The organism is Natronococcus sp. A-GB7 (assembly GCF_029688865.1).
Taxonomy (GTDB): Archaea; Halobacteriota; Halobacteria; order Halobacteriales; family Natrialbaceae; genus Natronococcus.
In genome coordinates, this window is record NZ_JARUKV010000010.1 from 1 (window position 1) to 107,452 (window position 107,452).

The window sequence follows — 107,452 nt, forward strand, 5'->3', positions numbered from 1 at the left end:
AGGTACCTCCCGTACCCATCCCGAACACGGAAGATAAGCTCGCCTGCGTTTCGGCGAGTACTGGAGTGCGCGAGCCTCTGGGAAATCCGATTCGCCGCCACCACTCATACCACGACCGACAGTGGTCTAACGACGGTTCGATTCCGTCGGTCGGCATTACAGCGGCCATAGCGGCGAGGTGCCTCCCGTACCCATCCCGAACACGGAAGATAAGCTCGCCTGCGTTTCGGCGAGTACTGGAGTGCGCGAGCCTCTGGGAAATCCGATTCGCCGCTTCCTTTCATACTCTTTGTTCACCGGCAGTCGGAGCGCCGACTACGGTAGTCATTACCCCGTTGAGAAGTGCGTTGCCGGCCGCCAGCGGAGCCGCTACGTCTCGAGAACGCCTCGGTTCGCGGCCGATCGTACTCGAGGGTCCGAAGGCCGGTAGCAGCCGTCCGTTAGTCCGTCGCAAACGAGAACGGCCCGATGCTACTCGCCCTCGAGCGGCTCCCCACGTCGGTCGATTCTCGTCGCCGGGAGGCCAGCGCGCTCGGCGTGTTCCCGAACGGCGTCCGCGTCTTCGGCCTGATAGTGACAGAAGGTTCCCGTGACGTTCCCGTCCTCGTTCATCAGTACCTCGGAGTCGACCCACCGGATTCCGATGCCCTCGTCGCGGAGTTCCTCGAGGGTCTCCCCGGACTGTTCGCCGGCGGCCTCGAGTTCGGACTCGGTGATCGGGTCGTCGAGTTCGCGGAGGATCAGAAAGTCCTCCAGGTCGCTGTCTGTCATGATCCATGTTATCTCTCAACGTTATCTTTGATAAACATTCGTTCGATCCGGACTGATAGACGGCACGCTCGTTCGGGAGTCCGATCCAAACGTTCTTGCGTCCGTGCGTGACACGGTACCAAAAGACGATTCAATCGATGAAACTCACCGCCAAACCGCTCGTCTCGAACCAGCGTGGGAGCTCCGTCGCCGTCCTCGAGCGAGACGTAATGAACTCGCTCGGCGTCGAATCCGGAGAGTACGTTTCTCTCGAGGGGCCGACGGGCGAATCGGCCGTCGTCGAGGTGCTGTCGCGGCCGTCCGAGGAGCGGACGGAGCGAACGATCCGTCTCGACCGGGAGCTCTCGGAGGGACTCGACGTCGACGCGGGAGACCCCGTTCGCGTCGAACCAACCGAGGTCGGATCCGCCGAGCGGGTCTCGATAGCGTTACCCGACGACGTTTCCTCCGCCGAGGCACTCGAGTTCGCCCGGCGGGACGCGCTCGTCGGTCGGATCGTTTCGGACGGAGAGACGGTACGGATCGACGCCGAACCTTCCCGATCCGTTCCGATCGAAGTCGTCGACGTCGACCCGGCCGGTCCCGCCGTCGTCGAGGAGTGGACGTCGATCGTTATCGCTCCCGAACCGGCGACGATCGACGGGGTGGAGCGCGATGCGACGGCTCCCGCGGTTACCTACAGCGACGTCGGCGGCCTCGAGGACGAACTCGAGCAGGTGCGGGAGGTCGTCGAGTTACCGATGCGATACCCGGGGGTCTTCGATCGACTCGGTATCGACCCGCCGAAGGGAGTCCTGCTGTACGGCCCGCCCGGAACCGGGAAGACGCTCATCGCCCGCGCGATGGCCAACGAGGTCGGCGCCCACTTCCAGACGCTTCGGGGCCCCGAGATCGTCTCGAAGTACCACGGCGAGAGCGAGGAGCGGCTCCGTGAGGTCTTCGCGGAGGCCGAGGAGAACGCGCCGGCGATCGTCTTCATCGACGAGATCGACGCCATCGCGCCGAAACGGGAGGACGTCGGCGACGTCGAACGCCGGATCGTCGCCCAGCTGCTCTCCCTGCTCGACGGCGGCGACGACAGGGGACAGGTCGTCGTCGTGGGGACGACGAACCGCGTAGATTCGGTCGATCCTGCCCTCCGCCGGCCGGGACGGTTCGACCGCGAGGTCGAGATCGGCGTGCCGGACGCCGACGAGCGGTCCGAAATCCTCGGAATCCACGCGGCCGACGTCTCCATCAGCAACTCGGTCGATCTCGAGCGCTACGCCGAGCGCACGCACGGCTTCGTCGGTGCGGATCTGGAGAACCTGATCAGAGAGAGCGCGATGTGTGCGCTACGGCGGCTGCGAGCCGACTCCTCGAGCGATTCCATCGAACTGCCGGCCGACCGATTGGACGCCGTCGAGATCGCCGAGGCGGACATCGAGGCGGCGGTACGCGAGATCGAACCGTCGGCGATGCGAGAGGTGTTCGTCGAGGTGCCGGACGCGACCTGGGGGGACGTCGGTGGGCTCGAGGAGGTGACGCGAACCCTTCGGGAAACGGTCCAGTGGCCCCTCGAGTACGCCGACGCCTTCGATCGCGTCTCGCTGCGTCCGGCGACCGGTGTCCTGCTGTACGGCCCGCCCGGAACGGGAAAAACACTGCTCGCACGGGCCGTCGCCAACGAGGCTCAGTCGAACTTCATCTCGATCAAGGGACCCGAACTCGTCGACAAGTACGTCGGCGAATCCGAGCGCGGGATTCGCAACGTCTTCAGCAAGGCCCGCGAGAACGCGCCGACGGTGCTCGTGTTCGACGAGATCGACGCTATCGCCGGCACCCGAAGCGACTCCAGCGAGACGGCGGTCGGTGAACGCGTCGTCAGTCAGCTACTGACCGAACTCGACGGGCTCGAGGATCTCGAGGACGTCGTCGTCCTCGCGACGACGAACCGACCGGATCGGATCGACGACGCGTTGCTCCGGGCGGGGCGGTTCGAACGACACGTCCGCGTCGGGGAACCCGACGAGGCGTCCAGACGGGAAATCTTCGAGATCCACCTCCGGGATCGTCCGCTCGCGGCGGACGTCGACCTCTACGCGCTCGCCGAGCGGAGCGAGGGTGCCGTCGGCTCCGATATCGAGGGGATCTGCCGGACTGCAGCGATGAACGCCGTTCGCGACTACGTCGAGACGTCCGCGGGCGGTGAGCGTGACGGTCGGACCGACGGCGAAGCCGGGGCGAGGGCCGACCTCGAGACCCTCGAGTTGACGGCCGACCACTTCGAACGGGCCCTCGAGACGGCGGACGAGGAGCCGGGAGACGAGTTCGCTCGACTCGAGGACGGGTTCGACGCGTTCGTCGACGGCGAGTGAACCGGTCGGAGCCGAACTCCGGAGGTGACCACCGATGCTAAGTGTGTGCACGGCTAGTGATTGTGTATGTCACACAACCTCCCTCACGTCAGGCTCGGCGAGGACGCCGCGGAGCGCGGTGACAGCGACGGCGACGAGGGACCCGTCCGCACCGTCGAGTACCTCAACTACGAGACTCTGAGCGAACAGGGGTGGGATATGGACGATGCGGACCTCTTCGAGAAGGCAGCGGAGGCCGATCTGGGGGACGACGACTACGGGCGGGTCGAGATCACCGGCCGACGGTACATCCTCGACGCCGCCGAGGATCAGGGGTTCGAGTGGCCTTACGAGTGTCGCGCCGCCTCGTGTGCGAACTGCGCCGGTATCGTTTACGAGGGCGACGTCGAGATGGACATGGATCTCATCCTCACCGACGAGGAGGTCGAGGAGCGGGGGATCGTTCTCACCTGCCAGGCGCTTCCGGCCAGCGACGAGGTGAAAGTCATCTACAACGCGATGTATCTCGACTACCTGCAGGATCGGGTCATCGGCGTCCGAGAGGTGTAGCCCCCTGGGCGGATCGGGACGGCCGCTTCCGGCTCAGGACTCGAGTTTCTCGATGGCCTCCTCGAGACGCTTCGTGGGCGACTGCTCGGTGACGATCTGGTCCTGCCGATAGGCGTCTATCGGCTCGGTGTCGACGTCAACGTCGGCCTCGGCGAGCGCGTCGAGAGCCGTCGCGAGAACGACCGTCTGGTACTCCAGTTGAGACTCGAGTTCGTTGACCTGCTCGAGCGTTCGCTCGGAGAGGTCGGTGAGCGACGCCGAGTACTCCGAGAGGTTCGCTTCGGCCTGGTCGAGTCGTCGCTCACCGAGGCTGATCGTCGCGAAGTTCTCGAGTTCGTCGACGTCCTCGGACATCTGTGCGAGTTCGGACTCGACCGTTTCGAGTCGCTCGTCGACGACGCGTTCGATGTGCTGGTCGATCGTCGTTGCCTCGGATTCCGTTCCCGCGCTCGAGTCGGACGACTCGGCCGCGGTCTCCTCGACGGGTTCCTCCGCGGGGACGGCTCCGTTCTCGTTCGTACACGTGAGTACGTGGCTCTTGTACGGCCCCGGTGCCGGATACTCCTCTCCACAGTGTGCACACTCTGGCATACGGGCACAATCAACATGGTACTGTAAATAACTTTAGCTGCTGCTTCACAGTCGAAGCGACGGACGCTAATTGGAGACGGAGTCCCCCGTTACGCCGACTCGTCGGACTGCTCCCTGGCCTGAAGGATGAACGCCCGTTCGGGCGGCGGCGCGGCGTACAGTTCGACATCGCTGACCAGACGGTAGTACTTGCGATTCCCGCGGCGGTAGTGGTCGACGAGTCCCGCCTCCTCGAGCACCCCGAGGTGGTGGACCGCCGACTTCCCGTTCATCCCCACGGCTTCGGCGAGTTCGGAGACGTACTTCGGCTCCCGGGAGAGCTCTCGGATGATCTTCAGCCGTCGAGCGTTCCCCAGGGCCTCGAGCAGCGTCATGAACTACCGTACACGCAGCCGATAGTTGAGTGTTCCGTCACCTCCCGGACGCCGTCATGCACATTTATGTATCGACGGCGTGGTACACGTCACCATGACGAACAACGTCGAGTTCCCCGACGACGAGGATCCCGAGCGCAGGGTCATCACGGACGGCTTCTTCGAGCAGGAGATCTACCTCTCGCGAACCGAGACGGCGAGCTTCCTCCGTGAGATCGCCGACGCGCTCGAGAACGACGCGTCGCTGACGATCTCGGGAAGTAGCTGGGAGATCCCCTTCGAGTACCGCGAGCCGATCGAGGTCGAGATCGAGTTCTCCGGCCAGCGCACCTCGGAGCTCGAGATCGAACTCGAGTTCGAGCAGGCCCGCGGTGGGAGCGATCTCAGCGTCGAGTGAGCGTGCTCGGACCCCGATACTACTTCGGCGTCTACCACTGGCGGCGACGGTTCCGGTCGCTCGCGCTCGCGGCGGTCGCGCTCACGGCTGCGGCCGTCGTCGGGAGCCGAACACGGTCCCGGAACCGACGGGTGGCCGCGTCGATGGCCGCGTCCGTCGCGGCCGTTCGCGGAGCGAGGACGCTGCGCCAGCTGGTGGGTCCGACGCCGTGGTCGCTCGAGCGGGCGAAGTACGACGCGCTCGCCAGCAGACTCCCGCTCGACCGGGCGGATCGGGTTCTCGACGTCGGCTGTGGCACGGGGCGCTCGCTCGTGGGGATCGCACCGCACGTTCCGGCCCGAACGGACGTCGTTGGTCTCGACGTCTTCGACGACCGCGTCATCCTCGGGAACGGACCGCGGCTGGCACGGCGAAACGCCGACCGCGCCGGCCTCGGGGTCGAGCCGGTCGCTGCCGACGCGGCGACGCTCCCGTTGCGAGACGGCTCGGTCGACGTCGCGACCGCCTGCCGGCTACTGCACGATCTCCCGGCCTCGAGCGCCGAGAGCTCGCTTTCGGAGCTACGACGGGTCTGTAGGGCCGACGGATCCGTCGGTATTCTCGAGCTCCCGCTCGTTCCCGACGACGTTGCGGGCGATCCCGACCCGGAAGCCTACTGGGTCGATCGAGTCCTCGAGGCCGGGTTCGAGATCGAGCGCCTCGAGCGCCTCGAGCTGGCGGGCCGGGCGGAGCCCTACATCGTCATCGTGGCTCGGCCGACTACCGCCCGCTAAGCGGTCGACGACTCAAAAAAGACGAACGGTACGGGTCGCCTACTCGGAGAGCGAGAAGACGGCCAGGCGGGTGTCACGGCCCCCGGCACCGCGTCGGAGCCAGCCGCTGCCGCCGACCTGGATCGCGACGTACTGCTTCCCGGTGTCGGAGTCGTACCAGCTCATCGGGCTGCCGGCGATCGACGCCTCGCCGAGGTCGTACTCCCAGAGGCGGTCACCGCTCTCGCCGTCGTAGGCGATGAAGTCGCCGTTCTGGGTGCCGGTGAAGACGACGCCGGTCTCGGTGGTCACCATGCCGCCCCAGATGTAGGCGTCGCTCTCGATCCAGTCGCGCCAGACACGCTCGCCGGTTTCGGGATTGATCGCGACGATGGCGCTGATCTTCTCGTTGTACTCCTCGGGTACCGCTTCAGTCTGGTCCTCTAGGATTCCGCCCCAGTACTTTTTGCCCTCCTCGTACTCCTCGAAGCGCCACCAGGCCTCCTGGGGCGAGTTGTTCATCTTCATGTACGCAAGCCCGGTCTCGGGGTTGTAGGCCGGGGGCTGCCAGTCGTTGCCGCCCATCGCACCGGGCATGAACGGCATCCGGCGTCCCTCGTCGATGTGGGGGATCATCCGGTACATGTTCAGCTGCTGGACGCCCGGTTCGCTACGCTCGATGAGTTCGCCCGTGTCGGCGTCCATCGTGTAGGCCCAGCCGGTCTTGCCCGCGGAGACGACCACGTCCTTGGTCGTGTTGCGGTGTTCGATCTCCATATCCCGAATGAGGATCCGGGGCGCCGCGGAGTCGTAGTCCCAGACGTCGTGGGCGACCTCCTGGTGGGTCCACAGCCGCTCGCCCGTGTCCATGTCGAGCGCGAGCGTTCCACAGCTGTTGCGGTTCGGTCCCGGTCGGACGGAGCCGTCGAAGTCCGGTCCGGGGTTACCGATCGGCAGGTAGAGTCGTCGCTCCTCGACGTCGATCGTCGCGTTCATCCAGTTGGTCGCACAGGACTGGTTGATGCTGTCGCCGACCCACTCGGTCTCGGGGGAGGTCCAGGTGTGCCAGACTTCCTCGCCGGTTTCGGCGTCCAGTGCCGTGTGGAACCCGCGAACGCCGTACTCGCCGCCGGCGCTGCCGGTGAAGATCATCCCGTCGTACGCGATGGGCGCCCAGGTCGCGGAGTACCCCTCCTCGTGGTCGGCCGTCGAGGTGTGCCAGACCTCCTCGCCGGTGTACCGATCGAGCGCGACGACCCCCGAGTCGAGCGTCGTCATGAACACCTTGTCGCCGTAGGCGGCGACGCCACGGTTGTTGTCGTCACAACAGAGCACGACGTCCGAGGGAACGGCGTACGTATAGCTCCAGAGGATGTCGCCCTCGCGGGCGTCGATGGCCTTGACGTGGTTCGGGCCGTTCGACTGATACATAATCGGCGGATCGCCCGGCACGATCAGGGGCGTCCCCTCCATGCTCGAGCCGGCGCCGACGTCGAGCATGTACTCGACCTCGAGGTCGGCGACGTTGTCGGGCGTGATGACGTCGGCCGTCGTGCGGCGGTGTTGTCCGTAGTTGCCGCCGTAGGTGAGCCAGGCTTCCGGATTATCGCCGGACTCCTGGATCATCTCGTTCGTGACGTCGAACTCCTCGATTCGGTCGACGTCGTGCTGGTGCGTAACCGATTTGTCGGGGGATCCGAGCACGCGGAACCCCTGGTCAGTCTCCCTTACAACCGTATCCTTTGCGGCCTGTACGGCCCTGTCTTCTTCGAGTGACATTGATAATTACCTCGCTTCGGATGGCGCGCGCATCTCTTCGGTGATCCAGAACACGTTCTTGCAGATCTCCTCCTGGTTGACGATCATGATCGCCGCGCCGGCGGTGATCGCGGCTGTCAGCTGCGAGTCGGTCAGCCCCTCCTCGCGGGTGATATCGAGCGCCGCCTGCGCCAGCAGGTGGAACCCACCCAGCAGCGCCTTGATATCCCAGTAGCCGTCGTCGAGGATCTCCTCGGTGACGAGAACCCGGTTCTGCCAGAGGTGGACGTCCAGTGCGTCGACCCAGAGCAACGTCCCGCCCGCCGCCCGTTGGTGGAGGGGCGGGACGTGTTCGACGCCGAACTCCACCTCGGCGGGGATATCCTTCGTCGGCACCCATCGGGCGAGCCGATCGTTGTTGTTCGTGACGTCCATGACGAGCGCGATCCGTTCCTGCTCGTCGAACCCGAGCTCCTCGAGTTCGGCCGTCAGCTCGTCGGTAGCGATCAGCTCGTGAGCCGTTCCCTCGATGTGTTCGGGCGTGAACCGCGGCAGGTTCGCCTCGAGACTCTCGAAGAAGTCGACGTCGACGAGGTGGTCGTAGATCTCCCAGCCGGGCTCGGCGAGTTCCCGGTAGAGCACCTCGGCTTCGGTCTCGCCGTCCGGGATTCCCTGTTCTCGGACCTCCGGCAGACGCCCGAGCTGCCTCGAGAGCTCCTCGAGCTGTGTCTCGAGCAACTCGGCGTCCAGCCTCCCCGAGAGATCGCTTCGAATCGCTTCGCCCATCGAGGCGAACTCGGGATCGTCTTCGCGCTCTACCTCGTCACGAAGCCGTTCGATCGTCAGCTGATCCCCGTCATCGACCGCTTCGACGTCGAGCGTGCGGGCGAGCTGCCGCTGCGCTTCGTCCGTGATCTGTGCCGTTGTCATGCGTAGTGCTCCCGGTAGTACCTGTCGTGTCCCTTGGTTTCAACTCCCATGCAGTATGTGCCACCAACCTACACGATCTTAGACCTTATTATAATAAATCTATAACTAAAACTCGAAATTATATGTTCTGGGCTGTCGCTGTCGGCTTTTCGACAGCACCGCCGGTACCGTTTCCGTTCGAACTCGGATCTAACGGCCGTGAAACGTTTCAGCTATGATAGAAAATCGCCATTACCGGACCGATACACCGCGCCGTCGGTCGCGACGAACGGCGGTCCGGATACCGATCTGAACTCGACTGGACGGTGTTTCGACGGGGAGAACTTAAAGCTTAACCCAAATGATTTATAACTCCCATCCTCGACAGACAGTACTGGTGAGAGTGTGAAGCACACACAAAGTACGCGACGCAGTGTCCTCGCCCTCGGCGGCGCGGTCGCCCTCTCGGGGTGTGCCGGCCGGCTCGGCGGGAACGGCGACGGCGATCCGTCGGCGGAGAACGGGGTCGCGGTGGACTCCGTGTCGCTACTGCTCAACTGGAACATGGGTGGACTCCACACGCCCTACGTCGCCGCCCGCGAGAACGGGTTCTACGAGGAAGAGGGGTTTACCGACGTCGAGTTCGAGAGCGGCGACGGCTCCGACTTCGCGGCGAACCAGACCGGGCTCGGCAACACCGAGTTCGCGATCTCGAGCGGCGACCAGATCCTGACCGTCAACAGCAACGAGCTGTCGCCGCGCGCAGTCGGGATCGTCATGCAGCGGAACCCGAACGTCGTCTTCGCCGACCGCGAGGGGTTCGGCGAACTCACTGACCCCGATCAGCTCGAGGGCGTCACGGTCGGGAGCGGTCCGGGGATGGTCCGGACGATGACCGAAGCGTACCTCGACCACCACGACGTGCTGGACACCGTCGAGTACGTCGACGCCGGCTTCGACACCGTCCAGCAGCTACTGGCCGGCGAGATCGACGTCGCTGGCGGCGTGTTCAGCGACGTCGTCGACGCCCGCCACCAGGGCCGGGAGATCGACGTCCTCGAGATCGACGAGGCCGTCCCCTCCTACGGCCACCTGATTACGACCGACGAGTCGTTCGCAGAGGAGAACCCCGACACCGTCGAGGCGTTCCTCCGGGCGACCGCGAGAGGTGCCGTCTGGGCGGCCCAGAACCCCGACGAGGCGATCGACCACCTCGTCGACGTCCAGCCCGAACTCGAGGAGACCCGGGAGAACCAGTACGACAAGTGGGAGGAGATGTACACCGGATACATGCTCTCGGAGACGGTCGAGACGGAGGGCTGGGGAGCGAGCGCGCCGGAGCCGTGGCAGGAGACCCACGACGTGTTGGCCGATGCCGACGCCCTCGAGAACGAAGTCGACCCCGATGCCGTCTGGACGAACGACTACCTCGACGCCGAGGACGAGTACGTCGCGGAGTTCGCCGACCGGATCGATGAGTAACCGGCCCGCGGAACTCGAGAGACGCGATCGACGCACCGAATGATCGACGAGCAGGCCGACCGACGCGACGGACGACGGCTCGAGCGGATCCCGGGCAGCCGCGACGTTCTTCGGGGCTCCCGAACCCTCGCCCGCGGGCTCGCGACGCGACTGCTTCCGCCGACCGCCGTGTTCGTCCTGTTGCTCTCGACGTGGCACGGCGTCGTCGTCTACTACGACGTGCCGGCGATCGTGTTGCCGTCGCCGGCCGAGGTCGGGGCGACGCTCGTCGAGACCTATCCGACGCTGCTCGGCGACGCCGCCGTGACGGCAGTGACCGCCGGGATCGGACTCGTCGCCGGCACCGTCGTCGGTGCCGGCCTCGCCTTCGCGATGATCAGTTCTCGTCGAGCGGCGAGCACGATCCTTCCTTACGTCGTCGCGCTCCGAATCGCGCCGGTGATCGCGATCGCCCCGCTACTCTTTCTGTGGTTCGGTCGCGGCGTTCCCGCCCGGGCGCTGGTCGTCACCACGCTGACGGTGTTCCCGATCACGATCGCGACTCTGGACGGGCTCCGCGGAACCCCCGAGTCGTACCTCGAGCTGTTGCGAACGGTCGACGCGTCGTCGACTGCGGTGTTCGTTCACATCCGGCTCCCCGCGGCCGCACCGAGCGTCTTCGCCGGGCTCAAGATCGCCGCGACGCTGTCGGTTATCGGTGCGGTCGTCGCCGAGTTCGTCACGCTCAACGCCGGACTCGGCTACCGGGTGTTCGAGACGGCGGCGTACCTCCGGACCGCGGAGACCTACGCCGCGCTGGTCGTCCTCTCCGTGGTCGGTATCGGCTTCTATCTCGTTCCCGTCGCCCTCGAGCGTGTGCTCTGGTACTGATCGCAACACGGTCCCCTGGTTCTGGACGGGCGTCAGTCGAGGACCTCGAGTCCGAGCCGTTCGTGGACGCGTCGCTGAACGAGGACGACGATCCCGTACAGCGCAAGTCCCACGAGCAACAGGACGACGAGCGCTGCGAGCATGACGTCGGGGCGGACGTTCTCCGACCCCATCAGGATCAGAAAGCCCAGCCCGTTGTCGGCGACGACCCACTCCGCGACGACCGCGCCGACGACCGCGAGGGTCACCGACTGTTTCAGGCCGGCGAAGATGTCGGGGATCGCGTAGGGGACGTCGACGTACAGGATCCGCTCGATCGGCCCGGCGTCGACCGACCGCAGCAGGTAGTGGTGAGCCGTCGGCGTGCGATCGAGCCCCGCTGCGGTGTTCAACACCAGTGGGAAGAAGGTGATGAGCGCGACGAAGACGATCGCCGTCGTCATCCCCGTGCCCAGATAGATGAGCAACAGCGGGGCGATCGCGAGCTTCGGCAACACGCGAACCGTCACGAGGTACGGGTAGACGGCCCGTCGAAACCACGGGACGTACGCGACGAAGGCGGCGAGGGCGATCCCGGCTCCGATTCCGATCGCACCGCCGTAGACGACCTTTTCGAGGGTGTAGAGGGCGTTCACGAGGTACAGCTCCGGGTTGCCGGCCAGTCGCGCGACGACGGCGTCGGGAGCGGGAAGGAGAAACGGCGGGATATCCCCGAGCTCCGTGAGCGCCCACCAGAGCGCGACGCCGGCACAGAGCGCGCTCGCGGGGTAGACGGCGCCGCTACCGGTGACGGTGATCCGTTCAGTCATAGCTCTCGTGAAGCGTCTGGCGGACGGCCGCGACCTGTTCCTGGAACGCCTGCGAGCCCAGCGACTCCGTGTCGCGGGGGCCGGGGAGGTCGATGTCGAACGTCGCCTCGATCCGTCCCGGCTGATCGCGCATCACGACACACCGGTCGCCCAGAAACACCGCCTCGGGAACGCTGTGGGTGACGAAGACGATCGTCTTCCGCTCGCGGCGCCAGAGCGACCGGATCTCGACGCCGAGCTCGTCGCGGGTGATCTCGTCGAGTTCCCCGAACGGCTCGTCCATCAACAACACGTCCGCGCCGAGGTGGATCGCTCGAGCGATGGCGACGCGCTGTTTCATCCCGCCCGAGAGCGCGGCTGGCCGGGCGTCCTCGAACCCGTCGAGCCCCATCGTCTCGAGCAACGCGTGTGCTCCCTCGCGGTCCGGGGGCTTGTCGGCCATCTTCCGGAGGAAGACGACGTTCTCGAGGGCGCTCTTCCAGGGAAGCAGCGTGTGTTGCTGGAAGACGAATCCGATATCCCCCACCTCCTGTGCGACCGACGGGGCTCGGTCGTCGATTGTGACGCGTCCCGCGGTCGGCTCCTGGAGCCCGCCGATCGCGCGCAGCAGCGTCGTCTTCCCGCAGCCCGAGGGGCCGACGACGGTGACGAACTCCCCGTCGTCGATCCCGAGGTCGACGTTGGCGACCGCAGTGAAATCGTCGAACGCGACGTCGACGTTCTCGAGGTCGATCACGGTTCCTCCGCGAGCAGCTCCCCCTGCTCGAGGGCCGTCCGGAGTCGGTTCCAGGTTCGCTCGCGCTGCCAGCCCCAGCCGCGTTCGCGCGTGTCGTCGCTGTCCCCGAACTCTTCGACCGCCCGCTCGAACGTCTCCCGGACGCGCTCGGGCTCGTCGTCGCCGCGTTCGGCGATTCGCGCCGCCGCCGGATCGGGGTCACGAGTCGCTTCCCGCCAGCCACCGGCCGTCCCCGCGAGGAGCGCCTCGAGCGATGGCTGACGTCGGTCAAGCGCCCGCTCTCGAGCGACGATCGTCGGCCCGTAGATCGGGAAGTGATCGGTGAGCAACAGCGTGTCGACGGTCTCGCCGCGTTCCTCGAGCTCCCGCGGGTCGGTGATGGAGCCGGTGACGACGTCGGCCTCGCCGGCCAGCAGCGCCGTCCGCTCCTCACCGGTCGTCTCCTCGACCTCGAGGTCCCCCCCGAGAGCCGTCTGGGAGACGAACAGCCGACCGAGCACACCCGTTTCGGAGTGAGCGGGCATCCCGAGTCGCTGTCCCCGGAGCTGGTCGACGCTGCGAAGCTCCGCGCCGAAGACGTCGCGGGTGGAGTACAGCACCGTCATCGCGCGCTGGTAGAGGACCGCGACCGGCACGATCGGAACGCCGGCCGCCCTGGCCCGCAGTACGGTCGCGGCACCGGCGACCGCGATGTCGGCCTCGCCAGCGTCGACCCGGTCGACGGCGCGTCGAGATCCCTCGTGGTGCTCGAACTCGACGTCGACCCCGTACTCGTCGTACCAACCCGACTCGGCGGCCGCGTACAGCGGGACGTGAAGCCCGTTCGGCCGCCAGTTCAGTGCGACCGTCAGCTTCGGCTCCTCGGCCGACTCCGGCTCCCGCTCGGTCGTGTCGTCCCGAAAGATCTCGTCCGCCCGCTCGAGCAGTGTCGCCGCGTGTCGCTCGTACGCCCGACGACGGCTCGAGGCGAGGTCGTCGGTCGGTCGCCAGGCCGACGGCGGCCGTCCCTGGCTGGCGCTCGCGACCGTGGAGCGCTCGATCAGCCCGTCGGCCTCGAGGCGGGTGACCGCGTCACTGATCGGGGATCGGCTCAGCTCGGTCCCGACCCGAAGCTGGATCGTCGTCGCGGGGTCGTCCTCGCGGTCGGCCCGCAACAGCAGGTACGCAAGGACCCGCGCGGGCGTCCGTCCGAGCCCGACGGCGAGGTCGTCGACGACCGGTCGATCCTCGTCGTCGAGCACCCAGAACGTTCGCGGACGCATTCGTCCTGATTGACTGTGTGAGACCGCATAAGGGTACCCCCGCCGTTCGCTCGATACCAGAGACCATCCTCGAAAAAGCTGGACGTCGCTACCGGTGGTTCGCCGCGCGGTGGTCGACTCGCGTCGGCTTGACCTTGCCGTGTTGCTCGAGCTCGTGGGCGTTGAGTCGCCGCTGGAGGTCGGCGCTCGACGCGACGGCGAAGTACGTTTCACACACTGAACACTTATCGACGAGTAGATCGTTCGAACTCATAGTAGTAGTCTTCGAAGTCGAATACGCAGTTTTCGGAGCTTTCGACAGTCGTGCAAGGGATTCGAGGGGGATGACGGGCGTCGTTGCGTGGGCCGGTCCCTTTTTACCGGTCTCGAGTGCACCCAGTACCGCGGTATACGGCCCCCTGACGGCTGAGAACGGTCGTACCGGTGACTGCTAGCGAACCGCCTCTACCGGGCGGCGGAGCCGACCGTCGTCCGTCCGAGGATTCATTATCGTGGCAGTCAATACCAATCTATGGACCCGTACACGGACGACCTTCGGCTGCCGCGAGCGCGTCTCGAGCCGGACGCGAGGGCGACCGTGCGCTGTCGGGACTGTCGGGCGACCTTTCCGCGGCGGGACGTTCACCTGCCGACGAAGGGAACGCTTCGCTGTCCCGAGTGTGATTCCGGCGCGATCGCCGACATCGACTGAGGCTCCACACGCTCACGGACAGTCCGGGCCCCGAGAGCCTCGGGTACGGTGTCGCCGTGGACGGACGCCTCGAGTCCGTCGCGAACGTTTTTGCCGTGCAGCGTGGTAGTTTCCCACGGTAGTCAATGCGTCTCTTTCCCATGGATATCGGCCCCGTTCGACAGCCGGAGTACACGGGCGAAAACCGCTGTCTACCGTGTACGGTCGTCAACGTGGCGATCGCGCTCACTCTGGCGGGGACACTGGGAATCGTTACGACCGTCCCGGTCGGGGCGACCGCGCTCGGCGGCTTTCTCGCGGTGATCTACCTTCGTGGCTATCTCGTCCCGGGAACGCCGGAACTCACCGAGCGCTACCTTCCGGCGTCGGTCCTTCGGCTGTTCGGGAAGGAACCGATCGCGACCCGCTCGCTCGAGGGAACCGCGGCGGAGGATCCCTGGGACCAACTCGTCGCCGCCGAGGTCGTCGATCGGTCGTCCGAGGGGACGCTCTCCCTGACCGATCGGTTCCGGGAGGAGTTCCGCGTCGAAATCGATCGCCGCGAATCAGCGCCGGGAGCCGACGACGTCGAGGCACTCGCCGCCTCCGAGGCCGTCGAACGCGGGCCGCGGGCGTACTCGATCGACGGCAACCGTCTCCTTCGATGGGAGTCCGACGCCGCACTCCTCGCCGACGCTGCGGCCGCGTCGGTCCTCCGAGCGACGGTCGAGGGCTGGTCGGACCTCGAGCGCGACGCCCGTCTGGCGCTCCTCGAGCGGATCCGGCTCCTGCTCGAGCGCTGTCCGGGCTGTGACGGGCCGGTCGATCGAAACGACGAACGGGTCGACCCGTGCTGTCAACCACCACATGTCGCCGTCTGGACGGTCTGTCGGGACTGCGACGCCGTCATCGCGGACGTGACCGCCCCCGAATCGGACGTCGAGGTGTGGGCGGGACTGCTCGGAGTCGACGCGGACGGAGCGGCCCGAACCGACGCCTCGGAAGCGGTCGAGGGCTGGTCGAACTCCTGACGGTTCGGCCGGGATACGAGCCGACGCCCGAAGCGCCTCCGAGGGCTCGGTTTCTTCCGACGTTTGTTCCGTGCCCAGACTTGTGATTCATGGTGACTGTTAAATTTAACAGAAAGTATATACTGAATTACTGTATGATGAATGTGTATGGACCGGCGCACGTTCCTCACGGGAGTCGGGACCGTCGCGGGAGGGGCAGTCGCGTTCGACCGTGGTGTGCGCCGCGTTCGCGCGCCGGAGACGATAACCGTCGCCGTCTACCAGACCGACGAGCTCACGACCGGGTTCGTGGAGAGCGGCCAGCGACGGGACACGGGCCAGCGTCTCGCCGAAGCGGGGGTGCGGGACATCCTCGAGCCCCAGTTCGCGAACTCGTTCGAACTGCTCGACGAGACGACGACCGTTCCACAGGAAGTAACGGCGCTGCCACCGGCGCTGTCGACGTTCGGCGACGAGATGTCGGCCGCGAGACGGTCGCTCGTGAACTGGGTCGAGTACAACCGAACGCGGTCGTCCGTCGACAGCCACATCCTCCTCTCGCACCACCCGGAGATCAGATCGGGCAACGGTATCGCATCCCCCGCGATCCTCCCGACGTGCTGTGAACCGATCGACCGCTACGGGATCGCCTGGATGGCGGCCGAGGGGTCGAACCGCGTCGAGGCGGCCGTCGCGGAGACGGTCGCCCACGAGATCGGCCACACGATCGGATTGCAACACTCCCACGGCGCGAACATCGGCAACGCCATCTCGGTCATGCTGACCAGCTCGTACGCGCGACGCGTCGGTCGAAACCTCTTTGGAGACCGCGTTCAGCCCGCTGATCGTCGGGTGTCCGAGCTGAACGACGATATCACCGATCGCCATCTGCGGGTGTAATCGGGGTCGATCGACGACCCCCGGTCGGAAGCCGGCACCGCCCCTGCACTCGAGCGGTTCCGGCTCGAGGCCACACCCGTTCTCGGGTCTGTCGGATCCGCGACGGGAGCACGCGGTTTCCGGTAGACGGACGTCTCACAGCGAAGCGCGGCGAACTCGCCTTCGGAACCGGTAGACGCTACTCGGCTACTGGCAGGGACCGTACTCGACCTCGTCCCCGGTAACGAACGCGCGGAGTGTCGCCCGTGCGAGGTGCCCGTTCCGGCGGACGTGATGTTCGGGGACGAGCGGGAGGGGAACGGGACGGAACCCGTCGGTACGCATCGAGCGGAAGCTCGTGTACCGTCTGACGGGATTCTCTCCCCGGAACACGGACAGTTGGCCGTCCTCGTCGCGGCCGTATCGATACCGGAACGCCGTCGGCTCGGGGCCGGGACACCGCAGCGCTTCGACACTGTCGAGGACTGCGACAGTCTCGCCTCCGACATCGAGGATCAGCGAGGGATCGTCGCCGTCCGCGGCGGTTTCGCGCCACTCGATCCGACCGGAGGTACCGAGACAGGCGAAGCTATCGTCGGTCAGTCCGATCCGGTCCTCGACGGCGTAAAACTGCCTGGCACCGTCGCGTCGGGAGTCGAGAAGAAACGGAGACTCCAGCACCGCCCTCAGCTCGTCGTTCGTCCACCGGTCCGCGACGAGTACCGGAACGTGTCCCCGGTGTACAGCGGTCGCGATCCTCGAGACGATAGTCAGCGGCGCACTGTCCGGCGGGTAGACGAGGTGCAGCGGTGCGTCGACGCCGGCGAACGCCGTCGGACCGTCGAGGGCGAGCGTCGCGTCGCCGTCCGATCGGAGCGCGAACCCTCGGCTCTCGAGATCGTCCGTTACGGCGCCGAGGCGACGAGTCGCTGGATGAACCATTACCTCGAGTAGTGGGCCGAGAGTGATAACGCTTCTCGCGACCGAACAACGGAGTCCGCGGCGGGGACCGCGTTCGGCTCACACCGCTGTCGTTTCGGCTGTTACTATCCCTCCCCCGGTCGATCCTCCGGAACGTATGCAGGTCACGCTCACCGGTGCGGGCGGCGGAATCGGACGACGAATCGCGACTCGGCTCGCCGAGGCGGGCCACGACGTTCTCGGCCTCGACCGGGATCCGGACCGCCTCACCGACCTTCCGGCTGCAGTCGACACCGTCCAACTGGACGTACGGGACGAAGTCGCCGTCCGGGAGCTGCTGGCCGACCGACCGGTCGACCGCCTGATCTCGACGGTCGGCTGGTACGAACTCGGCGCGCTCGAGGACGTCTCGCCGGCGACGTTTCGGCGGCATCTGGAGGCGAACCTCGCCGCGGTCCACACGGTGGTCCACGCAACCCTGCCGACGCTTCGTCGTCGCGAGGGTCGGATCGTCGCGGTCGGCTCCGTTCTCGGAAACGTCGCGTTGCCGTACCACGGCGCCTACAGCGCTGCGAAAGCCGGGCTTCACGGGTACGTCGATGCGCTGCGACGCGAGCTCGGTCCCCACGGGGTCACGGTATCGCTCGTCGAACCCGGCCCCGTTCGGACGGGGTTGAACGAACGAGCGGCCGAAGCGCTCGCCTCCGACCCACAGAGCCCCTACGCCGAGCAGTACGCCGCGTTCGACGGCTACAGCCCGCGGAGCGTACGTCCGGAGACAGTCGCCGAGACCGTCGTCGAGGCCGCCACGACGGGTTCGCCGCGCAGCCGATACCGGGTCGGACGTCGGGCTCGCTGGCTTCCGCGGCTGTCGGCCGTGTTGCCGGACTGGATGGTCGACCGGATACTCCGTTCCGGACTGCCGGGTGGCCTGCTGGGCCGTCTCGTCGACCGGTGAGCCCCAGGTGCCCGAACGTGGAACCGTCCCGCCGATCGACGTGGACGGAGATCACACCGAGACGCTCACGGCGATTCCGGCGTCTCGAAGCCGATCGACGAGCGGCTCGCCGATTCCCGACGCCGGCGTCAGTACGCCACCCTCGAGCGGCGTTGCGGTTTCGTTGCGGACGAGACACATCGCGGCCTCGCTGAGCATCCGCGCGGTCGCGCCGTACCCCGGGTCGACGTCCGCGCGAATCGTCCCCTCGACGACGAACGGACCGTCGGTGGCCGTTCCGCGACCGAGGAGGCGAACCGAAAAGTGTCCGCTCTCGATCCGTTCCCTGCTCGGCCCCTCGCCGGGGTCGGGGAACACGAACCGCTGTAACCCGGCTCGGACCGGATCGATCGCCATTCCGGCAGCCGCCAGCCCGAACCCGCCGGCGACGAGGGCCGCGATCGCCCCACCCCGGATCCCGCTCCCGGTCGGAACGACCTCGGAACAGCGAAACTCGCGACCCCACGGGTACCCGAGGAGTGCGTTGCTACGTCGGATCACGCGTTCGTTCACGGCAGCCATCGGCGACGGTGCGGTCCACACCGATCGAAGCGGGTCCCGCCTCGGACGTCGCTGCTCGCTCGAGTCGATGCCGGTGCGCTCCCCGGGTGGCGCGAGCGAGTACGAGTTCCGGAGGGCTCGCCGAGCGATCGGGTCGGTCGACGCGGCGTCGAACATCGCGACCGCGCTGGCTATCGTTCCGCCACTGACACCGCCGCGCCCGTCGACGTAGAGCCGAACCAGGTCACACGGCGTTCCGAACTCGTCGACCGCAGCCGACTGCACCGCCATCGTCCCGACGTCGGCGGGGATCGAGTCCACGCCGCAGGTGTGGACGATCCGACTCCCCGCCTCGACGGCGTCCTCGTGGTACCGGTCGATCATCTCCCGGATCCAGTTGAGCTCGCCCGTGAGATCGCAGTAGTCGGTTCCGGCCTCGATACACGCCTCGACGAGCGGCGTCCCGTACGTCGTGTACGGACCGACGGTCGTACAGACGACGCGCGTACTGTCGGCGATCTCCTGGAGGCTCTCTCGGTCCGTCGCATCACCCAGGACGATCGGGAGGGAGTTCCACGTCCCGGCCTCGTCGACGAGGTCGGCCTCCAGCGTTCGAAGCCGATCCTCGTTTCGGCCGCCGAGGGCGAGCGACAGTTCGTCCGGGGTGTACGTTCCGGTGAGGTACTCGGCGACCAGCCTTCCGGTGAACCCGGTCGCACCCCACAGGACGAGGTCGTACCGTCGGTCGGTGTTCGACATTGTGTCACGCAGTTGGTCCGCAATCGCTTCAACCGTCGGGTATCGGCGATCACCGAGCCGACCGTACAGTTGCCAGTAACTCTCCAGCAACACGACCGACGGATCGTACCCGCCCGGAATATCCGTCTGCCTCAGCCGCCGTGTTTCCGGTACCAGACGCGCTCTCCGACCGGTGATTCGTCGTCGTCGATATCCAGCCGACCGAGAAACAGCTCCCGAATCGCGTTGGTGACGACCAGCTCGAGTGGTTCTCCGTCCTTGGGCGAGACGGTGACGACGCAGTGTCCGTCCCGCTGGCCGATCGACTCGATGGTTCCGGTCGACCAGTGCTCGATGTCGTGGGTGGGCTTCCGGGCGTGAATTCGATCGTGCATACTGCTAGCTGGATTGCCAGCGGTGTCTTCCTTTCGTCTACGGCGACCGATCGGTGCTCCCGAGCTCGAGCGGCCAGGACCGCACGGTACGCGCCACTGGGCAGTACCCGACCGAAAACCGAGAAACGGGGGAGAGTGCGCCGACAGGGATTCGAGCTACGCGAAACGCTCGCTGCGCTCGTGTTTCTCTGCTTCCAATTCCACAATCGAGGTTACGACTCCCAATGTGACTCGCACGCGATCTGCATTGCTCGTCGAGTGAGTCGCCGTAGAAATGCTCCGACAGGGATTCGAACCCTGGTCATTGCCGTGAGAGGGCAATATGATTGGCCGGACTACACTATCGGAGCGTCCGTCGGCTTTCGCCTGCACTCTTTCGTAACGCCGTGTACCGTTTAAGGGTTCCGTTTCGATCCGCCTCTGTCGAACCCTGACACGGGGTTCGGTGGCGATTGCGGCCCCTACTCGTCGAACGGCGACTTCGCCGCCTCGGGCTCGAACCCCTCGAGACTGATGATGTTCTCGCGGCCGACGCGAAGCTTGCTAATGTCGCCCTCGCGTTCCATCTCGGAGAGCAGCATGCTGACTTTGGACTTCGACCAGCCGGTTTCGTCGACGATGTTGACCTGTTTCATCCGACCGCCGTTCTCTTTGATGAGTTTGATCACTCGGTCTTCGTCGGTCAGCAGTTCCTCTTCGGTGAGCGACCCTGGCTCAGTCTGCTCCTCCGACCCCGCGGCCGCCGCGCCCGCCTCCGATGACTCCGCTCGAGGGCCGGTCGGCCCGTCGACTTCGCCAGGGGAGTCGTCCGGTGGTGTTTCGTCCCGCCTGGTTCGGTACCACGCGGCGGCGATAACGGCGCCGAGGACGACCGCGGTGGTGCCGAGCATCACCGGCCACGAGAGCAGGGTTCCGTCGCTCGAGCCGCCGGTCGTCCCCGCGGTGCCGTCGCTTCCGATGTCGTCGGCGTCCTGGAGCACGACGTGGGGGTGACCGTCGAGGAACTCCTGCTCGCCGGTCCAGGTCATCGAACTGGCGTTCTCCATCGTGGTGGCGGTGTACTCGCCCTCGGGATCGGCGTCGGTGAGCACGAGGTTGTCGCCGGGTTTGACCACGAGCGACTGATCGGAGCCCAGATACATGTTCTGGAACACGTCACCGACGACGATGCGGTCGTCCTCGACGTCGGCGAACCCCTCCCAGACGAACGACATCTCGATGACGCCCATCGCGCCGGGTCGGTACTCGGTCGACGCCGAGCGGTTGAACGCGGTCGCCTCCATCTCACGGTCGGTCGTCTCCTCGCCGGTGTCGGTCAGCGCCTCGGCCTGATCCGTGAACCGCTCGTAGAGCCCGGTCTCGTCCTCCTCGAACTCCTCGGCGAACGCGCCGAAGTTCGCCTCCTCGTCGTCGTCCCCGAGGCGCTGCTCGTGGCGGAACGTCCAGGTCGCGCTCCCGTTCTCGTGGACGGTGATCTCGAACGTCGTGCTGTCGAAGTTCTGGGAGTCGAAGTCGTCGACCGCGTGTTGGGCGGGGACCGCGCTCTCGCGGTCCGCGAGCGACTGCTGGGTGCCGTCGACGGCGCCGGCCATCGCTATCGGGAGGGTGAAGCCGGCGAGCACGACAGTAATGACGAGGATACCGACCCCGACGGGGACCGACCGAGTCATTCGTCCTCCACTACGTGCCGGAGCTAAAAATGCTTGTGAATATCGCGTTCGGTCGCTGATCGCCGCTCGAGGAGCCACACTGAGGTCGACACGCACAAGCCCCCCGCTCCTGTACGGCTCCGTATGGTCACGAACCTCGCGCAGGGCGTCCAGGCTTTCACCAGCAACGTCTACCTCGTCACCGGCGAGCGAACGGTACTCGTCGATCCCGGCGCGAACTTCGACGTCGTCGACCGCCTCGAGTCGCAGGTCGACGACCTCGACGCGGTCGTGCTCACCCACACCCACCCCGACCACGTCGGCAACCTCGAGGCGGTCAAATCGGCGTTCGACGTCGAGGTCTGGGGATACGATCCGTCGATCGACGGGGTCGACCACGGGATCGCCGACGGGGAGACCGTACGACTGGGAGATCACGACTACGTCGCGCTCCACACCCCCGGCCACAAGGACGACCATCTCTGTTTCTACTCGGCCGACGCGGGGATCCTCCTCGCGGGCGATCTCGTCTTCCAGAACGGGAGCTTCGGACGGACCGACCTCGAGGAGGGCGATCGGGAGACGCTGATCGAGAGCATCGATCGCGTCCTCGACCGGATCTCCCCGGAGCTCGCGGAGTTACACACGGGCCACGGGCCGAGCGTGACGACGAACCCCTACGATCACGTCGAACTCTCCTCCCAGATGGCCCGCCAGGCCTAACCCTGGCTGGCACCCTCGAGCAGGGCGTCGTAGGCATCGGCGTAGGCCGCGGCGACCCGCTCCGGGTCCTCGCGTTCCTCGCCCGTAAGCGGCGGCAGCCGGACCCGCTCGAGGGGATCGAGGTAGTCGAGGACCGTCGGCACTCGCTTCTCGAGGCTGCCGTCTTTCGGACTCGTGCTGGCGATCTCGCAGGCCCGGCAGTACCGATTGCCCGGATAGATCCGGGCCCGCCCCGGCTCGACGACCGCGACCGCGGCGATCGCCGCGGGATCGAGATCGTTCAGCGGCCGGGCGATGTCGCCGTAGGATTCGACGACGGCGACGTCGGCCGCCTCGAGTTCGGTCGAAAGCGACTCGAACGCCGGCACGTACCGGTCGGCCGTGACGTCGTTGAGCTCGTCGACGGTTTCGACGGGGATCGCCTCCTCGAGGGGCAGCGCCGAGGCGACCCGATCGGGGACGTCGACGGTAGCGTTTCGGACGTACGTCGGTTCGCCGGCCTCGCCCGGAGCGCCGATTCTGTCGACGACGAACTCCCGATCGGTCTGCCCGAGCAGCCCGGTACCGGGGCCGGGGCTGGGCCGCCACAGCCGGTGGACGGGGTTGAGCCGTTCGGGCTCGCGTCCCCGAGCCTCCGCGGCCGCGAGCCGTGCGGCATCTTTCCCGTACAGCCGACCGTCGGCGAGCGCCCGTCGACAGTCGTCGTGGTCGAACCAGTAGTCGTTGCCGGCGCGGGGTTTAGCGCCGACCGCGCCGGTTCGCTCGAGCAGGCCCGTCGAGAACGTCGTCTTGCCGGCGTCGACGCGATCCGACCCGACCACGAGGAGGATCATTCGTCCTTTAGACCGTAGAACCCGGGCTCCTCCTCGTCGCGCGGCTCGGCGACGACGAGCTCGTCGGCGTTAGTCATCACCCACGGGATCGCCCAGTCCAGCAGGATGTCCTCGGTCTCGCGGTCGATGTCCGCGTCGGGTTCGAGCCCCTGGAGCAGGCGCGCGATCTCGTAGACGGTGTACATCTGATCCTCCTCGAACAGCTCCGCGGGCGTATAGAAGTCACAGGGCGGGAGCTCGTCGAACTCGTCTTTCGGAACTGGCATGGACGTTGCTATCGGCGCGGCGCCACAAGACCGCACCGGTCTCGACGTCGGCAACGGCTCGAGCGCGCTCGCTTCCTCGGCGGTCGGCTCGCGGCCCGCGGCGCTATCGCCGTCGCTGAGCGGACGAGTGCGATAAAAATACGTGGGTTGCCAGGTCGTCGCTTACTCGAAGTGGTCGAGGCACTTCTCGTACTCTTCTGCGGCCTTGTCCCAGTTGACGACGTCGAAGAAGCCGTCGATGAACTCGCCGCGGTCCGGGCCGTAGTCGTAGTAGTACGAGTGCTCCCAGACGTCACAGGCGAGGATGGGGTGGGCACCCCACAGCGCGTGGAGGTCGTGGCGGTCGACCTTCAGGTTGCGAAGCTGCTTCGCGACCGGGTCGTAGACGAGCAGTGCCCAGCCACCGGCGCCGCTCGCAGCGGCCTCGAACTCGCCCTTCCAGGCCTCGTAGGAGCCGAAGTCCTCCTCGATGCGGTCGGCGAGGTCGCCCTCGGGTTCGCCGCCGCCGTCGGGGGACATGTTCTCCCAGAACAGCGTGTGGAGGTAGTGTCCACTGCCGTTGTGGGTAACGCTCTCCATCGCGGCCCCGGACGAGCCGAAGTCGCCGCTCTCGCGGTTCTCCTCGAGGGTCTCCTCGGCGCTGTTCAGGCCGTTGACGTACCCCTGGTGGTGCGTGTCGTGATGCCAGGTGACGACCTGTTCGGAGATTGCCGGCTCGAGCGCGTCGTAGTCGTACGGAAGTTCTGGAAGTTCGTGATCAGTCATAAGGACACCTCTATGATCCGTATCGGTAGCTCGCCTGTTAAGCTTTGAGGATGGGAATGCTATCATTCCACAGGGAAGAGGGCTCGATGACGGACGCCACGGCTCCGAGTTCGACCGTTACTGACCGCAGAGAAAGGGGCCGGCCGGCTACAGCTCCTTGTGTTTGGCATGCTCGAGCCACTCCTCGAGGGAGGGCTGGTTCCAGTAGCGAACGGTGTCGCTGCGCCGGTCGTGTTCGAGGAGACTGGTGTCGGCGAGCTTGGGAAGATGGGAGTGCCGGAGCTCCGTTCGGACGGTTTTCCGGTGTTCGTCGAACTCCCGATCGACGTCACCGGCTTCGGTCTCGAGTCGAACGACTGCGTCGGCGAGCTCGTCGACGGCGGCGACCCCGTCGGCGCGCTCGGAGAGACAGTACAGCGCGTACCGTCGTCGTCGGTTCGAGAGAAGATCGAAGATCAGATCCAAAGACGGGGGCTCCGCGCTCGCGATCGATCTCGAGCCCTGTTCTCGCTTACGCATTCACGAACCACCTACCGTGAGTTACCATTCGAAACCACCGTGCTCGTCTACTACAGCCGATACATTAGATGTTCCGTCTATGTAAGCTATCGACTCGTCTAATTTAATGTACTCTGGAAAACAGAAAATCCGGTCCTAAACGTCGATAACGAGTCGGAGTCGCCGGGTCGCTACTCGTAGAGCCAGCCGGCGTCGTGCTGATCGTAGTCGATCAGCTCGTCGTCGTCGAAGTGCAGCGAGATCTCTCGCTCGTTGGCGCCCTCGTCCTCGTGGTCGGCCGCGTGGACGACGTTCCGACCGAGGTCGAGCGCGTAGTCGCCCCGGATCGTTCCGGGCTCGGCCTCGAGCGGGTCGGTCTCGCCGATCATCTGTCGGACCTGACGGGTCGCGTCCTGGCCCTCCCAGACCATCGGGACGACCGGACCGGAGGTGACGAACTCGACGAGGTCGTCGTAGAACGGCTTGTCCTCGTGTTCGCCGTAGTGTTCCTCGGCCCGCTCGCGGGGCATGTTCTCGATCTTGATACCGACGAGTTTCAGCCCGCGCTCTTCGAGTCGGGAGACGACCTCGCCGACCAGCCCGCGCGCGAAGGCGTCGGGCTTGATCATCACGAAGGTGCGCTCGGCCTCACTCATCAGGCCTCACTCTCCTCGAGATCCTCGGTCTCGTCGACCGCTTCGTCGCCCGCGGAAGCGTCCTCGTCGTCCTCGTCGACGTCGGCTTCGAGATCCTCGTCCTCGTCGGCCTCGACGGTTTCGTCCTGGTCGGCTTCCTCGGCGGCGGGCGTGTCGGCCTCGGCGGGACCCTTGCCGGCGCGTCCGGCCTCGGTCCACTCGAGGTCACGCGGCTCGCGACCGAGCTTGTAGTTCTTCTCCGCCTTCGCGCTGGCGAAGTGAAGCACGGTACCGTCGTTCTGGACGTACATGATGCCCGTTCCGGGCTCGATATCCTCGCCCGTGTAGTCACAGGTACGTTTCTCGACCATTATTGTCCTCCGATGGAGTCCGCCTCGCGGGCGGTCTCGCGAAGCTGGAGTACGTCTCCTTCGCGGACCGGTCCGAGGCAGTTTCGGGTGATGATTCGACCCTGGTTTTCGCCCTCCTGAATGCGGCACTTGACCTGCATGGCTTCGCCGTGCATGCCGGTCTTGCCGACGACCTCGATGACCTCGGCGGGCGTGGATCCGCTTTCGTTCTCTTCAGCGCTCATCTCAGGTCACCTCAGTCGAGGTCCTCGACCTTGTTGGCGATCTCTTCGACGTCGTCGGACGCCTCGCCGGCGTCGACGATCGCCGCGGCGGCGCTCCCGACCTCGAGGCCGGCGGCGTGGCCGACGTCGTCCTGTGTCTCGACGAAGACGACGGAGATGCCCTTCTCCTCGGCGAGTTCGGGCAGGTGCATGACGATCTCCTCGGGGGAGACGTCCTCGGCGACGTAGACGAGGTCTGCGTTGCCGCGCTCGATCGCTTTGGTGGTTTCGTTGGTTCCTTTCTTTACGCGTCCGGTGTCTCGTGCGACCTCGAGGGCCTCGAGGGCGTCCTCTGCGAGGTCGGCTGGGATGTCTGTGGTTACGTAGACTGACATTGGTTGTTCACCTCTCCTACGCGCGGGCTCGCGCTCCCCTGCCGTCCGGGCTGGGTCCCGGGCCGACGTCCGGTCGGCGGAAGTCCTGTGAGGCTAGGAGCATCATCAACCCCGCGTAGGGTGTACTACGCAGTAGCGCTGCCCCCCTTAAAAGCGTGTCCAAACGGCCGGACGAGTGGGATCGGTCCGCACAGCCGGTAGCGGCTGTTTCGGATCGAAACTCGAGCTGCGCCGATCGGCCGTAGCCGACGTCGCCGATCGACCACACGGACCGCGACCGCCAGACCGTGACCTCTTACATCCGAGACGACGACTCGAGGGTATGGCCGCGGACGACGACCTCGTCGACCTCGCCCGATCGCTCCGGACGGAGGCGAGGCAGACGAACGAACGGCGAGTGCTGGTACTGGCCGGCGACCGAGAGCGCGGATACGAGCGCCTCGAGGCGATCCTCGACCGACTCTCGGTAGCGATCACCCGAACCACGCTCGTCGGTCCCGAGGATCGCCTACGCTGCGAGCAGCTCTCCCAGACCCACGTCGGCGAGCTGCTCGGCACGACGCGGGACGTCGTCGTCCTCGACGCTCACGACCAGCTCCAGCCCAACGCCCTCGGCAAGCTCGTCGGGACGGTCGACGGCGGCGGGCTCCTCGTCCTGCTGACACCGTCGCTCGAGTCCTGGCCCGATCGCCGGGACGCGTTCGACGAGTCCCTGGCCGTGCCGCCGTTTTCGCTGTCGGACGTCACCGGCCGGTTCAGACGCCGGCTCGTCGAGACGCTGCAGGCACACCGCGGGGTCGGGATCGTCGACCTCGAGACCGATCGGATCGTCGACGAAGGGCTGACCCGTCCCGCACCGAGGCTGGACGCGAGCACGGAGCCGGAGCCGCCCGCGAACCGCCGCTTCCCGACCCCGACCTACGGGTCCTGTCTGACCGACGACCAGGCCGAGGCCGTGGCCGCGTTCGAATCGCTGTTCGACGCCCCGGCAGCGGTCGTGCTCGAGGCCGATCGCGGCCGGGGCAAGTCGAGCGCGGCGGGGCTGGCCGCGGGCGCGTTCGCCGCCGACGGGGAAGACGTGCTCGTGACCGCACCCGACTTTCGGAACGCGCGGGAGGTGTTCGACCGCGCCCGAGAGCTCTGTGAGACGCTCGAGGAGTGCGAGACGACCGAACCGCGCCGGCTCGAGACGGTGGCGGGCGGGCGCGTCCGCTACCTCGATCCGGCCGCGGCGCTCGAGGAGTGCGAGGCTGCCGACGTCGTGATCGTCGACGAGGCTGCCGCGCTCCCGGTCGCCACTCTCGAGGGGCTGCTGGCGGCCGATCGGATCGCGTTCGCGACGACGATACACGGCTACGAGGGAGCGGGGAGAGGGTTCTCGGTTCGGTTCCGGGATCGGCTCGCCGAGAGCGAGCACGCGGTCACCGAGCGAACGCTGACTGAGCCGATCCGGTACGCCGCGGGCGACCCGATCGAGGTCTGGGCGTTTCGCGCCCTGCTGCTCGACGCCCGTCCTCCGGTCGAGCCGCTCGTCGCGGACGCCGCCCCGGAGACCGTCCGCTATCGGCGACTCGAGCCCGACGACCTGTTGGCCGACGAACGGCTCCTGCGGGAGGCGTTCGGCCTGCTCGTGCTCGCACACTACCGCACCGAGCCCAACGATCTTGCGCGCCTGCTCGACGCGCCGAACCTCGAGGCCCGCGCGCTGGTCTACGACGGCCACGTCGCCAGCGTCGCCCTGCTGGCCCGCGAGGGGCACCTCTCGGCCGAGCAGCGGGCGATGATGTACGAGGGTGGGCGCATCCGCGGGAACATGCTCCCCGACGTGCTCACGAGCCAGTTGCGGGACGAACGGGCAGGCGAGTCCGCCGGAGTACGGGTCGTGCGGATCGCGACCCATCACGCCGCGCGCTCGCGAGGGCTGGGCTCGCGGCTGCTCGCGGAGATCCGCGAGGAGTACGGGACCGAGGTCGACTGGCTCGGCACCGGGTTCGGGGCGACCCCGGGGCTGCTCGAGTTCTGGCGGGCGAACGGCTACGCGACGGTCCACGTCTCGACGACGCGAAACGACGCCAGCGGGGAGTACTCGGCGCTGTTGCTCTCGCCGACGGCCGAGACGGGCGAAGGGTTGCGCGACCGCCACGCCGAGCGCTTCGCCGAACGGTTCGCCGCCCTCTGTTCTGACGCCCTCGCCGACCTCGAGCCCGACGTCGCGCGGGCGGTCCTGCGAAGCGTCCCCGCCGACGCCGCCCCGTCGCTCGAGCTGAGCGCCCACGAGTGGCGCGTCGTCGCGGGCGCCGCCTACGGGCCGGGCCTGTTCGACGTCGATCCTGGCCCCTTCCGCGAGCTGGTCGTCCGATATCTCGTCGAGCAACCCGCAACGATCGAGCTGACGACCCGACAGGAGCGGCTGCTGGCTCTCCGAGCGCTGCAGGCCCGCGACTGGGAGACGGTCGCCGAGCGGCTCGACTTCCACTCCACGGGGCAGTGCATGCGCGCCCTCGGCGATGCGTTCTGCCCGCTGGTCGACCGCTACGGAACCGACGCGGCGCTCGAGGTTCGGGATCGGTTCGGGGGATCCTGATACGACCGCCCGGCGCTACGACAGCACTCGCCGCAGGATCGCGTTCGGAACGACGTCGAAGACCCGCGCGACCAGTCGCCACCGACGGGTGACGTAGACGTGGCTTCGTTCTCCGTGGATCGCTCGAGCGATCTGCTCTGCCGCGGTCTCTGGCGAACACATCCAGAACGAGCCGTACGCCAGCTCGGTGTCGACGAACCCCGGTTCGACGGTCGTCACCGTCACGTCCGTCTCGCCCCCGCGCGCTCGCGTCCGCAGCCCCTCGAGATAGGTCGTGACGAACGCCTTCGAGGCGTTGTACGCCGGCACGGCGCCGTTGCCGAAGTGGGCTGCGACCGAGGAGATGCCGACGAGGTGGCCGTCGATCCCCTGTTCCTCGAAGTGCGAGACCGCGGCGGTCGCGATCGCCGCGAACCCGCGAACGTTGACGTCGATCGTCTTCCGCTCGGGTCCCCACTCGAGGTCGGGGTTCAGGTCGGCGGTGCCGGCGCTGATGACGACGAGGTCGACCGACGCCATCGCGTCGGCGAGCGCGTCGAACCGCTCGCGGGCCGCCTCGGCGTCGGCGACGTCCATCGTCGCGACGTACGATCTGGTCGGTAACTCCTCGCCGATCTCCCGGAGCCGTTCCGTTCGCCTGGCCGCCAGCCCGACCTCGTAGCCGTCGGCGGCCAGCTTCCGGGCCAGTGCCGCACCGATCCCCGACGACGCGCCGACCACGATCGCTCCGCCCGTTCGTCCCATACCGGTCGGTTCGTCCCGCCGTTCCTAACCGTTCCGGAGGCGGTACGACTTTGCCGCCGCCGCGTCTTCGCCCTCCTATGGTCGACGTCATCGCCGCCCTCGCGATCGCCCTGCTCGTCGGCGGCGTCGCCGGCACTGTCGTCCCGCTCGTCCCCGGCGGCCTGCTCTCGGTCTCGGGTGTCCTGCTGTACTGGTGGGGGTCGGGGTTTACCGAGCCCGGTCCGATCTCCCTGTTCGTTCTCCTTTCCCTCGGCGCGCTCACCCTGTTCGTCGAGTTCTTCGCCGGCTCGATCGCAGCGCGGGCCGGCGGCGCCTCCTGGACGACGACGGGTGCCGCCGCAGTCGTCGGGATCGCGCTCATGCTCCTGACGGGCCCGATCGGGCTGCTCGTCGGCCTGTTCGGCACCGTATTCGTCCTCGAGTTCGTCCGCGGCGGCGACGTCGATCACAGCACCCGGTCGGCGTTCTACGCGACGGTCGGCATCCTCGCGTCGACGGCCGCCCAGGTCCTGCTGACGGCGTCGATCCTGCTCGGCTTCCTGGTCGCCGTGTTCGTGTTCTGACCGACCGTAAACGCCGAGTCACTGGCCATCGTCTCGAGCGTATGGACTGCTCGGAGGACGGCTGCGACCGCCCGGCCTGTGTCGAGCTCCACGTCCCGTGGGGCGAGAACAGGGTCGTCTGTGCCGCCCACGCTCGCGTCCTCGGGCGGCAGGACGGCGTCGTCGCGGATCCGCGTCCCGACAGCGGGGACGATCTCCTCGAGGACGACTGAGAGGAGATGGGGAGCACCCGCCGGATCGGATTGCGTAACTGGTTCTTCATCCGAAAAAATTTCCCAATCCACCAAGAGATCTATCCAACGCATTTTATAACTTCTCTCCGATCGCATATTTGGTTTAACTCCTTTGGATCGCATAGAATGGTGTATGAGAGACAGCACACGAGCGACTCGGCGCAACGTCCTCAAGACCGCCGGTGCCGTCGGTGCAACGGCGTTTATCGCGGGCTGTAACGGCAACGGCAACGACGAACCGGACGACGAGGAACCGGACGACGAGGAGCCAGCGAACGACGAGGAGCCGGACGAGAACGGGGAAGCGATCGAACCCGGCACGCGGATCGAGTTCGACGCCCAGACGGCGGGGTGGGTCGGAATCGAACCCGAGGAGATCGCCGACGAAGAGAATCCGACGCTCACCCTTCAGGAAGGCGAGGAGTACGAGATCGGCTGGGAGGAGGGCGACGGATCGCAGCACAATATCGAGATCCGGGACGAGGACGACGAGGTGATCGACGACCTCGAGACCGAGATCACCGACGAGGGTGGCGACGATCAGTTCCTCGAGTTCGAGGCCAGCGAGGAGATGGCGACGTACGTCTGTGAGCCCCACGAGACGACGATGGTCGGCGATATCGAGATCGAGGGCAACGGCGAGGCCGAAGAGGACGAGGAGGACGACGAAGCAGAGGACGAGATGGATGACGAAGAAGAGAACGGTGAAGACGAGATGGATGATGAAGAGGAGAACGGTGAAGACGAGATGGATGATGAAGAGGAGAACGGTGAAGATGAGATGGATGATGAAGAAGAGAACGGTGAAGACGAGGACGAGTAACGCCAAGAAGCTGCCTTCACCGTTCTGATCTGCGTCCGGCGGCCTCGAGTCGAAGGATTCGAGGAGCGAGCGACCGGCCGGACGCCGCCTAGTCGTGACGGCTCAGGGGTGGGTGTAGTAGGCGAGCGTCCCGTCCTCCCCGTCTACGCTGTCGATCCGGGCGAAGCCGACGCGCTCGAACTGCACCATCTCGTCGGGCTCGAGGGCGGCGACCTCGGGTTCGGCCTGGCCACTGACGTCGCCGTCCATCGTTCGCATTCGGACGGGGACGCTCTCGTTTGCGGGCACCCAGTGGACGACGTCGACGTCGCCCTCGCGAACGACGTCGATGTCCTCACCGGTGTACTGGAGCGTATCGCGGGTGTACTGGAAACAGCCCAGCCCCTTGAGCCAGATGCGGTCCTCGCGCTGAGGGAGGTCGTCGGGCTCGAGCAGAACGGCGTCGCCGGCGGGAATCTTCCGGACGCCGCGGTCCTCGTGGTTGGGGTGGAGCGGCGGGTTCGCCTCGTCGGGCGGGCTCCCACCCAACGGGACCTCGGCCCCGTCGCGGACGAGGAACCGGCGGTCGGTCTCCTCGTCGATCAGGTCGCGGTTGTTCGCGTAGATCGAACTCATCGCGAGGTCGACGTCGCTGGTCGACGTGCCGAGCCCGACCATCGCGTCGACGATGGCCTCGCCGCGGATCCCCCGCCGACGGAGACTCCTCAGCGTCGGCGCGCGCGGATCGTCCCAGCCGTCGAGTCGTCCCTCGTCGATCAGCTCGGCGATCGTCGACGTGCTCATCTTCACGTCGTAGGCGTCGATCTGAACGTGGCCCCAGTGGACGACCTCGGGGTACTCCCAGCCGAAGTAGTCGTACAAAAAGCCCTGTCGTTTCGCCGAGTCCTGCAGGTCGATCCCGCGGACGATGTGGGTGACGTCGACGACGTGGTCGTCGATCGCCGACTGGAAGTCGAGCATCGGCCAGCAGCGGTACTCCTCGGCCTCCTCGCGCGGATGAGGCGTGTCGATCATTCGGAAGCCGACCCAGTCACGCAGCGCGGGATTCTTGTGTTCGATGTCGGTCTTCACGCGGAGGACCATCTCGCCACTGTCGTAGACGCCCGCGATCATGTCCTCGAACTCCTCGAGGACCGTCTCGACGTCCTTCTCGCGGTGCGGGCAGGCCTCGCCGTTGTTTTTCAGTTTGGAGAACTCCTCGCCCGAACACGAGCAGGTGTACGCCCCGCCCATGTCGATCAGCTTCCGGGCGTGGTCGTAGTAGATATCGAGGCGGTCGCTGGCCTTGAACGTCGCATCGGGCTCGAAGCCTAGATACTCGAGATCCTCGAGGATCGCGTCGTAGGCCTCGAGGTCGGGCCGCTTGGTCTCGGGGTCGGTATCGTCGAAACGAACGCAGAACCAGCCGTCGTAGCGCTCCTTGTAGGTGCCGATGACGGCGGGCATCCGGGCGTGGCCGACGTGCCACGGTCCGTTGGGGTTCGGGGCACACCGCATCCGGACCTCGTCGTACTCCTCCGCGCGGGGGAGGTCGGGCAGGTCGTGGTCGTCACCCTCGTCCTCGGCCTCGATCTCCGCGAGCTCCTCGGGGGCGAGCTCCTCGAGTCGCTCGCGCTTCTCGGCGTAGGCGAGGTCGTTGACCCGTCCGACAACGCCGCCGACGACGCCAGGAATTTGGTCCCCGTGCTCGCGGAAGGAGGGGTTGTCGCCCATCAGCGGACCCATGATCGCGCCGACGTCCGCGTCGCTCTCGTGTTTCACCGCGTTCAACAGCGCGTGCTTCTCCGCCTCCCGTTCGATCCGGTCGCGCAAGTCGTCGTCCATTACCGTGGGGTATTCGCCGCCCGCTCAAAACCGCAGCGGTGTCGGCTCGTCGCCCACATTCCGAGCGGAGCGTGTCGGCTCACCGATCCCGTGTCAGGCCGTTGCGGGCGGCTGCTGTGCCGTGTCGATCCAGAACCGTTCGATCGCCTCCGCCATCGAGGTAAACTCCGGCATAGCGTCGGGCTTCGTGAGGTAAGCGTTTGCAGCGCTGGCGTAGCTCGCGGTGATATCCTCCTCGGCGCTCGAACTCGAGAGCACGAGCACCGGCGGCGGCGGGTAGTCGAGTTCCTCCTCGAGCACCTCGAGAACGGCGAGCCCGTCCTTTCGCGGAAGATTCAGATCGAGCAACACCAGGTCGGGACAGGGCTCGGAGTCCTCGGGCTGGCGGAAGTACGCTGCCGCCTCCTCTCCGTCGCTGATAACCTGGAACGAGATCTCGCTCTCGGTCGCGCGAAACGCCTCCTGCGTGAGGCGGACGTCACCCGGGTTGTCCTCGATCAGGAGTACGTCTACCGGCTCGTCGGGTGTGCGATCGTTCATACACACCACTACAGGAGTCACGTGCGTAAGACTCGTCCCTACACACTTGGTGATCGACGTCCCCTCGAGGGATCGTAGAGAACGTTCCGTTGAACGGCCGCACACGCCGATCCTGTCACCGATAGAACGCGAGGCGCCCTCGGGATCCCTCGGTCTCCCGGAACCCGCCCGTCTCGACGATCGGTAGTGACAATTATGTATCCACGTCTGGTGGATCCGTTATGGGTGGACCGAAGCATGTGGGAGAAATACTTTTGGCGGAGGACAATCCGGGGGACGTCCGCCTTACGAGAGAGATGTTCGAGAACGCGGACCTCCGGGGGAACTATCACGTCGTCACCGACGGCGCCGAGGCGCTCGAGTTCCTCGAGCGACGCGGCGAGTACGAATCCGCACCCCGTCCCGACCTCGTCCTGCTCGACTGGCACTTCCCGAAAAAAAGCGGGAAGGAGGTGCTACGAACCATCAGGGCCGACGAGGAACTCCGCGAGATCCCGGTCGTCGTACTGACGGGGACACAACCGGAGCTAAAGAAGCTGCAGTCGGAACCGCCGCAGGCGGACGCGTACGTTCTGAAGCCTCTCGAGGCCGAGGAGTGTCGCAGTCTCGTCGAGAAGTTCTGCTCCGATTGAGACGTCCTACTGCAGCGATTTCCCGAGCAGCCGGGGGACGATCGCGGTCTTCGGAACCGACAGCCAGGAATCCGAATGAGAACCGTCTCCAGCCGGATTGATCCCGGACGCTCCCGGCGGTACCCGCGTTGTCTCCTCGAGAACCGGGGCCGAGAACGACCCGATCAGTATCCGCGTTCGATCAGGTAGTCCGCGATGTCACAGAGCAGTTCGCGGGCCTCGTTGTCCGGCAGCACCTCGAGTCGGTCCTTCCCCTGCTCGACGAGCTCGCGAGCGCGATCGTTCGCGTAGGTGATCGAGCCGACGCGCTCGAGTTCGGCGACGGCGTCGTCGATCTCGCTCTCGGTGACTCGCTCGACGTCCTCGGTGTCGACCAGGTCCTCGATTTCGATCCCCTGGTCGCGGGCATGGACGGTGATCAGCGTCTGTTTCTCTTCGACGAGATCGCTCCCTCGCTGCTTGCCGAGTTCCTCGCTCGGAACGGTCAGATCGAGCACGTCGTCGTGGATCTGGAAGGCTCGACCGATGTCGAGGCCGTAGCCGTACAGCGCATCGACCGTTTCGTCGTCGGCTCCCTGCAAGATCGCCGGGAGACACGCCGACGCGGCATAGAGCACCGCGGTCTTCTGTTCGACCATCTCGAGGTACTCCTCGGGCGTGACGTCGTCGCGTTGCTCGAAGTCGACGTCCAGGGACTGACCCTCGCAAATCTTCGTACACGTCGTCGCGAGGATCTCGAGGGCGTCGACCGCTCGAGAGGGCTTTGCGCCGGTCTCGAGCATGATCTCGAACGCCTTCGAGTAGAGCGTGTCGCCCGCGAGGATCGCCGTCTCGAGGTCGTACTCCCGGTGGACGGCCGGGACCCCGCGGCGGAGGTCGTCGTCGTCCATGATGTCGTCGTGGATCAGCGTGAACGACTGGATGACCTCGACGCTGACGGCGGCTGCCATCGCGTCGATCGTCTCTGGCGCTCGCGGCTCGCCGCTCGCGTCGTCCGCGGAACGCGGTTCCGCGCTCTCTTCGAGCGTCGGAAACTCACGATACCCCCGCGAGAGCGGCTCGACGTCGGCGAGTGCTTCCGCGGTCGTCAGCAACACCGTCGGGCGGAGCCGCTTGCCGCCCGCGTCCAGCAGGTACCGCGAGGCCTCGTAGAGCCGTTCGGGTCGCTGGATCGGAAGCGCCTCCGGGATCGCCTCGTTGACCAACTTGCGGCGCTGGTTAACGGCCTCGAGCACTGCTTCCTCACGTGCCTCGGGACTGGTCATATCAGTCGACAAGCTGGATGAGGTTGCCGTTGCGGGTTACGTGCAGGTCACGTCCCATCTTGTACCCCTCGCTCTCGCAGAGGTCGACGTAGCTGGAGAACCCTTTCAGGTCCTGGTGGGCGGGGATGATGTGCTGGGGCTGGAGCGCGTCGAGCATCTCGTAGTGACCCTCCTGGTTGAGGTGCCCCGAAACGTGGATGTCGTCGTAGACGCGGGCGCCCTGCATACCGAGCAGTTTCTCGGCCTGGTAGCGCTGGCCCTCGTTGGTCGGCTCCGGAATCACGCGAGCGGAGAAGACGACCTTGTCGCCGTCGTCCAGTTCGTAGGGAGTCTCGCCGCGGGCCATCCGGGTGAGCATCGCGCGGGGCTCGCCCTGGTGGCCCGTCACGACGGGCAGGAAGTTCTCCTTGCCCTCGTTCATGATCCGCTTGAACGTGCGGTCGACGGACTTGCGGTGGCCGAACATGCCGAGGTCGTCCGGGAAGTCGACGAAGTCGAGTCGCTCGGCGGTGCCAGAGTACTTCTCCATCGAACGGCCCAGCAGGACGGGCTGGCGGCCGATGTCCTTCGCGAACTCGACGAGGCTCGTGACCCGCGAGATGTGACTCGAGAACGTCGTCGCGACGATCCCGCCGTCGTAGTCCTCCATGCTGTAGAGGACGTCCCGGAGGTGTTCGCGGGCGACGTTCTCGGAGGGCGTGCGCCCTTTCTTGTTCGCGTTCGTACAGTCCTCGATGTAACACAGCACGCCGTTGCCCTCGCGACCGATCTCGCGGAACCGCTCCATGTCGATCGGGTCGCCGATGACTGGCGTGTGGTCCATCCGCTTGTCCAGCCCGTAGACGACGGCGCCCTCGGGCGTGTGGAGCACGGGATTGATCGCGTCGATGATCGAGTGGGTGACGTTGACGAACTCGAGATCGACCTGCCCGGAGTCGCCGATCGACATCGTCTCCCCGGCGTCCATCTTCACGAGGTCGTTCTCGACGCCGAACTTCTGTTCGCCCTCGATCTGCTGTTTGACCAGTTCGATCGTAAACGGCGTGGCGACGATCGGCGCGTCGTACCGGTGGGCCAGTTTGGAGATGGCGCCGATGTGGTCTAAGTGGCCGTGAGTGGGGACGATCGCCTGGACGTCGCCCTCGAGGTCGCTCATGATCCGATCGTCCGGGATCGCGCCCATGTCGATCAGATCCAGACTGTGCATCCGCTCGGTCTCGACGTTGTCGTGGATCAGAACCTGCGAGAGGTTCAGCCCCATGTCGAAGATGACGACGTCGTCGCCGGCGCGAACGGCAGTCATCTGCCGTCCGACTTCCTCGTAACCGCCAATCGTTGCAATTTCGATTTCCATAGTTGCTAGCACTGAAAGCCGCGTGTGGACTCTCACTGAAACGGTCCGCGGACTCCCGGTTGTGCGGCCCCGGCGTCTTGCAGCGCGTCGGCCATCCCGCTATGCGTTCGCGGCGGGGTATTCCGCCAGTCGGCCCCGGAAACGCCGTGAGGCCCGAACGCACTTGCCCGCGGGTACGTTGCCTCTTCCTACACGCTCGGATGTTAAAAACGCAGTGGGTTGGGTTCCGGTGAACGCACCGAGCCGTCGATCGCGTGTCGAACCGCCTGATCGTTTGCTTTTGGACGTAGGCGATTGACGAGTCCCGATTCAGGTGTCGACGGCTGCGCAATCGGTTCCGAAGCACCAACGTTTCTTAACGCTCGCCGGGAAATCACCGCCCGATGACGAAGGATCTCGAGCGCGATCTCGGACTGTTCGCGGTGATCGCGATCAGCATGGGAGCGATGATCGGCAGCGGGATCTTCATTCTCCCGGGGATCGCGATGGCTGAAGCCGGTCCCGCCGTGATCCTCGCGTTCGTGATCGCGGCGATTCTCGTCGTTCCCGCCGCACTCAGCATCGCCGAACTGGGGACGGCGATGCCCGAGGCCGGTGGGGACTACGTCTTCATCGAACGAGGACTCGGTCCGTCGTTCGGGACGATCGCCGGGCTCGGAACCTGGCTCATGCTCATGTTGAAGGGGTCGCTGGCGCTGTACGGGGGGATGTTCTACATCAACTTCATCTACGAGCTTCCGACCTGGAGTCTCGCGATTCCCGGGCTCGGAGCCGCAGTTCCGATCCCCGGTGTCCGGGCGCTCGGCATTACGTTCGCGATCGTGCTCATCACGGTCAACCTGATCGGCGTCAAACAGACCGGCGGACTCCAGCTGATCATGGTCGTCGTCATGCTTGTAATCCTGTCGGGGTTCGTCGCCGGCTCGATCGTCCAGGTCGAAGGGGCGAACTTCGACGGCTTCTTCGACGAAGGAATAGACGGCATCCTCACCGCGACAGCGCTCGTCTTGGTCTCCTACGCGGGCGTCACCAAGGTCGCTGCCGTCGCCGAGGAGATCGAGAACCCGGGGCGGAACCTCCCGCTCGGACTTCTCGCGTCGCTGATCGTGACGGCGTTTCTCTACGCGCTGCTCGTGTTCGTACTCGTCGGCGTGATCGAGGGTGATCAACTCGCCGACTCGGAGGAGCCGATGGCCCTCGCGACGGATCTGCTCTTCGGCGGGGTGACCCTCGGCGGGCTCCCCGTCGGATTCCTGGCGGTCGCCACGATCATCCTCGCGGCCCTGCTGGCGCTCGTCAGTACCGCCAACGCGGGGATCCTCACCGCCTCGCGGTACCCGCTCGCGCTCAGCCGGGACGACCTCTTTCTGGACAGATTCGAGTACATCCACCCGCGGTTCAACACGCCGTTCGTCGCGATCCTCACCACCGGGGCGATCATCATCTTCATCGTCGCGACCCAGAACGTCGACGAGATCGCCAAGATGGCCGGGGCGTTCCAGATCCTCGTCTACATCCTCGTCTGTGGCGCCCTGATCGCCTTCCGCGAGCGCGACCTCGAGTGGTACGACCCGGAGTTCCTCACGCCGGGTTACCCCTGGGTGCAGCTGTTCGGCATCGTCTCGGGGATCTTCATCATCACGCAGATGGAGACCCAGGAGATCGTCGGCTCGATCGGGCTCGTGATCCTCGGATTCGTCTGGTTCAAGCTCTACGCCCAGGAACGGGTCGAACGCGAGGGCGTCGCGAAGGGACTCGCCCGCCGGGAGACCGGGCGACAGTTCGTTCGCGACACGGAAGAACAGCTCGAGCGGGAGGACCGTTACGAGGTCCTCATCCCGATCCGGCGGGACGTAACCCGGGAACAGGAGGACGCGCTGATTCAGATGGCCGCGCCGATCGTTCGTCGACGAGGCGGGCGGATTCGCGTGGTTCGGTTCGACGAGGTGCCGGACCAGGTGCCCCTCGATACGGCTGCCGCCGAGCTCTCCGAGGACGACGTCGAGTTCGAGGAGCGAACCGACGAGCTCGTCCGCTACCTCGAGGTGCCCGTCGAGGTCGGCGAGATCGTCAGCCACGACACCCGCCACGCGGTCGTGAACTTCGCCGATCGTACCGGGGCGGATCTCGTGCTGGCTCGCCAGCAGGCCACGAGCCGGCTCGGGACCCTGTTCGGACGAGACACCGACTGGATTATGGAACACGCCCCCTGCGACGTCGTCTTCGTCCAGCACGAACAGCGCGGGACCGTCGACGAGATCGCCGTCGTCACCGATCGCAGTCCGTTCAACGATCCGCTGAAGGTCGAACTCGCGGACGCGATGGCCGACACCCTCGGCGCGTCGGTCCGATTCCTCTTTGCCATCGGGGAGGACGCGCCGGAGGAACTGCTCGAGACGGTCGAGGAGTACCACGACGACCTCGACGACCTCTGTACCGTTCCCGTCGAGTCGACGATCGTTCGGACGAACGACGAGATCGAGGGGCTCTCGCGGGAACTCGAGTCGGCGGATCTGGTGATGCTGAGCACGGTCACGCACCGTCGACTACCGGACCTGTTCGTCGAACAGCGCTCGGACCGACTCGCCGCGGCGATCGAACAGCCCGTCCTGTTGGTCCACTCCAAGCGGACGCGTCGGGGGTCGTTCCTGCGCCCGATTCTCGACCGAGTGCTGTTCGACTGACGACCGCAGCTCTGCCTGTCGCTGGAGCCGTCGTGCTACGCTTCGATCTCTACGTCCTCGACCCGTTCGGTCTCGAGCGGGCGGGCCTCGTTCCTGTAGGTCGCGTAGACCGCGTCGGCCCACTCGCAGGCCTCGGGGGCGTCCGTATCGACGAGCACCGTCACGCCGCCGCTGTCGGGATCGTAGCCGCTGACGGCAACCCGGTCGTCGAGCCGGCTGATCCCGTAGGACGGCAGCTCGTCGTGAACCAGCGCGGTCAGGTTCCCGCTCTCGAGGAGCCTGTCACACCGTTCGGGATACGTCGATAGCATGTAGGCGGCGACGTCGGGCGAGTCGATCAGCTCCGCGTCCATACCCTCGAGGACGCGCCGTCCGAACTCGTCCGTACAGGGATCGTACAGACCCACGTCGAACCCGACGAACCGGAACCGATCCGTTTCGCGAAGCAGCGACCGGAACCGGTTCACCGGCCCGTACGGCGCATCGTGTTCGGCGACGGTAACGGTCGTCCGTCCGGGCTGTTCGAGGGCGACCTCGAGGATCGCGTCCGGAAGCTCCGTCCAGACGTCCCGCAGCGTTCGCTCGGTCTGGACCAGGTCGAGCAGTGTCTCGACCCCGTTCGCGACGGCCGTCCCGAGCGCGGTCGCCCCGTACCGGTGCCCGTCGCGGCGTACCCAGCTGCAGTCCTCGAAGGCCCGGAGCGTGCGTCGGATCGTCGACGGCGACGCCCCGGTCAGCTCGCGGAGTTCGCCGCGGGTCCGCGGACGAGCCGCCATCGCGGCCAGCGCCGGAACGCGGTGTTCCGACCGAACGAGGTAGGCGACGTCGTCGATCGCCCCCTCCCGCGGCGCCGCTGGTGCGCCATCGATTGACATAGTGTGAGTACAGCCCGGCCAGCGATAACCATTTCCTCACCGCGGAGCGACCGTTCGGCGCCGACGAACGTCACCGATGCGCTATTCGATCGTCGTCCCCGCCCCCTCGCCCTCGAGAAACCCCTCGAGCCCTTCGAGCCCGAAGATCGACGCGTCGGCCTCGAGCTCGAGCAACGCCCGGACCTTCGCGGCCATCCCGCCGGTGACGTCCGTCGCCTCGCTCTCGCCGAGGACGTCGGCGACGGTCCCGTAGGACTCGATGCGGTCGATGACCGCATCGTCGTCGTCGAGCACGCCCGGAACCGTCGAACAGAGCCCGATCCGATCGGCGTCGAGGGCTCGGGCGAGTTCGGCGACGAGCTCGTCGCCGCTGACGATCGTCGCGCCCTCACCCGCGTGAGCGATCACGTCGCCGTGAAGGACGGGGACGAACCCCTCCTCGAGCAGCGTCCGGACCTGTCCCGTCGGCAGGTGGAGTTCGCCGTCGGCGTCGCGGTGTCCCGCCGAGAAGGGGTGAACGGGCACCGCGGGGACATCGCGCTCGAGTAACCGAGACCGTACGAACGCGTTCAGCGTCGTCATCGCCCCGTGGATGTCCTGTACCGCGGCCGGATCGTGCGTTCCCGCGGTCGTGCTGACGCCGTGTTCGCTGGCGTTGTGGTGGCCGAAGCTCCCGCCGCCGTGGACGACGACGAGCCCTTCGGCGAGCGATTCCGAGGGGGACTCGAGTGCGGCGGCGACGGCGTCGGCGGCCCTGCCGAGCGCCTCGCCGTCCAGCGTCTCCGCGCGGTCCTTGTCGGTGACGACGCTGCCGCCGAGTTTCAGGACGATCATTCGAGTCGCTCCACCCCCGTTTCGGCGAGTTCGGCACGGAAGGTCTCCTCGCAGCCGGGCGTGTACGAGAGCGCGGTCTCGGTCTCGTCGGTCGGATCGAGCGCGACGATACAGCCGCCGCCGCCGGCCCCCGTCAGCTTCGCGCCGTAGGCGCCGGCGTCTCTCGCCCCCCAGACCATCGAGTCCAGCGAGCGCGAGGAGACGCCGAGCGCCGACAGCAGCCCGTGGTTGAAGTTCATCAGTCGACCGAGCTCCTCGAGGTCGCCCGCCTCGAGGGCGTCCTCACCGTTGCGGACGACGTCGCCGATCGCCGCGACGGTGTCCTCGGCGAAGGGGTACTCCTCTCGGAGTTTTCGGACCCCCGCGACGAGCTCGCCCGTATCGCCCGCGCCGCCGTCGAACCCGATCACCAGCGGGAGATCGGGCGCCTCGATCGAACCGCAGTCGTCGCCCTCGACGCGGACCGCACCGCCCGTCGCCGAGCAGAACGTATCGGCCCGGGAGGCCTGCCCGTCCTGAACCTCGTACTCCGTTCGAAAGGCGCGCTCGGCGATCTCGGTGGGCTCGAGTTCGACCCCGAGCTCGCGCGTCGCGGCGTCGATAGCGGCGACGACCACTGCAGCCGAGGAGCCCAGTCCCGCCCCGAGCGGGATGTCGCTCTCGATGGTGACGTCGAAACCGACCGCCTCCTCCCCGGTGACCTCGCGAACCTGGTCGATCGCGCCGTCGACGTACCCCATCGCCGCCGTCACCAGCGACTCGGAGACGTCGACGTCGGGCTGTTCGTCCGCGCTCCCGCCGTACTCGACCGTGAAACCGTCCAGACTGAGGTCCTCGGCGTGAACGCGGAGCTTGCCGTCGTCCCGTCGCTGGACGCCGACGCGTGCCCGTCGTTCGATCGCACACGGCACCGCGGGCTCGCCGTAGACGACCGCGTGCTCCCCGAAGAGATAGACCTTGCCGGGGGCGCTCGAGCGTGTCATACCCGGCCGTTCGAACGACGGCGGTTAATAGTTGACTGTGTCGGTGCGGACGCTCGTAGCGGCGCGAACGTCCGTGTAGAGCTACAGGACCAGAAACGAGACCAGCCGATAGACGATCCCGACCGCGAACATCGCGATGAGGCCGACCGCCGACAGCAACACGGGCAGCGGCATCTTCTTCTCTTCGAACGCGAAGACGTGCTCGAGCATACCCTTCCGTTCATACGGACGGTTCCTAATACTATCGCTCCGAAACGGCGATCGTCGAGAAAAGCGACCCTGTCGGTTAGACCATGCTCTCGAAGTCCTCGAGCGCGTAGGACGGCTCGGCGCCGCGGCGGTCGAGGACCTCGTTGGCGAGCAGCCAGTAGACCACGGAGAGGGCCTTGCGACCCTTGTTGTTCGTCGGGACGACCAGGTCGACGTTGCTGACCTGGTTGTTCGAGTCACACATCGCGATGACCGGGATACCCACGGTGATCGCCTCCTTGACGGCCTGGGCGTCGCCGATCGGGTCGGTGACGACCACGACGTCGGGTTCGATGTAACCGTCGTACTTCGGGTTCGTGAGCGTCCCGGGGATGAAGCGGCCGGTGCGGGCGCGAGCGCCCACGGCCTCGGCGAACTTCTCGGCCGGGAACCGACCGTACTGGCGGCTCGAGGTGACCAGGATCTGCTCGGGGTCGTAGTTCGAGAGGAAGTCCGCGGCCGTACGGATGCGGCCGTCGGTCTTCGAGACGTCGAGTACGTAGAGACCGTCGGTCCGGACGCGGTGGATGAACCGCTCCATGTCCTTGGTCTTCTGCTGGGTCCCGATGTGGACGCCAGCGCCGAGGTAGTCCTCGACGGGGATCAGCAGGTCGGCCTCCTCGTCGCTCATGACGTCGTCGTCGAGCGAGGGTCCTGCGTCTTCTTCGGCCTCGGCCGCGTCGGCCTCGGCGGGCTGTTCGGCTGCTGGCTCGACGTCCTCGTCGGGATCGGCGGCGGGGCCGGGCCCTTCGCCCGGCTCCTCGTCGATCTCCTCCTCGGCGGCGTCGAGCCCTTCCTGGGTTGCGTTGTCGTCTGTCATGTCGCGTCGTCTGCGATTCTGATGAGCTCGTTGAGCTTGGCGGTTCGCTCGCCGCCGACGGCGCCCGTCTTGATGAACGGCGCGTCGGTCGCGACGGCGAGGTGTGCGATCGTCGCGTCCTCGGTCTCGCCCGAGCGGTGGGAGACGACCGAGTCGTAGCCGTGTTCGGTCGCGAGTTCGATCGCGTCGAAGGCGTCAGTCAGCGTCCCGATCTGGTTGGGCTTGATCAGGATGCTGTTCGCCGCGCCCTGATCGATTCCCTCCCGAAGTCGGTCGGTGTTGGTGACGAACAGGTCGTCGCCACAGACCAGCGTCTGCTCGCCGACCTCGTCGGTGAGGTCGGCGAACGCCTCGTAGTCGTTCTCGTCGAGGGGATCCTCGACGTAGACCAGATCGTACTCGCGGACCAGATCGGCGATGTACTCGATCTGCTCGTCGGTGTCGCGGCTGACGCCCGCGGACTCGTACTCGTAGGTCTCCGAGTCGGCGTCGTACATCTCCGCTGCCGCGACGTCGAGCCCGAAACCGATCGCGAAGCCGACCTCGTCTTCGACCCGCGAGACGGCCTCGTCGACGATCTCGAACGCCTCCTCGTCGTCGATCGACGGCGCCCACGCGCCCTCGTCGCCCTTGCCCGAGGGGTAATCGCGCTCCTCGAGGATGTCGGCGACCTCGCCGTGGACGGCGGCGTTGGCGAAGACGGCGTCCTCGACGCTCGGTGCCCCGACGGGTGCAGCGAGGAACTCCTGGATGTCGGTCGCGTCGGCGGCGTGTTCGCCCCCGCCCACGACGTTGCCCAGCGGCGTCGGGAAGTTCTCGCCCCGGAAGGTGCCGCCCAGGTGCTGGAACAGCGGTGCGCCCAGCACGTCGGCGCCGGCCTTCGCGGCGGCCATCGAGATCGCGACCGCGCTGTTGGCGCCGATCTTCGAGAAGTCGTCGGTGCCGTCGGCGGCCCGCAGTGCCGCGTCGATCTCGCGCTGGTTGCCCGCGTAGGTCTCGTCGACGAGCCGCGGGACGGCGTGTTCGCGAGCTGCGGCGATCGCCTCGCGAGCCGGCAGTTCGATCGCCTCGAACTCGCCGGTACTCGCACCGCTTGGCGCCGCGGCGCGGCCGAAGCCGCCGCTCTCGGTGACGACGTCGGCCTCGACCGTGGCGTTGCCACGCGAGTCCAGGATCCGGCGGAGCCGGACGTCGGTGACGAGCGTCATCGCTTCGGCCCCCGGTTGACGGTAAAGGGGAGCACGTCGGCGTCGTACTCCTCGGCGGCGATCAGGATCGGCTCGCTCCGATCCGTCTCGATCAGCACCGGCGCGCCGTAGGAGATCTGCAGCGCTCGCGCCCCCAGAATGCGTGCTTTCTCGTATCGGTTGTGGCGTTCCTGTTGCATTGTTACTGGTATGGTGAGACCACGTCGACGAGGTCGGTGTGACTGACGAGCATCCGCCGACAGCAGTAGCGGTCGACGCCGAGCTCGTCGAGGACCTCCTGCGGGTCCTCGTCGCCCTGGTTGGCTCGCTCGTCGAACTCCTCCCAGTGTTCGCCGACGACGTTGCCACAGGTGAAACACCGGACCGGTACCATCATGCTTGAATCACCTCAGCGGTAGGACTTCTGGTAGCGAGCCCGAGCGCCCGGGCCGCCCCACTTCTTCGGTTCCGACTGGCGAACGTCGTTGACCAGCAGCGAGCGGTCGAACTCCATGTAGGCGTCGCGGAGCTCGGCGTCGTTCGTGTACTGGACGATTCCGCGGGCGATGGCCGTGCGGACGGCGTCGGCCTGTCCGCTGATGCCGCCACCCTCGACGTGGATCTCGATGTCCATCTCGTCGCGGAGTTCGTCGCCGGCGATGCGGAACGGCTCGAGCATCTTGAGCCGGGACATCTCCGGTTCGACCAGTTCGACCGGTTTCGAGTTGATACGGACGCGGCCCTCGCCCTCGCGAACGGTTGCGCGGGCGACGGCGGTCTTCTTCTTTCCACTCGTGTTCGTTACCATGTGACGTTAGCACCTAACTGTTCGCTGACCTCGTGCAGGTGCACGAAGCGGATGTTCGAGAGCCGATCGAGCGACGTGTCCTCGAGGACCTCTGCGTCGACGGCTTCGTCGTCCTCGTAGGGGTTACCGACGTAGACACGAACGCTGTCGAGCGCCTCGCGGCCGCGGGGCTTCTTGTACGGCAGCATGCCGCGGACCGAGCGCTTGAGGATCGTGTCCGGTCGCTTCGGGTAGTAGGGACCGCTGTCGGAGCCGAGCTCCAGACGCTTGCGGTAGGTCCCGAAGACGTCCTCGGCGTCGCCGGTGATGACGGCGTCCTCTGCGTTGACGATCGCGATGCGCTCCCCGTCGAGGGCGCGCTGTGCGACCTGGCTTGCGACGCGGCCGAGAATGCAGTCTCGAGCGTCGACGACGACGTCTGCTTCGAACTCTGCCATGCTCATCGAATCACCCGTACGTTGGATCCCTCGGGGTTGTCCTCGAGCACCTGCTCGAGCGGGACGGTGTCGCCGACCTGTTCGATCTTCGTCTCTGCGGAGGACGAAAAGTCGACGGCGGCGACGGTGACGTTTTTCTGTAGCGCGCCGGATCCCAGCACCTTGCCGGGAACGACGACGGTCTCTTCCTCGCGTGCGTATCGCTCGATACGGCCCAGATTGACCTCGGCGTGAGTTCGCCGGGGCTTCTCGAGTCGATCCGCAACGTCTTGCCAGACGTCGGCGTCCCGTTCCCGGGACGTCGACTTCAGCTCGGCGATGAGATCGTTGAGCCTCGGATTGGTTTTACTACTCATTGGTTTCCTCCAAACACTGCGTGATCGACGGACTCAGGACTGTCGTCGATCGGAATCGGTTGTGAGAAGTGATGCAGGGAGCAGGATTTGAACCTGCGGACTCCTACGAGACAGCGCCCTGAACGCTGCGCCGTTGGCCTGACTTGGCTATCCCTGCTCGCACTTCCGTGTACCCGTCGCCCCTTCAAACCCCTTTCGATTCGAGCCGCCGAGACCTCGCCAGTCTCGCAGGAGACGGCGCTGGCGAGGGGCGTTTCGGCGACGTGGGTTCGGGGGCGTCGGATCATGTCTATAGCTGTACTGCCTCTTCGAGTTCGGTCGCGCGGGCCTCGATCGAGTCGGCGGCTCGCGTGACCAGTTCCTCGACGGTGAACGAGCCGTCCGTCTCCACGTGGAAGACGAAGGCGTTCGGCACGTCCTCCAGGGTGACCTCCTTGCCGGGGTGTCGGGTCGAGATGTCGTGGTCGAACTCGCTCGTCGGTACGAGTTCGCCGTTCTCCTCGACGACCCCCCGGACGATCTGGGATTCGGGCTCCTGGAACTCCGGCAGGTCGTCGACGACCTCCACGCGCTGGAGGTGTCGGTAGCCGACCGCGACCCCGCCCTGGTGTTTCGCGTGGTTCTTCCCGCGCTCGAGTCGGGCCTCGGCCTCGGCCTCGAGGCGCTGGCCGTCCTTGAGCTCGATGATCGGGACGTTCTCGTCGGCGGCTTCGACGAGCGAGTCGCTCGAGACGAGATCGCCCGAGTAGGCGGTGGCCGGTCCTTCGACGTCGATCGAGAGCGTCACGGTGTCGTCCTCGACGAACTCGCCTTCCGGCGGGGTCGTCAGCGGGACGAGTCCGAGCCGCAGAGCGAGCTGTTCGTCGAACATCACCGACGAGTTCTCGACGAACCTGACGGTGTCGATCGCCATCGTCGGAACGTCGGCGACCATCGCGCGACGGATCCCGTTGGCGAACGCGGGGGTGATCCCGCGGACGAGGAACCGACCCTCTCGATCCCCGCGTTCGACGAACTCGACGTCGTACTCCTCACTCATGGGTTAGTAGCCGCCCTTCCCTTTGGGTGCGCGCGATCCGTCGTGCGGGATCGGCGTGACGTCCTCGATGCGCCCGATCTCGATGCCCGAGCGGGCCAGCGCGCGGATCGTCGCCTGCGCGCCGGGACCGGGGGATTTCTGGAGGTTGCCGCCGGGGCCGCGCACGCGAACGTGCAGGCCCGTGATTCCTGCGGCTTTGACCTCCTCGGCGATCGATTCGGCCATCTGCATCGCCGCGTACGGCGAGGCCTCGTCGCGGTTCTGCTTGACCGCGGTCCCGCCGGAGGACTTGGCGATCGTCTCCGACCCGGTGAGGTCGGTGACGGTCATGATCGTGTTGTTGAACGATGCGTGCACGTGGGCTACGCCCCACTTCTCGTCGTCCTGGCTCATGTTATTGCTCCTCCGCGCGTTCCGGGTGCAGGTCGTCCGACAGCGGGCTGTTCTCCTCGAAGCCGACGAGATCCTCCTCGTCGACGTCGACGACGTAGGAGGGGACCCGGTGGCGCTGGCCGTCGACCACGATGTGGCCGTGGACGATGAACTGACGGGCCTGCTGGGTCGTGTTCGCGAACCCCTTCCGGTAGACGACCGTCTGGAGACGGCGCTCGAGGACGTCCTCGATCTCGAGCGAGAGGACGTCGCCGAGCTCGTCGGCCTCGTTGAGGATGCCGACGCGCTTGAGTCGCCCGAGGAACTCCTCGGAGCGACGCATGACGGTCTCGTCGTCCTGGGCCTGGCCGAGCAGGTCACGAGCCTCGCGTCGGTAGGAACGAAGCTCGGACTGCGCTCGCCAGAGCTCCTCCTTGTTCGAGAGCCCGTAGCGCTCGACCAGCGAGTGTTCGTCGGCGATGCGCTCGCCCTGGTAGGGATGGTTCGGCGTCTCGTACTGCTTGGTGTCGGTTCCGAGCGGCATTATTCGTCATCCTCCTCGGCGGCTTCCTCTTCCTGTTCCTCACGGATCTCCTCGACGTTGACGCCGATGGTGCCCTCCGTACGACCGGTGGACTTCGTTCGCTGGCCACGGACCTTCTGGCCGCGCTTGTGGCGAACGCCCCTGTAGGAGTCGATCATCTTCATCCGGTTGATGTCGTGCTGTCGGGTCAACTGGAGATCGTTGCCGATCTCGTGGGTTGTTTCGCCGGTGTAGAAGTCGTGCTGGCGGTTGTTGAGCCAGTCCGGAACTTCGTCGGCGTAGTTCTCTACGAGTGTCACGACCTCGTCGATGACGTCTTCGTCGAGTCGGCCGAACGTTGCCGTTCGGTCGACGCCCGCTTTCTCGGCGATGAGTCGGGCGGTCCGACGACCGATCCCGTTCATCTCCGAGAGCGAGCGTTCGACGGATTTCGTCCCGTCGAGGTCGGTTTGACCGATGCGGACGAAGTATTGAAGGTCTTCGTCCTCTTGCTCTTGAGGTTCTTCCTCGCTCATGTGTGGTGAATCTGTGTCTGGTGTGCGCGCGTTTCAGAGCCGACCGACTGGACGTCGATCGGGTAAGCCGACGTCGTGGCGGGGATTTGAACCCCGGAGGCTTGACGCCACATGGTTAGCAACCATGCGCCTTGGGCCGCTTGGCTACCACGACACGGTGTGTTTATCGTCGCCCGTACGGACTCGGGGACGGCGTCCCCTGCACGTATTGCACTCACACCTATCGCCGATGGGTACTTAAGCGCAACGAATCCCCTCCGCTGCGGCCGTGACACGTTGACAAAACGGAAGGGCCGGCGCTTATTACCGACGCCTTCGTACTGCCGTCAACGCGTGCCACGAAACGCCCTCCTCGTCCGCCTCGTCGCAGCGGTCGCCGCGATCGTCGCGATCGGGCTGGCCGCGGCGACCGTCCGGTCCCCGCTCGAGACCGGCGGCTCCGGTGGGACGGGAACCGGCGAGGGTGACGGCGCCGGAACGGGGCAGCCGCCCGAGACCGATCCCCAGACCGGCGGCGAGATCCCGCCGTTTCTCGAGTACCTCCTCTACGCCGTCGTCGCCCTGCTCGCGATCGTTCTGGTCTGGTACCTGCTGGCCCACCGCCGGGACGCCGTTCGGCTGCTCGCGATCGCCCTCGTCGTCGCGCTCGTCGCCCTCGGCTTGGCGTACGCGCTGGCGGCGCTGGGAACGGTCCCGCTCGGCGGCGAGGAGCCGGCCGGCGACGAGACCGAGGAGCCGGGTATCGGCGAGGAGGGGGGCGAGCCCGGGGACGGTGACGGCGAGCGGTCGGTGCCCACCGGACCGCTGCTCGGCGTTCTCGCCGTTCTCGCTGCCGTCTTCGTCGGCGGGCTACTGTTGACCCGGAGTGCGACCGAACCGACGGCTCCGTCCTCGAGGTCGGAACCCGAAGACGACGGGCGAACGCCGACCGGAGCCGAGGCCGCTGCCGTCGGCTCGGCCGCGGGTCGCGCAGCCGACCGAATCGACGAGGGGACGGCCGCCGACAACGAGGTGTACCGCGCCTGGCGGGAGATGACTGCCCCCCTCGAGGTCGACCGTCCCGATTCGAGTACCCCCCGGGAGTTCGCCGACGCCGCGGTCGAGGCCGGACTCGAGCGCGACCACGTCGACGAACTCACGCGGCTGTTCGAGGACGTCAGGTACGGCGACGCCCAGACGACGGCGGCGATGGAGCGGCGAGCCGTGTCGGTCCTCCGGAAGATCGAGTCCGAGTACGCCGACGGCAAAGCGGAGTCGGGATCGGAAGAGACCGATCGGGGGGCCGCCGACGGAGGGGACGGGACGTGAACGCCCGAGCCGTCGCGTTGGCGCTCGGCCTGGCAGCGTTCGCCGCCGCGCTCGCCGTCCTCGCCGGGGTCCTCGAGTTCGGGCTCGCACAACCGGTGATGATCGCCGTCGGTCTCGTAGCGGTCGCGATCGGCCTCCGGGCGCTGTTCGCCCGCGAACCGCCCCGGAACGTCGGCACGCCCGATCCCGAGCGCCCGACAGCGGTCCCCGTCCCGGGCGAAACGCTTCGGGAGTCGCTCGGCGCCTTCCGGTCGATCGAGACGAGTTACGCGGTCACGAGCCGTCGAACCGCCGCGGGGCTTCGAGCCGCAGCGATCGCGGTCTGCTCTCGGTTCGGCGGGGACGACGAGCAGCGAGCCCGAGAGCGCGTCGAGTCCGGGGAGTGGACCGACGACGACGTCGCGGCCGCCTTCCTCTCGCCCTCGCTCGAGCGGCCGTCGGGATCGGTTCGCGACCGGATCGCAGCCGTCGCGGGTCGCGGGTCGCGGTTCGACGACGGCGTTCGACGCTCGGTCGCCGCCATCGCGAGGGTCGGCGACGGCGAGAGCGACAGCTCGCTTCCTCGGTACGATCCCGACGAGGGACGGTCCGCTCGCGACCGGGGGACACGGACCGCCACGGACCCGATCGACGGCACCCAACGGCGCCGCGAGCGCGCGACGAACTACTGGCACGGAATCGGCGTCGTCGCGCTGCTGGCTGTCGGCGTCGGTGTCGTCGCCGAGACCCCCGCGGTCGTCCTGGCCGGCGTCGTCGGCGTCGGCTACGCCGGCTTCTCCCGGGCGTTCGAGCCGCCCGAACTCGACCTCTCGATCGATCGCGAACTGAGCGACGACGAGCCCGCGCCCGGCGACGAGATCGACGTGACGGTGACGATTACCAACGAGCGCGACGGGTTCGTCCCCGACCTCCGGATCGTCGACGGCGTCCCCGCAGGGATGGCCGTCGTCGAGGGCTCGAGTCGGCTCGGAACCGCACTCCGGCCCGGCGAGTCGGTTCGCCTCGAGTACGCGGTCGCGGTCGGCCGCGGACGCCACGCGTTCGACCCCGCGCTGGCGGTCGTCGGGGATCTCTCGCGGTCGACCGAACGCGAGTACCTGGTCGGTGCGGAGACGACGGTCGTCTGCGAGCCCGAACTGCGGCCGGTCGCAGCCCCGGTTCCGCTGCGTCCCACCGGAGCCACCGTCTCGGGTCGCCTCCGGACGGAGGAGGCGGGCGCCGGAACGACCTTCCACTCGGTCCGGCAGTATCGGAGGGGCGACCCCCTCGCCCGGGTCGACTGGAACCGCCGCGCCAGAACCGGCGAGCTGGCGACGCTGCAGTTCCACGAGGAGCGCTCGGCCCGCGTCGTCGTCCTGATCGACGCCCGGCGGGACGCCTACCTGGCGCCCGACTCCGAGGCCACCCACGCCGTCGACCGGTCGGTCGCCGTGGCGGGTCGGATCGCCGCCTCGCTGCTGGCCGACGGCGACACCGTCGGCCTGGCCGGACTGGGGGCACTCCCGCAGGAGGCTGACACCGAGCCCTGCTGGCTCGCGCCGGCTGCGGGACGTCACCACGAGGCACGGTTCGCGGAGCTACTTGCGACCCACCCGCAGTTTTCGACGATCCCGCCGACGAACGAGGGACGATGGCTCTGGCAGCTACGCGGGCTCAGACGACGACTCGCGACCGGGACGCAGGTCGTCTTCCTGACGCCGCTCTGTGACGGCGTCTCGGCCGACATCGCCCGCAGACTCGATTCGCGAGGGTATCCGGTTACGGTCGTCAGCCCGGATCCGACCGCCGACGGCACCGCCGGCGAGCGACTGGCCCGCGTCGCCAGGGAGGTTCGAGGATTCGACCTCCGGCGAGCGGGGATCCCCGTGATCGACTGGCCCGCCGACGAGTCGATCGATACCGTCTTCGCCCGGCGAGCCGCGAGCGCGGGTGATCATCGGTGAGCGAGATCACTCGCCGACCGACCGTTCGCTCGAGCGTCGCCGCTGGTGCCGTCGTCCTCGTCGCCGTCCTCGCCGCGGGGAGCCAGTCGGCGAGCGCCCTCGGGTTCGGTGCGGTCGGTGGGGTCGTCTTCGCCGGCGGACTAGCAACCGGTCGCCACCGCGCCGTCGACGCCGGAGCGCTCGCGCTCTTCTTCGGGGTCGTCGCCGGCGGGCTCGAGGCGCCGACCGTCGAGGCGACGATCGTCGCCACGGTCGCGACCGTCGTCGCCTGGGACCTCGCCCACGGGGCGATCGCGCTCGGCGACCAGCTCGGCCGGGAGGCTGAGACGCGCCAGCTCGAGGCGATTCGGGCGATCTCGAGCCTTCTCGTGGGGCTGCTGTCGGGGACTGTCGGTTACGCGGTGTACGTCTTCGGCGGAAGCGGCCAGCCGGTCGCGGCCGTCGTCCTGTTGCTCGTCGCCGCGGTGCTCATCGTCGTCGGGTTCGGCGGCGGACGGGCGGGATCGACCCGTCGGCGACGAACACGCCACTGAGCGGCGGAGCTGCGGAGCGTATCGGCCACAATAGTTTTCTATGCTGACAGAAATGGTCGGTATGGAGCGACGCGCGTTCCTCGCGACGGTGGCGGCGACCGGGTGGTTCGCCGCCACCGCGGGCTGTCTCGAGCGGCTTCCGGGTGTGGGCCTCGAGACCTCGTTCGAGACGACCGCTGCGGAGTTGTCCGTCGAGGAGCCGCCCGATGTGACCGTCGACGGCGACGACGTCGTCGTCCGCGGAACGATCGAGTACGGCTCGAGCAGCTGTGGCGGGATCGAACTAGCTCACGCAGAATACGAGTCCTCGCAGCGCCGGCTCGACGTTCTCGTCGTCGCGGCCGACGACTCGGGGTGGGCGTCGGCCTGCTCGGACGATCTGGTCGAGGAAGGATACCGCCTCGAGGCGACGGTCGGCGACGAGCTCCGGCGGGTCGCCGCGACCGAACACCACGCGTTCGGTGAGACGTACTCGACGACCGTCGACGGACTGGATTAGACCTCCGCGTACCCCTCGACGTACTCGTCGTTGATCTCCCACTCGCCGTCGTCGTTCTTGACCATGTACTCTCCGTAGTAGGGGACCCGGTTCGCGACGACCTCGCGGTAGGCCTCCCGGATCTCGGGTTTGGTCATCTCGCCCATCGGGCGCAGGTCGTCGCTGCGGTTGAGACAGCCCTTCAGGTACCCCTCGTGGGTGACCCGAACGCGGTGGCAGTTCGCACAGAAGGTCGGGTTCTCGACGGGGTCGACGATTTCGACCATCCCCCGTCCGCCGTCGTCGTCCTCGATCCAGTACCGCTTCCGGTCGTGCATCTCCCGGTGTTCGACTTCGGCGGCCTGCTCGGCGAGCCAGTCGTGGACCCGCTGGATGTCGATGTTCCACTCCGGCCGACCCGTCAGCTCGGGCATGTACTCGATCAGTTGGAGCTGGAGCCCGTCGTTCTCGGCGACGTGGTCGACCATCTCCGGGACGTACCCCGCAGTGTGTTCGAAAACGACCATGTTGAGTTTGACAGGATCGAGGCCGGCGTCGACAGCTGCCCGGACGCCCTCGAGGACCTTCTCGTAGGCGCCGCTTTTCGTCACCGCGGCGAAGTCCTCGGGGTCGAGCGCGTCCTGGGAGACGTTGACCCGCTCGAGTCCGGCGTCGACTAAGTCCTCGGCCCGTCCCGGGAGGAAGGTGCCGTTGGTCGTCAGCGAGACCTCCATCGAGTCGGGCGTACGCTCGATGATCTCCTCGAGATCCTGGCGCAGCATCGGCTCCCCGCCCGTGAACTTCACCGAGTCGACGCCGAACTCCTCGACGACCTCGAGGAAGCGCACGACGTCGTCGGCGCTCATCTCGTCGTCCTGTGGATCCATCGGTCCGCGCGTGTCGCCGAGCCCCTCGTTGTGACAGTAGATGCAGTCGAAGTTGCACCGATCGGTGAGCGAGATCCGAACCCCCGTGACCTCGCGCCCGAACTCGTCGGTTAACATACCACCCAGTTTCAGGTGAAACCGCTTAAGTTCGCCGGACGAAATCGACCTTCGTAACCTATTTCGGTTTCGTCAGCGGCGGTGCAGTTCCACCTCACGTGGTGTATGACTCTTGCAGCCGGCCGTCGTGTGACTCGGTATGAGTACGATCGCCGAGTTCACGATCCCCGCCGAGGCGTTCGCGCTCGGGCACACGCTCGAGCACGCCTCCGATCTCGATGTCGAAGTCGAGCGCGTCGTCGCGGCGGCTCCCGAGACGGTGATACCCTGCGTCCGACTCCTCGGCGACGAGGAGACCCTCGAGCGCGCCGACGACGCGCTCGCCGAGGATCCGACGGTCGAGGCCGCGACGCCGATCCTCGAACTCGAGGACGAACGGTGTTACCGGATCCGGTGGAACGAGACGGTCGTCGACGCAGTCCACCTCCTGACCAGGGAGCAGGCGACGGTGCTCGAGGCGGGCCTCGAGGGCGATCGCTGGCGGTTTCGCGTCCTGTTTCCGGATCGGGAGGCGCTGGCCCGGAGTTACGAGTTCGCGACCGATCAGGGGGTTCCGATCGACCTGCGGAAGATCAACCGTCTCGAGGAGACCCGCCACGGTCGGTTCGATCTGACCGATCCCCAGTACGAGACGCTCGTCGCGGCGCTCGAGTACGGCTATTACGATATCCCCCGGGAGATCGACATGGAGGCGCTGTCGGACGAACTCGAGATCTCACACCAGGCCCTCTCCGAGCGGCTGCGGCGGGCCCACCTGACGCTCGTGAGGGAGGCAGTCGGCACCGACGACGCGCGGTGAGCGCGCCGGCAGAACACCTACTTCCGTCGGCGGGCAACGAGCCTCCATGGACCGAGAGATGCTCGCGGATCAGCAGCGACTCGTCGAACTCGTCGAGGAGGAGGGGTGGGACGTCACCGACCTCGAGATCTCGGCCTACGATAGCCCGTGGTCCGACGAGGACGATCCCGAGGCAACGGTGACGATCACGGCACGAAAACCGTACGAGAACGAGGACGACGAGAGTGGCTCGGATCGCGACAGCGATGACGACGAGAACCCGTTCCGCGTGAACTAACCCTTGATGTTACAGACGGGGAACGTCCGCGCGACCTTGTCGCCGATCCCCAGCTCGTCGGAGACGCGGACGACCTCGTCGACGTCCTTGTAGACGCCCGGCGCCTCCTCGGCGACCGTCGCGCCCGACTGGGCCTTCACGTAGATCTGTTGCTGGTCCTGGAGCTCCTGTTGGACGTCGCCGCCCCAGTACTCGTTTTTGGCCTGGGTGCGGCTCATCAGCCGACCCGCGCCGTGGGCCGTCGAGCCGAACGTCAGATCCATCGAGTTCTCGCCCCCGCGCAGGACGAAGCTGCCCGCACCCATGCTGCCGGGGATGATGACGGGCTGGCCGACGTCCCGGTAGGCCTTCGGTATCTCGGGGTGACCAGCGGGGAAGGCTCGAGTCGCACCCTTGCGGTGGACGTAGAGTTCGCGTTCCTCTCCGTCCACAGTATGGGTTTCCTTCTTCGCGATGTTGTGGGCGACGTCGTACAGGAGCTCCATCTCCATCTCCTCCCACGAGCGGTCGAAGACGCGCTCGAAGACCTGCCGGGTGCGGTGCATGATCAGCTGGCGGTTGACCCACGCGAAGTTGATGGCGGCGTTCATGGCCCCGTAGTAGTCCTCGGCGAGCTGGGAACCCGCGGGCGCCGCGGCCAGCTCCTTGTCGGGTAGCCGATCGAGCAGCCCCTTGTGCTGTTGCTCGATCTTTCGCAGGTAGTCGTTACAGGTCTGGTGGCCCAATCCTCGCGAGCCGCAGTGGATGAGGACGACGATCTGGTCCTCCTCGAGGCCGAACGCCTCGCCCACGTCGTCGTCGAAGACGTCCGTCACGCGCTGGACCTCGAGGAAGTGGTTGCCCGAGCCCAGCGAGCCGATCTGGTTCTTCCCACGGTCCTTGGCCTTCTGGCTCACCTTCGAGGGGTCGGCGCCCTCGCGCATCCCCTCGTCCTCGCAGTGCAGGAGGTCGTCCTCGACGGCATGGCCGTGCTCGAGCGCCCAGTCCACACCACGGGAAAGGATCTCGTCGACGGTGTCGACGCCGGCCTCGACGATTCCGCCGCCGCCGAGTCCCGAGGGAACGTTGGCGAACAGCGAGTCGACGAGCTCCTCCTCGCGGCCCTGAAGTTCGTCGTAGGTGAGGTTCGTCCGCATCATTCGTACGCCGCAATTGATATCGTAACCAACCGCTCCAGGGGAGATACAGCCGTTCTCGGCGTCGAGCGCGCCGACTCCGCCGACGGGGAAGCCATACCCCTGATGGCCGTCGGGCATACAGATCGCGTTCGTCGTGATCCCCGGTAGGTGAGTGGTATTCTTGAGCTGTTCTAACGTCTTGTCCTCGCTGATCTCCTCGAGCAGGGCCTCGCTGGCGAGCACTCGCGCGGGGACGTTCATCTCCCCTTCCCGCGGGATCTCCCAGACGTAGTCGCGTACCTTCTCGAGGGTGATTCCGTCGGCGTCGAACGTAGTCATACGCGATACTCCGACGGCGACGATGAAAGAACGTTCGCCTCGAGGACCTCAGTCGACCTCGGTGAGCCGCCCGTCGGCGGCGAGGGGACCGCCGCCGGTGATCAGTAACACCGAAGCCATCCCGAACAGCGCGACGTGGGCCAGCACGGGGTCGTCGGGCAGCGCGAACAGCGTCAGGGTAAACATCGCAATCGCCGCCAGCGCCGTCGCACGGGTGAAGAGGCCCAGGATCAGGGCGATCCCGAGGGCGATCTCGGCGAGCCCCGCGCCCATCACCCACAGCTCCGGACTGACCGGGACGACGCCCGTCAGGTCGTACTGGTCGACGACCGCCAGCGCGATCCCCGGTCGGAGGATCTTCTGGGTCAGCCCGAGGTAGATGAACGTCGCCCCGAGACCGACCCGGGTCACGGTCGGCAGGTACCGCTCGTAGGGATCGATTCGGTTCTGAAACCGGCTGGCGCGATCGTGAAGGACGTCGATCCGGCTGTAGAGCGTTCCGTGCATCCCGGCCATCCGCTGGAGGACGTGGTCCGCACTCGGTTTGCCGCTCCCGACGAGCGCGACCGCCAGCAGCCCGCCGACGAACTCGAGCTGTAACAGGAGTGCGGGCCGAAACGCCAGTCCGACGAGGTACGCCGCGAGCGCTGCCAGCGCGACGACTCGAGTGCCGAGCCCGAACAGCAACAGGAAGCCCAGGCCGACCTGCAGGAGCCGAAGTTCGACCTCGACGGCGGGGCTGATGAAGTAGCCGCCGAACCCGGCTCCGATCAGGGGAATGCCAAACGAGATCCGCAACAACCACGGGATGTACCCGGTGTACTCGCCCATCGCATCCCTGAACGCGGCCACGTCTCGCGGTGCGGGCCGAACGTACAGATAGCCGCCCAGAACGGCCGGGGCGGCCAGGCCGCCGGCGACGAGCGGACCGACGACGAAGGGATCGGTTAGCGCGTCGGTCAGAAACTCCGCGACCGGAACGTCGTACTCCTCGTCGGCAACGTACTCCTCGTGGGCGCGGGCCGACCCGGTTGCGAGCGCGGCGAGCGCGAGCAGCGAGCCGACGGTCGCGACGACGGTCGCGACGGGTCGCGAGCGACGATAGTCGTCCATCGGGTAGTGTATCGCGGAGGCGACGGAAAAACATCCACCTGGCGGTTCCCGAACTCCTTCGGAGGAACTCCTGTGTATCGATTCCGGAGCGACCGCAAGCCGTCCTGCGGTCGCTCCGTGGCCCCGGTACGCCAGACCGTCTCAGACGTCGAAGACGACGTACGCCTCCCAGCCGTCACCGACCTCCTCGAGTCGCATCTCCGAGTAGGTGACGGCCTTGATCTCGCGGGCGGTGATCGCCTCGAGGGGGATCCCACGGGCGCTGCCCTCGAGGCGCCAGTTCTCCGCGTCCAACTCGTCGACCCGTTCGATGCGGTGGTCGACGGGCAAGGCCGCCCGGACGTCCCGCAGGTAGATCAGTTCGTCCAGGAAATCGAACAGCAGCGCCTCGCGGCTCTCGGCCGTTACCGACACCGAGAAGCGCTCGCCGGTTTCGTCCGGAATCGACTCGCAGGAGGCGGCCGCGAGCCCGTCGGCGATAGCTGCGAAGACCGCCTCGAGGCTCTCCCCGGTCGCTTCGACCCCGATGTCGGCGGTGTGGTCGCGAAGCTGGAATCCCATACTCTCCCTTCTCGAGCCCGTGAGGTATGTCCGTCGCTTCGATCTGCCGGCGTCGGGTCTCGGCAGTATCGAGGCGGGTCGGCGGGCGGTTCCCGGCGAACGACCGCGCTGCCGGTGGAATTATATTGGCGAGCCTGCTACACTGTGGTAGTGAGCGTCAACATCGACAGTCGCGTCGTCGCCCCGGGGAGCGACGAGTACGTCGACGAGGCCTGGCGACTCAAAGAGCGCATCAACAGCCAGGAGGGGGTGCTGAAGCAGCGCCACGACTTCTTTACCGACGCGTACCGTCGCTCGACGGTCCACTGCTACCTGCAGGAGGACGATCTCGTGGGTTTTGCGGCCGTTCGCCGCGACGGCTACATTCTCTTTCTGGCGGTCTCGACTGAGTTTCGCGGCCAGGGGATCGGCAAGCGACTCGTCGCGCGGGTCGCCGACGACAACGAGTCGATCACCTGCCACGCCCGGACCAGCAACGAGAACGCCCTCGAGTTCTACGAACACCTCGGCTTCGAGATCAAACGCCGGATCAACGGCTACTACGAGGACGGCGGCGACGCCTACTACCTCAAGCTCGGCTCGGACTCCGGACTGGCCGACCGGATCTCGGAGTTCGTTCGCCGGTAGATCGCCGTCGTTCCGCACTCGTCACCTCGCGAGCGGCTGCTCGAGACGGGTCCCCACGGGCCGGGGTTTTCGGCAGGATTATACCGCCACGACGACGAGCACACGAGGCGCATGGAGGAGCGAACGAGGGCCTATCTTCGGGGTCGATTCCGCGATCACTACCGCCGCACGGAGCTGACGCTCCCACCTGCGGCCAACGAGCGCGAGTGGGGGTACATCCCCTGGACCGAGGGGCCCGACACGACGATGGTCCGGCACCGTTCGCTGCTCGAACTCGGCGACCTCGAGGAGTTTCTCGTCCGCAAGCGGCCCCGTCACGTCTACTTCTCTGCGGGGCGGTTTCGCGACCCCGGCGCGAGCTCGATGCACGAGAAGGACTGGCAGTCCGCGGACCTCGTCTTCGACCTCGACGCCGATCACCTGCCGACGGTCACGCTGGGCGAAGACTCCTACGCCGAGATGCTCGCGAAGTGTAAGGACGCCCTGCTTCGTCTGCTGGATTTCCTCGAGGACGACTTCGCCTTCGAGGACCTCGAGATCGTCTTCTCGGGTGGGCGGGGGTACCACGTCCACGTCCGCGACGAGTCGATCCGACACCTCGACAGAGAACACCGCCGCGAGGTCGTCGACTACGTCCGCGGGATCGGCCTCGAGTTCGAGGAGCTGATCGAGACCGAGACCGTCGCCGGGCTGGGCCGAAAGACGCCGACCGAGCGCCGTACCCTGCGAACCGAGGGCGGCTGGGGCGCTCGGACCCACGATCGATTTATGGCCTTCGTCGACGACCTGCTCGCCCTCGAGGAGGAGGCGGCCCTCGAGCGGCTCCAGGCGTTCGACGGGATCGGCGAGGGGAAGGCGACGGCGACGTTAAACGCCGCCCGGAACAACCGTGAGGGGCTCGAGTCGGGTAACGTCACCGTCCACACCGCCGTCTCCCAGCTGGCCGAACGGTTCGCTCACCGGGCCGTCGAGGCCGACAACGCCCCGATCGACGAACCGGTGACGACCGACACGAACCGGCTCATCCGCCTCCCGGGGAGTCTCCACGGGGGCAGCGGGCTCGAGACGGTTCGCCTCGAACGCGACGAGATCGACGCCTTCGACCCGCTGGTCGACGCCGTCCCGGAGACGTTTACGGGCCACGAGATCCGGGTCGACGTCACCGACGGCGGCGAGGTCGAGCTGGGAGGAGATAGCTTTACGGTTCCGGAGGGTGACCAGTCACTTCCGGAGTACGTCGCCGTGTTCCTCATGGCCCGCGGCCGAGCCGAGAAGGAGAAAGAATGAATCTCGACGAGCTACGATCCGTCCAGAGCAAGGAGCGCCAGAAGGACAGCCTCCAGAACCTGCGCCCCTCGTTCTACCAGGAGGTCGGCGAGTACATCGCCGAGCTCGAGGCCGAACGCGATCGGGCGGCCGAGCGGGCCGACGACCCCTTCTCCTCGCCCGAGGTGAGCCGACTCACCGACGAGATCGAGACCGCCAAGGACGTCGTCGAGGCGATCTACGAGCGACGAATGGGCAAACTCGTCAAGCAGGCCAGCCTCGCCGCGGCCGGAATGGCGGCCAACGACGAGGGGCTCACCGCCGAGGAGGCCGACCTCTTCGACGACCTCGTCGACCGCATCGACGCGAACAAGAGCCGCGTCCTCGACGTTCTCGAGGGCCTCGAGGCCGAGAGCGACGGCACGTCCGAGTCCGACGACACGCCCGGAACCGAGAGCGAGACCATGATCGAGCCCGAGCGGGACGCGCCGGGCGACGACGGACCGTCGGTCGCCGAAACAGAGACGACCGACGACGCGCCGCCTGCGCCACCGATGGAGCCGGATCCGGCCGACGGCGACGCGGACATCGACCCGACGACCCTCGAGCCGGACGACGACCCCCGGGCGACGGACGCGAGCGATGTCACGGCCGCCGACGTTATGGGAGGAGCCGGCCCGACGACCGACGACGCGAGCGAGGAGGTGCCGCGACCGGGCGGCGAGCCGACGTCGCCGGTCGACGCTCCCGAGAGCGAAACTGCCACGCCGGACGGAAGCGATTCGACCCCCGGCGAGTCCGTCGATCCCGACCTCGAGGACGGAACGTCCGACGACCCGGAGCCCGCCGTCGAAGCTGCCACCGAGGACGCCGTCGATCGCGTAACCGTTCGGATGACGCGCGACGTCGGATCGATCCTCGGCGTCGACGACCGCGAGTACACGCTCTCCTCCGACGACGTCGTCACCCTGCCCGAGCAGAACGCCTCGCCCTTACTCGAGCGCGATGCGGCCGAACGGCTCGACTGAGGGCCGGACCCGTCCGACGCAACCGGAAGGCATACGACGCCTCCCTCGAAGGGACGGTATGCTCGAAACCGGCGACGACGCACCCGAGTTCGAACTGCAGAATCAACACGACGAGACGGTTCGCCGCTCGGAGTTCGACGGCCGGGTCGTCGTCTACTTCTATCCGCGAGCGGGCACCGACGGCTGCACGACCGAGGCCCGAGAGTTCGAGGCGGCTCGCGAGGAGTTCGAGGACCGCGACGTCGATATCGTCGGAATCAGCGACGATTCGGTTGCGGACCTCGAGTCGTTCGCCGAGGAGGAATCGCTCGGCTTCGACCTGCTCTCCGATCCCGAAGGGGAAGTCGCGACGCTGTACGAGTCCTACGGCGAGAAGCAGATGTTTGGCAACACCTTCGACGGCGTCTTCCGGAATACGTACGTTATCGGCCCCGACGGTACGATCGAGGCGGTCTACGAGGGCGTCTCGGTAGATGGTCACGCCGAAGACGTGCTCGAGGACCTCGCCGAGCGACGGACCGAGCAGGCCGCACCGGAGCGGTAGGGTTCCGCGAGCGGATTTCGGGGCCGGCGGCCGCACACCGAACCGGTTCGGCCAATGGCGCCGACGCCGGAACCGGTCCCCCGATTCCGGCACAAGGTGTTTTATTTCGACGACCGAACGCGCCGATATGGTGTTTCAACAGCTAGGGGACGTGCTCGAGGGAGACGATCTGACCGGTCGACAGGCCGCGATCATCGTCGCCGTCTGGATGGCGCTCACGGCCGTCTTCGGGATCGTTATATTCATCACCGCCTTCGTCCTCTAAAAAACAGTTCGTCGACCTGTCGAGACTACATCGACGGGAACGAGGACGCTTCCGTTACTGGAAGGTGCGACCGAGCTGGTCCTCGCCTTCGGCCTCGGGTTCGGCGGCCTGGAACTGCTGTTCGATCTCCTCGTAGCGCTCGCGGGTCTCGGGGGTCACGCTCGGCTGGACCTCCTCGAGGGCCTGCTCGAAGTGCTCCTTGCTGATGCGGACGTTCTCGATGGTGTCCGGCATGTCGTCGGGGTCGACCGAGTTGATGAACTCGCGGCTGGCGGCCATCGAGGCCTCGCGGGTGACGGCCTCGATGTCGGCGCCGACGTACCCCTCCGTTTCGGAGGCGAGCCACTCGAGGTCGACCGCGTCGGCCAGAGGCTTGTCGCGGGTGTGGACCTCGAAGATCCGCTTGCGACCTTCCTCGTCGGGAACAGGCACGTGGACGTGGCGGTCGAGGCGACCGGGACGCAGCAGCGCCGAGTCGATCAGGTCCGGGCGGTTGGTCGTCGCGATCACGACGACGTCCTCGAGCTCCTCGAGCCCGTCGAGCTCCGTGAGCAGCTGGGAGACGACGCGTTCGCCGACGCCGGAGTCACCCTGTCGCTGGCCGCGTTCGCCCGCGATCGAGTCGATCTCGTCGAAGAAGATCACGGTCGGGGCGTTCGAACGGGCCTTCTCGAAGACCTCGCGGACGCCCTTCTCGGACTCGCCGACGTACTTGTTCAGCAGTTCGGGCCCCTTGATCGAGATGAAGTTCGACTGGGACTCGTTGGCCACCGCTTTGGCGAGCAGGGTCTTCCCCGTGCCGGGCGGGCCGTACATGAGGACGCCCTTGGCGGCCTCCATGTCCATCTGCTCGAACACCTCGGGGTAGTCCAGCGGCCACTGGATCGTCTCGCGCAGCCGTTCTTTGGTGTCGCCGAGACCGCCGACGTCGTCCCACGTGACGTCCGGCACCTCGACGAACACCTCCCGGAGCGCCGAGGGCTGGATCCCCTTCATCGCCTCCTTGATGTCGCCTTCGGTCACCTCGAGAGACTCGAGGACCTCGGCGTCGATCTCGTCGGACTCCAGATCGAGATCGGGACGGATCCGTCGCAGGGCGTTCATCGCACCCTCGCGGGCCAGCGACTCGAGGTCCGCGCCGACGAAGCCGTGGGTGTTCTCGGCGTAGTGGTCGAGGTCGATATCCTCGCTGAGGGGCATCCCGCGGGTGTGGACCTGCAGGATCTCCTTGCGGCCGCCCTTGTCGGGGACGCCGATCTCGATCTCGCGGTCGAACCGGCCGCCACGACGGAGTGCGGGGTCGATCGCGTCGACGCGGTTGGTCGCCGCGATGACGGTGACGCGGCCCCGCTCCTCGAGGCCGTCCATCAGGCTCAGCAGCTGGGCGACGACCCGGCGTTCGACGTCGCCGCCGGCCTCCTCGCGTTTGGCGGCGATGGAGTCGAGCTCGTCGATGAAGATGATCGCAGGGGCGTTCTCCTCGGCCTCCTCGAACACTTCACGGAGCTGTTCCTCCGATTCGCCGTAGTACTTCGACATGATCTCCGGACCGGAGATCGTTTCGAAGTGGGCGTCGATCTCGTTGGCAACGGCCTTCGCCATGAGGGTCTTCCCGGTGCCCGGCGGGCCGTGCAGCAGGACGCCCTTGGGCGGCTCGATCCCCAGCTGCTGGAACAGCTCGGGGTGGCGCATCGGCAGCTCGATCATCTCGCGGACCTGATCGAGCTCGTCGTCGAGCCCGCCGATGTCCTCGTAGGTGATGTTCGGCACGCCCTCCGGCGATTCGCCGGCTTCGGAGCTGACCTGCTCGGCCGGGGTCTCCGAGATCTCGATGTTCGTCGAGTCGGTGATGACGACCGTCCCGGAGGGGTCGGCGCTGGCGATCTTCAGCGGCACCGACTGGCCGGAGCTGGCCATCGGGCCGAACGACAGCGAGAACGGCACCGTCTGCCCCTCGGTAACGGCCTGGCCGGACAGCTTGTCGCGCACGAGCGGGCCGATATCGCCGCGAATGCGGAGGTTCTGCGGGAGCGCGACCGTGACCGAGTTCGCGGGTTTGACGTCGGCAGGCTCGACGCTTACGTTGTCGTCGATCCCGACGTCGGCCTCCTGACGCAGGCGGCCGTCGATGCGAACGATGCCACGGCCCTCATCCTCGGGGTAGCCGGGCCAGACCCGCGCGACGGCCTGGCTGTCATCGTTGCCCTCGATGACGATGTAATCGCCGTTCTCGAGGTCGAGTTCGCGCATCGAGACGCGGTCGATCGCGGCGAGTCCGCGGCCCGCGTCCTTCTGCTTCAGGGGTTTGACGGTGAGTTTCATTGGTTGCCCTCCAGTTCGACAGTGAGCACGCCGTTTCTGATAAACGTGTGCGCGTCAGCTGCGCCGTCGGGCAGCTCGAACTCGTACTGGTCGTCGCCGTCGACGACGATGACCGTTCCGTCGGCGACATCGGCGGCGGCGTCGGTACTCGCCGTGCCGAAGTCGACGGCCAGCACCGATCCGTCCTCGTACTCGTAGCGACGAGCGATCTGCTCGTCTCCACGGGTGAATTGATCGAGTGTCATGGTGATACTAACTACGGGTAAGTGCTACTAGTATATAAGTATTTCCCCGACGAATCACGGTACGGAACCGGGGTGCAATAGAAGGGGCTTGTTCGCAGTTCAATGTACGGACTCCGTACTCAGGTTCCTATCGGCTCCGTCCGTTCCTGCCGGTTGTGCCGACGCCGGCTCGAGCCTTTATACCAGTTCCCCTCGTCCGGAGGTGTATGGAAACGGTTCGACACCACGGCCGGGAGACGGCCTACGAGGTCGCCGATCGAGGGGGAACGGGGCCGGCGATCTGTTTCGTCCACGGCAGCGGTGGGTCGCGGGCGGCCTGGAAGGCACAGCATCGCCTCGCCGACCGGTACCCGGTCGTCACCATCGACCTCAGCGGACACGGCGACTCCGAGGACGTCGCCGCCAGTGCCGGCTACACGGCGCTGTCGGCGTACGCCGACGACGTCGCGGCGGTCCTCGAGGAAACGGATGCGAGGATCCTGGGGGGGAGCTCCCTGGGCGGAGCCGTCGCTATGCACCTCCTCCTCGAGCGCGAGCCCGACGTCGACGGGATCGTTCTGGCCGGAACGGGCGCCAAACTTGGCGTGCTCCAGGACCTGCTCGAGTGGCTCGACACCGACTTCGACCGGGCCCTCGAGTTCCTCCACGGTCCGGATCGTCTCCTTCATGACCCCGGTCCCGAGCTTCGCGACGAGTCGATCGAACGGATGCGCGAGTGCGGACAGGGAACCGTACGACGGGACTTCCGAACCTGTCATCGCTTCGACGTCCGCGACGACGTTCATCGGATCGACGTCCCCGCGCTCGCGGTCTACGGCGAGTACGACCAGTTGACGCCCCCGCAGTACCACGAGTATCTCGCGGACGAGATCGGCGAGGGCGACCTCGTCGAGATCGAGGACGCGGCCCACCTGGCGATGCTCGAGCAGCCGACGGCGTTCAACGAGGCTGTCGCGGCGTTCGTGGGCGGGCTCGAGGAGTAACAGTAACCCGAGAGTTCCCGGGAGGCTGACTACGCTCTGGAGTAGGTTGTTCCGGCACCGAGGAGAACGACGGCACCGACGGGCAGAAACGTCGCCGTGTCCGGGCCGAGCCACCGCAGCTCGTCGGCCCTTCGAGGGTCAGTACAGGTCGTCGAGGTCCCGCTCCTCGTGGCTGTGTTCCTCGGCCGGGAACTCGCCGGACTCGACGGCCTCGACGTAACCCTCGACGGCCGAGCTCATCTCCTCGCGGACGTTGCCGAACTGCTTCGAGAAGGAGGGCGACCAGTCGCTGAGGCCGACGGCGTCGTCGACGACCAGCACCTGGCCGTCGCAGTCGGGGCCGGCGCCGATCCCGATCGTCGGGATCTCGAGCGCCTCGGTGATCTCGGCCGCGAGGTTCGACGGAACGTGCTCCAGGACGAGCGAGAACGCGCCGGCCTCCTCGTGGGCGACGGCCAGCTCGAGCATGCGCTCGGCTGCCTTCTGGTCGGTTCCCTGGCGCGGGTAGCCGCCGTACTGGTTGACGTGCTGGGGCGTCAGGCCGAGGTGGGCCATCACGGGAATGCCGAGCTGGACCATCGTCTCGGTCAGCTCGACGGTGTGGGGCCCGGACTCGAGTTTCACCGCGGCAGCACCCTCTTCTTTGAGCATTCGGCCGGCGTTCTCGAGGCTGTCCGTCTCGTCGACGCCGAAGGAGAGAAACGGCATGTCGGCGACGACCAGCGCCTCGTCGGTCGCCCGGGAGACCGCGCCGACGCGGGCTGCGACGTCGTCGACGGTTACCGGTAGCGTCGTCTCGTACCCGAGCGAGGTGTTGCCGACGCTGTCGCCGACCAGGATCACGTCCACGTCGGCCTCGTCGACGATCTCGGCCGTCGGCGCGTCGTAGGCCGTCAGCATCGTGATCGGTTCGGTTCCGGCTGTCGACTGCAGCTCCCGTACGGTAGGCATACGTGTGGGTTCGGCTCCCGCGAGTAAACGCCATCGTTCCGCGCCGACGATCTGCCACCCGCGACTGTTAAGAGGACCCGGTGAACACCTTCGAACGTGCCAGAACGCGTCGAAACGACCTCGCCGGACGGCGTCGACTTCGGGTGGGTGATGCAGACGACGTTCGTCGTCACGATCCTCGTCGGCGCGCCGATCGTCGCCCTGCTGTCGATCGGCGCCGACCTCCCGAGCTGGGGCGCTCGAGCCGAGTTCGCGATCCGAGTGGGTGCCGTCGTCTGGCTACTCGTGGCGCTGTCGGTGTTCGCGTACGCGAAGCGCACGCAGGAGTAGCTACTCGCCGCCCTCGACGTACTCGAAGTCGACGCCCGCACGATCGGCCGTCCGCTCGTCGCGCTCGGTGTCGCCGATAAACAGCGTTGACGACGGTTGCGCGCCGAGCCCGCGGACGGTCTCGAGCAGCGGCTCTGGGTCGGGCTTTCGCGTCTCGACGGTGTCTCGACCCACGACGGCGTCGACCGCGGGCTCGAGCGCGTGTTCCTCGAGCGCGATCCAACAGGCGGCCTCGCAGTTGAGCGAGCAGACGCCGACGGGAACTGATCGCTCGAGGGCCTCGTCCGCGCGGGTCAGGCGGCGGGACAGCCGCGCACCCTCGCGTTCGTGGTCGGCGATCGTCTCCTCGACAGCCGGCGCGATCTCGAACTTGCTCGCGGCCTCGAGCAGCTCCCAGAGGTTCTCGCTCGGCGGTTCGGTGGCGGCCCGGGCGTACACCGCGATAACGTCGATCGCGACGGCGTTCCAGTCGACGGCGAGGTCGACGAGGGTTCCGTCCAGGTCGTAGACGACGGCATCGTATTCGGTCACGACCGGTGATAGGGACGCGAGCAGAATAGCGACTTCGGTCCGCTACTCGAGCAGGTGGCGCGCGATCACCTTCTTCTGGACCTCGGTGGTCCCCTCGTAGATCTCGGTGATCTTGGCGTCCCGGTAGAGCCGTTCGACCTCGCCCTCGGTGACGTAGCCGTAGCCGCCGTGGATCTGGACGGCCTCGTTGGTGACGTGCATGGCCGTCTCGCTGGCGAAGTACTTCGCCATGCTCGCGGTCAGTCCGGCGCTGCCCGACGCGCGCTCGCGTGCCGCCTCGCGGGTCAGCAGCCGACTCGCCTTGATTCGGGTCGCCATCTCGGCGAGCTTGTGGCGAATCGACTGGAACTCGCCGATCGGCTGGTCGAACTGTTCGCGCTCCTCGCTGTACTCGAGCGCTTCGTCCATCGCACACTGGGCGAGGCCGACTGACTGTGCCGCGATGGCGATCCGACCGCCCGTGAGGATGTGAAAGGCGGCCGAGAGACCGCGTCCCTCCTCTGTCAGCCGGTTCTCGGCGGGGATCCGGACGTCGTCGAATGTGAGACTCGTCGTGTCGCTGGCTCGGAGCCCGAGCTTGTCCTCCTTCTCGCCGACCGAGAGCCCGTCGACGTCGCCCGGCACGAGAAACTGGGTCACCGTCGAGGGGTCGTCGCGGTCGGTCTTCGCGAAGAGGACGTAGACGCCCGCCCGCTTCCCGTTCGTGATCCACTGCTTCTCGCCGTTGATAACGTACTCGTCGCCCTCCCTGCGGGCCTCGGTCGACATCTCGGCGGGGTTCGAGCCGGCGTGGGGCTCCGAGAGCGCGAACGCGCCGACGGGACGACCCTCGGCCATGTCGGGGAGCCACCGTTCCTTGAGGTCCTCGCTGCCGAACTCGGCGATACAGGATGTTGCCAGCGAGTGAACCGACAGCGCCGTCGCGACCGCGAGCGCGCCGTAGGCGACCTCCTCGTTGACGACGGCGGCCGTCACGGGGTCGGCGTCATAGCCGCCGTACGCCTCGGGCACGGTGAGGCTCGTCAGGTCGAGCTCGGCGAGCCCGTCCCAGACGTCCTCGGGAAACTCCTGGCGCTGGTCGGCCTCGAGCGCCGTCGGTCTGATCTCCTCGCGGGCGAACTCGCGAACGACGTCGCGAACCGCCGCCTGCTCGTCGGTGAGTTCCATACGTCCCTATTCGAGCGCGGTGGCAAAAATGGCCACCACTCGAGCGCTCACCCCTCGCCGAGCCCGTCGGCCGACGCGTCGAGCTGCTCGCTCGCGAGAACGCGGTTCGCCCGGCGGAGTCGCTCGGAGAGGGCCTGGTGGGAGATCTCGAGTTCGCCCGCAAGCTCCTCGAGGGAGATCTCCCGGGGAACGTCGTAGTACCCCTGCTGGTAGGCCTCGGCGATCGCCTCCCGCTGGGGGTCGGTCAGGGTCGCCGCCATCTCGAGGCCCTCGTCCGCCTCGGCCTCGACCATGCGCCTGACGTCGATCCGCGCGTCCCGCTCCTGAAGGTCGGAGACGGCCTCGGAGACGCCCTCCCGCCGGGGAAACAACAGCGTAACCGTCCAGCGGCCGTTCGCGACCTCGGCGTCGAGAACCGTCCCGTCGTTCGCGTAGACCGCGCTGCAGACGGGCGTGGCGTCGTCGGCGTACCGGATTCGGAACAGCCACTCGTCGGCGTCGGGCCGCCGGAGCAGTCGGCGAAACGACTCGACGGTGGAGTCGTCCTCGAGTGCGTCCTCGACCGCGTCGGCGTCGGAACCCGCGAACCAGATCAGCGGGGCGGTCCGGACCGAGTCGTCGACGACGACGCTCTCGACCCGAAGCTCGAACGCCGACAGCGACCGGATCGTCGGCTCGAGCGCGAACTCGTCGGTGGGGACGGCGAGCTCCGCGATCGTCGTCACGTTCGATCCCCCTTCCCGTTCGCGTTCGAGCCCGGTCGCCCGTCGATTCCGATGCCGGAGCCGTACTGGCACTCGTATCCGTTCATAGCTGATCACCTGGTTCGATCGTACGACGCTGCGTGTCGATCACACCCGCACTCGACTGCGCTTGCGAAAGGGACAGCTCCGACGGAGTTGATGGGCCGGCCTACCTATTTCGGTGGTTCAAGTACCGATCCCGGTCGGCTATCCGAGCCTCGCGAGCCGATTGAGCGCGTACGTCGTCTGCAGGACGTCCACGCTCTTTCCGCGGTCGAAGACGAGCTCGTCGGTTCCAAGGACGTGCTCGAGGGTGTCCTGGGAGGCGTGTTCCGGCGCGGCCGCGATCCCGGCGTCGTTCTCCGCGACCCACTCCATGACGCGGCGATCGCTCTTGGAGTCGCCCATCACCAGCGCGAACGGATCGTCGATCCCGAGTACCTCGAGCGCGCGCTCGACGCCGACGACCTTGTTCAGCTCGAGGCTGCCGATCTCGGCGGCGTCGGCCTCGTAGTAGGCGACGTCGATTCGCCCGAGGACGTCCGCGAGTTCGTCGGGGATCGACTCGTCGTCCCGATCGGGGTACGCACCCCCCTCCTCGAGGACGGTCCTGATTTCGGGGTCCTGATCGGCGTAGAACGTGCGGGTCCGATCGCGGATCTCCTCGCCGTCGAACCCGATCGCCTCGCCGACGGCGTCGGCCAGCAGGTCGATCAGGTAGACGAGCGCGTCGTCGATGATCTCGCGAGCGTCGGCCGACCCGGTCTCGTAGTTGGGTTTCATCGTGACGTTGAACTCGTTGCCCTGCAGGTGACAGCCACGCCTGAGTGTGTCGGGGGCCTCCGTCAGGACTCGAGCCCGCAGGTCGTCGAACACCTCGCGGATCTCCTCGTCGAGCTCCTCGTACAGCAGCTGTTTGGTCTCGGCGCCGTGACCGGGCGTGAACACGCCGGTCCCCGCCTCGTAGACGATCGATAGCTCCCCGGAGTGGACGATCTCGCTACCCAGCCCCTGAATGGCAAACCCCTTGACGTTCTCCAGGGTCTGGCCCGTACAGATCACGATCGGGACCCCGGCCTCGTGAAACTCCGTCAGGACGTGGAGGGTCTCTCGAGGGATCTCGTTGTCCGTACTGCCGGCCGAGCGCAGCGTCTCGTCGACGTCGAGGACCAGCACGTTCACGCCGCGGCCATACTTGGCCTCGAGGTCGAGCGCGGTAAACGCCTGGTCGCGGGTCGCCCGCGCGGCGATCTCCGCGAACGTCTCGCCGGCGGCGAACGCCGATCTGATCTCGTCCTTCCGGTCCTCGAGCTCCTCGTTTGCCTCCTGCCAGTGCTCGAGGGCGACCCGGGAGTCGACGGCCGGAAAGACGTCGACGAACTCCTGGTACTCCCGCAACGTCTTCGTGTCGTACTCGTCGTAGAGCTGGTAGACGAGATCGTACCGTTCCATACCCGGGATACCGGAGAGACAAGTGATAATCCTTGCCAATACTGAGAGTCTTTCCAGGGAGTCGAGGCGACGTTCGTCGGCTGCGACACGAATATAAAAACGGCGCGCGAACCCTGAGGCATGAAAAACGTTGACGACCTCATCGAGAGTGCCGCCGAACTCGCAGACCAGGGGCTCTCGAAGGGCGAGATCGCGGACGAGCTGAACGTCTCCCGGGAGACCGCGAGCTGGCTGGTCGAGCGCGGCGACGCGACGGCCGAGCCCTCGAGCCAGTCGACCCGGCACTCCGCCGGGAACGGCGGCCCGCAGGACATCCACGTCGACTGGTCGGCGATCGGACGGGACAGCAAACGGATGGGTTCGATCGCGGAGGCCATGGCCGACCTGCTCGCCAAGCACGGCGAGGACGTCGATCTGACCGTCGGCATCGAGAAGGCAGGCGGTCCCATCGCGACGCTCATCGCGAGCGAACTCGAGAGTGACCTCTCGACGTACACGCCCGCGAAACACCAGTGGGAGGAGGGCGACATCGAGGAGCTCGGCGGCACGTTCTCGCGAAACTTCGCGGGCATCCGCAACCGCGAGTGTTACGTCGTCGACGACACCATCACGAGCGGCACTACGATGCGCGAGACGATCGCGGCAATCCGATCGGAGGGCGGCGAGCCGCTTGCGTGTGTCGTCCTCGCGGACAAACAGGGCGTCGAGGAGATCGAGGGCGTTCCCGTCTACTCGCTGTTGCAGGTCATCAGCGTCGGCAAGGACGAGTAACGGCTCCGACGGAACAGCCCGACCGTTCCGTCCGTTCGGAACGGTAACTGGCGTTTTCGACGCACGGACGTCCCGGTCCGGTCGGCCGATCTGTCGTTACCGTCGCCGAACGATACGCCCCGGTCGCGGAACGGTCGGCTCGAGCGACGCGGCTTTTCTCGCTCGAGGACTGGTTCGACGTAACTGTAGTTTGTGGTCGGCGGAGCGAGAATAGGCAGCGCATTCTCTTTGCGATAGGCTTCTCAGACCCGATTCGGAGTGACTGAACATGACGGACCATCTCACACGTCGGCGTCTGATCGCACTGAGCGGCACAGTTAGCGCTATCGCGATCGCCGGATGTAACGACGATCCCGAGGACGATCCGGAGGAAGATCCCGAAGAGGACCCGGAGGAGGATCCGGTCGAGGATGACGAGGAAGACGACCCGATGGACGATGAGGAGGACGATCCGATGGACGATGAGGAGGACGATCCGATGGACGACGAGGAAGACGATCCGATGGACGATGAGGAGGACGACGAGGAAGAGGACGACCCGATGGACGATGAAGAGGACGACGAGGAAGAGGACGACGAGGAAGACGATCCGATGGACGATGAAGAGGAAGACGACCCAGAGGACGAGGAAGAAGACGACCCGATGGACGATGAAGAGGACGATCCGATGGACGACGAGGACGACGAAGACGAGGAGTAACCCTCCGAACTCGGCCTCGAGGGACTGCAGCGACGTCCCACCGGCGTTCGGCAGAGAGCATCCGCGGAACCGCCGCTGGATCAGCGACGGCGCTGGACGGACGGCGGCATTTGTCGGATAAAAGAGGTGGTATCGGCGTTAGCCGTGGATTCCCATCGCTTCGATCTGTTCCTGATACCGGTTCCGGATGGTGACTTCGGTCACCTGGGCGACGTCGGCGACCTCGCGCTGGGTCTTTTTCTCGTTACACAGCAGCGAGGCAGCGTAGATCGCCGCAGCGGCGTACCCGGTCGGGGATTTGCCCGAGAGCAGTCCTTCCTCGGCCGTCTTTTCGATGATTTCGTTGGCCTTGGTCTGGACCTCTTCGGACAGTTCGAGTTCGGAACAGAAGCGGGGAACGTACTTTTTCGGATCGACGGGGCGCATCTCGAGGCCGAGTTCCTGCGAGATGTATCGATACGTGCGACCGATCTCCTTTCGTTCGACGCGTGAAACTTCCGAGATCTCCTCTAAGCTCCGCGGGATGCCCTCCTTGCGACAGGCGGCGTACAGCGCCGAGGTGGCGACGCCCTCGATCGATCGGCCGCGGATGAGGTCCTCCTTGAGCGCGCGTCGGTAGATGACCGACGCCACCTCGCGGACCGATCGCGGCACACCCAGCGCCGACGCCATCCGGTCGATTTCCGAGAGCGCGAACTGCAGGTTGCGCTCGCCAGCGTCCTTGGTTCGGATGCGTTCCTGCCACTTGCGCAGGCGGTGCATCTGACTGCGTTTCTTCGAGGAGATCGAGCGACCGTAGGCGTCCTTGTCCTTCCAGTCGATCGTCGTCGTCAGCCCCTTGTCGTGCATCGTCTGTGTCGTCGGGGCGCCGACGCGGGACTTCTCCTGTCGTTCCTGGTGGTTGAACGCCCGCCACTCCGGACCGGGGTCGATCTTCTCCTCCTCGACGACGAGCCCACAGTCTTCACAGATGAGCTCACCCCGATCGGAGTCTTTCACGAGATTATCCGATTCGCACTCGGGGCAGGCACGTACCCCCTCTTGCTCCTCGGATTCGTCCGTTTCACGCATTCGCTCCCGCTGGCGGGTGGACCGTGTCATCGCGCTTTTATAGTAGTACTACTATGATATATAAGTTCTGGGGTTCCCCTTCCGACATATTCCTAGTATCCGGCGAAAACGGCGGCCACAGCGGTTCAGCGGGATGGTTTACGATTTGAAACCGGAAAACCTTTATCCGGCTCTCCTCGAGCACGGACACGAATGCCAGTCATCGAGTGCGACGTCGACGACGCCCGCGAGCGCCTCGAGGAGGCGGGCGTCACCGTCGACGCCGGAAACACCGAACACGAACGCTGGCGAGCGACTCGCGACGGCGCGACGGCCGTCGCCTACGACGACAAGGTCGTGATTCAGGGCGAGACGCCCCGCAAGCTCGAGGCCCTGCTCCGCGAGGGCGGCGGTCGAGCCCACGTCTACTTCGACGGCGCCAGCCGCGGCAATCCCGGGCCGGCGGCGATCGGCTGGGTGATCGTCACGAGCGAGGGAATCGTCGCCGAGGGGGGCGAGCGGATCGGTCGAACGACGAACAACCAGGCCGAGTACGCGGCGCTGATCACGGCACTGGAGGCGGCCGAGGAGTACGGCTACGGCGAAGTTCACGCCCGGGGCGACTCCGAACTGATCGTCAAGCAGGTCCGCGGCGAGTACGACACCAACAACCCCGAACTGCGCGAGCAGCGGGTTCGGGCGCTCGAGCTGCTCTCCTCGTTCGACGACTGGACCCTCGAGTACGTCCCGCGGGAGGTCAACGACCGCGCGGACGGGCTGGCCAACGAGGCGCTGGACCAGGGATAGCGCCGAAAACGGCAACGGAAAGGGCTTCGAGCGCGAACGACGGGTATGAGCGACCTCGAGAACGGGACGGAGGCCGACGGTGACCGGTCGTCCGACGGGGAACGGTCCCCGGGAGAACTGCCCGACGACGTCGTCGACGAGGCCGAACGACTGACGCGGCTGGCTCGCACCGCGACCGACGAGAACGAGCGAACAGCTCGGCTCGAGCGACGCGACGACCTGCTTTCCGAACACGAGTTCACCGCCCGCGTTCGGGACGAGGAGGACGCGACGCTCGTGCTCCACCCCGAGGAGTGGCACGCCGACGGCGTCATCAGGACTGATCGCATCGAAGATATCGATCGGGCGATCGAGATCCAGCTCGAGGGCACCGAGGATCCCGACGACTGGCAGGCAGTCGACGAACGAAACCGCGAGCTGGTCGCCGAGGTCAGGGCGGCCCACGGCGACGTTCACGGCGACAACGCGGTCGCCCTCGCGGACTTCTTCGGCAATCACTACGCGAAGCCGATCGAATCGGCGACGTCGGCGGAACTCGAGGAGTTCCTGACGGGGTACTTCGTTCGGAACGCCTGGCCCTCCGAAAAGCAACGAGACGTGGTCGAGGAGTCGGTCGATCTCGTCTTCGAGGCGGCCGACGAGCCACACCCGGAGCTACGGAGCTCGTCGACCGTCGAATAAAACGGACGGTTCAGCGCCGATCTACACGTGTTCGGTGTGATCGAACGCGAACGGAGGTTCTGACACCTTAGTTATCGCTCGGTGCAGCACCAACTGAAACTGTTTGCACCCGATCGCACGACCGTCGTGCGATCGGGTGCGCACTGACTTTCAGTTGCTACTGTAGCTCTCGTCGACGAGCTGGCGGATCTCGTCGGCGCGGTCGTCGTCCGTGACGATCTTCGAGAGCGACCACTGGACGCCGTCGAGGACGGCCTCGTACCCCTCGTCGGTCAGCGAGTACTGGTTCGTCCGCTTGTCGAGTTCGCTCTTCTCGACCAGCCCGAGCTCGACGAGTTCGTCGAGGTTCGGGTAGAGTCGGCCGTGGTTGACCTCGGTTCCGTAGTACTCCTCGAGTTCGCGCTTGATCGCCAGGCCGTACATCGGCTCCTTTGCGAGGATGGTGAGGATGTTGGTCTGGAACGCGGTCAGCTCGCGTGCGACACTCTGATCGCTGCTGATTGATTGTGCCTCTGACATAGTCGTGTAACAGTCACCGGACTATTTAAGACTTCTCAACTATTTTGCTGGATCGACCCGCAGACCCCCTCCAGCAGCCGATACCGGCTCGAACGTCGATCTTCCGAGTTCCGTACTCCACGCTCCGTCGGCAGTCGTCGGCCGTGACGGCTGATACGATTACGAAAGTACTTTTTGGCCCACCGTGAACGTCCGAGATACATGGTCAATCTCTGGGAAGACCTCGAGACCGGACCGAACCCGCCAGAAGAGATCTACGCCGTCGTCGAGTGTCTCAAGGGCGAGCGCAACAAGTACGAGTACGACAAGGACGTCCCCGGCGTCGTCCTCGATCGCGTGCTCCACTCGAACGTCCACTACCCCTCCGACTACGGCTTCATCCCGCAGTCGTACTACGACGACGAGGACCCCTTCGACGTGATGGTTCTCGTCGAGGATCAGACGTTCCCCGGCTGTATCATCGAGGCTCGTCCCGTCGCCCTGATGAAGATGGACGACGACGGCGAGCAGGACGACAAGGTGATCGCCGTCCCGAGCGAGGATCCCCGCTACGACCACATCGAGGACCTCGAGGACATCACCCAGCAGCAACTCGACGAGATCGACGAGTTCTTCCAGACGTACAAGAACTTAGAGGAGGGCAAGGAAGTCGAGACCCAGGGCTGGGAGGACCGTCAGGCCGCCTACGACGCGATCGAACACGCCCAGGATCTCTACGACGAGAACTTCTAGCGGCGACCCCCGCGCCCACGTTCGATTTTCCGCCGACGGATTCGCCGGAGTTATTCCAGCCCGCCCGCCGTATGTGTTATGAGCATGGGTAATTTTATTGGGTGAGCCGTCGTACTACCGTCCGTCATGGCAGCAACCAACCCGTCCCCACGAGAATCCGCGTCGACCACCGAGTCGGTCGAATCCGGTACCGGGATGGCCCACCTGACGGTCGTCCCGACGAACTTCCGCTCCGAGAGCGCGGACGAGGAGACGGAGTAGCCCGGTTCCCGATCGCCCGCCGCGAGAGCGACCGGAGATCCTGCCGGTTTCTACGAGCTCCTCGAGGATCCCCTCCACCGGCGTCGGTCTACGTGTTCGGTGCGACAGTCGGCGACGCTGAACGCGAAACCAAGATCGGCGTCACCGGTTCTCGAAAACAGTGTCCGGAAACGAACCTTCTTGTATACGGTCGGACTACGGCCCCGCATGGGTTTGTTCGACCGGCTGCGGGGTGACGACTCCCCCCGAGTCGCGTTTATCGGCGTCGACGGCGTGCCGTACAGTCTGCTCTCCGAACACGAGGACCGCTTCCCGAACTTCGCGTCGCTGGCGGCCGACGGCACCGCGAGCGAGATTTCGAGCATCGTCCCGCCCGAGTCCAGCGCCTGCTGGCCGTCGCTGACCACCGGCGTCAACCCCGGTGAGACGGGCGTCTACGGCTTCCAGGACCGGGAGGTCGGCACGTACGACACGTACGTGCCGATGGGCCGGGAGGTCCAGGCCGACCGCGTCTGGGACCGCGTCCAGGAGGAGGGGCTCAAGGCGACCGTGATGAACGTCCCCGTTACGTTCCCGCCGCAGCGAAACGTGCAGCGCATGGTGTCGGGCTTTCTCTCGCCCGACCTCGAGAAGGCCGCCTACCCCGACGACGTCCGCGACTACCTCGAGACGCTCGACTACCGCATCGACGTCAACCCGAAACTCGGCCACGAGGAGGAAAAGGAGGCGTTCATCGAGGACGCCCACGAGACGATCGACGCCCGCTTCGAGGCGTTCGAACACTACATCGAGGAGGACGACTGGGATCTGTTCTTCGGCGTCTTCATGACGACCGACCGGGTCAACCACTTCCTCTTCAAGGACTACGAGCGCGACGGCCAGTACAAGGAGGAGTTCCTCGACTTTTACGAGAAGGTCGACGACTATATCGGACGGCTGCGCGAGGCCCTTCCCGAGGACGTCACGCTGATCGTCGCCTCCGACCACGGGTTCACGAGCCTCGACTACGAGGTCCACTTCAACGAGTGGCTCATCGAGGAGGGCTGGCTCTCCTTCGAGGGCGACGAGCCCGAGGAGCTCGGCGACATCGCCACGGAGACGAAGGCCTACTCCTTCATCCCCGGTCGGTTCTATCTCAACCTCGAGGGTCGCGAACCGCGGGGTTCGGTTTCCGAAGACGAGTACGACGAGGTTCGCGACGAGCTCAAGGCCGACCTCGAGGCCCTCGAGGGCCCCAACGGCGAGAAGGTCGTCGACCGCGTCGTCGAGAAGGAAGCGGCCTTCCGGGGCGACCACGACGACATCGCGCCGGATCTGGTCGCGATTCCGAACGACGGCTTCGACCTCAAGTCCGGTTTCAAGGCCGACTCCGAGATCTTCACCACCGGTCCGCGAAACGGAATGCACAGCTTCGACGACACCTCGCTGTACATCGACGACCCCGACGCCTCGATCGGCGACGCCGACCTCTTCGACATCGCCCCGACAATCCTCGACCTGATGGACCTCGAGTACAGCCGCGGCGACTTCGACGGCGCGAGTCTCGTATAGAACGCGCTGGGAACCGCCCTTTCGTGTCACAACGACTTGTCGTATTTACCGACGAGCGTCGAGCATGGGCGATCGACTCGTCGTCGGTGGCGTCGCGCTCGCGGTGCTTGTGAGTGCCTGGTAAGCTGGCTTACGGGCTCGCTGGCCGTCCTCGGCGGCGCCGTCTCCGGGAGTTTCGAACCGGGTAACGGGCGACGGCCTGAGAGCCGAGTCGATCCCGTTTTCCGCCCGGCTCGACTCCGCCAGGGTATGCAGGAAGTCATCCGCGCTCGAGGACACGAACACGTCAGCGCCGAACACGCGAGCACGTTCGAGGTGACGACCGACGACTACCTCACACCCGCCGGAGACTGCATCCTGGCGATCGACGCCGATCGGGCGCCCGCCGACTTCGACCCCGAGTTCGTCGAGGCTTGCCGAGACGAAGCGGCGACGATCACCGTCGAGATCGAGGCCAACGGCCACCGCGAGTCGGTCGCGGGACGCGGCGATCCCGACCTCGAGTTCACGAACGAGCGCAGCGCGGTCGGACGAACCAGCGACTACGTGGACGACCGAACGGTCGTGGTCGGCGCCGAGTTCGCTGCGGAGGGGTTCGACCGAGAGCTCGTCGACGCGCTCGCCGAGGGCGCCGAGGCGACGGTGACGCTGACGGTCGAGTAGCGGGACTGCCCCGCGATCGACGGTTTCCGTGGCCTTCACCGACGGTGTCGCGTTCGAATCGTCCGTCGCGGGCGACTGTCTCGGGCACCGAACGTTTTTCCGTCAAACTGGTGATCGGTAACGAGAGACGTGATGCTCGATACACAAACCACTGACCACCTCGAACAGCGGCTGGGCCGGGTCGAATCGCTCGATGAACTCCAGGCGTTCGTCGCCGCGACGTCGCGAGCGCTCGATGAGCCGTCGGCCGAACCGATCGACGTCCAGCGGGAGGAGCGGGTGATCGGCGGCCTCGAGCGACTGCTCGCCGGCATTCGGGAGAAACTCGAGACGCTGGCCGCCGAGGAGGGTGCGGAGAGCTACCAGCTCAGCGTCGCCGGCGGGACGACCGGGCTCTCAGTGACGGTGTCGGTCTCGTACACCTCCGGAGATCCATAGACGGGGAACTCGTGAGGACGGTGAGGCGCCCGCTCGAGCGAGGGGGTCGTGACGGGCGGTCGATCGAGCGATCGAGCCGGATCGCTGATTCCACGGCGGTTTTGCTTCTCGAACCCGAATCCCAACGTATGAACGACGATCAGGAGCCGTCGGTCAACATCAGCGGCGGCGAGACGGGCGGCGGGACCGCCGCGGAGTTCGACCCGGCGACCGCCGACACTCGTGCCGAGCGCGTCGTCGATCGGCTCGGCGAGTTGTACTGGGAGAAGAGCTACGGCGGGCAGGACGCCTTCACCTGTCTCGTGCGGACGATCCTGAGCCAGAACACGAGCGACAAGGCGAGCCAGCCGGCCCACGACTCGCTGGTTGACAGGTACGGAGGCGAATCGACGGACCTCGCGGAATCGCTCGCCAACGCCGAACAGTCCGCGCTCGCCGAGACGATCAGCTCCGCCGGGCTGTACAACCAGAAATCGGAGATGATCATCGGCGCAGCCGAGGAAATCCTCGAGGAGTTCGGCTCGGCTGCGGCGTTCGACGATTTCGTCAGGAACGAGAAACCGGAGGCCGTCCGTGAGCGGCTACTCGAGATCCACGGCGTCGGCCCGAAGACCGCCGACTGCGTTCTGCTGTTCGCGGGCGGGCGCGGCGGCGTCTTCCCCGTCGACACGCACGTCCACCGGATCTACCGCCGGCTGGGGATCGCTCCCGCCGACGCCGACCACGAGGAAGTTCGGGCGGTCCTCGAGCGCGAAATCCCTGCCGCGAAGTGTGGCTTCGGCCACACGGCGTCGATCCAGTTCGGGCGGGAGTACTGCACAGCCCGGAAGCCGGTCTGTCTCGAGGATCCCGACGCCTGTCCGATGGCCGACGTCTGTGAGCAGGTAGGGGTCTACCCGGAGACGGGCGAGGTCGTCGATCCGGCCGACGCGCCGGAGTCCTGATCGGTCGACCCGATCATCGAGTTCGCCCTGTTCGGTGATGATCGCCGGAGCGGTCTCGTTCAGCGTCCTGTGTTTCCTCTTTCGGGCGACGACGATTCCGCCGTCGCTCGAACTCGCCGTCATCGTGACGGCGTGGCTCGGGTGAGTCGACGCCGTTCCCGCTCTGGTCTCGGCCCGGAACCCGATCGAGATCCCGCCGTACGTCCCGTTCAGGTTCGAGTGGAAACCTGGTTCGCGCCCGAGGCGGAATCGTCCGGCGATCGGTCCGACGGGGACGGTTCCGAACGACCGACCGACGAATCGCGACGTCCGATCGGCACCGATTCGCCGACGAAAGCTCGATACGACGGCCGGTCCCCTCTGTTTTCATCGGCTATTATTACTACATCATAACGCCTTTATGTCGCAATCCGGGTTTACCGGGTACTCATGGCTGCAGACCCGAACCGGGATGCAGAAACCAACGACGCGAAGTCAGCGATCGGCTCTTCAACCGACTCTCGAGTAACCCCGACCTCCAGGCGCCGTTTCCTGTCCGCTGCGGCGGCCGGCTCGGCGACCGCACTCGCGGGCTGTGCCGAACTCGCCGGCAGCGACGGCGAGGACGTGTTGCGGGTGAGCGTCTGGAGCGGAAACTACGCCGATCGTTTCGAAGAAGGGCTCGTCACCCAGTACGAGGACGAACACGACGTCGAGATCGACGTCCACCGTGGCTGGGACGACATCCTTACCGACATCCAGAACGCGCCGGAGGACGAGCCGCCGTTCGACGTGACGGTCGCCGAGGGGAACTTCTACTACTACGGCCGCCAGGACGACCTCTTCGAGCCGATCCGCGAGGAAAACGTTCCCAACGCCGACGGGATCATCGACTACTACGCGGAGATGCGGGGGACGGAGTACGGACTGCCGGTCGACGGCGCGCCCTGTACCATTATCCACCGCGAGGACGCCGACGTCGAGCCCGAGACCTGGGGCGATCTCTCCTCGGAGACCGTCGCCGAAAGCGAGGGGATCGGCGTCGACACCGGGTTCTGGTGGTACCCACTCTACGCCGCCGCGATCGGCATGGACGAGGCCGAGGGAGCCGAGGAGATGCACGACGCGGAGCTCCACGATGACGTCCTCGAGACCCTCGAGGACTGGAATGTCGAGAGCTGGGCCAGCTCCGGCGAGGACATCTGGCAGGCGTTCGACAACGGCGTCATCGACGTCGCCCAGTGGTACTACGACCAGACGGCCGCCGACATCGACGACTACGACGGGCTCACCCACACGATGCCCGAGGAGACCACCGGCTGGTTCAACAACTGGTGTGTCGTCCAGGGGACCGATCGACGCGACGAGGCCGAGGAGTTCATCAACTTCCTGCTCGACGCCGAGGTCCAGTCCGAGTGGGCCGAAACCCACCCGATGATGTTCAGCAACGAGGACATCACCTACCCCGAAGAGCTCGAGGACGACCTGCCGACGACGACCGAGGAAGCCGAGACCATCGCCTTCCCCGACTGGGAGTACCTCGGCGAGCACGCCGGCGAACTCTCGGACGCGTTCTCGAGCATCCAGCAGAGTTCCTGACGACGATCTCCTTTCATTCACCTACTACGTATCAATGTCAGAGATTACGTTACGCGACCTGGAGAAGCGCTACGGCGAGACAACCGCAGTCCAGGACGTCTCGGTCGAGATTCGGGACGGCGAGCTGCTCTGTTTGCTCGGACCCAGCGGCAGCGGCAAGTCGACGACGTTGCGAATGATCGCCGGCCTCGAGACGCCGACCAGCGGCGAGATCACGCTCGACGGAGCCGACGTCACCGACCAGCCGGCTTACGAACGCAACACCTCGACGGTGTTCCAGGACTGGGCGCTGTTTCCCCACAAAACGGTCCTGGAGAACGTCGCGTTCGGACTCAAGATGCGCGACGTGCCGAAAGACGAGCGCCGCGAGCGCGCCGAGGCGATGCTCGAGCGCGTCCAGATGGGCGGCTACGGCGACGAGGACCCGACGACGCTGAGCGGGGGCCAGAAGCAGCGCGTCGCGCTGGCCCGCTCGCTCGCGGTCAACCCTGACGTCCTGTTGCTCGACGAGCCGCTGTCGAACCTCGACAAGCGCCTCCGCGAGGACATGCAGATCGAACTCCGCGAGATCCACGAGGATCTCGAAGAGACGTTCGTCCACGTTACCCACGACCAGGACGAGGCGTTTACCCTGGCCGACCGCATCGGGATCATGGACCAGGGTGAACTGATCCAGGTCGGCGAGCCCACCGAGGTCTACGAGAACCCTGCAAACCGCTTTATCGAGGGCTTTCTGGGCGATACGAACTTCGTCGACAGCCAGGTCGTCGGCGTCACGGACGGAGCCGTCCGCGTCGAGACCGAACTCGGGTACGAGCTCGTACTCCCGACCGATCGTAACCCCGACGTCGCCGAAGGGACGGAGTTGACGCTGTCGCTGCGTCCCGAGGTGCTCTCGATCGAACGGGATCCGACCGCCGACGCCGTCGAGGGACACGAACAGCCGATGCTCGCCGACGGGAGCACGTCGAACGCCGTCGTCGGCACGGTCGAGAACGTCCTCTACCGGGGGTCGACGGTGCGGTACTCCGTCTCGGTCAACGGGACCTCGATGTTCGCCGAGCGGACGGGCGCGAGTACCGACGCGCTGACCGCGGGTGAGGAGATCCGCATCGAGTGGGACGGCACCGACGTGCTCGCGTTCCGCACCGACGGCTCGCGGGTGACGCTCTAACAATGGCGGAGACGAACTCGCAGTTTCCGCGCTCGCTGAAGGGCGTTCGGGAGTCGCTCGGCCAGCAGTCCGGCTCGAACCGGGCCCTGCTGTTGATGGCCCCGCTGCTCGCCTTCGAGCTGCTGGTGTTCGTGGTTCCGTTCTTCATCCTCCTGCGGATCAGCTTCGCGGAGGAGTCGAGCGACCTCGTCTACGCCGAGGGAACCTGGACGCTCGAGGCCTACTCGAGCGTTCTCACGAGCGATCTTATCTGGAGCATCGTCGGCTACTCGTTCCTGCTTGGAATCGTCGTTACGGTGCTGTCGGTCCTGATCGGCCTGTTTTACGCCTACGCGATCTGGCGGTCGACGGGACTCCTCAAGTCACTGTTGCTGTTCTCGGTCGTGCTCCCGCTGCTGACGACGCTCGTCATCAGGACGTACGCGTTCAACCCGCTGCTGTCGCCATCGGGGACGCTCAACGAGCTGTTGCTCTCGCTGGGGCTGATCTCGAGTCCGATCCAGTTCGTCCCCGGGACCGTCGGCGTCGTCGTCGGCCAGCTCTACATCGTGCTCCCCTACGCGGTGCTGGCGATCTACAGCGTGCTGGCGACGATGGACTGGCACGTCGTCGAGGCCGCCCGCGACCTCGGAGCGAGCCGTCCGCGCTCGGTGCTCGAGGTTGTCGTCCCGCAGGCGATGCCCGGCGTCATCGTCGCGGCAGTGATCTCGTTCGCCTGGAGCGTCGGGGCCTACGCCGCACCCGACCTGCTGTCGGGCAACATCACGTTCGCGATGCAGGTCGAGGGGCTGATGCTCTCGGATATGCGCTATCCGCTTGCGGCCGCGTTCTCGGTGCTCATGTTGCTGTTGATGCTGGTCAGTATCGCGATCATGTTTACCCTGCTCAACCGAATCGGAGGTGAGTTCGAGCTTGCGTAGAGAACCCCTCGAGACCGCGGCGTTCCGCGCCGGCTACCTGACCCTGCTGGCGCTCATGCTGTTGCCGCTGCTGGTGGTCGTCGTGACGTCGTTCTCCGGTACGGGACGGCTCGCGTTCCCGCCGGAGAGCTACTCGCTGGTGTGGTACGGCGAGTTCCTCGACAGCGTCCGCTGGCTCGACGCCTTTACGAACAGCATCGTCATCGGCGTCGGTACCGCGCTGGTCGCGACGCTGCTGGGCGTGATGGGTGCGTTCGGCCAGGAGATCGACGACGGCTCGCTGGGAACGGTGCTGGCGCCGCTGGTTCTGATCCCGCTTTTGATTCCGCCGGTGATCCTCGGGATCACGCTGCTGATGTACTTCAACGAGGTCGGGCTCCGGGGCTCGTACGCGAGCATCGTGCTGGCCCACACGCTCTGGGCGACGCCGCTAGTCTACTTCGTCATGCGGTCGGTGTTCAGCCGATTCGACTGGCAACAGTTAGACGCCGCACAGGACCTCGGCGCCGGTCCGGTCCAGTCGTTCGTTTACGTCGTCCTCCCGAACGTGAAACACGGGATCTTCGTCGGCGGGCTGCTGGCCTTCATCATCAGCCTCCAGGAGTTCGTGATGGCGCTGTTCCTCTCGACGCCAAGCACCGAGACGATCCCCGTCCTCGCCTGGACCGAGATCCGGCAGGCGCTGGATCCGATGGTCAGCGTCGTCTCGACGTTCCTGATCGTCATCTCGGTCGTCGGGATCCTCCTCGCTGTAGTCGCGACGAACCTCGAGTGGCTCTCGAAACAGCTCTCCTAGCAGGGGAGAGTAACCCGGCTTCGGTATTCAGAATCTGCGTGAGACTCGCGTTCAGTAGAGGCGGACGGCGTATCGCTTCGTTCTGACCTTTCCTTCTGCGGTGGTGCGCGCTGTCGACCGCCTGAGCGCGAGCGAGGGCGGTCGATAACATCGTGCGAGGGATGAGCGACCGAGCGCAGCGAGTGAGCGAATCGGCTGGGGAGGACGTGGCAATCCCGTGTGTTCGTGTGAGCAGAACCTGCTACTCGCCAGTATCCCCTGAAAGCCCCTGGCCCTTCCAGTCCCACCCGGCAGTGGTTGGTTGAGGCTACAGATACAACGCCGGCCGTTCCATTCGCACGCTCTGCGTAGCGACTCGAGCCACTCGTATTCACAGTCAGACCGAACAACAAAACCCTATTATCAACTACTGCTAGCGATCCGCCGCTTCAGTAGCTGAACTGGATCAGCGCCGAGCCCGCGAGGACGATCATCGACGCCGAGGCCTTCTGGGCCAGCGTGAATGGGTCGAACTGTTCCTGGAGCAGCGCGGGCGCGAGCTTCGACAGCGCGAGCGCGCCGACGAACACCATCATCACGTCGAGTTTGGTGATCGCGGTCGCCAGCGAGACGGGGCCGTGCTCGAGCGCCCGGATGAACGTAAAGAGCCCGACGGCGTTGAGCAGGCCGCCGACCAGCAGTAGCTTCGTCCCCTTAGTGAGCCGTACGCGTCCGGCCAGCAGGTCGGCGGGGTTCGGTTCGACCCCGCCGCCGCGAAACGGGACGACCGCGGCGATCGAGGCCAGTCCGCCGAGGCTGATCCAGAACAGGATCTCGACGGTGCCGAAGCCGTCCGTGAGTACCTTCATCCCCGTGTTGAACACCGCGAAGGCGATCGCGGCGAGGACGGCGACGCCAACCGTCGAGAACGTCAGGCTCTCGCGGAACGAGCCGGCGTCGCGGTCGTAGGAGATGAACAGCGCGCCGAAGACGACCAGCCCGACGCCGGCGTAGACGCCCGAGGGGAACGCCTCGTCGAGGATCAGAAAGCCGAGCACGAGCACGAAGACGGTCTCGAGCGACAGCGCCGGGACGAACCGCGAGACGTCGCCGTTGACCAGCCCCCAGTAGTAGATCCCGTAGGCGATCGTCGAGACGATGCCGAAGCCGAGCGCGACCGCGATCGGCGCGGGCTCGGCTCCCGGAACCGCGCCGCCGCCCGCCCCGGTCAGACTGTTTCGGATCGCGGGCCACTCGAGAACAAGTCCGACGAGGACGTAGACGGCGTAGAAGGGAATGCAGTTATAGATCGCCAGCGTCAGCGGGTCGTCGATCTCGACGCCGCTGACGACCTTCGAGAGCAGCGCGATCACGGCGTAGATTCCCGCAGTCAGGAAGGCATAGAGGAACCATGTCGACATCATGGACGGGTCGCCCCCCGAACGGTGTCGTTCGCGGACGACCGACCGGCGTTACAACCCTCGAGACGGCGACCGCTCTCGTCGCGTTCCATCGTTCCTAACCGAATGTCTCGAGTCCCAAGAGTCTCCCGTAAGAAGGTGCTGGTGTCACGCGCTCGCACGGCCGGTTCGTCGTGGACCCGGGTTTCAATCGAGCGTTCGAATCACGGGGGCGAACGGGTCGGAGCGTGGTAGGGACGAACCGTCGCTCGTCCGATATACCGATCGCACGCACCTGACACTACTCGAGACTGTACACGAACGAGGGGAGACGTTTCAGGTTGGTGTTCCCTGTACGCGGGCTATGACCGACGACACCAGCTGGCGTCACTCGGTGTTTCGGTGGACAGTTATCGAGGGGAACCGGTTGACCGTCGCCGGCGTACTTCTCGGCGGAATCGCGTTGCTGTTGCTCGCCTTGCTCGTCGTGAACCTGTTTCCTCGAGCGCCCGGTGAACCGCTGTACCTCCTGTTTAGCTCGTTTCTCGGCGGAAACCTTACACTTATAACGGTCGTCATCGCGATCAACCAGCTCGTGTTCTCTCGAGAGCTCGGCTCGCCGGGCAATCTGGAACGGCGAACCCGAAACGCCGTCGAGTACCGCGATCAGGTCCAGGATGTGATGGACCAGGCGGTGAGTCCGGTGATGCCGGGATCGTTCCTGCTCGTCCTTCACGAGAACCTCGGCAAGCGGGCCCAGTCGCTGCGCGAGACGGTGACCGACTCCCTCGACGGCGATCTCTCTGCGGAGATCGACGAACTCGTGGGCGCGCTCCGAGGCGACGTCAGAACCGTCACGAGGGCGGTCGACACGCCCGGCGCGGACGAACAGATCTTCGGCGCGATCGCGGCGACGCTGGGGACGACACAGGCCGAACAGCTGTACGATCTCGCCCGGATCGAGACGGAGTACGACGCACAACTGACCGACGAACAGCGCGAGCTGTTCACGTCGATCCGCGAGCACCTGCTCCATATCGACGTCGCCCGGAAGTACTTCCGGACAGTGTACATCACGAAGGAGCTCTCCTTTCTCTCGCGGGTGCTGCTGATCGTCGGACTCCCGGCGCAGCTGTTTCTCGCCGCGACGCTCGCGGTGTACGATCTCGCGGCGATCGAGGCGCTCCCGGCGGCGGGAATCGTCGCTGCGACGCTCGTCGCTATGGTCGCCTGCTTCGCGCCGCTTTCGATCCTGGCGTCGTTCGTTCTTCGACTGTCGTGGGTCGCACAGCGAAACGCGACCGTGATGCCCTTCGCAGCCTCGGAAAAGGATTATACCCTGTTTTCGACCGACGAGTGACGGGTCAAACCAGGGGATCGGTACAGCTCTCGTGTCGCCGACCTGCGCTCCGACGGTCCCTCAGAGGAATCGGAACGTCTCGAGGTTCTTCGGTGCGAACGTTCGCATGTTGTAGTCGTGGTACAGCGCCGAGGAGAGGTCCTGTGTGGAGCGCTCGTCGCCGTGGACACAGAGCACCTTCTCGGGGCGGGGGTTCATCGTCTTGACGAAGTTCTCGAGGCCGGCCCGATCGGCGTGGCCGGAGAAGCCGTCGACGGTCTCGACGTTCATGTTTAGCGAGAGCGTGCCGCGACCGCCGCCATTGCCCATGGCGCCGACCTCGCTGGTCGGGATCTCGTCCCAGCCGTTCTGGATGCGTCGGCCGAGCGTTCCCTGGGCCTGGTAGCCGACGAACACGAGCGAGGAGTCCGGGTCGGGACCGAGGTGGCTCAGCCAGGACATGATCGGGCCGCCGGTGACCATCCCTGACGTCGAGAGGATGATGCAGGGGCCGCCGTCGGCGACGTCCTGACGTTCCTCCTCCCCGGCGTCGATGTGGTTGAACTGCTCGGCGAGGAACGGGTTCTCGTCGTCGTGGAAGATCCGATCCCGCAGGTCGTCGCGGAGGTACTCGGGGTAGGTCGTGTGGATCGCCGTCGCCTCCCAGATCATCCCGTCGAGGTGGACGGGCATCTCGGGGATCTTGCCCGAGCGCATCGCCTCCTCTAAGACGAGCATGATCTCCTGTGAGCGACCCACGGCGAAGGCGGGAATGAGGACCTTCCCGTCGCGGTCGTGAGCCTCGTTGATAACGTCGACGAGCTTTCGCTCGGAGTCCTCCTGATCGGTCTGGTAGTCGTTGCGACCGCCGTAGGTCGACTCCAGCACCAGGGTCTCGACGCGCGGGAAATCGTTGACGGCGCCGTTGAACAGACGCGTATCGTCGTAGTGGATGTCACCCGAGAACGCGACGTTGTAGAGGCCGTCGCCGATGTGGAAATGGGAGACGGCCGAGCCGAGGATGTGACCAGCGTTGTGCAGCGTCAGCTTAACGTCGGGGGCGATGTCGGTAACGTCGCCGTACTCGAGCGGGATAGTGTGTTTGATCGCCTCGCGAACCATCTCGGACTCGTAGGGCGGTGTACGTCCCTCCTTGGAGGCGACATCGAGGTAGTCGAGTGTCAGCAGTCCCATCAGGTCCCGCGTGGGCTCGGTGCAGTAGATCGGGCCGTCGTAACCGTACTTAAAGAGGAGCGGGATCAGCGCGGAGTGGTCGAGGTGGGCGTGGGTCAGGACGACGGCGTCGATGGTCTGGGCGCCAGCGCCGAGCGCCTCGGGGGCGTGGAGGTACGGGACCTCCCCTTCGGCGCCAGGCTTGTCGCCACAGTCGATGAGGATCCGGGTTTCGGGCGTCGACAGGATAAATGATGCCCGACCGACCTCGCGACAACAGCCCAGCGTCGTGATCCGGACGTACTCGTCGTCGGACATCTCCTCGCGGTGGATCTGCCGGCCCACCCGCTCCAAGATATCCCGACGGTCGTCCCGTTCCTGCTTGAGGAAGCTCCGAACGTTCGAGACCGTCGAGGACTCGATCGGCGGCGTGCGGACGACTTCGGGCGTCCAGCCGACGCTTTTGGTGATATCCCGAAGCGTCGAGCCGTGACGGCCGATGACCATGCCGGGTTTCTCGGCCTCGATGACGACCTCGCCCGTGTCGGCGTGGAAGTCGAGGTCGGTGACGCCGGCCTCCTCCGGAATGACGTTCATGATCTGCTCGCGAGCCTCGTTGGGCCGCGAGAGAACGCTCGGGTCCGGGCGGACGGTGATCCGCTTGCGGAGCTTGCTCGCCAGCTTGCGGATGAGATCACCCTGTTGGGCGAACTCCTTGGGGTCGCGCGTGTACACGACCAGCTCCGGGCCTTCGTACTTCACCGAGGAAACCGAGATATCGTTCGGTAACTCGCTCGTGATCTCTGCTTTCAAATCGTCGAGTTGCTGCTCTACAGTGCTCATAATCGCCAGTTGTCGATTGCGTGAACTCGCCGACGAGGGGACGTCGGAGTCGCCGAAACGAACCCACCACCGCGGGGACCGTCGATGGACCACCGGTCGCCGATCGTCGGCCGTTGCAGTGATACTGCCGACGACCTCGGGCGACGGTACCGTCGGACAACGGAGGGTCGGTTCCGTCCGGTGTCCCGAATCATTGTGTGATGGTTCGTCCGACGAAGACGTACCCAGGTCGGTTATCCTGGTCCGTGCGGGAAGATTCCAGGGAGAACCCGCTTACCCGTGGCTATTCTTTGCGTGGTATAAAAGCCTTCGCAAAAACCAGGGTGGTTCGGCCCGAAGTGACCGTATGCATCTCACACCGGAGCGCGTCGCGGCCGAGTACGAGTGGGTTATCGACCAAGCCAACACCGTCGTCCCGATTATCAACGGCGTGCGCGACGATCTGGGATCGATCTTCGAGACCGACGTCGATCCCGTCACGGAGGACGCCTACCGCGGGGAGGTCGACACTGTCTTCGCCGACGGCGACCTCGCGGTCAACGTCGCCGCGATGGTCGCGATCCTGCGCGAACTCGACGTCGAGGGCGACTACCCCGGGTTTATCGTCGACGAGATCGTCGGTCGGGAGCTGGCGGCGACGATAGCCGGCACCCAGCCCCTGCGAACCCTCGGCGAGGCGACGTTTCACTACGCCGACCTGCAGGTTCACGGCGACGAGAGCGAAAACGCGGGCGTCGACGACTGCGAGGCCGCGCTGGCCGCGGGGTTTCAGGAGCGACTACCGGGTTGGAACTGGACCGAACGGGAGAGCCCCTTCGGCGTACGGTAGGGACTCGAGGGGCGGTCAGTCGTCGCCGTTCTCGTCTTCGTCCTCGGTCTCGGGATCGCCGTTCTCGTCCCCGTCGGTTTCGTCTCCCTCCTCGGCCTCGGGGTCTTCCTCGTCGTCCGACTCGTCGCCGTCGTCCGCGCCGTTTTCTTCGTCGTCGGCTTCGTCTTCTTCGAGTTCGTCCTCCCCAGCTTCGTCGTCCTCGGGCTCCTCCTCGACGTCGATATCCTCCTCGGGATCGGTCGGATCCGGCTGCTGTTCTTGCTCCTCGAGGATTCGGTCGTAGGCCGCGCCCTCGGAGAGCGACGCGATCGGTCCTCCCTTGAGCTCGTCGACGATCGCCTCGGCCTCCCCGTCGATCCGGTAGAGTCCGTACTCGGGACTCGAGTCCTCGATCGTGATGTCGTCGCCCTCTTCGGCTCGGGACTCGAAGTCGTCGATCGACTCCTCGACGAGCTCCTGCTGGCGCTGCTGGGCTTCCATCATGTCGATCTCCTCGTTTTCGACCTGCTCCTGGAGCTCCTCGATCTCCGCGGAGTCCGGCCCGATGACGGCCGTCAGAACGTCGTCGTACTCGCCGTCGTCGTCGCCGAGCAGCCCGAGGTCGCTGCAGCCGGCCAGTGCTGCTGCGGTCCCCGTCCCGGTAAGCTGGAGGAATCGCCGCCGATCGTGTTCGCTAGTCATTGGTGGCTCGAACGCGTCTCCCCACGAAAATAAGGGTTTTCGATCACCCCACACCTGCGGTCCGGATCCCTTTTGTCCGTCAGTCGGCTACCACGGGGCAGTGACATCCGGTATCCGGCACCCGCAGGCGACGACGCTCGAGCACCCCGCCCTCGAGGACGCTCGCGAGGCGATCGCCGACGGCATCGACCGGGAGGCGATGATCACGGTGTTCGGCCGCTGTTCCGTCGATTACGACGGTCGGGCCTCGAGCCGACTCGAGGCCGGCGACCGCCACCTCATGCTCAAACCCGACGGCGCGGCGCTGGTCCACACCGACGAGGGCCAACAGCCAGTCAACTGGCAGCCGCCCGGCTGCGAGCACGCGGTTCGCTGCGAGGACGGCGCGCTCGTAATCGAGAGCCTGCGCTCCTCGCCCGACGAGCGACTGCTCGTCAGCTTCGAGCTCGTGTTGCAGGTCTCGACGTTCGCGGGCTCGGATCCGACGGAACTCGCCGTCATCGGCACCGAGGAGGACCTCCGCCAGCGAATCCTCGAGGAGCCGACCCTGCTCGAGGTCGGCTTCACGCCGCTTGCGACCGAGCGGGACACGCCCGCCGGCGCGGTCGACATCTACGGCGAGGATTCGGCGGGCCGCTCGGTCGTCGTCGAACTCAAGCGCCGACGCGTCGGCCCCGACGCGGTGAGTCAGCTGCGCCGCTACGTCGACGCCCTGGAGCGGGATCTCCACGCCGACGCCTCGGTTCGGGGGATCCTCGTCGCGCCGTCCGTCACGGATCGAGCGGAGCGGCTGCTGGCCCGTCACGACCTCGAGTTCGTCGCACTCGAGCCGACCGACTGACTACGGTGCGTAGGTCCCCTCGAGCTGGCCCTGCGCGAGGACGTGGCCGCTCATCGCCGATCTGAGGCCGTCGGCGTCCGTCTCGGGGTCGAGCTCGAGGGTCGTATCGAGGGCGAAGATCGCGAACCGATACGTGTGCTCCCGATCCGGCGGACTCGGACCGCCGTAGCCGACGTCGCCGAAGTCGTTCGTCCCCTCCACCGCGTCGGCAGCGTCCCAGTTCTCGGGGATCGTTTCGGCCTCCGGAGGAACGTTCCAGACGACCCAGTGGTCCCAGACCTTCCCCGCGGGTTCGACCGCGTCGGGATCGTCCACGATCAACGCGAGCGATTCGACCTCGTCGGGCACGCCCTCGGTCTCGAGAGGTGGGTTGACGTTCGTTTCGCCGTAGCCGTACCGCTCGGGGATGCGTTCGCCGTCGTCGAACGCGGGGCTCGTGAGGGTAAGCGTCGCCATCATCCACTCTCCCACCTCGCCCACGAAGTAAGTTACACCGCGACCCGGTGACGTCGGTGTCAGCGCGAACTTATCCCGCTCGCTCGCCTAGCGCCGGTGATGACAGTTGCCTCTCGACTCACGAGCCGCAGCGATAGCGATGACGAACCCGTCGAGCAGACCGAAACGGTCTCCGAGACGGCCGACGACCGGTCGGTAACCGACACCCCAACTTTCCGCCTCGGGCGCATCCTCTTCGGAGGCGTGCTCGCGTTCAACGCGATCGACAACCTGCGGAACCTCGAGGAGCGCATCGGCTACGCGGAGTTCAAGGGCGCACCCGAGCCCGACCGCACCGTCCCCGCGGCGAGCGTCGGCCTGCTGCTCGGCGGGCTCGGCGTCGTCCTCTGGAAGCTCCCGGCCGCGGCTGCGCTGGGAATCGCCGGCTTCCTGGCCGGCACGACGCCCGTAATGCACGACTTCTGGAACCAGGACGATCCGGAGGACAGACAGCAAGAGCAGATCCAGTTCCTCAAAAACACCGCGCTGTTCGGTGCCGCGCTCGCGTTCGCACGTGTCGCCCGCCGTTCGGAGTAACCGCGACGCTCCCTTCTTCGCCGTTTCGACTACTCCTCGAGCAGCCGCTGTAACCGATCGAGCTCCGTCAGCGCCTCGACGGGCGTGAGGTGGGCCAGCTCGAGCGAGCGGAGCTCCCTCGCGACGTCGTCGGGAACCCCCTGACTCCCGCCGTCCGTCGACGCCGGGGCGTGGGCGTCCCCTCGTTCCTGCGGATCGGCCCGTGGCTCAGGCCCGTCTCCCGCCGGCTCGTCGGCGTTTTCCGCGACGAGCTCCCGGGAGCGCTCGACGACCGACTCGGGGACGCCCGCGGCGGTCGCGACCTCGACGCCGTAAGACCCCGTCGCCGCGCCGGGGGCGATCTCGTGGTGGAAGACGACCTCCCCCTCGCGCTGTTCGACCTCGAAGTGCAGCGTGAACGCGGCCTCGAGCTCGTCGGCCAGCTCGGTTAGCGGGTGGTGGTGGGTCGCGAACAGGGTCGTCGCGCCGACCTCGTCGTGGAGGTGTTCGGTGATCGCCTGCGCGATGGCGAGCCCGTCGGCCGTCGAGGTTCCCCGACCGACCTCGTCTAACAGGACCAGCGAGCGCTCGTCGGCCTCTCGCAGGATCGTCGCGAGCTCGTCCATCTCGACCATGAACGTCGAGCGCCCGCCCGCGATGTCGTCGCTGGCGCCGACGCGGGTGAAGATTCGGTCGACGGGCGAGATCCGGGCGGACTCGGCGGGGACGAAACTGCCGACCTGTGCGAGGAGGACGATCTGGGCCACCTGGCGCATGTACGTCGACTTCCCCGACATGTTCGGACCAGTGATCACCGCCAGCCGTCGCTCCGGCGAGAGAGCGGCGCCGTTGGGGACGAACGACTCCTGGGTGCGCTCGACGACGGGGTGGCGCCCGCCCTCGACGTCGATCTCGAGCCCGTCGGTCGCCTCCTCGTCGCGTTCTGCGATCTCCGGCCGGCAGTAGTCGTACTGGGCCGCGACGGTCGCAAGCGAGACGAGGGCGTCGACCGTCGCCAGCGCGTCGGCGAGCGCCTGGACGCGCTCGACCTCGTCGGCGACCGCGCTTCGCACCTCGCAGAACAGCTCGTACTCGAGCTCGTCCGCGCGCTCCTCGGCGCCGACGATCTCGTCCTCGCGCTCCTTGAGCTCGGGCGTGACGAACCGCTCGGAGTTCTTCAGCGTCTGGCGGCGCTGATAGTTCTCCGGTACCGCATCGAGGTTCGGATTCGTCACCTCGATGTAGTAGCCGTGAACGGAGTTGTAGCCGACCTTCAGCGAGTCGACCCCGGTTCGCTCGCGCTCGTGAGCCTCGAGGTCGTCGATCCACTGCTTGCCGTCACGCGCGGTTCCCCGGAGGTCGTCGAGGACCTCGTCGTACTCCTCCGCGACGATCCCGCCCTCGGTGATCTCGATGGGCGGGTCCGAGACGACGGCGTCGTCGATCAGTTCGCGGACGTCCGCGAGGGGGTCGAGATCCTCGCGTAGCTCCCGAAGCCGCGCGCAGTCGGCGTCGGCCAGCCCATCCCGGATCTCCGGAACGACCGCCAGCGTGTCCCGCAGCGAGCGCAGGTCCCGGGCGTTGGCCCGTTCGCGGGAGATCCGTCCGATCAGTCGCTCGAGATCGTAGACGTCCCGAAGCAGTTCGTATAGTTGCTCGCGGCACTGGACCGACCCGGTCAGCTCCTCGACGGCGTCGAGGCGGGCCTCGATCCGGTCGGGCTCGAGCAGCGGGCGTCGAATCCAATCGCGGAGCGCTCGCCCGCCGAGCGCGCTCGCGGTCTCGTCGAGAACGCCGACCAGCGTCGCGTCCTCCCGAGCCCGCACCGCGCGGGGTTCGAACAGCTCGAGGCTCCGCAGGGCGACGGCGTCGAGCAGGAGGTACTCGCGGGGATCGTACCGGGTGAGGTGGGTGAGATACTCGAGGCGATTCCGTGCAGTACCGTCGGCGTCCTCGTCCGTACCGCTCTCGGCGCCGCCGCGGGCGTACTCCGCGTACTCGAGCAGGGCCCCGCAGGCCCGGATCTCCGCGTCGCCGGCCAGCAGGGCGTCGGGCTCGCCGAAGTACGTCGAGACGGTTTCGGTCGCGCGCTCGAGGGCGAACGCGTCGGGGTCGAACGGCGTCACCATGCAGCCCTCCGGGAGGGGATCGCCGCTCGAGTCGGGGCCGACGACCGCCTCCGAGGGATCGAATCGGCTCACCTCGTCTGCTATCGCCTCCGCTGACGTCGAACTCGTCGCGAGGAAGTCACCCGTCGAGACGTCGAGCAGGGCCAGCGCCAGCGTCCGTTCGCGCCCGTCACCGCGGGCGAGCGCGGCTACGAAGTTGTTGTCGTCGCTCGCCAGCAGCTCGTCCTCGGTGAGCGTCCCGGGCGTGATAACGCGGGTAACCGCCCGCTCGACGACCCCCGGGGACTCGCCGGGCTCCTCGATCTGGTCGGCGACGGCGACCCGGTAGCCGGCCTCGAGCAGCTCCTCGATGTACGACTCGGCGTTGTCGACCGGAATCCCGGTCATCGGGTACTCTCCCGTGCTGTCCTCGCGGCTGGTCAGGGTCACCTCGAGCAAGCGGGCGGTGCGCTCGGCGGCGCCGCAGAACGTCTCGTAGAAGTCCCCCACCTGAAAGAGCACGAGCGCGTCGTCGTAGCGCGCACAGAGGTCGTGGTACTGACGCATCATCGGCGTCAGCTCGTCGCGTTTCTCGGCCATCGCGTCTGGCGGGCCAAGCGCCGGATCCATACCCGAACTCGGCCGCTCGACGGGGAAATAGCTTGCTGGATTAGCGCTCGAGGTAGTACTCGAGGTGATCCGTGCAGCCGGGGTTGAACGCCGTTTCGCAGTTCGGACACCGCGAGTCCGAGTCGAGGTACGCCGGCGCCGTCATCGCCGTCCCGCAGGCGCCACACAGTACCGAGGCCTCGTCGAATCTGTCGCTCGGCCAGACGACTGCCTCGTGGTCGGCGACGGCTTCGTGGCAGCGAAAACAGGGGTAGTACCGCTCGCAGCAGCCGAAGCGGAACGCGACGACGTCGCGTTCGGTGTGGTAGTGTTCACAGCGCGTCTCGGGATCGACCTCGAGTCCGTACACCGGAGTGTCGTCGACGAGTTGCACGGTCGCCTCGAGGACGGGGAACGGTTTCGTCGTTTCGACGAGTTGCGGCGAAAAACGGTAGACTGGAGAATGACCGACGGGAGCTGTCCGACTCGAGAGCGACGGGGTTACTCGAAGGCCTTCGTGTCGCCGCGGCGGTAGCGACCGAGCCGTCGGTACCCCTGGACGACGCCGTCCTCGTCGAGTTCGATCTCGTAGCGGCCGATGATGTCCTGGGTGTCGGGGACGGCCGACCGTTCGACGACTTCGACGACGGCGCGCCAGCCCTCGTCCATCGGCGAGATCTCGCTGACGCCGTCGAACTCGTGACCGATGAGTTTGCCGGCGGTCGACTGAACGATCTTCCGAATCGCCAGCACGCCCTCGATCTGGTCTTTCCCGTCGACGTCGCCCGTGTCGACGTCCTCGGGATCGGTCGCCTCCTCGTCGGCCATCTCGGCCGACTGGACGTCCTCCTGCTCCTCGCTCTCGGCTTCCGATTGATCTTGGTCGTCGTCCTGGTCCTCTTGCTCCTGTTCGTCGGCTGATTGACTCTCGCTCACGGTTGGATCACTCTCGTCGTGTTGATAACAGAACCCGTCGTCCTGGGCCGGACGGGAGCACCGCTCCCCGTCCCCGGTTTTCGCCTGACACTGGTCCGCTGTATTCGATTCTGCTTCGGCCATCGTCTTAGAGCGCGTCGCTGATTGCGTCGCGGAGCTCGTCGATTCCGTCGCCCTCGCCGGCGATCTTCGGTGCGAGCACGTCGGTGAACACGTCGACGAGCAGTTCGTCGTCGAACTCCTCGGCGCCGTCCTCGGCGAACACCGACAGCCCCTCTGCCGCAGTGATCGCCGCGCGCGTGCCGACGACGATGTCGAGTTCTTCCCGGAGCGTTCGGATCGCGTCGACCACCTGTTCGATCGTCTCCTCGGGTACGTCGACGTGGGCGGCGACGATCTCGCGTTCGGTTTCGGCGTCGTAGTAGTCGACGTTGACGCCGACGAACCGGTCGAGCAGCGCGTCCTGCTGTTCGTGGACGCCGGCGTACTCGACGTCGTTCGAGGTTACGAGCAGTCGGAACTCGGGGTGGACGTCGATCGTCCGATCCTCGCCGTGTTTGCCCGGTCGCTCGAGGATCCCCTCCTCGAGCACTGACAGCAAGACGTTGTGAGCCGAGGGATCGCTCCGCGAGAACTCGTTGTAGACGAGCGTCGCGCCCTCCTTGACCGCGACCGAGAGTGGGTTGTCGACCCACCGCTCGCGGACGACCTCGGTCGTCTTGCTGACGCCGCTGACGAACTGGTCGCGTTCCTCGTAGCGCTCGCCGCCGGAGTGGGTGCCGACGAGTTCGGCGGTGCCGACGGCCTCGTCGCCGTTGATCCAGACCACCGGACGGCCGCGCTCGGCGGCGGCCGACAGCGCGAGGGCGGTCTTCCCGCAGCCGGTTGGACCGATCAGGTGGACCGGCTGGTCGGCCTCGAGCCAGCCGACGATTCGGTTCCGAACCGACGCGACCGCGTCGGTTTCGACGAACGGATCGGGGGCGATCTCCTCGGGGCTCGACAGCGGCGATCCGTCCGAACTGCCGGAGCCGCCGGTGCTTCCGGAGCTACCGCTCGTCCCGTTCGACGCGCGCTTGCGCTCCTTCTTGGCCATCTTCTTCGCCTTCCGACGCTTCTTCTTGCTCCGATCCGACCTGATCTTCCGGCCACGAACCTTGCGGTCCCGCGAAGACGAATCCCCCATGTGGATTATTCGGAGGCGGACTGTGGCGAGGACTCTGGTCGTTCCTCGATCTCGAGCTCCTCGAGGTCCTCGAGATCGCCCTCTGCGGTCGCTTGTTCAATTTTTGAGATCTCCTCCGCGTAGTGGAGGAAGGTGTCGACGGAGGCGACGACGACGCGGGCTTCGATCGTCAGGAGTTCGATTCCGACGACCGAGACGCGTGCCCAGACGTCGATGACGACGCCCTTGTCGAGAACACGGTCCAGTACTTCCGCGAGACTCGAAGCATTTGGTCGCTGTTGGGATGCCATTGTAACCCGCCGTTCTCGTGCGACCCGTACAAACACTGTCGCTGCGCATGCAAGCTAACCCTCGCTTCGAGGGGTGTACTCGCCGACGCTGCGTCTGCAAGCAGCACCATAACGCGCGCGGGAGCCCTACCGACACGACGAGTTGTCGATCCAGTAGGTCTTATCTTATGGTACGGACACACACCTCGTTCGGACGGTTCGATCGATCGCAGCGACGGACGGTGATGCGGTCGTGAGTCACATATACGTCTACGGCGTCGTCGAGGCAAGCGACGACGTCGAGTTCGAGACGGACGCGGTCGGTGACGCGGACCGCGTCTACACGATCTCCCACCGTCGCTACGCGGCAGTCGTCTCGGACATCGACACGACCGAGCCCGAAGAGACCGACGAGGACGCCCAGCGCCACGACGATGTGCTCCGCGAGATCATGGAGTACGAGGGCGGCCAGACGATCGTCCCGATGCGGTTCGGGATGGCGTTCGAGGGGAACCGCGAGCTGAAAAACGTTCTCCGGAACGCACAGCCGGCGTTTCGCCGCGCCCTTCGGGATATCGACGGGAAGATCGAACTCGGCCTCAAGCTCGTCGAGGAGGAAGACGCCGACGTCGACCGCGAAACGGTCGAGGACGACGTCGCCGACCGCTTCGAGCCGATCGCCGAGCAGTCGGTACCCAACGACCTGTTCAGCGACCGGCTGGTGTTCAACCGGTCGTATCTGGTCGAAAAGGACGATCAGGAGGCGTTCGGCGACGCGGTCGGCGAGCTCGAGGAGGCGTACGAGGATCGACTCATCGTCCAGTACACCGGCCCGTTCGCACCGTACAGCTTCGTCGACGTCAAGATCGGGGCCCAGTAACCATGTTCGTGCTCGACGATCTCCTGTTCCGGCCGTTCATCGGTATCGTCGACGCGTTACACTCGATCGCGCTCGACGAACTGTACGATCTAAACGAGCTCGAGGACCAGCTCAAGGAGAACCAGCTGCTGTACGAACTCGGCGAACGGCCCGAGGCGGAGTACCGCGAACGGAAGGCCGAACTCGAGGAAGAGATCGAGATCGCTCGCGAGGTCCACGAGCGGTTCTCTAGCGGCCGCGTAGAGGTGAAACGATAAATGTCCGACTACACCGACGATCCGACCGAACCGAACGACGACCGCAACGACCGCTCCGACCACTGGCTGACGAGCCTGCTGTCGGCTCTCGAGCGACTCGAGGGCAGTGACGGGTCGGCAACCGGTCGCCGAAAACGGAGTTCGATGAGTCTGAACTACGACGTCTCGGTCGGTTCGGGGCTCGACCGGGCGATCGACAGGGTTCGAGCGCCGACCGACGATACTCCTGGCCGGAAGCGATCCCGGCGCCAACGCCGCTCGCCCTCGCCGGACGGTCACGTCACCTCTCGGCTACACGACGAGGAGCTGCTGGTCACGGCCGATATCGCCGGCGCCGACGCGGACGACGTCACGGTCGGCTTCGACGGGGACGAACTCGTCGTCGCCGTCTCCGGCAGCGAACTCGGTCGGGTCGACGTTCCCTGGGATGATCGGACGTCACGAGCGACGTTCAAAAACGGCGTGCTGACCGTCGTCGTCGAACCCGTGGAGGACCAGCGATGAGCGAGGGCGAGGACGAAGAGACGTTCGAAGAACTGCTCTCGGCGGCCGAGTCGAGCCTCGAGAACCTCGAGTCATCGCTCGAGGGAGTCGACACGCCCGACGAGCTCGGCGACGGCGACCTCGAGGAGCTGCTCGGCGACGTCGATACGCTCGTCCGGATCGCCGAGGAGACGGCCGAGCTGATCGAGTCGCTGGATCTGACGGAGCTCCCGGAGGCCGTCGACCGCGACGACCTGCTCGAGGCGATCGAAACGGGCGAGATCCCCGATGCGCTGGCCGACGAGGAGACCGGTGCGAGCGACGTCATCGATCTCACCCAGCTGTTCTCGGCGCTGGACCTGCTGAGCATGTGGGATGCTGCCGACCTGACCGAGATCTGGGAGGAGAAACGCGAACTCGACGACGCGACCGACGAGCTCGACGACGAGGACGACGGCGCCCTCGAGGACGCCGCCGAGACCGTCGTCGACGAGGGAACGGACCTGATCGGCGACGAGGACGAGGACGGGCTCTTCGAGGAGATCGACCCGAGGGAGGCGGCGATGGAGGCCTTCGAGAAGCCCGATATCGAGGACGATCCGGAGGCGTACCAGGTGTTCATCCAGCAGCAGGCAATGCGCGGGATCGACGCCTTCCGCGACGCCTTACTCGAGACCCACGAGACGTTCCAGGGGCTCTACGAAACCAACCGGGAGAAGATGCGACGGGAGGACACGAGCCCGTCCTCGCGGAACCCGACTGCGGCCTCGACGCTGCCGACGGAGCGACGCGATATCGGTACCAGCGACACGCGCCACTCGACGGTGCCCCAGCAGGTCAAGCTCTCGACGGCGCCGACCCGCAGGCGCATCTACGGCCGTCGGTTCGAACTCGAACTCGAGCGAAAACGACGCCAACAGAACAATGACTGACACCATACGCAGCAGCCGGACGAAGCGAACGAGTATCGCCGGCCGATCCTCGAGCGGTGACGCTCGCGCGATCGGAACGGCCACGGCTGAACGACCGATCCGGGACAACGACGGACACGGCGGAGGTGATCGGCGTGGTCGATGAGTTCCAGCCCAGCCGACAGAAGGCCGACCTCGCCGAGGTCGTCGAGATGCTGCTCGACAAGGGGATCGTCATCAACGCCGACATCGCCGTCTCGATCGGCGACACCCAGCTCCTTGGCATTCAGCTCCGGGCCGCGATCGCCTCCTTCGAGACCGCGGCGAAGTACGGTCTCGAGTTCCCCGAGGGAACGGACATGCAACGCCTCGCCGAGGCCGTCGACGACCCCGAACTCGCCGAGGAGCGACAGGCGACCGCACCGGTCGATCCGACCCGCGGCGTCAACGTGACAGCCGAACCCGACGAGGAAGAAGACGGGTCGAACGGCGAGGACGAAGCCGAGTCCGACGGCGGAGACGACGTCGTAGCAGCCGACCACCCCGGGCTGAGTCCCGACCCTGATCAACCGACCAGCGGCGGGTTCGACCTGCTCAGCGACGACGCAGACGACGAGTCGGGGGACGAATCGACCGACGAGGAGACCGAGGAAGCGGAGGAGGACTGACCCGTGTCGACGATCGACGTCGGCGACGGCGAGAACGCGCGCGACGGGCTGTTGACGCTCGTCATCGCCGTCGTCGAGATCCTGATCGAAGCTCTCGAGGGTGAGGCCGTCCGGCGCATGGAGTCGGGCGATCTCACCGACGAGGAGATCGAACGCCTCGGCGGCCAGCTCGCGACGATCGAGGCCGAGATCGAACAGCTCAAGGAAGACGAGGGGATCGAGGACGGCGTTGATGACCTCCGGGGCGAGCTGGACGGACTCGTCACCGACGCGATCGAACAGCTCCAGGGGGAGACGACCGCCTCGAACAAGCCCGGCTACTCCGTGTTCGGAGGTGAGGAGCAGTGAGTTCCGACGACCGCGACGAGCGAGCCGAGGGCGCCGACCGGGAGCCGGGTGTCGACGCCGACGAGGTTCCCGAGATCGACGAGGGTCGGTACCTCTACTGTCTCGTACGGGCGAACGCGGACGCCAACCTCGAGCTGACGGGGATCGACGACGAGCCGGTCTCGATCGTCGTCGAAGACGGGATCGGTGCGGTCGTCCACGCCTGCGAGGGGATCTACGACTCGGCCGATCTCGCGCAGGTCAGACGCTGGCTCGTTCGCCACCAGACGGTCATCGACGAGGCCAGCGAGCGGTTCGGGACACCGATTCCGTTCCAGTTCGACACGATCCTCCGGGGTGACGACGAGCGCGTCCGAGAGTGGATCGACGACGAACGGGACACGCTCGGGCAGGCACTGTCGGGGCTTGCCGACCACTGGGAGTACCGCGTCGAAGTCGTCGAGGTCGATCCCGTCGACGACGAGACGCTGATCGAACGGGACGACCGACTTCAGGAGCTTCACGAGAAGATCGACGACTCCGAGGAGGGAACGGCGTTCTTACTCGAGAAGAAACTCGACCAGCGCCTGGCTGCGGTGCGGGCGAACCGCCGGGAGTCGGCGACCGACGACCTCGAGGAGCGCCTCGCCGCCGAGGCCCGCGAGGTCCACTCCCTCGAACGCTCCCCTTCGGCGTCGCTTTCCGACGAGGTCGCCGACGAGGACGACGGTGAGGGAGAGACGCTGTGTCGACTCACGCTGCTGGCCCACGAGGACGACGAGGGGGCCATCGGCTCGATACTCGACGACGTGGCGGCGACGGACGGGCTCGAGGTCCGGTTTACGGGGCCGTGGCCGCCGTACACGTTCGCGCCGGAGCTTGGCAGCGGCGAGGGAACGACCGACGGAGGACGACGGCCATGAGACCGCGAAAGGACGAGGACGCGCTGGTCGACGTGCTCGACGTCGTGCTCAGAGACGGGGCGATCCTTCGCGCCGACGTGATCATCTCGGTCGCGGACGTGCCGCTGGTCGGGATCAAACTCTCGGCGGCGATCGCCGGAATGGAGACGATGACCGAGTACGGACTGTTCCAGAAGTGGGACGTCGATCGGCGGGCCAGAGCGGTCGAACGCCGGCAGTACGGCCGAGGGCGCGACGACGACCAGGAGTCGATCACTGTCAACGGCCGGAAGCGAGACGAACTCGAGTAACGGGACACCCAACTCCGAGAGAGGGACCGAGCGGTCAGGCGAACGTCGGTCGCTCGGTCGTGAGCTCGACCTCCCCGGAGACGGTCTCCTCGTCGCGGTCCTCGTCGTAGACGTACTGTCCGGAGCCGCCACAGAGCGTACACTCGTAGTTCTCGGAAATCTCGTTGATCATCTCGCCGTCCTCGAAGTAGACGCGGCTCTGGACGATCTGCAGGAACTGCGGCGTCTCGCAGTTGGCACAGCTGATCATATCGGTGAGGTAGCCGTGATCGGTTGTAGTTATCCGGCTTGTAACCGGTGGATCGGGACCCCCTATGGACGTCTTACCTGTCAGGCGCCGTCAGCTCGACGGCCGGACCGAGCACCCCGCTTCTCGAGCGGTTACGAAGCGGCGCAAACGCAGAGTAAACGAGTCATAATCGCAAGACGGAAGCGGAATCGTTCGGGTACCGAGAGGCGAATTAGTGACCGAACAACCGTCGGTATGGCGGACACGAACGACGAGGTACTGACGTCGGGCCGAACGATCGGCGACGACTCGTACCCGAAACGACCGACGGGATCGGTCCTCGTCCGAGAGGCGGCTCGTCCGTCAGCTCGCACGCTGATAGCGACGGGCTCCGGCCGACCGTGCGTTCGTCCTCCGTAGCCGAGCGCTACGTCGGCGGTATACACTCCCTGTCGAGAGTTCGGCCGTACTAGCATGTGACAAGCCGCCGCATAACAATGTCGGTCTCGTGCGACTCTTCGTCCGCGGGGATACCCCCCGCCGGGTGCGCGCTCGGCCCGGACGCCGACGCGCTGACCGGCCGACTGCGTGCGGTCGTACCCGGAACGCTCGGACGTGGACTCGCCCCCGCTTCGAGTACGCTCATGTCTCTCACGCCAGGGTGGGTTTCCCGCCCCCACCCGGTTCAAAACGCTCGCGAGCCCCGCGCTCAGAATTCGGTAACGACCGGAATGCCGACGGTACCGTAGTCGTCCATTGCAGCAAGGGTCTCGGGCAGTTCCTCGAGCGAGAGTCGCTCGCCGATGATCTTGCTCGGATCGAGGGTTCCCGCCGCGATCAGCCGGAACAGCTCCTCGTAGCGAACCAGCGGCATGCCGAAGGAGCCGCGGAAGTCGATCTCCTGCATCGTCATCGCGTCGACCGGGAGGGAGACCTCGCCGCCCTCCTCGTCGGTCGTGAGTCCGACCTGGACGTGGCGACCGCGCTTCCCGAGGCTGCCGATCGAGTTGCGGCAGGTCTCGGCGATCCCGAGCGCGTCGATCGACACGTCCGCACCGCCGTCGGCCAGCGCTTTCACCTCGCTGGCGGGGTTGTCGGCCTCGTCGGCGTTGACGGTGTCGACCGCGCCGAGCTCGCGGGCCCGCTCGAGTTTGTTCTCGCGGACGTCGACGGCGATCGGCTGGGCGCCGATCGCGCTCGCGATGTGGATCGCGGAGAGTCCGACGCCGCCACAGCCGTGGACGGCAACCCTGTCGCCGGGCCGCAGATCGGCGCGGTCGGCCAGCGCGTGGTAGGCGGTCATGAACCGACAGCCCAGCCCCGCCATCTCGGCGAACTCGACGTCCTCGGGGAGTTTCACGCAGTTGAAATCCGCCTCCCGAACCGGGAACGCCTCCGCGAACGCGCCGGGGGTGATGCTCGTAAACCCGAGTGGAACGACCGTCTCGCAGACGTTCGCCCGCCCGGTTCGACAGTGCCGGCAGCTTCCGTCGGCGAGGTGGAACGGGACGGTGACGCGGTCGCCCTCCGCGAGCGTCTCGACGTCCTCGCCGACCGCCGCCACGATGCCCGCGGGTTCGTGACCCAGAATCTGTCCCGGCTGGGCCTGCGCGCCGACCCACTCCCAGTCGCCCTGCCAGGCGTGCCAGTCGCTTCGACACACTCCGCAGGCTTCGGTCTCGACGACGACCTGATCGGGTTCGGGCTTCGGGTAGTCGACGGACTGGATCTCGAGCGGTTCGCCGTACTCCGCGAGTACTGCAGCTCTCATGTGTTGGGAGTACACACACCGCGTACAAAACTGTATGCGGCCTGACTCGAGCGTCCGGTACTACGCTGCTCGCTGTTCCGGTCCGGTGGCGCCAGGGATTTCGTCGGTTTCGGTGACATTCATACAGATCACCCCACGGGGAATCAATTGATTAATACCGCCCAATTTCGTTTGATATGGCTGTGGCATCCAATATTACGCTGATGAACAGCGGGATCAACGGCCTGGATGAGATCCTCCACGGAGGGCTCGCGAAGGGACGGATGTATCTCGTCCACGGCCAACCCGGCACCGGGAAGACGCTGCTCGGTATGCACTTTTTGGAGGAGGGGTTGCAAAACGGCGAGACGGTGCTGTTCATCCACGGAGAGGAGTCCAGACAGGAGATTCTGGCCAACGGCGATGCGGTCAATATCGATATCAGCGACGCCGAGTTTCTCGATCTCGGCCCGGAGTCGGACTTCTTTACCGACGACGACTCGTACGACTTAGTCGAGCCAAGCGACATCGAGCGCGATCGCTACACCAAGCGCATTCACGAGGCGATCAGGGAAATCAACCCCTCCCGTGTCGTCCTCGACCCGATCTCACAGCTCAGGTACGTCGAGGCCAACGAGTACCAGTTCCGCAAGCGGATCCTCTCCTTTATGCGGTTTCTCAAGCAACACGAGATCACGGTCCTCGTCACGGCGACGCTGCACTCCAAACCCGAGTACGACACCGAGTTGCGCTCGCTCAGCGACGGAATCATCAAGCTCACCCGTGGCAAGGAAGGACGGCGCGTCGAGGCGACGAAACACCGCGCGCTCGGTCAGATGGGCGGCGATCACGGGATGGCGATCCGGGAGAACGGACTCGAGATCTATCCCCGCCTTATTCCCGAATCACACCAGCACGCGTTCAAGCCCAAACGGATCCACTCGGGAATCGACGAACTCGACGAGCTACTCGGCGGCGGGTTCGACCAGCGCACAGTCACGTTCATCAGCGGACCGACGGGTGCCGGCAAGACCTCGACTGGAACGCAGCTACTGACGCAGGCGGCCAGAGACGGACTCAACTCCGCGATCTACCTGTTCGAGGAGAACATGGAGACGTTCACTCACCGCTCGGAGTCGATCGGCATCCCCGTCACGGAGCTGCGCGAGGAGGGGACCCTCTCGGTGAACGAGGTCGAGCCGCTTGCGCTCTCGAGCGAGGAGTTCGCCCACATGGTCATCGAGCAGGTCGAGGAGGAGGGGACCGATATCGTGATGATCGACGGGATCGACGGCTACACGATCGCGATTCAGGGACAGGAGTCCGAACTCGTCCGGGAGCTCCACGCACTGGCGCGCTATCTGAAGAACAAGGGCATCACGGTGTTGATCACGAACGAGATCTCCGAGATCACCGGGATCACGGAGGCGACCGACAACCAGCTCAGCTACATCGCGGACAACATCGCGTTCGTCAGCTACGTCGAGATGGACGGGAGTCTCCGGAAGGTCATCGGCGTGCTCAAGAAACGAACCGGAAGCTTCGAAAAAACGCTTCGGGAGTTCGAGATCACCGGCGACGGTATCCGCGTCGGCGAGCCGCTGACCGGCCTTCACGGTATCCTGCAGGGCTCACCGATGGGACGAACGATCGATCCCGCACGGAACGAATGATCACACCACACCGCAGTCCGACGAAATACCGAGCCCGCGTATGAGCAGGAACGATCGGCAGAACACGGTCCAGCTGCTCATCAACGAGGAGGGGAATCGCACTGCGGTTCGGGAGCTGCTCACCGACTACTACGAGGTCGAGACCGAGCCGTCGCTCGTCGAAGCCGACCTCTATCTCGTCGACGACTACTCGTTTCACGACTACCACGACGCGCTCCGCGAGCACGTCCACGAGAGCGACCCGGTCTTCTGTCCCGTCGTTCTCGTCCGCCGCGACGACGACCACCACAGGGTCACGCTACCGAACCCGGACGAACGCGACCCGCCGCTGCTCGTCGACGACATCGTCGAGGCACCGATCGATCGGACGCTGCTCTTTCGGCGGCTGAACACGCTGCTCGTCCGACGCAGCCAGTCCCAGGAGCTGATGCACTACATCTCGAAGCTCGAGGAGTCGAACCGGTCGCTCGAGCAGTTCGCCTACGCCGCCTCCCACGACCTCCAGGAGCCGCTCCGGATGGTCTCGAGCTACCTCCAGCTGATCGATCAGCGCTACGAGGACGAACTCGACGAGGAAGGTCGGGAGTTCCTCGGCTACGCCATCGACGGCGCCAACCGGATGCGGGACATGATCGAGGGGCTGCTCGAGTACTCCCGCGTCGACACCCGCGGCAGTCCGCTCGAGCCGACCGATCTCGAGGCCGTCCTCGACGAGGCGCTCGCGGACCTCAGAATGAAGATCGACGAGCACGACGCCGAGATCGAAGCCGAACCGCTCCCGACCGTTCTGGGCGACGACGACCAGCTCCGACAGGTGTTCCAGAACCTGCTGAACAACGCGATCGAGTACAGCGGCGACAGACCCCCTCGAGTACGGGTCAGCGCACGACGACAGGACAGAACGTGGCGGATCGCCGTCTCCGACGACGGCGTCGGGATCGACCCCGAGGATCAGGACCGAATCTTCGAGCTGTTCCAGCGGCTACACAGCCACAAGGAACACGCGGGAAGCGGAATCGGGCTCGCTCTCTGTAAGCGGATCGTCGAACGCCACGACGGACGAATCTGGGTCGATTCCGACTCGAGCTCGGGCGCGACGTTTTCGTTTACGCTCCCGGCGCTCGACGCTCGACGGGAGTGACCGCCGAGGTGCAAGCTGTGACTCGGCGAGAAGTGCGGTAACAGCCACCATAGTTCCACCGCTGAATTCAAAGATAGGAAGGTGCTTTACGCTGGACCCACTCCGACTAGCCGAATGAGGCGACGTCGAATCCTGGCCGCCGGCGGAGTGGTTGTCGGAACGTCCGTCGCCGGCGCGGCGAGCCGACTGACTGACGGCGCGGAGTTAGTAGCGCGCGCTCGCGACTCGAGCGACGAGAGTGCGCTCGAGACGAACGCGGAGACGCTGCTGTCCGACACGGTTCACGAGACGACGCTGTACGAGATCGACGCCCCGGCGGACGGGCCGACAGTGATGATCTTCGGCGGCGTTCACGGCGACGAGTACAACGGGATCGACGTCGCACGCGAGGTGGTCGACTGGGCTCCCGACGCTGGGACGCTCGTCACCGTTCCCGAAACCGACCGCGTCGCGGTCGAAAACGACGAACGGGAGGGAGTCGATGGCGACCTGAACCGCCAGTTTCCGGCCGAGGAGGGACCAGCGAGCGACCTCGCGGTCGGCATCTGGGACGCCGTCGAACGCCACGATCCCGACGTTGTACTGGATCTCCACCGATCGCTCGGCGTCTACGGCGTCCACCAGCAGTACGTCGGTCAGGCGTTGTTCTACTCGCCGGGTGCCGACGGAGAATCGATCGCGGCGACGCTCAACGACGAGGCCGTGCCGTGGTATCTCCCGATGCACCGGTTCGTCGCCCACGAGAGTCACCTCTCCGGGCCGCTACTGTTCCACGAGACCGCACGGGAACTCGACGCCGCGTCGTATCTCTTCGAGACGACCAACTTCCTCCTCGATCGCGAGACGAAAAACGAGATGACGCGAATCGCGACC

The 107,452-nt window shown here is 66.2% G+C and carries 125 protein-coding genes, 3 tRNA genes and 2 rRNA genes (1 of these 130 cut by a window edge); 62 read left to right on the forward strand and 68 right to left on the reverse strand.

The window, feature by feature from the left end; translation table 11 throughout:
• Positions 1-103: ribosomal RNA gene (gene rrf, locus QA609_RS10410) — 5S ribosomal RNA — on the forward strand; the annotation flags it as partial.
• A 54-nt stretch (positions 104-157) separates the two neighbouring features.
• A 5S ribosomal RNA gene (gene rrf / locus QA609_RS10415) occupies positions 158-279 on the forward strand.
• A 192-nt stretch (positions 280-471) separates the two neighbouring features.
• On the opposite strand, the gene QA609_RS10420 is transcribed toward rrf (QA609_RS10415), so the two are convergent.
• On the reverse strand, positions 472-771 hold the full coding sequence (locus QA609_RS10420; RefSeq protein WP_278302545.1) for a DUF4242 domain-containing protein: 300 nt from the start codon (positions 769-771) through the stop codon (positions 472-474).
• 137 nt (positions 772-908) lie between these two features.
• On the opposite strand from QA609_RS10420, the gene QA609_RS10425 reads away from it, so the two are divergent.
• Together QA609_RS10425 and fer are read left to right on the forward strand one after the other, a co-directional pair.
• The gene (locus QA609_RS10425; protein WP_278302546.1) at positions 909-3,128 is read left to right on the forward strand and encodes a CDC48 family AAA ATPase; all 2,220 of its coding nucleotides are present in this window, start codon (positions 909-911) and stop codon (positions 3,126-3,128) included.
• A gap of 66 nt (positions 3,129-3,194) precedes the next feature.
• The gene (gene fer / locus QA609_RS10430; protein WP_278302547.1) at positions 3,195-3,677 is read left to right on the forward strand and encodes a ferredoxin Fer; all 483 of its coding nucleotides are present in this window, start codon (positions 3,195-3,197) and stop codon (positions 3,675-3,677) included.
• Positions 3,678-3,710: 33 nt separating this feature from the next.
• On the opposite strand, the gene QA609_RS10435 is transcribed toward fer, so the two are convergent.
• Both QA609_RS10435 and QA609_RS10440 read right to left on the reverse strand, forming a co-directional pair.
• Complete coding sequence (locus tag QA609_RS10435) at positions 3,711-4,268, reverse strand: hypothetical protein (RefSeq protein ID WP_278302548.1); 558 nt, start codon at positions 4,266-4,268, stop codon at positions 3,711-3,713.
• 89 nt (positions 4,269-4,357) lie between these two features.
• Positions 4,358-4,642 (reverse strand): metalloregulator ArsR/SmtB family transcription factor, encoded by a 285-nt coding sequence (locus tag QA609_RS10440; RefSeq protein WP_278302549.1) that lies wholly within the window; start codon positions 4,640-4,642, stop codon positions 4,358-4,360.
• A gap of 94 nt (positions 4,643-4,736) precedes the next feature.
• Between QA609_RS10440 and QA609_RS10445 the strand changes: the two genes are divergently transcribed.
• Positions 4,737-5,039: an amphi-Trp domain-containing protein gene (locus QA609_RS10445; RefSeq protein WP_278302550.1), complete on the forward strand. Its 303-nt coding sequence runs from the start codon at positions 4,737-4,739 to the stop codon at positions 5,037-5,039.
• A 2-nt stretch (positions 5,040-5,041) separates the two neighbouring features.
• Positions 5,042-5,812, forward strand: a complete 771-nt coding sequence (locus tag QA609_RS10450; RefSeq protein ID WP_278302551.1) for a class I SAM-dependent methyltransferase — start codon at positions 5,042-5,044, stop codon at positions 5,810-5,812.
• A gap of 39 nt (positions 5,813-5,851) precedes the next feature.
• Here QA609_RS10450 and QA609_RS10455 read toward each other — a convergent pair whose 3' ends face one another.
• Together QA609_RS10455 and QA609_RS10460 are read right to left on the reverse strand one after the other, a co-directional pair.
• Positions 5,852-7,570, reverse strand: coding sequence for a PQQ-binding-like beta-propeller repeat protein (locus tag QA609_RS10455; RefSeq protein WP_278302552.1), 1,719 nt, complete (start codon positions 7,568-7,570; stop codon positions 5,852-5,854).
• Between the two features lie 6 nt (positions 7,571-7,576).
• Positions 7,577-8,479, reverse strand: a complete 903-nt coding sequence (locus QA609_RS10460; protein ID WP_278302553.1) for a hypothetical protein — start codon at positions 8,477-8,479, stop codon at positions 7,577-7,579.
• 384 nt (positions 8,480-8,863) lie between these two features.
• Between QA609_RS10460 and QA609_RS10465 the strand changes: the two genes are divergently transcribed.
• Positions 8,864-9,940, forward strand: a complete 1,077-nt coding sequence (locus QA609_RS10465; RefSeq protein ID WP_278302554.1) for an ABC transporter substrate-binding protein — start codon at positions 8,864-8,866, stop codon at positions 9,938-9,940.
• A gap of 39 nt (positions 9,941-9,979) precedes the next feature.
• Positions 9,980-10,810, forward strand: coding sequence for an ABC transporter permease (locus tag QA609_RS10470; RefSeq protein WP_278302555.1), 831 nt, complete (start codon positions 9,980-9,982; stop codon positions 10,808-10,810).
• A 32-nt stretch (positions 10,811-10,842) separates the two neighbouring features.
• On the opposite strand, the gene QA609_RS10475 is transcribed toward QA609_RS10470, so the two are convergent.
• The 4 genes from QA609_RS10475 to QA609_RS10490 form a co-directional block, all read right to left on the reverse strand.
• Positions 10,843-11,619, reverse strand: a complete 777-nt coding sequence (locus QA609_RS10475) for an ABC transporter permease (protein WP_278302556.1) — start codon at positions 11,617-11,619, stop codon at positions 10,843-10,845.
• Complete coding sequence (locus QA609_RS10480; RefSeq protein WP_278302558.1) at positions 11,612-12,355, reverse strand: ABC transporter ATP-binding protein; 744 nt, start codon at positions 12,353-12,355, stop codon at positions 11,612-11,614. The genes QA609_RS10475 and QA609_RS10480 overlap by 8 nt, the downstream gene beginning before the upstream one ends.
• A complete protein-coding gene (locus QA609_RS10485) occupies positions 12,352-13,617 on the reverse strand; it encodes an ABC transporter substrate-binding protein (RefSeq protein ID WP_278302559.1) in 1,266 nt (421 codons plus the stop codon). The genes QA609_RS10480 and QA609_RS10485 overlap by 4 nt, the downstream gene beginning before the upstream one ends.
• Positions 13,618-13,705: 88 nt before the next feature.
• Complete coding sequence (locus QA609_RS10490) at positions 13,706-13,870, reverse strand: hypothetical protein (RefSeq protein ID WP_278302560.1); 165 nt, start codon at positions 13,868-13,870, stop codon at positions 13,706-13,708.
• A 258-nt stretch (positions 13,871-14,128) separates the two neighbouring features.
• Here QA609_RS10490 and QA609_RS10495 point away from each other — a divergent pair, with 258 nt between their 5' ends.
• The 3 genes from QA609_RS10495 (at position 14,129) to QA609_RS10505 (ending at position 16,197) form a co-directional block, all read left to right on the forward strand.
• Positions 14,129-14,308: a hypothetical protein gene (locus QA609_RS10495; protein ID WP_278302561.1), complete on the forward strand. Its 180-nt coding sequence runs from the start codon at positions 14,129-14,131 to the stop codon at positions 14,306-14,308.
• A 140-nt stretch (positions 14,309-14,448) separates the two neighbouring features.
• Positions 14,449-15,318 carry a hypothetical protein gene (locus QA609_RS10500; protein WP_278302562.1) on the forward strand — a complete coding sequence of 290 codons (870 nt, stop codon included), beginning with the start codon at positions 14,449-14,451 and terminating at the stop codon, positions 15,316-15,318.
• 147 nt (positions 15,319-15,465) lie between these two features.
• The gene (locus QA609_RS10505; RefSeq protein WP_278302563.1) at positions 15,466-16,197 is read left to right on the forward strand and encodes a zinc-dependent metalloprotease family protein; all 732 of its coding nucleotides are present in this window, start codon (positions 15,466-15,468) and stop codon (positions 16,195-16,197) included.
• 186 nt (positions 16,198-16,383) lie between these two features.
• On the opposite strand, the gene QA609_RS10510 is transcribed toward QA609_RS10505, so the two are convergent.
• Entirely contained in the window at positions 16,384-17,118 is a 735-nt protein-coding gene (locus tag QA609_RS10510) for a hypothetical protein (RefSeq protein WP_278302564.1), read from the reverse strand.
• Positions 17,119-17,254: 136 nt separating this feature from the next.
• Between QA609_RS10510 and QA609_RS10515 the strand changes: the two genes are divergently transcribed.
• Positions 17,255-18,055 (forward strand): SDR family NAD(P)-dependent oxidoreductase, encoded by an 801-nt coding sequence (locus tag QA609_RS10515; RefSeq protein WP_278302565.1) that lies wholly within the window; start codon positions 17,255-17,257, stop codon positions 18,053-18,055.
• 51 nt (positions 18,056-18,106) lie between these two features.
• Here the strand turns inward: QA609_RS10515 and QA609_RS10520 are convergent, their stop codons facing one another.
• From QA609_RS10520 to QA609_RS10535, 4 genes are all read right to left on the reverse strand, one after another.
• The gene (locus QA609_RS10520) at positions 18,107-19,354 is read right to left on the reverse strand and encodes a saccharopine dehydrogenase NADP-binding domain-containing protein (protein ID WP_278302566.1); all 1,248 of its coding nucleotides are present in this window, start codon (positions 19,352-19,354) and stop codon (positions 18,107-18,109) included.
• A 131-nt stretch (positions 19,355-19,485) separates the two neighbouring features.
• The gene (locus tag QA609_RS10525) at positions 19,486-19,728 is read right to left on the reverse strand and encodes a hypothetical protein (RefSeq protein ID WP_278302567.1); all 243 of its coding nucleotides are present in this window, start codon (positions 19,726-19,728) and stop codon (positions 19,486-19,488) included.
• A 275-nt stretch (positions 19,729-20,003) separates the two neighbouring features.
• Positions 20,004-20,078 (reverse strand) — tRNA-Glu (locus QA609_RS10530).
• 111 nt (positions 20,079-20,189) lie between these two features.
• Entirely contained in the window at positions 20,190-21,398 is a 1,209-nt protein-coding gene (locus tag QA609_RS10535) for a hypothetical protein (RefSeq protein WP_278302568.1), read from the reverse strand.
• Between the two features lie 123 nt (positions 21,399-21,521).
• Between QA609_RS10535 and QA609_RS10540 the strand changes: the two genes are divergently transcribed.
• The gene (locus tag QA609_RS10540; RefSeq protein WP_278302569.1) at positions 21,522-22,100 is read left to right on the forward strand and encodes an MBL fold metallo-hydrolase; all 579 of its coding nucleotides are present in this window, start codon (positions 21,522-21,524) and stop codon (positions 22,098-22,100) included.
• Here QA609_RS10540 and QA609_RS10545 read toward each other — a convergent pair.
• Positions 22,097-22,933 carry an ATPase gene (locus QA609_RS10545; RefSeq protein WP_278302570.1) on the reverse strand — a complete coding sequence of 279 codons (837 nt, stop codon included), beginning with the start codon at positions 22,931-22,933 and terminating at the stop codon, positions 22,097-22,099. The genes QA609_RS10540 and QA609_RS10545 overlap by 4 nt on opposite strands.
• Complete coding sequence (locus QA609_RS10550; RefSeq protein ID WP_278302571.1) at positions 22,930-23,199, reverse strand: DUF5827 family protein; 270 nt, start codon at positions 23,197-23,199, stop codon at positions 22,930-22,932. The genes QA609_RS10545 and QA609_RS10550 overlap by 4 nt, the downstream gene beginning before the upstream one ends.
• On the opposite strand from QA609_RS10550, the gene QA609_RS10555 reads away from it, so the two are divergent.
• Entirely contained in the window at positions 23,198-23,335 is a 138-nt protein-coding gene (locus tag QA609_RS10555) for a hypothetical protein (protein ID WP_278302572.1), read from the forward strand. The genes QA609_RS10550 and QA609_RS10555 overlap by 2 nt on opposite strands.
• A 26-nt stretch (positions 23,336-23,361) precedes the next feature.
• On the opposite strand, the gene sod is transcribed toward QA609_RS10555, so the two are convergent.
• The 6 genes from sod to rpl7ae form a co-directional block, all read right to left on the reverse strand.
• The gene (gene sod, locus QA609_RS10560) at positions 23,362-23,964 is read right to left on the reverse strand and encodes a superoxide dismutase (RefSeq protein ID WP_278302573.1); all 603 of its coding nucleotides are present in this window, start codon (positions 23,962-23,964) and stop codon (positions 23,362-23,364) included.
• Between the two features lie 147 nt (positions 23,965-24,111).
• Positions 24,112-24,483 carry a hypothetical protein gene (locus QA609_RS10565; protein ID WP_278302574.1) on the reverse strand — a complete coding sequence of 124 codons (372 nt, stop codon included), beginning with the start codon at positions 24,481-24,483 and terminating at the stop codon, positions 24,112-24,114.
• Positions 24,484-24,653: 170 nt separating this feature from the next.
• Positions 24,654-25,118 carry a nucleoside-diphosphate kinase gene (gene ndk / locus QA609_RS10570; protein ID WP_278302575.1) on the reverse strand — a complete coding sequence of 155 codons (465 nt, stop codon included), beginning with the start codon at positions 25,116-25,118 and terminating at the stop codon, positions 24,654-24,656.
• Positions 25,118-25,468, reverse strand: a complete 351-nt coding sequence (locus tag QA609_RS10575; protein ID WP_278302576.1) for a 50S ribosomal protein L24e — start codon at positions 25,466-25,468, stop codon at positions 25,118-25,120. Before QA609_RS10575 ends, ndk begins: the two co-directional genes overlap by 1 nt.
• A complete protein-coding gene (locus QA609_RS10580) occupies positions 25,468-25,692 on the reverse strand; it encodes a 30S ribosomal protein S28e (protein ID WP_005557920.1) in 225 nt (74 codons plus the stop codon). Before QA609_RS10580 ends, QA609_RS10575 begins: the two co-directional genes overlap by 1 nt.
• 11 nt (positions 25,693-25,703) lie before the next feature.
• A complete protein-coding gene (gene rpl7ae, locus QA609_RS10585; protein WP_278302577.1) occupies positions 25,704-26,066 on the reverse strand; it encodes a 50S ribosomal protein L7Ae in 363 nt (120 codons plus the stop codon).
• Between the two features lie 322 nt (positions 26,067-26,388).
• On the opposite strand from rpl7ae, the gene tmcA reads away from it, so the two are divergent.
• The gene (gene tmcA / locus QA609_RS10590) at positions 26,389-28,650 is read left to right on the forward strand and encodes a tRNA(Met) cytidine acetyltransferase TmcA (RefSeq protein WP_278302578.1); all 2,262 of its coding nucleotides are present in this window, start codon (positions 26,389-26,391) and stop codon (positions 28,648-28,650) included.
• 15 nt (positions 28,651-28,665) lie between these two features.
• Here tmcA and QA609_RS10595 read toward each other — a convergent pair whose 3' ends face one another.
• Complete coding sequence (locus QA609_RS10595; RefSeq protein WP_278302579.1) at positions 28,666-29,394, reverse strand: SDR family NAD(P)-dependent oxidoreductase; 729 nt, start codon at positions 29,392-29,394, stop codon at positions 28,666-28,668.
• Positions 29,395-29,471: 77 nt separating this feature from the next.
• Here QA609_RS10595 and QA609_RS10600 point away from each other — a divergent pair, with 77 nt between their 5' ends.
• From QA609_RS10600 to QA609_RS10610, 3 genes are all read left to right on the forward strand, one after another.
• On the forward strand, positions 29,472-29,957 hold the full coding sequence (locus QA609_RS10600; RefSeq protein ID WP_278302580.1) for a DUF456 domain-containing protein: 486 nt from the start codon (positions 29,472-29,474) through the stop codon (positions 29,955-29,957).
• Between the two features lie 41 nt (positions 29,958-29,998).
• The gene (locus tag QA609_RS10605) at positions 29,999-30,169 is read left to right on the forward strand and encodes a hypothetical protein (RefSeq protein WP_278302581.1); all 171 of its coding nucleotides are present in this window, start codon (positions 29,999-30,001) and stop codon (positions 30,167-30,169) included.
• A 154-nt stretch (positions 30,170-30,323) separates the two neighbouring features.
• A complete protein-coding gene (locus tag QA609_RS10610) occupies positions 30,324-31,013 on the forward strand; it encodes a twin-arginine translocation signal domain-containing protein (RefSeq protein WP_278302582.1) in 690 nt (229 codons plus the stop codon).
• A 102-nt stretch (positions 31,014-31,115) separates the two neighbouring features.
• Here the strand turns inward: QA609_RS10610 and QA609_RS10615 are convergent, their stop codons facing one another.
• A complete protein-coding gene (locus QA609_RS10615; RefSeq protein WP_278302583.1) occupies positions 31,116-32,837 on the reverse strand; it encodes a glutamate--tRNA ligase in 1,722 nt (573 codons plus the stop codon).
• A 93-nt stretch (positions 32,838-32,930) separates the two neighbouring features.
• Complete coding sequence (locus QA609_RS10620) at positions 32,931-33,377, reverse strand: response regulator (RefSeq protein WP_278302584.1); 447 nt, start codon at positions 33,375-33,377, stop codon at positions 32,931-32,933.
• Positions 33,378-33,598: 221 nt separating this feature from the next.
• Between QA609_RS10620 and QA609_RS10625 the strand changes: the two genes are divergently transcribed.
• Positions 33,599-34,009 carry a response regulator gene (locus tag QA609_RS10625; protein ID WP_278302585.1) on the forward strand — a complete coding sequence of 137 codons (411 nt, stop codon included), beginning with the start codon at positions 33,599-33,601 and terminating at the stop codon, positions 34,007-34,009.
• A 164-nt stretch (positions 34,010-34,173) separates the two neighbouring features.
• Here the strand turns inward: QA609_RS10625 and QA609_RS10630 are convergent, their stop codons facing one another.
• Together QA609_RS10630 and QA609_RS10635 are read right to left on the reverse strand one after the other, a co-directional pair.
• Positions 34,174-35,274: a polyprenyl synthetase family protein gene (locus tag QA609_RS10630; RefSeq protein WP_278302586.1), complete on the reverse strand. Its 1,101-nt coding sequence runs from the start codon at positions 35,272-35,274 to the stop codon at positions 34,174-34,176.
• 1 nt (position 35,275) lies between these two features.
• On the reverse strand, positions 35,276-36,628 hold the full coding sequence (locus QA609_RS10635) for a ribonuclease J (protein ID WP_278302587.1): 1,353 nt from the start codon (positions 36,626-36,628) through the stop codon (positions 35,276-35,278).
• 383 nt (positions 36,629-37,011) lie between these two features.
• Between QA609_RS10635 and QA609_RS10640 the strand changes: the two genes are divergently transcribed.
• Positions 37,012-39,312 carry an amino acid permease gene (locus tag QA609_RS10640; protein WP_278302588.1) on the forward strand — a complete coding sequence of 767 codons (2,301 nt, stop codon included), beginning with the start codon at positions 37,012-37,014 and terminating at the stop codon, positions 39,310-39,312.
• A gap of 35 nt (positions 39,313-39,347) precedes the next feature.
• Here QA609_RS10640 and QA609_RS10645 read toward each other — a convergent pair whose 3' ends face one another.
• From QA609_RS10645 to QA609_RS10725, 17 genes are all read right to left on the reverse strand, one after another.
• Complete coding sequence (locus tag QA609_RS10645) at positions 39,348-40,187, reverse strand: MarR family transcriptional regulator (protein ID WP_278302589.1); 840 nt, start codon at positions 40,185-40,187, stop codon at positions 39,348-39,350.
• An 81-nt stretch (positions 40,188-40,268) separates the two neighbouring features.
• Positions 40,269-41,021, reverse strand: a complete 753-nt coding sequence (locus QA609_RS10650; RefSeq protein WP_278302590.1) for an isopentenyl phosphate kinase — start codon at positions 41,019-41,021, stop codon at positions 40,269-40,271.
• Positions 41,018-42,004 (reverse strand): mevalonate kinase, encoded by a 987-nt coding sequence (mvk, locus tag QA609_RS10655; protein WP_278302591.1) that lies wholly within the window; start codon positions 42,002-42,004, stop codon positions 41,018-41,020. Before mvk ends, QA609_RS10650 begins: the two co-directional genes overlap by 4 nt.
• An 81-nt stretch (positions 42,005-42,085) precedes the next feature.
• Positions 42,086-42,214 (reverse strand): hypothetical protein, encoded by a 129-nt coding sequence (locus tag QA609_RS10660; RefSeq protein ID WP_278302592.1) that lies wholly within the window; start codon positions 42,212-42,214, stop codon positions 42,086-42,088.
• A 76-nt stretch (positions 42,215-42,290) separates the two neighbouring features.
• Positions 42,291-43,073 (reverse strand): 30S ribosomal protein S2, encoded by a 783-nt coding sequence (gene rpsB / locus QA609_RS10665; protein WP_278302593.1) that lies wholly within the window; start codon positions 43,071-43,073, stop codon positions 42,291-42,293.
• A complete protein-coding gene (gene eno / locus QA609_RS10670; RefSeq protein WP_278302594.1) occupies positions 43,070-44,281 on the reverse strand; it encodes a phosphopyruvate hydratase in 1,212 nt (403 codons plus the stop codon). Before eno ends, rpsB begins: the two co-directional genes overlap by 4 nt.
• A complete protein-coding gene (locus tag QA609_RS10675; RefSeq protein WP_005557944.1) occupies positions 44,278-44,460 on the reverse strand; it encodes a DNA-directed RNA polymerase subunit K in 183 nt (60 codons plus the stop codon). The genes eno and QA609_RS10675 overlap by 4 nt, the downstream gene beginning before the upstream one ends.
• Positions 44,461-44,462: 2 nt before the next feature.
• Complete coding sequence (locus QA609_RS10680; RefSeq protein ID WP_015321049.1) at positions 44,463-44,657, reverse strand: DNA-directed RNA polymerase subunit N; 195 nt, start codon at positions 44,655-44,657, stop codon at positions 44,463-44,465.
• 12 nt (positions 44,658-44,669) lie between these two features.
• A complete protein-coding gene (locus QA609_RS10685) occupies positions 44,670-45,068 on the reverse strand; it encodes a 30S ribosomal protein S9 (protein WP_278302595.1) in 399 nt (132 codons plus the stop codon).
• Positions 45,062-45,511, reverse strand: coding sequence for a 50S ribosomal protein L13 (locus QA609_RS10690; RefSeq protein WP_278302596.1), 450 nt, complete (start codon positions 45,509-45,511; stop codon positions 45,062-45,064). Before QA609_RS10690 ends, QA609_RS10685 begins: the two co-directional genes overlap by 7 nt.
• Complete coding sequence (locus tag QA609_RS10695; RefSeq protein ID WP_278302597.1) at positions 45,508-45,861, reverse strand: 50S ribosomal protein L18e; 354 nt, start codon at positions 45,859-45,861, stop codon at positions 45,508-45,510. Before QA609_RS10695 ends, QA609_RS10690 begins: the two co-directional genes overlap by 4 nt.
• 72 nt (positions 45,862-45,933) lie before the next feature.
• A tRNA-Leu gene (locus QA609_RS10700) sits at positions 45,934-46,018 on the reverse strand.
• Positions 46,019-46,150: 132 nt separating this feature from the next.
• Positions 46,151-46,900 carry a DNA-directed RNA polymerase subunit D gene (locus QA609_RS10705; protein WP_278302598.1) on the reverse strand — a complete coding sequence of 250 codons (750 nt, stop codon included), beginning with the start codon at positions 46,898-46,900 and terminating at the stop codon, positions 46,151-46,153.
• 3 nt (positions 46,901-46,903) lie between these two features.
• A complete protein-coding gene (locus QA609_RS10710; protein ID WP_005557955.1) occupies positions 46,904-47,293 on the reverse strand; it encodes a 30S ribosomal protein S11 in 390 nt (129 codons plus the stop codon).
• A 1-nt stretch (position 47,294) separates the two neighbouring features.
• The gene (locus QA609_RS10715) at positions 47,295-47,816 is read right to left on the reverse strand and encodes a 30S ribosomal protein S4 (RefSeq protein WP_278293213.1); all 522 of its coding nucleotides are present in this window, start codon (positions 47,814-47,816) and stop codon (positions 47,295-47,297) included.
• Positions 47,816-48,331, reverse strand: coding sequence for a 30S ribosomal protein S13 (locus QA609_RS10720; RefSeq protein ID WP_278302599.1), 516 nt, complete (start codon positions 48,329-48,331; stop codon positions 47,816-47,818). The genes QA609_RS10715 and QA609_RS10720 overlap by 1 nt, the downstream gene beginning before the upstream one ends.
• 71 nt (positions 48,332-48,402) lie before the next feature.
• A tRNA-Ser gene (locus QA609_RS10725) sits at positions 48,403-48,485 on the reverse strand.
• A gap of 179 nt (positions 48,486-48,664) precedes the next feature.
• Here QA609_RS10725 and QA609_RS10730 point away from each other — a divergent pair.
• From QA609_RS10730 to QA609_RS10745, 4 genes are all read left to right on the forward strand, one after another.
• Positions 48,665-49,639 carry a DUF4129 domain-containing protein gene (locus QA609_RS10730; protein ID WP_278302600.1) on the forward strand — a complete coding sequence of 325 codons (975 nt, stop codon included), beginning with the start codon at positions 48,665-48,667 and terminating at the stop codon, positions 49,637-49,639.
• The gene (locus QA609_RS10735) at positions 49,636-51,582 is read left to right on the forward strand and encodes a DUF58 domain-containing protein (RefSeq protein ID WP_278302601.1); all 1,947 of its coding nucleotides are present in this window, start codon (positions 49,636-49,638) and stop codon (positions 51,580-51,582) included. Before QA609_RS10730 ends, QA609_RS10735 begins: the two co-directional genes overlap by 4 nt.
• On the forward strand, positions 51,579-52,115 hold the full coding sequence (locus QA609_RS10740) for a hypothetical protein (protein WP_278302602.1): 537 nt from the start codon (positions 51,579-51,581) through the stop codon (positions 52,113-52,115). The genes QA609_RS10735 and QA609_RS10740 overlap by 4 nt, the downstream gene beginning before the upstream one ends.
• Before the next feature lie 61 nt (positions 52,116-52,176).
• Positions 52,177-52,614 carry a hypothetical protein gene (locus QA609_RS10745; protein WP_278302603.1) on the forward strand — a complete coding sequence of 146 codons (438 nt, stop codon included), beginning with the start codon at positions 52,177-52,179 and terminating at the stop codon, positions 52,612-52,614.
• Here the strand turns inward: QA609_RS10745 and moaA are convergent.
• Positions 52,611-53,597: a GTP 3',8-cyclase MoaA gene (gene moaA, locus QA609_RS10750; RefSeq protein ID WP_278302605.1), complete on the reverse strand. Its 987-nt coding sequence runs from the start codon at positions 53,595-53,597 to the stop codon at positions 52,611-52,613. The two genes, QA609_RS10745 and moaA, sit on opposite strands and share 4 nt — an antisense overlap.
• A gap of 139 nt (positions 53,598-53,736) precedes the next feature.
• Between moaA and QA609_RS10755 the strand changes: the two genes are divergently transcribed.
• Positions 53,737-54,396, forward strand: coding sequence for a helix-turn-helix domain-containing protein (locus tag QA609_RS10755; protein WP_278302607.1), 660 nt, complete (start codon positions 53,737-53,739; stop codon positions 54,394-54,396).
• Positions 54,397-54,442: 46 nt separating this feature from the next.
• Positions 54,443-54,673 (forward strand): hypothetical protein, encoded by a 231-nt coding sequence (locus QA609_RS10760; RefSeq protein WP_278302609.1) that lies wholly within the window; start codon positions 54,443-54,445, stop codon positions 54,671-54,673.
• Here QA609_RS10760 and QA609_RS10765 read toward each other — a convergent pair.
• From QA609_RS10765 to QA609_RS10775, 3 genes are all read right to left on the reverse strand, one after another.
• Positions 54,670-56,130, reverse strand: a complete 1,461-nt coding sequence (locus QA609_RS10765) for an RtcB family protein (protein WP_278302610.1) — start codon at positions 56,128-56,130, stop codon at positions 54,670-54,672. The two genes, QA609_RS10760 and QA609_RS10765, sit on opposite strands and share 4 nt — an antisense overlap.
• A 48-nt stretch (positions 56,131-56,178) precedes the next feature.
• Entirely contained in the window at positions 56,179-57,243 is a 1,065-nt protein-coding gene (locus QA609_RS10770) for a DoxX family protein (RefSeq protein ID WP_278302611.1), read from the reverse strand.
• A 141-nt stretch (positions 57,244-57,384) separates the two neighbouring features.
• On the reverse strand, positions 57,385-57,804 hold the full coding sequence (locus QA609_RS10775) for an archease (RefSeq protein WP_278302612.1): 420 nt from the start codon (positions 57,802-57,804) through the stop codon (positions 57,385-57,387).
• A gap of 150 nt (positions 57,805-57,954) precedes the next feature.
• Between QA609_RS10775 and QA609_RS10780 the strand changes: the two genes are divergently transcribed.
• The 5 genes from QA609_RS10780 to QA609_RS10800 all read left to right on the forward strand — a co-directional run bounded on the left by QA609_RS10780 (position 57,955) and on the right by QA609_RS10800 (position 61,534).
• On the forward strand, positions 57,955-58,431 hold the full coding sequence (locus tag QA609_RS10780) for an N-acetyltransferase (RefSeq protein WP_005557985.1): 477 nt from the start codon (positions 57,955-57,957) through the stop codon (positions 58,429-58,431).
• Positions 58,432-58,542: 111 nt separating this feature from the next.
• Complete coding sequence (priS, locus tag QA609_RS10785; RefSeq protein WP_278302613.1) at positions 58,543-59,718, forward strand: DNA primase small subunit PriS; 1,176 nt, start codon at positions 58,543-58,545, stop codon at positions 59,716-59,718.
• On the forward strand, positions 59,715-60,725 hold the full coding sequence (locus QA609_RS10790) for a hypothetical protein (RefSeq protein WP_278302614.1): 1,011 nt from the start codon (positions 59,715-59,717) through the stop codon (positions 60,723-60,725). The genes priS and QA609_RS10790 overlap by 4 nt, the downstream gene beginning before the upstream one ends.
• A 58-nt stretch (positions 60,726-60,783) precedes the next feature.
• Positions 60,784-61,269, forward strand: coding sequence for a peroxiredoxin (locus QA609_RS10795; RefSeq protein WP_278302615.1), 486 nt, complete (start codon positions 60,784-60,786; stop codon positions 61,267-61,269).
• A gap of 127 nt (positions 61,270-61,396) precedes the next feature.
• Positions 61,397-61,534, forward strand: a complete 138-nt coding sequence (locus QA609_RS10800) for a hypothetical protein (protein ID WP_278302616.1) — start codon at positions 61,397-61,399, stop codon at positions 61,532-61,534.
• 54 nt (positions 61,535-61,588) lie between these two features.
• Here the strand turns inward: QA609_RS10800 and QA609_RS10805 are convergent, their stop codons facing one another.
• Together QA609_RS10805 and QA609_RS10810 are read right to left on the reverse strand one after the other, a co-directional pair.
• A complete protein-coding gene (locus tag QA609_RS10805) occupies positions 61,589-63,856 on the reverse strand; it encodes a CDC48 family AAA ATPase (protein WP_278302617.1) in 2,268 nt (755 codons plus the stop codon).
• Positions 63,853-64,101, reverse strand: a complete 249-nt coding sequence (locus tag QA609_RS10810; protein ID WP_278302618.1) for an Hsp20/alpha crystallin family protein — start codon at positions 64,099-64,101, stop codon at positions 63,853-63,855. Before QA609_RS10810 ends, QA609_RS10805 begins: the two co-directional genes overlap by 4 nt.
• A gap of 206 nt (positions 64,102-64,307) precedes the next feature.
• Here QA609_RS10810 and QA609_RS10815 point away from each other — a divergent pair, with 206 nt between their 5' ends.
• A complete protein-coding gene (locus QA609_RS10815) occupies positions 64,308-65,084 on the forward strand; it encodes an alpha/beta hydrolase (protein WP_278302619.1) in 777 nt (258 codons plus the stop codon).
• A gap of 138 nt (positions 65,085-65,222) precedes the next feature.
• Here QA609_RS10815 and panB read toward each other — a convergent pair whose 3' ends face one another.
• Positions 65,223-66,035: a 3-methyl-2-oxobutanoate hydroxymethyltransferase gene (gene panB, locus QA609_RS10820; protein ID WP_278302620.1), complete on the reverse strand. Its 813-nt coding sequence runs from the start codon at positions 66,033-66,035 to the stop codon at positions 65,223-65,225.
• 96 nt (positions 66,036-66,131) lie between these two features.
• On the opposite strand from panB, the gene QA609_RS10825 reads away from it, so the two are divergent.
• A complete protein-coding gene (locus QA609_RS10825; RefSeq protein WP_278302621.1) occupies positions 66,132-66,365 on the forward strand; it encodes a DUF5822 domain-containing protein in 234 nt (77 codons plus the stop codon).
• Here QA609_RS10825 and QA609_RS10830 read toward each other — a convergent pair whose 3' ends face one another.
• From QA609_RS10830 to QA609_RS10845, 4 genes are all read right to left on the reverse strand, one after another.
• The gene (locus QA609_RS10830) at positions 66,366-66,896 is read right to left on the reverse strand and encodes an HAD family hydrolase (RefSeq protein WP_278302622.1); all 531 of its coding nucleotides are present in this window, start codon (positions 66,894-66,896) and stop codon (positions 66,366-66,368) included.
• Between the two features lie 42 nt (positions 66,897-66,938).
• The gene (locus tag QA609_RS10835; RefSeq protein ID WP_278302623.1) at positions 66,939-68,063 is read right to left on the reverse strand and encodes an acyl-CoA dehydrogenase family protein; all 1,125 of its coding nucleotides are present in this window, start codon (positions 68,061-68,063) and stop codon (positions 66,939-66,941) included.
• A gap of 47 nt (positions 68,064-68,110) precedes the next feature.
• Positions 68,111-68,788: a helix-turn-helix domain-containing protein gene (locus tag QA609_RS10840; protein WP_278302624.1), complete on the reverse strand. Its 678-nt coding sequence runs from the start codon at positions 68,786-68,788 to the stop codon at positions 68,111-68,113.
• Between the two features lie 225 nt (positions 68,789-69,013).
• Complete coding sequence (locus tag QA609_RS10845) at positions 69,014-70,258, reverse strand: HAD hydrolase family protein (RefSeq protein WP_278302625.1); 1,245 nt, start codon at positions 70,256-70,258, stop codon at positions 69,014-69,016.
• A gap of 120 nt (positions 70,259-70,378) precedes the next feature.
• Between QA609_RS10845 and gfcR the strand changes: the two genes are divergently transcribed.
• Positions 70,379-71,029, forward strand: coding sequence for a transcriptional regulator GfcR (gfcR, locus tag QA609_RS10850; protein ID WP_278302626.1), 651 nt, complete (start codon positions 70,379-70,381; stop codon positions 71,027-71,029).
• A 268-nt stretch (positions 71,030-71,297) separates the two neighbouring features.
• Positions 71,298-71,729: a hypothetical protein gene (locus QA609_RS10855; RefSeq protein WP_278302627.1), complete on the forward strand. Its 432-nt coding sequence runs from the start codon at positions 71,298-71,300 to the stop codon at positions 71,727-71,729.
• 138 nt (positions 71,730-71,867) lie between these two features.
• On the opposite strand, the gene QA609_RS10860 is transcribed toward QA609_RS10855, so the two are convergent.
• Entirely contained in the window at positions 71,868-72,830 is a 963-nt protein-coding gene (locus tag QA609_RS10860; RefSeq protein ID WP_015321996.1) for a transcription initiation factor IIB, read from the reverse strand.
• A gap of 162 nt (positions 72,831-72,992) precedes the next feature.
• Here QA609_RS10860 and rnhA point away from each other — a divergent pair, with 162 nt between their 5' ends.
• Together rnhA and QA609_RS10870 are read left to right on the forward strand one after the other, a co-directional pair.
• Positions 72,993-73,586, forward strand: a complete 594-nt coding sequence (rnhA, locus tag QA609_RS10865) for a ribonuclease HI (protein ID WP_278302628.1) — start codon at positions 72,993-72,995, stop codon at positions 73,584-73,586.
• 45 nt (positions 73,587-73,631) lie between these two features.
• Complete coding sequence (locus tag QA609_RS10870) at positions 73,632-74,267, forward strand: hypothetical protein (protein WP_278302629.1); 636 nt, start codon at positions 73,632-73,634, stop codon at positions 74,265-74,267.
• Positions 74,268-74,417: 150 nt separating this feature from the next.
• On the opposite strand, the gene QA609_RS10875 is transcribed toward QA609_RS10870, so the two are convergent.
• A complete protein-coding gene (locus tag QA609_RS10875) occupies positions 74,418-74,786 on the reverse strand; it encodes a PadR family transcriptional regulator (RefSeq protein ID WP_278302630.1) in 369 nt (122 codons plus the stop codon).
• A gap of 201 nt (positions 74,787-74,987) precedes the next feature.
• Here QA609_RS10875 and QA609_RS10880 point away from each other — a divergent pair, with 201 nt between their 5' ends.
• The 10 genes from QA609_RS10880 to QA609_RS10925 all read left to right on the forward strand — a co-directional run bounded on the left by QA609_RS10880 (position 74,988) and on the right by QA609_RS10925 (position 83,843).
• Positions 74,988-75,518, forward strand: coding sequence for an inorganic diphosphatase (locus QA609_RS10880; RefSeq protein WP_005558011.1), 531 nt, complete (start codon positions 74,988-74,990; stop codon positions 75,516-75,518).
• Positions 75,519-75,644: 126 nt separating this feature from the next.
• The gene (locus QA609_RS10885) at positions 75,645-75,779 is read left to right on the forward strand and encodes a hypothetical protein (protein ID WP_005558012.1); all 135 of its coding nucleotides are present in this window, start codon (positions 75,645-75,647) and stop codon (positions 75,777-75,779) included.
• Between the two features lie 207 nt (positions 75,780-75,986).
• Entirely contained in the window at positions 75,987-77,330 is a 1,344-nt protein-coding gene (locus tag QA609_RS10890; protein WP_278302631.1) for an alkaline phosphatase family protein, read from the forward strand.
• 249 nt (positions 77,331-77,579) lie between these two features.
• Positions 77,580-77,993: a DUF371 domain-containing protein gene (locus tag QA609_RS10895; protein ID WP_278302632.1), complete on the forward strand. Its 414-nt coding sequence runs from the start codon at positions 77,580-77,582 to the stop codon at positions 77,991-77,993.
• 132 nt (positions 77,994-78,125) lie between these two features.
• Positions 78,126-78,431 (forward strand): hypothetical protein, encoded by a 306-nt coding sequence (locus QA609_RS10900; RefSeq protein WP_278302633.1) that lies wholly within the window; start codon positions 78,126-78,128, stop codon positions 78,429-78,431.
• A 128-nt stretch (positions 78,432-78,559) separates the two neighbouring features.
• Positions 78,560-79,375 carry an endonuclease III gene (gene nth, locus QA609_RS10905; RefSeq protein ID WP_278302634.1) on the forward strand — a complete coding sequence of 272 codons (816 nt, stop codon included), beginning with the start codon at positions 78,560-78,562 and terminating at the stop codon, positions 79,373-79,375.
• 429 nt (positions 79,376-79,804) lie between these two features.
• A complete protein-coding gene (locus QA609_RS10910) occupies positions 79,805-80,953 on the forward strand; it encodes an extracellular solute-binding protein (protein WP_278302635.1) in 1,149 nt (382 codons plus the stop codon).
• 34 nt (positions 80,954-80,987) lie between these two features.
• Entirely contained in the window at positions 80,988-82,127 is a 1,140-nt protein-coding gene (locus QA609_RS10915) for an ABC transporter ATP-binding protein (protein ID WP_278302636.1), read from the forward strand.
• Positions 82,128-82,129: 2 nt separating this feature from the next.
• Positions 82,130-83,047 carry an ABC transporter permease gene (locus QA609_RS10920; RefSeq protein ID WP_278302637.1) on the forward strand — a complete coding sequence of 306 codons (918 nt, stop codon included), beginning with the start codon at positions 82,130-82,132 and terminating at the stop codon, positions 83,045-83,047.
• On the forward strand, positions 83,040-83,843 hold the full coding sequence (locus tag QA609_RS10925; RefSeq protein WP_278302638.1) for an ABC transporter permease: 804 nt from the start codon (positions 83,040-83,042) through the stop codon (positions 83,841-83,843). Before QA609_RS10920 ends, QA609_RS10925 begins: the two co-directional genes overlap by 8 nt.
• A 428-nt stretch (positions 83,844-84,271) precedes the next feature.
• Here QA609_RS10925 and QA609_RS10930 read toward each other — a convergent pair whose 3' ends face one another.
• Positions 84,272-85,246, reverse strand: a complete 975-nt coding sequence (locus QA609_RS10930; RefSeq protein WP_278302639.1) for an EamA family transporter — start codon at positions 85,244-85,246, stop codon at positions 84,272-84,274.
• Positions 85,247-85,586: 340 nt separating this feature from the next.
• On the opposite strand from QA609_RS10930, the gene QA609_RS10935 reads away from it, so the two are divergent.
• Positions 85,587-86,582 carry a hypothetical protein gene (locus tag QA609_RS10935; protein ID WP_278302640.1) on the forward strand — a complete coding sequence of 332 codons (996 nt, stop codon included), beginning with the start codon at positions 85,587-85,589 and terminating at the stop codon, positions 86,580-86,582.
• 60 nt (positions 86,583-86,642) lie between these two features.
• Here QA609_RS10935 and QA609_RS10940 read toward each other — a convergent pair whose 3' ends face one another.
• A complete protein-coding gene (locus tag QA609_RS10940) occupies positions 86,643-88,577 on the reverse strand; it encodes a beta-CASP ribonuclease aCPSF1 (RefSeq protein WP_278302641.1) in 1,935 nt (644 codons plus the stop codon).
• 346 nt (positions 88,578-88,923) lie between these two features.
• On the opposite strand from QA609_RS10940, the gene QA609_RS10945 reads away from it, so the two are divergent.
• Positions 88,924-89,406: a hypothetical protein gene (locus QA609_RS10945; RefSeq protein WP_278302642.1), complete on the forward strand. Its 483-nt coding sequence runs from the start codon at positions 88,924-88,926 to the stop codon at positions 89,404-89,406.
• A 15-nt stretch (positions 89,407-89,421) separates the two neighbouring features.
• Here QA609_RS10945 and QA609_RS10950 read toward each other — a convergent pair whose 3' ends face one another.
• A complete protein-coding gene (locus QA609_RS10950) occupies positions 89,422-90,087 on the reverse strand; it encodes a hypothetical protein (RefSeq protein ID WP_278302643.1) in 666 nt (221 codons plus the stop codon).
• 100 nt (positions 90,088-90,187) lie between these two features.
• On the opposite strand from QA609_RS10950, the gene nucS reads away from it, so the two are divergent.
• Positions 90,188-90,928 (forward strand): endonuclease NucS, encoded by a 741-nt coding sequence (gene nucS, locus QA609_RS10955; RefSeq protein ID WP_278302644.1) that lies wholly within the window; start codon positions 90,188-90,190, stop codon positions 90,926-90,928.
• Here nucS and QA609_RS10960 read toward each other — a convergent pair whose 3' ends face one another.
• Positions 90,929-91,384 (reverse strand): YbhB/YbcL family Raf kinase inhibitor-like protein, encoded by a 456-nt coding sequence (locus QA609_RS10960; protein WP_278302645.1) that lies wholly within the window; start codon positions 91,382-91,384, stop codon positions 90,929-90,931. It abuts the gene before it with no gap.
• Positions 91,385-91,483: 99 nt separating this feature from the next.
• Between QA609_RS10960 and QA609_RS10965 the strand changes: the two genes are divergently transcribed.
• Positions 91,484-91,960, forward strand: a complete 477-nt coding sequence (locus QA609_RS10965) for a DoxX family membrane protein (RefSeq protein WP_278302646.1) — start codon at positions 91,484-91,486, stop codon at positions 91,958-91,960.
• A 29-nt stretch (positions 91,961-91,989) separates the two neighbouring features.
• Here the strand turns inward: QA609_RS10965 and mutS are convergent, their stop codons facing one another.
• The 5 genes from mutS to gvpA form a co-directional block, all read right to left on the reverse strand.
• Complete coding sequence (gene mutS / locus QA609_RS10970) at positions 91,990-94,677, reverse strand: DNA mismatch repair protein MutS (RefSeq protein ID WP_278302647.1); 2,688 nt, start codon at positions 94,675-94,677, stop codon at positions 91,990-91,992.
• Positions 94,678-94,717: 40 nt separating this feature from the next.
• Positions 94,718-95,050, reverse strand: a complete 333-nt coding sequence (locus tag QA609_RS10975) for a CHY zinc finger protein (protein WP_278302648.1) — start codon at positions 95,048-95,050, stop codon at positions 94,718-94,720.
• 107 nt (positions 95,051-95,157) lie between these two features.
• Complete coding sequence (gene gvpO, locus QA609_RS10980; RefSeq protein WP_278302649.1) at positions 95,158-95,715, reverse strand: gas vesicle protein GvpO, halophile-type; 558 nt, start codon at positions 95,713-95,715, stop codon at positions 95,158-95,160.
• Between the two features lie 4 nt (positions 95,716-95,719).
• Positions 95,720-96,778 carry a gas vesicle protein GvpN gene (gvpN, locus tag QA609_RS10985; RefSeq protein WP_278302651.1) on the reverse strand — a complete coding sequence of 353 codons (1,059 nt, stop codon included), beginning with the start codon at positions 96,776-96,778 and terminating at the stop codon, positions 95,720-95,722.
• Positions 96,779-96,783: 5 nt separating this feature from the next.
• Positions 96,784-97,068: a gas vesicle structural protein GvpA gene (gvpA, locus tag QA609_RS10990; RefSeq protein ID WP_005558079.1), complete on the reverse strand. Its 285-nt coding sequence runs from the start codon at positions 97,066-97,068 to the stop codon at positions 96,784-96,786.
• Positions 97,069-97,300: 232 nt separating this feature from the next.
• On the opposite strand from gvpA, the gene QA609_RS10995 reads away from it, so the two are divergent.
• From QA609_RS10995 to QA609_RS11030, 8 genes are all read left to right on the forward strand, one after another.
• Positions 97,301-97,927: a GvpL/GvpF family gas vesicle protein gene (locus tag QA609_RS10995; RefSeq protein WP_278302652.1), complete on the forward strand. Its 627-nt coding sequence runs from the start codon at positions 97,301-97,303 to the stop codon at positions 97,925-97,927.
• Between the two features lie 2 nt (positions 97,928-97,929).
• The gene (gvpF, locus tag QA609_RS11000; protein WP_278302653.1) at positions 97,930-98,184 is read left to right on the forward strand and encodes a gas vesicle protein GvpF; all 255 of its coding nucleotides are present in this window, start codon (positions 97,930-97,932) and stop codon (positions 98,182-98,184) included.
• Entirely contained in the window at positions 98,185-98,688 is a 504-nt protein-coding gene (locus tag QA609_RS11005; RefSeq protein WP_278302654.1) for a gas vesicle protein GvpH, read from the forward strand.
• Positions 98,685-99,599 carry a hypothetical protein gene (locus QA609_RS11010; RefSeq protein ID WP_278302655.1) on the forward strand — a complete coding sequence of 305 codons (915 nt, stop codon included), beginning with the start codon at positions 98,685-98,687 and terminating at the stop codon, positions 99,597-99,599. The genes QA609_RS11005 and QA609_RS11010 overlap by 4 nt, the downstream gene beginning before the upstream one ends.
• Positions 99,600-99,724: 125 nt before the next feature.
• Positions 99,725-100,246, forward strand: a complete 522-nt coding sequence (locus QA609_RS11015) for a gas vesicle protein (RefSeq protein ID WP_278302715.1) — start codon at positions 99,725-99,727, stop codon at positions 100,244-100,246.
• A gap of 3 nt (positions 100,247-100,249) precedes the next feature.
• Positions 100,250-100,594 carry a gas vesicle protein K gene (locus tag QA609_RS11020; protein ID WP_005558087.1) on the forward strand — a complete coding sequence of 115 codons (345 nt, stop codon included), beginning with the start codon at positions 100,250-100,252 and terminating at the stop codon, positions 100,592-100,594.
• Entirely contained in the window at positions 100,591-101,496 is a 906-nt protein-coding gene (gvpL, locus tag QA609_RS11025) for a gas vesicle protein GvpL (protein WP_278302656.1), read from the forward strand. Before QA609_RS11020 ends, gvpL begins: the two co-directional genes overlap by 4 nt.
• Complete coding sequence (locus QA609_RS11030; RefSeq protein WP_278302657.1) at positions 101,493-101,786, forward strand: gas vesicle protein; 294 nt, start codon at positions 101,493-101,495, stop codon at positions 101,784-101,786. The genes gvpL and QA609_RS11030 overlap by 4 nt, the downstream gene beginning before the upstream one ends.
• A gap of 34 nt (positions 101,787-101,820) precedes the next feature.
• Here QA609_RS11030 and QA609_RS11035 read toward each other — a convergent pair whose 3' ends face one another.
• Both QA609_RS11035 and QA609_RS11040 read right to left on the reverse strand, forming a co-directional pair.
• Positions 101,821-102,036, reverse strand: a complete 216-nt coding sequence (locus QA609_RS11035) for a hypothetical protein (RefSeq protein WP_278302658.1) — start codon at positions 102,034-102,036, stop codon at positions 101,821-101,823.
• A gap of 688 nt (positions 102,037-102,724) precedes the next feature.
• The gene (locus QA609_RS11040) at positions 102,725-103,786 is read right to left on the reverse strand and encodes a zinc-dependent alcohol dehydrogenase family protein (protein ID WP_278302659.1); all 1,062 of its coding nucleotides are present in this window, start codon (positions 103,784-103,786) and stop codon (positions 102,725-102,727) included.
• A gap of 203 nt (positions 103,787-103,989) precedes the next feature.
• On the opposite strand from QA609_RS11040, the gene QA609_RS11045 reads away from it, so the two are divergent.
• The 3 genes from QA609_RS11045 to QA609_RS11055 form a co-directional block, all read left to right on the forward strand.
• A complete protein-coding gene (locus tag QA609_RS11045; protein ID WP_343233798.1) occupies positions 103,990-105,438 on the forward strand; it encodes an ATPase domain-containing protein in 1,449 nt (482 codons plus the stop codon).
• A 40-nt stretch (positions 105,439-105,478) separates the two neighbouring features.
• Complete coding sequence (locus QA609_RS11050; protein WP_278302661.1) at positions 105,479-106,579, forward strand: ATP-binding protein; 1,101 nt, start codon at positions 105,479-105,481, stop codon at positions 106,577-106,579.
• A gap of 114 nt (positions 106,580-106,693) precedes the next feature.
• On the forward strand, positions 106,694-107,452 hold the 5' portion of the coding sequence (locus QA609_RS11055) for a succinylglutamate desuccinylase/aspartoacylase family protein (protein WP_278302662.1). It continues 45 nt past the right edge of the window; only the first 759 of its 804 coding nucleotides appear in the window; it begins with the start codon at positions 106,694-106,696; the stop codon falls past the right edge of the window.

Coding starts and splice junctions, on each gene's coding strand:
- QA609_RS10420 (WP_278302545.1), bottom strand. CDS start 771: ATGACAGACAGCGACCTGGAGGACTTTCTGATCCTCCGCGAACTCGAC.
- QA609_RS10425 (WP_278302546.1), top strand. CDS start 909: ATGAAACTCACCGCCAAACCGCTCGTCTCGAACCAGCGTGGGAGCTCC.
- fer (WP_278302547.1), top strand. CDS start 3,195: ATGTCACACAACCTCCCTCACGTCAGGCTCGGCGAGGACGCCGCGGAG.
- QA609_RS10435 (WP_278302548.1), bottom strand. CDS start 4,268: ATGCCAGAGTGTGCACACTGTGGAGAGGAGTATCCGGCACCGGGGCCG.
- QA609_RS10440 (WP_278302549.1), bottom strand. CDS start 4,642: ATGACGCTGCTCGAGGCCCTGGGGAACGCTCGACGGCTGAAGATCATC.
- QA609_RS10445 (WP_278302550.1), top strand. CDS start 4,737: ATGACGAACAACGTCGAGTTCCCCGACGACGAGGATCCCGAGCGCAGG.
- QA609_RS10455 (WP_278302552.1), bottom strand. CDS start 7,570: ATGTCACTCGAAGAAGACAGGGCCGTACAGGCCGCAAAGGATACGGTT.
- QA609_RS10460 (WP_278302553.1), bottom strand. CDS start 8,479: ATGACAACGGCACAGATCACGGACGAAGCGCAGCGGCAGCTCGCCCGC.
- QA609_RS10470 (WP_278302555.1), top strand. CDS start 9,980: ATGATCGACGAGCAGGCCGACCGACGCGACGGACGACGGCTCGAGCGG.
- QA609_RS10475 (WP_278302556.1), bottom strand. CDS start 11,619: ATGACTGAACGGATCACCGTCACCGGTAGCGGCGCCGTCTACCCCGCG.
- QA609_RS10485 (WP_278302559.1), bottom strand. CDS start 13,617: ATGCGTCCGCGAACGTTCTGGGTGCTCGACGACGAGGATCGACCGGTC.
- QA609_RS10490 (WP_278302560.1), bottom strand. CDS start 13,870: ATGAGTTCGAACGATCTACTCGTCGATAAGTGTTCAGTGTGTGAAACG.
- QA609_RS10495 (WP_278302561.1), top strand. CDS start 14,129: ATGGACCCGTACACGGACGACCTTCGGCTGCCGCGAGCGCGTCTCGAG.
- QA609_RS10500 (WP_278302562.1), top strand. CDS start 14,449: ATGGATATCGGCCCCGTTCGACAGCCGGAGTACACGGGCGAAAACCGC.
- QA609_RS10505 (WP_278302563.1), top strand. CDS start 15,466: ATGGACCGGCGCACGTTCCTCACGGGAGTCGGGACCGTCGCGGGAGGG.
- QA609_RS10510 (WP_278302564.1), bottom strand. CDS start 17,118: ATGGTTCATCCAGCGACTCGTCGCCTCGGCGCCGTAACGGACGATCTC.
- QA609_RS10515 (WP_278302565.1), top strand. CDS start 17,255: ATGCAGGTCACGCTCACCGGTGCGGGCGGCGGAATCGGACGACGAATC.
- QA609_RS10520 (WP_278302566.1), bottom strand. CDS start 19,354: ATGTCGAACACCGACCGACGGTACGACCTCGTCCTGTGGGGTGCGACC.
- QA609_RS10525 (WP_278302567.1), bottom strand. CDS start 19,728: ATGCACGATCGAATTCACGCCCGGAAGCCCACCCACGACATCGAGCAC.
- QA609_RS10535 (WP_278302568.1), bottom strand. CDS start 21,398: ATGACTCGGTCGGTCCCCGTCGGGGTCGGTATCCTCGTCATTACTGTC.
- QA609_RS10540 (WP_278302569.1), top strand. CDS start 21,522: ATGGTCACGAACCTCGCGCAGGGCGTCCAGGCTTTCACCAGCAACGTC.
- QA609_RS10545 (WP_278302570.1), bottom strand. CDS start 22,933: ATGATCCTCCTCGTGGTCGGGTCGGATCGCGTCGACGCCGGCAAGACG.
- QA609_RS10555 (WP_278302572.1), top strand. CDS start 23,198: ATGGACGTTGCTATCGGCGCGGCGCCACAAGACCGCACCGGTCTCGAC.
- QA609_RS10550 (WP_278302571.1), bottom strand. CDS start 23,199: ATGCCAGTTCCGAAAGACGAGTTCGACGAGCTCCCGCCCTGTGACTTC.
- sod (WP_278302573.1), bottom strand. CDS start 23,964: ATGACTGATCACGAACTTCCAGAACTTCCGTACGACTACGACGCGCTC.
- QA609_RS10565 (WP_278302574.1), bottom strand. CDS start 24,483: ATGCGTAAGCGAGAACAGGGCTCGAGATCGATCGCGAGCGCGGAGCCC.
- ndk (WP_278302575.1), bottom strand. CDS start 25,118: ATGAGTGAGGCCGAGCGCACCTTCGTGATGATCAAGCCCGACGCCTTC.
- QA609_RS10575 (WP_278302576.1), bottom strand. CDS start 25,468: ATGGTCGAGAAACGTACCTGTGACTACACGGGCGAGGATATCGAGCCC.
- QA609_RS10580 (WP_005557920.1), bottom strand. CDS start 25,692: ATGAGCGCTGAAGAGAACGAAAGCGGATCCACGCCCGCCGAGGTCATC.
- rpl7ae (WP_278302577.1), bottom strand. CDS start 26,066: ATGTCAGTCTACGTAACCACAGACATCCCAGCCGACCTCGCAGAGGAC.
- tmcA (WP_278302578.1), top strand. CDS start 26,389: ATGGCCGCGGACGACGACCTCGTCGACCTCGCCCGATCGCTCCGGACG.
- QA609_RS10595 (WP_278302579.1), bottom strand. CDS start 29,394: ATGGGACGAACGGGCGGAGCGATCGTGGTCGGCGCGTCGTCGGGGATC.
- QA609_RS10600 (WP_278302580.1), top strand. CDS start 29,472: ATGGTCGACGTCATCGCCGCCCTCGCGATCGCCCTGCTCGTCGGCGGC.
- QA609_RS10605 (WP_278302581.1), top strand. CDS start 29,999: ATGGACTGCTCGGAGGACGGCTGCGACCGCCCGGCCTGTGTCGAGCTC.
- QA609_RS10610 (WP_278302582.1), top strand. CDS start 30,324: ATGAGAGACAGCACACGAGCGACTCGGCGCAACGTCCTCAAGACCGCC.
- QA609_RS10615 (WP_278302583.1), bottom strand. CDS start 32,837: ATGGACGACGACTTGCGCGACCGGATCGAACGGGAGGCGGAGAAGCAC.
- QA609_RS10620 (WP_278302584.1), bottom strand. CDS start 33,377: ATGAACGATCGCACACCCGACGAGCCGGTAGACGTACTCCTGATCGAG.
- QA609_RS10625 (WP_278302585.1), top strand. CDS start 33,599: ATGGGTGGACCGAAGCATGTGGGAGAAATACTTTTGGCGGAGGACAAT.
- QA609_RS10630 (WP_278302586.1), bottom strand. CDS start 35,274: ATGACCAGTCCCGAGGCACGTGAGGAAGCAGTGCTCGAGGCCGTTAAC.
- QA609_RS10635 (WP_278302587.1), bottom strand. CDS start 36,628: ATGGAAATCGAAATTGCAACGATTGGCGGTTACGAGGAAGTCGGACGG.
- QA609_RS10640 (WP_278302588.1), top strand. CDS start 37,012: ATGACGAAGGATCTCGAGCGCGATCTCGGACTGTTCGCGGTGATCGCG.
- QA609_RS10645 (WP_278302589.1), bottom strand. CDS start 40,187: ATGTCAATCGATGGCGCACCAGCGGCGCCGCGGGAGGGGGCGATCGAC.
- QA609_RS10650 (WP_278302590.1), bottom strand. CDS start 41,021: ATGATCGTCCTGAAACTCGGCGGCAGCGTCGTCACCGACAAGGACCGC.
- mvk (WP_278302591.1), bottom strand. CDS start 42,004: ATGACACGCTCGAGCGCCCCCGGCAAGGTCTATCTCTTCGGGGAGCAC.
- QA609_RS10660 (WP_278302592.1), bottom strand. CDS start 42,214: ATGCTCGAGCACGTCTTCGCGTTCGAAGAGAAGAAGATGCCGCTGCCC.
- rpsB (WP_278302593.1), bottom strand. CDS start 43,073: ATGACAGACGACAACGCAACCCAGGAAGGGCTCGACGCCGCCGAGGAG.
- eno (WP_278302594.1), bottom strand. CDS start 44,281: ATGACGCTCGTCACCGACGTCCGGCTCCGCCGGATCCTGGACTCGCGT.
- QA609_RS10675 (WP_005557944.1), bottom strand. CDS start 44,460: ATGCAACAGGAACGCCACAACCGATACGAGAAAGCACGCATTCTGGGG.
- QA609_RS10680 (WP_015321049.1), bottom strand. CDS start 44,657: ATGATGGTACCGGTCCGGTGTTTCACCTGTGGCAACGTCGTCGGCGAA.
- QA609_RS10685 (WP_278302595.1), bottom strand. CDS start 45,068: ATGGTAACGAACACGAGTGGAAAGAAGAAGACCGCCGTCGCCCGCGCA.
- QA609_RS10690 (WP_278302596.1), bottom strand. CDS start 45,511: ATGAGCATGGCAGAGTTCGAAGCAGACGTCGTCGTCGACGCTCGAGAC.
- QA609_RS10695 (WP_278302597.1), bottom strand. CDS start 45,861: ATGAGTAGTAAAACCAATCCGAGGCTCAACGATCTCATCGCCGAGCTG.
- QA609_RS10705 (WP_278302598.1), bottom strand. CDS start 46,900: ATGAGTGAGGAGTACGACGTCGAGTTCGTCGAACGCGGGGATCGAGAG.
- QA609_RS10710 (WP_005557955.1), bottom strand. CDS start 47,293: ATGAGCCAGGACGACGAGAAGTGGGGCGTAGCCCACGTGCACGCATCG.
- QA609_RS10715 (WP_278293213.1), bottom strand. CDS start 47,816: ATGCCGCTCGGAACCGACACCAAGCAGTACGAGACGCCGAACCATCCC.
- QA609_RS10720 (WP_278302599.1), bottom strand. CDS start 48,331: ATGAGCGAGGAAGAACCTCAAGAGCAAGAGGACGAAGACCTTCAATAC.
- QA609_RS10745 (WP_278302603.1), top strand. CDS start 52,177: ATGGAGCGACGCGCGTTCCTCGCGACGGTGGCGGCGACCGGGTGGTTC.
- moaA (WP_278302605.1), bottom strand. CDS start 53,597: ATGTTAACCGACGAGTTCGGGCGCGAGGTCACGGGGGTTCGGATCTCG.
- QA609_RS10755 (WP_278302607.1), top strand. CDS start 53,737: ATGAGTACGATCGCCGAGTTCACGATCCCCGCCGAGGCGTTCGCGCTC.
- QA609_RS10760 (WP_278302609.1), top strand. CDS start 54,443: ATGGACCGAGAGATGCTCGCGGATCAGCAGCGACTCGTCGAACTCGTC.
- QA609_RS10765 (WP_278302610.1), bottom strand. CDS start 56,130: ATGACTACGTTCGACGCCGACGGAATCACCCTCGAGAAGGTACGCGAC.
- QA609_RS10770 (WP_278302611.1), bottom strand. CDS start 57,243: ATGGACGACTATCGTCGCTCGCGACCCGTCGCGACCGTCGTCGCGACC.
- QA609_RS10775 (WP_278302612.1), bottom strand. CDS start 57,804: ATGGGATTCCAGCTTCGCGACCACACCGCCGACATCGGGGTCGAAGCG.
- priS (WP_278302613.1), top strand. CDS start 58,543: ATGGAGGAGCGAACGAGGGCCTATCTTCGGGGTCGATTCCGCGATCAC.
- QA609_RS10790 (WP_278302614.1), top strand. CDS start 59,715: ATGAATCTCGACGAGCTACGATCCGTCCAGAGCAAGGAGCGCCAGAAG.
- QA609_RS10795 (WP_278302615.1), top strand. CDS start 60,784: ATGCTCGAAACCGGCGACGACGCACCCGAGTTCGAACTGCAGAATCAA.
- QA609_RS10800 (WP_278302616.1), top strand. CDS start 61,397: ATGGTGTTTCAACAGCTAGGGGACGTGCTCGAGGGAGACGATCTGACC.
- QA609_RS10805 (WP_278302617.1), bottom strand. CDS start 63,856: ATGAAACTCACCGTCAAACCCCTGAAGCAGAAGGACGCGGGCCGCGGA.
- QA609_RS10810 (WP_278302618.1), bottom strand. CDS start 64,101: ATGACACTCGATCAATTCACCCGTGGAGACGAGCAGATCGCTCGTCGC.
- QA609_RS10815 (WP_278302619.1), top strand. CDS start 64,308: ATGGAAACGGTTCGACACCACGGCCGGGAGACGGCCTACGAGGTCGCC.
- panB (WP_278302620.1), bottom strand. CDS start 66,035: ATGCCTACCGTACGGGAGCTGCAGTCGACAGCCGGAACCGAACCGATC.
- QA609_RS10835 (WP_278302623.1), bottom strand. CDS start 68,063: ATGGAACTCACCGACGAGCAGGCGGCGGTTCGCGACGTCGTTCGCGAG.
- QA609_RS10845 (WP_278302625.1), bottom strand. CDS start 70,258: ATGGAACGGTACGATCTCGTCTACCAGCTCTACGACGAGTACGACACG.
- gfcR (WP_278302626.1), top strand. CDS start 70,379: ATGAAAAACGTTGACGACCTCATCGAGAGTGCCGCCGAACTCGCAGAC.
- QA609_RS10855 (WP_278302627.1), top strand. CDS start 71,298: ATGACGGACCATCTCACACGTCGGCGTCTGATCGCACTGAGCGGCACA.
- QA609_RS10860 (WP_015321996.1), bottom strand. CDS start 72,830: ATGACACGGTCCACCCGCCAGCGGGAGCGAATGCGTGAAACGGACGAA.
- rnhA (WP_278302628.1), top strand. CDS start 72,993: ATGCCAGTCATCGAGTGCGACGTCGACGACGCCCGCGAGCGCCTCGAG.
- QA609_RS10870 (WP_278302629.1), top strand. CDS start 73,632: ATGAGCGACCTCGAGAACGGGACGGAGGCCGACGGTGACCGGTCGTCC.
- QA609_RS10875 (WP_278302630.1), bottom strand. CDS start 74,786: ATGTCAGAGGCACAATCAATCAGCAGCGATCAGAGTGTCGCACGCGAG.
- QA609_RS10880 (WP_005558011.1), top strand. CDS start 74,988: ATGGTCAATCTCTGGGAAGACCTCGAGACCGGACCGAACCCGCCAGAA.
- QA609_RS10885 (WP_005558012.1), top strand. CDS start 75,645: ATGGCAGCAACCAACCCGTCCCCACGAGAATCCGCGTCGACCACCGAG.
- QA609_RS10890 (WP_278302631.1), top strand. CDS start 75,987: ATGGGTTTGTTCGACCGGCTGCGGGGTGACGACTCCCCCCGAGTCGCG.
- QA609_RS10895 (WP_278302632.1), top strand. CDS start 77,580: ATGCAGGAAGTCATCCGCGCTCGAGGACACGAACACGTCAGCGCCGAA.
- QA609_RS10900 (WP_278302633.1), top strand. CDS start 78,126: ATGCTCGATACACAAACCACTGACCACCTCGAACAGCGGCTGGGCCGG.
- nth (WP_278302634.1), top strand. CDS start 78,560: ATGAACGACGATCAGGAGCCGTCGGTCAACATCAGCGGCGGCGAGACG.
- QA609_RS10910 (WP_278302635.1), top strand. CDS start 79,805: ATGGCTGCAGACCCGAACCGGGATGCAGAAACCAACGACGCGAAGTCA.
- QA609_RS10915 (WP_278302636.1), top strand. CDS start 80,988: ATGTCAGAGATTACGTTACGCGACCTGGAGAAGCGCTACGGCGAGACA.
- QA609_RS10920 (WP_278302637.1), top strand. CDS start 82,130: ATGGCGGAGACGAACTCGCAGTTTCCGCGCTCGCTGAAGGGCGTTCGG.
- QA609_RS10930 (WP_278302639.1), bottom strand. CDS start 85,246: ATGATGTCGACATGGTTCCTCTATGCCTTCCTGACTGCGGGAATCTAC.
- QA609_RS10935 (WP_278302640.1), top strand. CDS start 85,587: ATGACCGACGACACCAGCTGGCGTCACTCGGTGTTTCGGTGGACAGTT.
- QA609_RS10940 (WP_278302641.1), bottom strand. CDS start 88,577: ATGAGCACTGTAGAGCAGCAACTCGACGATTTGAAAGCAGAGATCACG.
- QA609_RS10945 (WP_278302642.1), top strand. CDS start 88,924: ATGCATCTCACACCGGAGCGCGTCGCGGCCGAGTACGAGTGGGTTATC.
- QA609_RS10950 (WP_278302643.1), bottom strand. CDS start 90,087: ATGACTAGCGAACACGATCGGCGGCGATTCCTCCAGCTTACCGGGACG.
- QA609_RS10960 (WP_278302645.1), bottom strand. CDS start 91,384: ATGGCGACGCTTACCCTCACGAGCCCCGCGTTCGACGACGGCGAACGC.
- QA609_RS10965 (WP_278302646.1), top strand. CDS start 91,484: ATGACAGTTGCCTCTCGACTCACGAGCCGCAGCGATAGCGATGACGAA.
- mutS (WP_278302647.1), bottom strand. CDS start 94,677: ATGGATCCGGCGCTTGGCCCGCCAGACGCGATGGCCGAGAAACGCGAC.
- gvpO (WP_278302649.1), bottom strand. CDS start 95,715: ATGGCCGAAGCAGAATCGAATACAGCGGACCAGTGTCAGGCGAAAACC.
- gvpN (WP_278302651.1), bottom strand. CDS start 96,778: ATGGGGGATTCGTCTTCGCGGGACCGCAAGGTTCGTGGCCGGAAGATC.
- gvpA (WP_005558079.1), bottom strand. CDS start 97,068: ATGGCATCCCAACAGCGACCAAATGCTTCGAGTCTCGCGGAAGTACTG.
- gvpF (WP_278302653.1), top strand. CDS start 97,930: ATGTTCGTGCTCGACGATCTCCTGTTCCGGCCGTTCATCGGTATCGTC.
- QA609_RS11005 (WP_278302654.1), top strand. CDS start 98,185: ATGTCCGACTACACCGACGATCCGACCGAACCGAACGACGACCGCAAC.
- QA609_RS11010 (WP_278302655.1), top strand. CDS start 98,685: ATGAGCGAGGGCGAGGACGAAGAGACGTTCGAAGAACTGCTCTCGGCG.
- QA609_RS11030 (WP_278302657.1), top strand. CDS start 101,493: ATGAGACCGCGAAAGGACGAGGACGCGCTGGTCGACGTGCTCGACGTC.
- QA609_RS11035 (WP_278302658.1), bottom strand. CDS start 102,036: ATGATCAGCTGTGCCAACTGCGAGACGCCGCAGTTCCTGCAGATCGTC.
- QA609_RS11040 (WP_278302659.1), bottom strand. CDS start 103,786: ATGAGAGCTGCAGTACTCGCGGAGTACGGCGAACCGCTCGAGATCCAG.
- QA609_RS11045 (WP_343233798.1), top strand. CDS start 103,990: ATGAACAGCGGGATCAACGGCCTGGATGAGATCCTCCACGGAGGGCTC.
- QA609_RS11050 (WP_278302661.1), top strand. CDS start 105,479: ATGAGCAGGAACGATCGGCAGAACACGGTCCAGCTGCTCATCAACGAG.